The organism is Aliihoeflea sp. 2WW (assembly GCF_000497755.1).
Lineage (GTDB): Bacteria > Pseudomonadota > Alphaproteobacteria > Rhizobiales > Rhizobiaceae > Aliihoeflea.
This window is the reverse complement of the sequence record NZ_AYOD01000015.1, coordinates 1-112,154: the sequence shown is the minus strand read 5'-3', so window position 1 is coordinate 112,154 and position 112,154 is coordinate 1. Positions and strand designations below refer to the sequence as shown.

General features: G+C 65.2%; 111 protein-coding genes, 2 tRNA genes and 1 riboswitch (1 of these 114 running past the window's edge). Of the genes, 69 read left to right on the top strand and 44 right to left on the bottom strand.

The window, feature by feature from the left end; translation table 11 throughout:
• Both ALII_RS0109530 and ALII_RS0109525 read right to left on the bottom strand, forming a co-directional pair.
• Window positions 1-602, bottom strand: partial view of a bifunctional helix-turn-helix transcriptional regulator/GNAT family N-acetyltransferase gene (locus ALII_RS0109530; RefSeq protein ID WP_024587090.1) — the 5' portion only. It extends 334 nt beyond the left edge of the window; 602 of the gene's 936 nt are visible here — the first part of the coding sequence; it begins with the start codon at window positions 600-602; its stop codon lies off the left edge, out of view.
• 48 nt (window positions 603-650) lie between these two features.
• Window positions 651-1,517: an endonuclease/exonuclease/phosphatase family protein gene (locus tag ALII_RS0109525; protein ID WP_024587089.1), complete on the bottom strand. Its 867-nt coding sequence runs from the start codon at window positions 1,515-1,517 to the stop codon at window positions 651-653.
• A gap of 89 nt (window positions 1,518-1,606) precedes the next feature.
• Between ALII_RS0109525 and obgE the strand changes: the two genes are divergently transcribed.
• The 16 genes from obgE to serA all read left to right on the top strand — a co-directional run bounded on the left by obgE (window position 1,607) and on the right by serA (window position 18,555).
• Entirely contained in the window at window positions 1,607-2,644 is a 1,038-nt protein-coding gene (obgE, locus tag ALII_RS0109520) for a GTPase ObgE (protein WP_024587088.1), read from the top strand.
• A 5-nt stretch (window positions 2,645-2,649) separates the two neighbouring features.
• Complete coding sequence (proB, locus tag ALII_RS0109515) at window positions 2,650-3,777, top strand: glutamate 5-kinase (protein WP_024587087.1); 1,128 nt, start codon at window positions 2,650-2,652, stop codon at window positions 3,775-3,777.
• An 11-nt stretch (window positions 3,778-3,788) separates the two neighbouring features.
• Window positions 3,789-5,075: a glutamate-5-semialdehyde dehydrogenase gene (locus tag ALII_RS0109510; protein WP_024587086.1), complete on the top strand. Its 1,287-nt coding sequence runs from the start codon at window positions 3,789-3,791 to the stop codon at window positions 5,073-5,075.
• 190 nt (window positions 5,076-5,265) lie between these two features.
• Window positions 5,266-5,889, top strand: coding sequence for a nicotinate-nucleotide adenylyltransferase (locus ALII_RS0109505; protein WP_081718950.1), 624 nt, complete (start codon window positions 5,266-5,268; stop codon window positions 5,887-5,889).
• A 195-nt stretch (window positions 5,890-6,084) separates the two neighbouring features.
• Window positions 6,085-6,435: a ribosome silencing factor gene (gene rsfS / locus ALII_RS0109500; protein WP_244437395.1), complete on the top strand. Its 351-nt coding sequence runs from the start codon at window positions 6,085-6,087 to the stop codon at window positions 6,433-6,435.
• Between the two features lie 83 nt (window positions 6,436-6,518).
• The gene (gene rlmH, locus ALII_RS0109495; RefSeq protein WP_024587083.1) at window positions 6,519-6,998 is read left to right on the top strand and encodes a 23S rRNA (pseudouridine(1915)-N(3))-methyltransferase RlmH; all 480 of its coding nucleotides are present in this window, start codon (window positions 6,519-6,521) and stop codon (window positions 6,996-6,998) included.
• A gap of 69 nt (window positions 6,999-7,067) precedes the next feature.
• Entirely contained in the window at window positions 7,068-8,387 is a 1,320-nt protein-coding gene (locus tag ALII_RS0109490) for a murein hydrolase activator EnvC (protein WP_051375822.1), read from the top strand.
• Complete coding sequence (locus ALII_RS0109485) at window positions 8,377-9,708, top strand: S41 family peptidase (RefSeq protein ID WP_024587081.1); 1,332 nt, start codon at window positions 8,377-8,379, stop codon at window positions 9,706-9,708. Before ALII_RS0109490 ends, ALII_RS0109485 begins: the two co-directional genes overlap by 11 nt.
• A gap of 108 nt (window positions 9,709-9,816) precedes the next feature.
• Window positions 9,817-10,962, top strand: coding sequence for a divergent polysaccharide deacetylase family protein (locus ALII_RS0109480; protein ID WP_024587080.1), 1,146 nt, complete (start codon window positions 9,817-9,819; stop codon window positions 10,960-10,962).
• Window positions 10,963-10,971: 9 nt separating this feature from the next.
• A complete protein-coding gene (locus tag ALII_RS0109475; RefSeq protein ID WP_024587079.1) occupies window positions 10,972-11,487 on the top strand; it encodes an RNA pyrophosphohydrolase in 516 nt (171 codons plus the stop codon).
• Window positions 11,484-12,158, top strand: a complete 675-nt coding sequence (locus tag ALII_RS0109470; protein ID WP_024587078.1) for a DUF1028 domain-containing protein — start codon at window positions 11,484-11,486, stop codon at window positions 12,156-12,158. Before ALII_RS0109475 ends, ALII_RS0109470 begins: the two co-directional genes overlap by 4 nt.
• A 148-nt stretch (window positions 12,159-12,306) precedes the next feature.
• The gene (gene glmM / locus ALII_RS0109465; protein WP_024587077.1) at window positions 12,307-13,659 is read left to right on the top strand and encodes a phosphoglucosamine mutase; all 1,353 of its coding nucleotides are present in this window, start codon (window positions 12,307-12,309) and stop codon (window positions 13,657-13,659) included.
• A 198-nt stretch (window positions 13,660-13,857) separates the two neighbouring features.
• Window positions 13,858-14,661 (top strand): outer membrane beta-barrel protein, encoded by an 804-nt coding sequence (locus ALII_RS0109460; RefSeq protein WP_024587076.1) that lies wholly within the window; start codon window positions 13,858-13,860, stop codon window positions 14,659-14,661.
• Between the two features lie 163 nt (window positions 14,662-14,824).
• Window positions 14,825-15,517 carry an outer membrane protein gene (locus ALII_RS0109455; RefSeq protein ID WP_024587075.1) on the top strand — a complete coding sequence of 231 codons (693 nt, stop codon included), beginning with the start codon at window positions 14,825-14,827 and terminating at the stop codon, window positions 15,515-15,517.
• A 195-nt stretch (window positions 15,518-15,712) separates the two neighbouring features.
• On the top strand, window positions 15,713-16,888 hold the full coding sequence (locus ALII_RS0109450; protein WP_029660378.1) for a phosphoserine transaminase: 1,176 nt from the start codon (window positions 15,713-15,715) through the stop codon (window positions 16,886-16,888).
• Between the two features lie 68 nt (window positions 16,889-16,956).
• A complete protein-coding gene (gene serA / locus ALII_RS0109445; protein WP_024587073.1) occupies window positions 16,957-18,555 on the top strand; it encodes a phosphoglycerate dehydrogenase in 1,599 nt (532 codons plus the stop codon).
• A gap of 49 nt (window positions 18,556-18,604) precedes the next feature.
• Here the strand turns inward: serA and ALII_RS0109440 are convergent, their stop codons facing one another.
• From ALII_RS0109440 to ALII_RS0109430, 3 genes are read right to left on the bottom strand one after another with little or no spacing between them, the layout of a single operon-like run.
• Entirely contained in the window at window positions 18,605-18,991 is a 387-nt protein-coding gene (locus ALII_RS0109440) for a DUF4112 domain-containing protein (protein WP_024587072.1), read from the bottom strand.
• The gene (locus ALII_RS21920; RefSeq protein ID WP_035449617.1) at window positions 18,988-19,146 is read right to left on the bottom strand and encodes a YqaE/Pmp3 family membrane protein; all 159 of its coding nucleotides are present in this window, start codon (window positions 19,144-19,146) and stop codon (window positions 18,988-18,990) included. The genes ALII_RS0109440 and ALII_RS21920 overlap by 4 nt, the downstream gene beginning before the upstream one ends.
• A 57-nt stretch (window positions 19,147-19,203) precedes the next feature.
• The gene (locus ALII_RS0109430) at window positions 19,204-20,100 is read right to left on the bottom strand and encodes a DMT family transporter (protein ID WP_024587071.1); all 897 of its coding nucleotides are present in this window, start codon (window positions 20,098-20,100) and stop codon (window positions 19,204-19,206) included.
• A gap of 197 nt (window positions 20,101-20,297) precedes the next feature.
• Here ALII_RS0109430 and ALII_RS0109425 point away from each other — a divergent pair, with 197 nt between their 5' ends.
• Window positions 20,298-21,596 carry an adenylosuccinate synthase gene (locus ALII_RS0109425; RefSeq protein ID WP_024587070.1) on the top strand — a complete coding sequence of 433 codons (1,299 nt, stop codon included), beginning with the start codon at window positions 20,298-20,300 and terminating at the stop codon, window positions 21,594-21,596.
• A 62-nt stretch (window positions 21,597-21,658) separates the two neighbouring features.
• On the top strand, window positions 21,659-23,251 hold the full coding sequence (locus ALII_RS0109420; RefSeq protein ID WP_024587069.1) for a hypothetical protein: 1,593 nt from the start codon (window positions 21,659-21,661) through the stop codon (window positions 23,249-23,251).
• A gap of 57 nt (window positions 23,252-23,308) precedes the next feature.
• Here ALII_RS0109420 and rpoH read toward each other — a convergent pair whose 3' ends face one another.
• Complete coding sequence (rpoH, locus tag ALII_RS0109415; RefSeq protein ID WP_024587068.1) at window positions 23,309-24,217, bottom strand: RNA polymerase sigma factor RpoH; 909 nt, start codon at window positions 24,215-24,217, stop codon at window positions 23,309-23,311.
• Window positions 24,218-24,392: 175 nt separating this feature from the next.
• Window positions 24,393-25,433 (bottom strand): RluA family pseudouridine synthase, encoded by a 1,041-nt coding sequence (locus ALII_RS0109410; RefSeq protein WP_024587067.1) that lies wholly within the window; start codon window positions 25,431-25,433, stop codon window positions 24,393-24,395.
• Between the two features lie 25 nt (window positions 25,434-25,458).
• Between ALII_RS0109410 and ALII_RS0109405 the strand changes: the two genes are divergently transcribed.
• The 10 genes from ALII_RS0109405 (at window position 25,459) to phoB (ending at window position 36,019) form a co-directional block, all read left to right on the top strand.
• Window positions 25,459-25,848, top strand: a complete 390-nt coding sequence (locus ALII_RS0109405; protein ID WP_024587066.1) for a hypothetical protein — start codon at window positions 25,459-25,461, stop codon at window positions 25,846-25,848.
• Window positions 25,849-26,241 carry a VOC family protein gene (locus ALII_RS0109400; RefSeq protein ID WP_024587065.1) on the top strand — a complete coding sequence of 131 codons (393 nt, stop codon included), beginning with the start codon at window positions 25,849-25,851 and terminating at the stop codon, window positions 26,239-26,241.
• Between the two features lie 68 nt (window positions 26,242-26,309).
• A tRNA-Glu gene (locus tag ALII_RS0109395) sits at window positions 26,310-26,384 on the top strand.
• A gap of 132 nt (window positions 26,385-26,516) precedes the next feature.
• Window positions 26,517-29,435, top strand: a complete 2,919-nt coding sequence (locus ALII_RS0109390) for a response regulator (protein ID WP_081718949.1) — start codon at window positions 26,517-26,519, stop codon at window positions 29,433-29,435.
• Between the two features lie 385 nt (window positions 29,436-29,820).
• Window positions 29,821-30,861, top strand: a complete 1,041-nt coding sequence (locus tag ALII_RS0109385) for a substrate-binding domain-containing protein (protein WP_024587063.1) — start codon at window positions 29,821-29,823, stop codon at window positions 30,859-30,861.
• Between the two features lie 109 nt (window positions 30,862-30,970).
• Window positions 30,971-32,344 (top strand): phosphate ABC transporter permease subunit PstC, encoded by a 1,374-nt coding sequence (gene pstC, locus ALII_RS0109380; protein ID WP_024587062.1) that lies wholly within the window; start codon window positions 30,971-30,973, stop codon window positions 32,342-32,344.
• Between the two features lie 2 nt (window positions 32,345-32,346).
• On the top strand, window positions 32,347-33,714 hold the full coding sequence (gene pstA / locus ALII_RS0109375; RefSeq protein ID WP_024587061.1) for a phosphate ABC transporter permease PstA: 1,368 nt from the start codon (window positions 32,347-32,349) through the stop codon (window positions 33,712-33,714).
• Between the two features lie 53 nt (window positions 33,715-33,767).
• Window positions 33,768-34,583 carry a phosphate ABC transporter ATP-binding protein PstB gene (gene pstB / locus ALII_RS0109370; protein ID WP_024587060.1) on the top strand — a complete coding sequence of 272 codons (816 nt, stop codon included), beginning with the start codon at window positions 33,768-33,770 and terminating at the stop codon, window positions 34,581-34,583.
• Window positions 34,584-34,608: 25 nt separating this feature from the next.
• Window positions 34,609-35,319, top strand: a complete 711-nt coding sequence (gene phoU / locus ALII_RS0109365; protein ID WP_024587059.1) for a phosphate signaling complex protein PhoU — start codon at window positions 34,609-34,611, stop codon at window positions 35,317-35,319.
• Window positions 35,320-35,332: 13 nt separating this feature from the next.
• Window positions 35,333-36,019 carry a phosphate regulon transcriptional regulator PhoB gene (gene phoB / locus ALII_RS0109360; RefSeq protein WP_024587058.1) on the top strand — a complete coding sequence of 229 codons (687 nt, stop codon included), beginning with the start codon at window positions 35,333-35,335 and terminating at the stop codon, window positions 36,017-36,019.
• Window positions 36,020-36,021: 2 nt separating this feature from the next.
• On the opposite strand, the gene ALII_RS0109355 is transcribed toward phoB, so the two are convergent.
• The gene (locus tag ALII_RS0109355) at window positions 36,022-37,257 is read right to left on the bottom strand and encodes an ROK family transcriptional regulator (protein ID WP_024587057.1); all 1,236 of its coding nucleotides are present in this window, start codon (window positions 37,255-37,257) and stop codon (window positions 36,022-36,024) included.
• A 159-nt stretch (window positions 37,258-37,416) separates the two neighbouring features.
• Between ALII_RS0109355 and xylF the strand changes: the two genes are divergently transcribed.
• From xylF to ALII_RS0109340, 3 genes are all read left to right on the top strand, one after another.
• Window positions 37,417-38,460 carry a D-xylose ABC transporter substrate-binding protein gene (gene xylF, locus ALII_RS0109350; RefSeq protein ID WP_024587056.1) on the top strand — a complete coding sequence of 348 codons (1,044 nt, stop codon included), beginning with the start codon at window positions 37,417-37,419 and terminating at the stop codon, window positions 38,458-38,460.
• A 116-nt stretch (window positions 38,461-38,576) separates the two neighbouring features.
• On the top strand, window positions 38,577-39,890 hold the full coding sequence (locus ALII_RS0109345; RefSeq protein ID WP_024587055.1) for a sugar ABC transporter permease: 1,314 nt from the start codon (window positions 38,577-38,579) through the stop codon (window positions 39,888-39,890).
• A 10-nt stretch (window positions 39,891-39,900) separates the two neighbouring features.
• Window positions 39,901-40,686 carry an ATP-binding cassette domain-containing protein gene (locus ALII_RS0109340; RefSeq protein WP_024587054.1) on the top strand — a complete coding sequence of 262 codons (786 nt, stop codon included), beginning with the start codon at window positions 39,901-39,903 and terminating at the stop codon, window positions 40,684-40,686.
• A 49-nt stretch (window positions 40,687-40,735) separates the two neighbouring features.
• Here the strand turns inward: ALII_RS0109340 and ALII_RS0109335 are convergent, their stop codons facing one another.
• Window positions 40,736-40,996 (bottom strand): glycine zipper domain-containing protein, encoded by a 261-nt coding sequence (locus tag ALII_RS0109335; protein ID WP_024587053.1) that lies wholly within the window; start codon window positions 40,994-40,996, stop codon window positions 40,736-40,738.
• Window positions 40,997-41,069: 73 nt separating this feature from the next.
• Entirely contained in the window at window positions 41,070-41,396 is a 327-nt protein-coding gene (locus ALII_RS0109330) for a hypothetical protein (RefSeq protein WP_024587052.1), read from the bottom strand.
• Between the two features lie 108 nt (window positions 41,397-41,504).
• Between ALII_RS0109330 and ALII_RS0109325 the strand changes: the two genes are divergently transcribed.
• The 4 genes from ALII_RS0109325 to ALII_RS0109310 all read left to right on the top strand — a co-directional run bounded on the left by ALII_RS0109325 (window position 41,505) and on the right by ALII_RS0109310 (window position 45,006).
• Window positions 41,505-42,428: a site-specific tyrosine recombinase XerD gene (locus ALII_RS0109325; RefSeq protein WP_024587051.1), complete on the top strand. Its 924-nt coding sequence runs from the start codon at window positions 41,505-41,507 to the stop codon at window positions 42,426-42,428.
• 78 nt (window positions 42,429-42,506) lie between these two features.
• A complete protein-coding gene (locus ALII_RS0109320) occupies window positions 42,507-43,460 on the top strand; it encodes an acetyl-CoA carboxylase carboxyltransferase subunit alpha (protein ID WP_024587050.1) in 954 nt (317 codons plus the stop codon).
• Between the two features lie 141 nt (window positions 43,461-43,601).
• Window positions 43,602-44,780 (top strand): murein L,D-transpeptidase family protein, encoded by a 1,179-nt coding sequence (locus ALII_RS0109315; protein ID WP_024587049.1) that lies wholly within the window; start codon window positions 43,602-43,604, stop codon window positions 44,778-44,780.
• Between the two features lie 4 nt (window positions 44,781-44,784).
• Window positions 44,785-45,006: a sulfurtransferase TusA family protein gene (locus ALII_RS0109310; RefSeq protein WP_024587048.1), complete on the top strand. Its 222-nt coding sequence runs from the start codon at window positions 44,785-44,787 to the stop codon at window positions 45,004-45,006.
• Between the two features lie 17 nt (window positions 45,007-45,023).
• On the opposite strand, the gene metA is transcribed toward ALII_RS0109310, so the two are convergent.
• A complete protein-coding gene (metA, locus tag ALII_RS0109305) occupies window positions 45,024-45,941 on the bottom strand; it encodes a homoserine O-succinyltransferase (protein WP_024587047.1) in 918 nt (305 codons plus the stop codon).
• Window positions 45,942-45,992: 51 nt separating this feature from the next.
• Window positions 45,993-46,070: riboswitch (SAM riboswitch) on the bottom strand.
• 83 nt (window positions 46,071-46,153) lie between these two features.
• On the opposite strand from metA, the gene hisC reads away from it, so the two are divergent.
• Window positions 46,154-47,248 (top strand): histidinol-phosphate transaminase, encoded by a 1,095-nt coding sequence (gene hisC, locus ALII_RS0109300; RefSeq protein WP_024587046.1) that lies wholly within the window; start codon window positions 46,154-46,156, stop codon window positions 47,246-47,248.
• A 1-nt stretch (window position 47,249) separates the two neighbouring features.
• On the top strand, window positions 47,250-48,173 hold the full coding sequence (locus tag ALII_RS0109295) for a prephenate/arogenate dehydrogenase family protein (RefSeq protein ID WP_024587045.1): 924 nt from the start codon (window positions 47,250-47,252) through the stop codon (window positions 48,171-48,173).
• Here ALII_RS0109295 and ALII_RS0109290 read toward each other — a convergent pair.
• Window positions 48,170-49,165 carry a DUF2125 domain-containing protein gene (locus tag ALII_RS0109290; protein ID WP_024587044.1) on the bottom strand — a complete coding sequence of 332 codons (996 nt, stop codon included), beginning with the start codon at window positions 49,163-49,165 and terminating at the stop codon, window positions 48,170-48,172. The two genes, ALII_RS0109295 and ALII_RS0109290, sit on opposite strands and share 4 nt — an antisense overlap.
• Before the next feature lie 64 nt (window positions 49,166-49,229).
• Between ALII_RS0109290 and ALII_RS0109285 the strand changes: the two genes are divergently transcribed.
• Window positions 49,230-49,745 carry a gamma-glutamylcyclotransferase gene (locus ALII_RS0109285; protein ID WP_024587043.1) on the top strand — a complete coding sequence of 172 codons (516 nt, stop codon included), beginning with the start codon at window positions 49,230-49,232 and terminating at the stop codon, window positions 49,743-49,745.
• Here ALII_RS0109285 and ALII_RS0109280 read toward each other — a convergent pair.
• The 4 genes from ALII_RS0109280 to ftsE all read right to left on the bottom strand — a co-directional run bounded on the left by ALII_RS0109280 (window position 49,738) and on the right by ftsE (window position 53,034).
• On the bottom strand, window positions 49,738-50,541 hold the full coding sequence (locus tag ALII_RS0109280; protein ID WP_024587042.1) for a 1-acyl-sn-glycerol-3-phosphate acyltransferase: 804 nt from the start codon (window positions 50,539-50,541) through the stop codon (window positions 49,738-49,740). The genes ALII_RS0109285 and ALII_RS0109280 overlap by 8 nt on opposite strands.
• A gap of 64 nt (window positions 50,542-50,605) precedes the next feature.
• A complete protein-coding gene (locus tag ALII_RS0109275; protein ID WP_081718957.1) occupies window positions 50,606-51,310 on the bottom strand; it encodes a YdcF family protein in 705 nt (234 codons plus the stop codon).
• Window positions 51,311-51,419: 109 nt separating this feature from the next.
• Window positions 51,420-52,382 (bottom strand): ABC transporter permease, encoded by a 963-nt coding sequence (locus ALII_RS0109270; protein WP_024587040.1) that lies wholly within the window; start codon window positions 52,380-52,382, stop codon window positions 51,420-51,422.
• Entirely contained in the window at window positions 52,375-53,034 is a 660-nt protein-coding gene (gene ftsE / locus ALII_RS0109265) for a cell division ATP-binding protein FtsE (RefSeq protein WP_024587039.1), read from the bottom strand. The genes ALII_RS0109270 and ftsE overlap by 8 nt, the downstream gene beginning before the upstream one ends.
• 174 nt (window positions 53,035-53,208) lie before the next feature.
• On the opposite strand from ftsE, the gene ALII_RS0109260 reads away from it, so the two are divergent.
• The 3 genes from ALII_RS0109260 to ALII_RS0109250 are packed head-to-tail and all read left to right on the top strand — an operon-like array spanning window position 53,209 to window position 54,679.
• The gene (locus tag ALII_RS0109260; protein WP_152529574.1) at window positions 53,209-53,772 is read left to right on the top strand and encodes a hypothetical protein; all 564 of its coding nucleotides are present in this window, start codon (window positions 53,209-53,211) and stop codon (window positions 53,770-53,772) included.
• Window positions 53,772-54,317 carry a hypoxanthine phosphoribosyltransferase gene (gene hpt / locus ALII_RS0109255; protein ID WP_024587037.1) on the top strand — a complete coding sequence of 182 codons (546 nt, stop codon included), beginning with the start codon at window positions 53,772-53,774 and terminating at the stop codon, window positions 54,315-54,317. Before ALII_RS0109260 ends, hpt begins: the two co-directional genes overlap by 1 nt.
• Window positions 54,314-54,679, top strand: a complete 366-nt coding sequence (locus ALII_RS0109250; protein WP_024587036.1) for a response regulator — start codon at window positions 54,314-54,316, stop codon at window positions 54,677-54,679. The genes hpt and ALII_RS0109250 overlap by 4 nt, the downstream gene beginning before the upstream one ends.
• Before the next feature lie 182 nt (window positions 54,680-54,861).
• Here ALII_RS0109250 and ALII_RS0109245 read toward each other — a convergent pair whose 3' ends face one another.
• From ALII_RS0109245 to argH, 4 genes are all read right to left on the bottom strand, one after another.
• Entirely contained in the window at window positions 54,862-57,414 is a 2,553-nt protein-coding gene (locus ALII_RS0109245; protein WP_024587035.1) for a TIGR02302 family protein, read from the bottom strand.
• A gap of 107 nt (window positions 57,415-57,521) precedes the next feature.
• Window positions 57,522-58,787 carry a diaminopimelate decarboxylase gene (gene lysA, locus ALII_RS0109240; RefSeq protein WP_024587034.1) on the bottom strand — a complete coding sequence of 422 codons (1,266 nt, stop codon included), beginning with the start codon at window positions 58,785-58,787 and terminating at the stop codon, window positions 57,522-57,524.
• Between the two features lie 12 nt (window positions 58,788-58,799).
• Window positions 58,800-59,012 (bottom strand): lipoprotein, encoded by a 213-nt coding sequence (locus ALII_RS0109235; RefSeq protein WP_024587033.1) that lies wholly within the window; start codon window positions 59,010-59,012, stop codon window positions 58,800-58,802.
• 37 nt (window positions 59,013-59,049) lie between these two features.
• Window positions 59,050-60,471: an argininosuccinate lyase gene (gene argH / locus ALII_RS0109230; RefSeq protein ID WP_024587032.1), complete on the bottom strand. Its 1,422-nt coding sequence runs from the start codon at window positions 60,469-60,471 to the stop codon at window positions 59,050-59,052.
• Between the two features lie 30 nt (window positions 60,472-60,501).
• Here argH and ALII_RS0109225 point away from each other — a divergent pair, with 30 nt between their 5' ends.
• On the top strand, window positions 60,502-61,176 hold the full coding sequence (locus ALII_RS0109225) for a TlpA disulfide reductase family protein (protein WP_029660370.1): 675 nt from the start codon (window positions 60,502-60,504) through the stop codon (window positions 61,174-61,176).
• Window positions 61,177-61,362: 186 nt separating this feature from the next.
• Here ALII_RS0109225 and ALII_RS0109220 read toward each other — a convergent pair whose 3' ends face one another.
• The 5 genes from ALII_RS0109220 to ALII_RS0109200 form a co-directional block, all read right to left on the bottom strand.
• Window positions 61,363-62,682 (bottom strand): branched-chain amino acid ABC transporter permease, encoded by a 1,320-nt coding sequence (locus ALII_RS0109220; RefSeq protein WP_024587031.1) that lies wholly within the window; start codon window positions 62,680-62,682, stop codon window positions 61,363-61,365.
• Window positions 62,679-63,680 carry a branched-chain amino acid ABC transporter permease gene (locus ALII_RS0109215; protein WP_024587030.1) on the bottom strand — a complete coding sequence of 334 codons (1,002 nt, stop codon included), beginning with the start codon at window positions 63,678-63,680 and terminating at the stop codon, window positions 62,679-62,681. The genes ALII_RS0109220 and ALII_RS0109215 overlap by 4 nt, the downstream gene beginning before the upstream one ends.
• Before the next feature lie 2 nt (window positions 63,681-63,682).
• Entirely contained in the window at window positions 63,683-64,387 is a 705-nt protein-coding gene (locus ALII_RS0109210; protein WP_024587029.1) for an ABC transporter ATP-binding protein, read from the bottom strand.
• Window positions 64,384-65,181, bottom strand: a complete 798-nt coding sequence (locus tag ALII_RS0109205; RefSeq protein WP_024587028.1) for an ABC transporter ATP-binding protein — start codon at window positions 65,179-65,181, stop codon at window positions 64,384-64,386. Before ALII_RS0109205 ends, ALII_RS0109210 begins: the two co-directional genes overlap by 4 nt.
• Window positions 65,182-65,479: 298 nt before the next feature.
• Window positions 65,480-66,682: an ABC transporter substrate-binding protein gene (locus ALII_RS0109200; RefSeq protein ID WP_024587027.1), complete on the bottom strand. Its 1,203-nt coding sequence runs from the start codon at window positions 66,680-66,682 to the stop codon at window positions 65,480-65,482.
• Window positions 66,683-66,922: 240 nt separating this feature from the next.
• Here ALII_RS0109200 and ALII_RS0109195 point away from each other — a divergent pair, with 240 nt between their 5' ends.
• The gene (locus ALII_RS0109195) at window positions 66,923-67,708 is read left to right on the top strand and encodes a GGDEF domain-containing protein (RefSeq protein ID WP_152529573.1); all 786 of its coding nucleotides are present in this window, start codon (window positions 66,923-66,925) and stop codon (window positions 67,706-67,708) included.
• A gap of 32 nt (window positions 67,709-67,740) precedes the next feature.
• Here ALII_RS0109195 and ALII_RS0109190 read toward each other — a convergent pair whose 3' ends face one another.
• The 7 genes from ALII_RS0109190 to ALII_RS0109160 all read right to left on the bottom strand — a co-directional run bounded on the left by ALII_RS0109190 (window position 67,741) and on the right by ALII_RS0109160 (window position 73,122).
• Complete coding sequence (locus ALII_RS0109190) at window positions 67,741-68,562, bottom strand: outer membrane protein (protein WP_024587025.1); 822 nt, start codon at window positions 68,560-68,562, stop codon at window positions 67,741-67,743.
• Window positions 68,563-68,701: 139 nt separating this feature from the next.
• Window positions 68,702-69,583, bottom strand: a complete 882-nt coding sequence (locus ALII_RS0109185; protein ID WP_024587024.1) for a 3-hydroxybutyryl-CoA dehydrogenase — start codon at window positions 69,581-69,583, stop codon at window positions 68,702-68,704.
• A 129-nt stretch (window positions 69,584-69,712) separates the two neighbouring features.
• Window positions 69,713-70,642: an electron transfer flavoprotein subunit alpha/FixB family protein gene (locus ALII_RS0109180; protein ID WP_024587023.1), complete on the bottom strand. Its 930-nt coding sequence runs from the start codon at window positions 70,640-70,642 to the stop codon at window positions 69,713-69,715.
• 24 nt (window positions 70,643-70,666) lie between these two features.
• Window positions 70,667-71,413, bottom strand: a complete 747-nt coding sequence (locus ALII_RS0109175) for an electron transfer flavoprotein subunit beta/FixA family protein (protein ID WP_024587022.1) — start codon at window positions 71,411-71,413, stop codon at window positions 70,667-70,669.
• Window positions 71,414-71,580: 167 nt separating this feature from the next.
• On the bottom strand, window positions 71,581-72,339 hold the full coding sequence (locus ALII_RS0109170; protein WP_024587021.1) for a rhomboid family intramembrane serine protease: 759 nt from the start codon (window positions 72,337-72,339) through the stop codon (window positions 71,581-71,583).
• The gene (locus ALII_RS0109165; RefSeq protein WP_024587020.1) at window positions 72,339-72,920 is read right to left on the bottom strand and encodes a cob(I)yrinic acid a,c-diamide adenosyltransferase; all 582 of its coding nucleotides are present in this window, start codon (window positions 72,918-72,920) and stop codon (window positions 72,339-72,341) included. The genes ALII_RS0109170 and ALII_RS0109165 overlap by 1 nt, the downstream gene beginning before the upstream one ends.
• A gap of 1 nt (window position 72,921) precedes the next feature.
• Window positions 72,922-73,122, bottom strand: a complete 201-nt coding sequence (locus ALII_RS0109160) for a twin transmembrane helix small protein (protein ID WP_024587019.1) — start codon at window positions 73,120-73,122, stop codon at window positions 72,922-72,924.
• Window positions 73,123-73,380: 258 nt separating this feature from the next.
• Between ALII_RS0109160 and ALII_RS0109155 the strand changes: the two genes are divergently transcribed.
• A complete protein-coding gene (locus ALII_RS0109155) occupies window positions 73,381-74,235 on the top strand; it encodes a YihY/virulence factor BrkB family protein (RefSeq protein WP_024587018.1) in 855 nt (284 codons plus the stop codon).
• Here the strand turns inward: ALII_RS0109155 and ALII_RS0109150 are convergent.
• The gene (locus ALII_RS0109150; RefSeq protein WP_024587017.1) at window positions 74,202-75,095 is read right to left on the bottom strand and encodes a DMT family transporter; all 894 of its coding nucleotides are present in this window, start codon (window positions 75,093-75,095) and stop codon (window positions 74,202-74,204) included. The genes ALII_RS0109155 and ALII_RS0109150 overlap by 34 nt on opposite strands.
• A gap of 145 nt (window positions 75,096-75,240) precedes the next feature.
• Between ALII_RS0109150 and ALII_RS0109145 the strand changes: the two genes are divergently transcribed.
• The gene (locus ALII_RS0109145; RefSeq protein ID WP_024587016.1) at window positions 75,241-75,534 is read left to right on the top strand and encodes a hypothetical protein; all 294 of its coding nucleotides are present in this window, start codon (window positions 75,241-75,243) and stop codon (window positions 75,532-75,534) included.
• Here the strand turns inward: ALII_RS0109145 and gluQRS are convergent, their stop codons facing one another.
• On the bottom strand, window positions 75,535-76,410 hold the full coding sequence (gene gluQRS, locus ALII_RS0109140; RefSeq protein ID WP_024587015.1) for a tRNA glutamyl-Q(34) synthetase GluQRS: 876 nt from the start codon (window positions 76,408-76,410) through the stop codon (window positions 75,535-75,537).
• A gap of 69 nt (window positions 76,411-76,479) precedes the next feature.
• Between gluQRS and ALII_RS0109135 the strand changes: the two genes are divergently transcribed.
• Together ALII_RS0109135 and ALII_RS0109130 are read left to right on the top strand one after the other, a co-directional pair.
• Entirely contained in the window at window positions 76,480-77,160 is a 681-nt protein-coding gene (locus ALII_RS0109135; protein ID WP_024587014.1) for a DNA-3-methyladenine glycosylase, read from the top strand.
• Between the two features lie 92 nt (window positions 77,161-77,252).
• Window positions 77,253-77,810, top strand: a complete 558-nt coding sequence (locus ALII_RS0109130) for an HNH endonuclease (protein ID WP_024587013.1) — start codon at window positions 77,253-77,255, stop codon at window positions 77,808-77,810.
• Window positions 77,811-77,823: 13 nt separating this feature from the next.
• Here the strand turns inward: ALII_RS0109130 and ALII_RS0109125 are convergent, their stop codons facing one another.
• From ALII_RS0109125 to ALII_RS0109115, 3 genes are read right to left on the bottom strand one after another with little or no spacing between them, the layout of a single operon-like run.
• Window positions 77,824-78,348, bottom strand: a complete 525-nt coding sequence (locus tag ALII_RS0109125; RefSeq protein WP_024587012.1) for a GrpB family protein — start codon at window positions 78,346-78,348, stop codon at window positions 77,824-77,826.
• A gap of 18 nt (window positions 78,349-78,366) precedes the next feature.
• On the bottom strand, window positions 78,367-78,879 hold the full coding sequence (locus ALII_RS0109120; RefSeq protein WP_024587011.1) for a disulfide bond formation protein B: 513 nt from the start codon (window positions 78,877-78,879) through the stop codon (window positions 78,367-78,369).
• Between the two features lie 11 nt (window positions 78,880-78,890).
• Window positions 78,891-79,472, bottom strand: a complete 582-nt coding sequence (locus ALII_RS0109115; protein ID WP_024587010.1) for a YqaA family protein — start codon at window positions 79,470-79,472, stop codon at window positions 78,891-78,893.
• A gap of 148 nt (window positions 79,473-79,620) precedes the next feature.
• Here ALII_RS0109115 and ALII_RS0109110 point away from each other — a divergent pair.
• Together ALII_RS0109110 and ALII_RS0109105 are read left to right on the top strand one after the other, a co-directional pair.
• Window positions 79,621-79,705: transfer RNA gene (locus ALII_RS0109110), tRNA-Leu, on the top strand.
• A 56-nt stretch (window positions 79,706-79,761) separates the two neighbouring features.
• Window positions 79,762-80,745 (top strand): aldo/keto reductase, encoded by a 984-nt coding sequence (locus ALII_RS0109105; protein WP_024587009.1) that lies wholly within the window; start codon window positions 79,762-79,764, stop codon window positions 80,743-80,745.
• Between the two features lie 4 nt (window positions 80,746-80,749).
• Here ALII_RS0109105 and ALII_RS0109100 read toward each other — a convergent pair whose 3' ends face one another.
• The 3 genes from ALII_RS0109100 to ALII_RS0109090 form a co-directional block, all read right to left on the bottom strand.
• Complete coding sequence (locus ALII_RS0109100; protein ID WP_024587008.1) at window positions 80,750-80,995, bottom strand: hypothetical protein; 246 nt, start codon at window positions 80,993-80,995, stop codon at window positions 80,750-80,752.
• 89 nt (window positions 80,996-81,084) lie between these two features.
• Entirely contained in the window at window positions 81,085-82,329 is a 1,245-nt protein-coding gene (locus tag ALII_RS21630) for a GNAT family N-acetyltransferase (RefSeq protein ID WP_051375826.1), read from the bottom strand.
• Window positions 82,329-83,738 (bottom strand): lipopolysaccharide biosynthesis protein, encoded by a 1,410-nt coding sequence (locus ALII_RS0109090; RefSeq protein ID WP_024587006.1) that lies wholly within the window; start codon window positions 83,736-83,738, stop codon window positions 82,329-82,331. The genes ALII_RS21630 and ALII_RS0109090 overlap by 1 nt, the downstream gene beginning before the upstream one ends.
• Before the next feature lie 98 nt (window positions 83,739-83,836).
• Here ALII_RS0109090 and ALII_RS0109085 point away from each other — a divergent pair, with 98 nt between their 5' ends.
• On the top strand, window positions 83,837-85,054 hold the full coding sequence (locus ALII_RS0109085) for an MFS transporter (RefSeq protein WP_035449649.1): 1,218 nt from the start codon (window positions 83,837-83,839) through the stop codon (window positions 85,052-85,054).
• Window positions 85,055-85,057: 3 nt separating this feature from the next.
• Here the strand turns inward: ALII_RS0109085 and secA are convergent, their stop codons facing one another.
• On the bottom strand, window positions 85,058-87,775 hold the full coding sequence (secA, locus tag ALII_RS0109080; protein WP_024587004.1) for a preprotein translocase subunit SecA: 2,718 nt from the start codon (window positions 87,773-87,775) through the stop codon (window positions 85,058-85,060).
• Window positions 87,776-88,009: 234 nt separating this feature from the next.
• Here secA and ALII_RS0109075 point away from each other — a divergent pair, with 234 nt between their 5' ends.
• From ALII_RS0109075 to ALII_RS0109050, 6 genes are all read left to right on the top strand, one after another.
• The gene (locus tag ALII_RS0109075; RefSeq protein ID WP_024587003.1) at window positions 88,010-88,990 is read left to right on the top strand and encodes a peptidylprolyl isomerase; all 981 of its coding nucleotides are present in this window, start codon (window positions 88,010-88,012) and stop codon (window positions 88,988-88,990) included.
• A gap of 24 nt (window positions 88,991-89,014) precedes the next feature.
• Window positions 89,015-90,256 carry a bifunctional glutamate N-acetyltransferase/amino-acid acetyltransferase ArgJ gene (argJ, locus tag ALII_RS0109070; RefSeq protein WP_024587002.1) on the top strand — a complete coding sequence of 414 codons (1,242 nt, stop codon included), beginning with the start codon at window positions 89,015-89,017 and terminating at the stop codon, window positions 90,254-90,256.
• Window position 90,257: 1 nt separating this feature from the next.
• Window positions 90,258-91,019 (top strand): GNAT family N-acetyltransferase, encoded by a 762-nt coding sequence (locus ALII_RS0109065; protein WP_051375820.1) that lies wholly within the window; start codon window positions 90,258-90,260, stop codon window positions 91,017-91,019.
• Window positions 91,016-91,441, top strand: a complete 426-nt coding sequence (locus ALII_RS0109060) for a (deoxy)nucleoside triphosphate pyrophosphohydrolase (protein WP_024587000.1) — start codon at window positions 91,016-91,018, stop codon at window positions 91,439-91,441. The genes ALII_RS0109065 and ALII_RS0109060 overlap by 4 nt, the downstream gene beginning before the upstream one ends.
• Window positions 91,442-91,640: 199 nt before the next feature.
• Window positions 91,641-91,955, top strand: a complete 315-nt coding sequence (locus ALII_RS0109055; RefSeq protein ID WP_024586999.1) for a hypothetical protein — start codon at window positions 91,641-91,643, stop codon at window positions 91,953-91,955.
• A gap of 104 nt (window positions 91,956-92,059) precedes the next feature.
• Window positions 92,060-92,230 (top strand): Flp family type IVb pilin, encoded by a 171-nt coding sequence (locus tag ALII_RS0109050; protein WP_244437393.1) that lies wholly within the window; start codon window positions 92,060-92,062, stop codon window positions 92,228-92,230.
• 3 nt (window positions 92,231-92,233) lie between these two features.
• Here the strand turns inward: ALII_RS0109050 and ALII_RS0109045 are convergent, their stop codons facing one another.
• Complete coding sequence (locus ALII_RS0109045; RefSeq protein ID WP_024586997.1) at window positions 92,234-93,091, bottom strand: methyltransferase domain-containing protein; 858 nt, start codon at window positions 93,089-93,091, stop codon at window positions 92,234-92,236.
• 52 nt (window positions 93,092-93,143) lie between these two features.
• Between ALII_RS0109045 and ALII_RS0109040 the strand changes: the two genes are divergently transcribed.
• The 4 genes from ALII_RS0109040 to ALII_RS0109025 are packed head-to-tail and all read left to right on the top strand — an operon-like array spanning window position 93,144 to window position 95,533.
• A complete protein-coding gene (locus tag ALII_RS0109040; protein WP_244437391.1) occupies window positions 93,144-93,959 on the top strand; it encodes a ComF family protein in 816 nt (271 codons plus the stop codon).
• Window positions 93,960-93,993: 34 nt separating this feature from the next.
• Entirely contained in the window at window positions 93,994-94,260 is a 267-nt protein-coding gene (gene grxC, locus ALII_RS0109035) for a glutaredoxin 3 (RefSeq protein ID WP_024586995.1), read from the top strand.
• Window positions 94,257-95,111, top strand: coding sequence for a carbon-nitrogen hydrolase family protein (locus ALII_RS0109030; protein ID WP_024586994.1), 855 nt, complete (start codon window positions 94,257-94,259; stop codon window positions 95,109-95,111). Before grxC ends, ALII_RS0109030 begins: the two co-directional genes overlap by 4 nt.
• Window positions 95,108-95,533, top strand: a complete 426-nt coding sequence (locus ALII_RS0109025) for a DUF1178 family protein (RefSeq protein WP_024586993.1) — start codon at window positions 95,108-95,110, stop codon at window positions 95,531-95,533. The genes ALII_RS0109030 and ALII_RS0109025 overlap by 4 nt, the downstream gene beginning before the upstream one ends.
• A gap of 322 nt (window positions 95,534-95,855) precedes the next feature.
• Here ALII_RS0109025 and ubiG read toward each other — a convergent pair whose 3' ends face one another.
• Entirely contained in the window at window positions 95,856-96,602 is a 747-nt protein-coding gene (ubiG, locus tag ALII_RS0109020; protein WP_024586992.1) for a bifunctional 2-polyprenyl-6-hydroxyphenol methylase/3-demethylubiquinol 3-O-methyltransferase UbiG, read from the bottom strand.
• 167 nt (window positions 96,603-96,769) lie between these two features.
• Between ubiG and ALII_RS0109015 the strand changes: the two genes are divergently transcribed.
• The 9 genes from ALII_RS0109015 to ALII_RS0108975 all read left to right on the top strand — a co-directional run bounded on the left by ALII_RS0109015 (window position 96,770) and on the right by ALII_RS0108975 (window position 109,712).
• The gene (locus ALII_RS0109015) at window positions 96,770-97,696 is read left to right on the top strand and encodes an ABC transporter ATP-binding protein (RefSeq protein WP_024586991.1); all 927 of its coding nucleotides are present in this window, start codon (window positions 96,770-96,772) and stop codon (window positions 97,694-97,696) included.
• Window positions 97,693-98,454 carry an ABC transporter permease gene (locus ALII_RS0109010; protein WP_024586990.1) on the top strand — a complete coding sequence of 254 codons (762 nt, stop codon included), beginning with the start codon at window positions 97,693-97,695 and terminating at the stop codon, window positions 98,452-98,454. Before ALII_RS0109015 ends, ALII_RS0109010 begins: the two co-directional genes overlap by 4 nt.
• Before the next feature lie 115 nt (window positions 98,455-98,569).
• Window positions 98,570-99,823, top strand: a complete 1,254-nt coding sequence (locus ALII_RS0109005; RefSeq protein WP_024586989.1) for an aspartate kinase — start codon at window positions 98,570-98,572, stop codon at window positions 99,821-99,823.
• Window positions 99,824-99,903: 80 nt separating this feature from the next.
• A complete protein-coding gene (ptsP, locus tag ALII_RS0109000; protein WP_024586988.1) occupies window positions 99,904-102,174 on the top strand; it encodes a phosphoenolpyruvate--protein phosphotransferase in 2,271 nt (756 codons plus the stop codon).
• Window positions 102,175-102,186: 12 nt separating this feature from the next.
• Window positions 102,187-103,266, top strand: coding sequence for a peptide chain release factor 1 (gene prfA / locus ALII_RS0108995; RefSeq protein ID WP_024586987.1), 1,080 nt, complete (start codon window positions 102,187-102,189; stop codon window positions 103,264-103,266).
• Window positions 103,259-104,113, top strand: coding sequence for a peptide chain release factor N(5)-glutamine methyltransferase (gene prmC / locus ALII_RS0108990; protein ID WP_024586986.1), 855 nt, complete (start codon window positions 103,259-103,261; stop codon window positions 104,111-104,113). Before prfA ends, prmC begins: the two co-directional genes overlap by 8 nt.
• Window positions 104,114-104,404: 291 nt before the next feature.
• The gene (locus tag ALII_RS0108985; protein ID WP_024586985.1) at window positions 104,405-105,238 is read left to right on the top strand and encodes a DUF4167 domain-containing protein; all 834 of its coding nucleotides are present in this window, start codon (window positions 104,405-104,407) and stop codon (window positions 105,236-105,238) included.
• A 204-nt stretch (window positions 105,239-105,442) separates the two neighbouring features.
• A complete protein-coding gene (gene clpB / locus ALII_RS0108980; protein ID WP_024586984.1) occupies window positions 105,443-108,049 on the top strand; it encodes an ATP-dependent chaperone ClpB in 2,607 nt (868 codons plus the stop codon).
• A 163-nt stretch (window positions 108,050-108,212) separates the two neighbouring features.
• A complete protein-coding gene (locus ALII_RS0108975; RefSeq protein ID WP_024586983.1) occupies window positions 108,213-109,712 on the top strand; it encodes a L,D-transpeptidase in 1,500 nt (499 codons plus the stop codon).
• A gap of 56 nt (window positions 109,713-109,768) precedes the next feature.
• On the opposite strand, the gene ALII_RS0108970 is transcribed toward ALII_RS0108975, so the two are convergent.
• Window positions 109,769-111,718: a M23 family metallopeptidase gene (locus ALII_RS0108970; RefSeq protein WP_024586982.1), complete on the bottom strand. Its 1,950-nt coding sequence runs from the start codon at window positions 111,716-111,718 to the stop codon at window positions 109,769-109,771.
• Window positions 111,719-112,154: the final 436 nt, after the last annotated feature.

The following is a 112,154-nucleotide window of genomic DNA, read 5'->3' as shown; positions in this document are numbered from 1 at the left end:
GGGCGTCGCGCGAAAGCGACCAGGATTTCCGCCACCAGCGCCTCGAACGTGGCATCGAAGCCGTATTCGTGGTGGTAGAGCAGGCCCTGCCGATGCGCGATCCAGCCGAGATCGCCGACTTCGAAATCACGCAGACGGATCGGCGGCTCTGCGATTGCAGGCTCGAGGAGAGAGCGAACCTCCGACATGGCGCGCACCAGACGACTGCGGTCAGAGGATGCCAATCCATCGACGAGTTCGGCGGCCTGCATTTGCGAGGCGCGATCGAGCGGGGCAAACGCGGCGCGACCGGCAGCGGTCAGTTCGAGAATGGCGCGGCGACCGTCCTTGGTCGATGGGGTCGCCTCAAGCAAACCGGCTGCCTTGAACCGCGTCAGGATGCGGCTCAGATAGCCTGCGTCGAGCCCCAGTTCGCGGGCGATCGTGCTTGCCACCAGTCCTTCGCGCGTGGCGAGTTCGTAGAGGATGCGTGCTTGCGTCAGGGTGAAATTGCTCGCCAGAAATCCATGTTCGAGCAAGCCCATGCGCCTTGTGTAGAAGCGGCCAAATGCCCGCAATGCCTCTTCAGGTGACGGTTCCGTATCAGCGGGGCGAGCGTCCATGGCAAATCCTCCGCCACGAGCATTTGCGCATTAAGTTGACGGAGTCAACTATTGTGCTGCAAGGTCCAACCATAGCGGCAGGTGGTCCGAGCCTTGTGCGTCGATATCGACATGGGATGAAGCAAGATGGGCGGCGAGGGTGGCCGTGACGAATGCGTAGTCGATGCGCTTGTGTCGCGCGGCGTCTGTCGGTCGTTCCGGATCGACCCAGCTATGCGATTCCGATTTGAGGTGCGCTGCCGCGTCCACGAATTTATCCGCCACCAGCGGCAGGCCAAACTCGTGGTCGATGCTGCCGGTCATTTCGAGATATTCGGGCGAGCCGGGGAGCATGTTGAAATCACCCAGCAGCACCGCGTTTTCGGGACGGGGCGGTTCGGGGAAGCCCATTTCCGCGACGCCGGTCAGGCCGCCGCCTTCATGCGGGTAGGCCAGGACGCGTTCCATCAGGTGCCGGATCTGCATCAGGCGCTCGTCGGGCGAGCGGTGGTCGAGATGGGTGGAGTAGAACCGGATCGGGCCGAGCGGTGTGTCGACCAGGGCTTCCAGCGCGCTGCGCTGGAAGTTCATCTTCGCGATGGAGCGCCGGCGCGGCAGGAGAAGGTTGCGCGAGGCAAGGATCGGCGTTTTGGACAGGATCATGTTGCCGAACTGGAAGCGCAGATCGACGGCTTTTCCGTCCTTCACATGCGAGCCCATGTCGATCTCGAAGGAGGGGCCGAAGACGGAGAAATAGTCCGGCAGCAAAGCGCGGATTTCGGCCGGCATGTCGCGGCCCTGATTGCTGGGGTTGTTGCGCGAGACCTCCTGCAGCGCGATCAGGTCGGCGCCGCGCACCGCGTCGACGATGCGCGCGATGTCGTATCGCTTGTCGAGGCCGATCCCATACTGGATGTTGTAGGACACGCATTTCATCGGTTTCACCCCCGCGCCCCTCGCACTTGGGCGCATGATGGGCTAGATGAACGCCCAAAGACCAAATCCCCTCAACGATTGTCAATGCGATGAAATTTCTCGACCAGGCCAAGGTGTATATTCGATCCGGCGACGGCGGTGCCGGCGCCGTCTCCTTTCGGCGCGAGAAGTTCATCGAGTTTGGCGGACCGGATGGCGGCGATGGCGGGCGTGGCGGCGATGTCTGGGCGGAGGCGGTCGACGGGCTCAACACGCTGATCGACTATCGCTACCAGCAGCACTTCAAGGCGCAGACGGGCGTTCACGGCATGGGCCGCAACCGCACCGGCGCGGGCGGGTCGGACGTGGTGCTGAAAGTGCCCGTCGGCACGCAGATCTACGAGGAAGACAACGAGACACTGATCTGCGACCTGACGCGCATCGGCGAGCGCTACCGGCTTGCCAAGGGCGGCAATGGCGGTTTCGGCAACCAGCATTTCAAGACCTCGACGAACCAGGCGCCGCGCCGCGCCAATCCGGGCCTCGAAGGCGAAGAGCGCACGATCTGGTTGCGGCTGAAGCTGATCGCCGATGCCGGGCTCGTCGGCCTGCCCAACGCCGGCAAGTCGACCTTCCTCGCCACCGTGACGGCGGCCAAGCCAAAGATCGCCGATTATCCCTTCACCACGCTGCATCCGGGCCTCGGCGTCGCGCGGGTCGATGCGCGCGAGTTCGTCATCGCCGACATTCCGGGCCTGATCGAGGGCGCGCATGAGGGCGTCGGCATCGGCGATCGCTTCCTCGGCCATGTGGAGCGCACGCGGGTGCTGCTGCATCTCGTCTCCGCGCGCGAAGAGGATGTCGCAGATGCCTACGAGACCGTGCGCGGCGAGCTCGAAGCCTATGGCAACGGTCTCGACGAGAAGCCGGAAATCCTGGCGCTGAGCCAGGCCGACACGGTCGATGCCGAGACGCTGGCCGAAAAGGCCGCCGCACTCGAAGAGGTTGCCGGCCACGCACCGATGATCCTGTCGGCCGCGACGGGGCAGGGGGTGCAGAACGTGCTTCGCGCACTGATCGCCAACGTCGAAACCGCACGCGCCGTCGAGACGCCGCCGGCGGACGATCCGCGGTGGCAGACGGAGTAAGCGCGATGAAGGCGCTATCGTCTCACCGCCGCATCACGGTCAAGATCGGCTCGGCTCTTCTCGTCGACCGTGCGAGCGGGTTGAAGCGGGAATGGCTGGCCTCGCTCGCGGAGGATATCGGCAGGCTGACCGCGGAAGGCTGCGAAGTGCTCGTCGTCTCGTCGGGAGCCATCGCGCTTGGACGCAACATTCTCGGCCTCGGGCGTCGTGCCTTGCGGTTGGAGGAAAGCCAGGCGGCGGCCGCTGCGGGCCAGATCGCGCTTGCGGGTGCCTGGGCCGAGGAATTGGGCCGCGTCGGGCTCAAATCCGGCCAGGTCCTCGTAACGCTCGGCGATACCGAGGAGCGGCGGCGCTATCTCAATGCCCGCGCGACGATCTCGACGCTTCTGAAACTCAACGCGGTTCCCGTCATCAACGAGAACGACACGGTCGCGACCTCAGAAATCCGCTATGGCGACAATGATCGGCTCGCCGCGCGCGTCGCCACCATGATGGGCGCCGACCTGCTCGTGCTACTCTCCGACATCGACGGCCTCTACACCGCGCCGCCGCAACTCGATCCCGACGCGATTTTCATCCCCCATGTCGAGGCGATCACGCCGCAGATCGAGGCGATGGCGGGCGCGGCCGCGTCTGAACTTTCGCGCGGCGGGATGCGCACCAAGATCGATGCCGGCAAGATCGCGACGGCCGCCGGAACCGCCATGATCATCACCTCCGGCGCGCGGCAGAACCCGCTTGCCGCGATCGATGCCGGCGAGCGGGCGACCTATTTCGAGGCGAGCGCCCATCCGGTGCGCGGCTACAAGACATGGATCGCGGGCCAGCTCGAGCCGGCGGGCCGCATATCCGTCGATGCCGGCGCGGTGCGGGCTCTGCAGGCGGGCAAGTCGCTGCTGCCGGCGGGCGTCACGCTCGTCTCCGGCCAGTTCGCGCGCGGCGACACGGTCGCGATCCTGGGGCCAGACGGCGCTGAGGTCGCGCGCGGACTTGTTGCCTATGACGCAACGGATGCCGTAAAGATCGCGGGACTGAAAACGGCCGAGATCGAAACGGTTCTCGGCTATGAAGCGCGCGCGGCGATGGTGCATCGGGACGATCTCGTCATGTCCCGCGCGGTGGTTGCAGGGTAAGGGAGAGCATCATGCTCCAGGCGCATGAAGGATCGCGAAACGACGTCGCAGCGCTGATGGCCGAGATCGGTCGTCGCGCGCGGGCGGCGGCGCGACCGTTGGCGCTGGCGTCGGCGGAGCGCAAGCATGCGGCGCTGGTGGGCATGGCGCAGGCTGTTGCGCGGCAGGAGCAGGCGATCTTGTCTGCCAATGCACTCGATATGGCCAATGGTGAAGAGGCCGGGCTGTCGCCTGCGATGCTCGACCGCCTCAAGCTCGATTCAGGCCGAATCCGCGCGATCGCCGACGGCATCCGCGCGATCGCCGAACTGAAAGATCCGATCGGCGAAATCATCGCCGAATGGGACCGGCCGAACGGGCTTCACATCGAACGGGTGCGCACGCCGCTTGGTGTCATCGGCGTCATCTACGAAAGCCGCCCCAACGTGACGGCCGATGCCGGCGCGTTGTGCCTCAAGGCCGGCAATGCCGTCATCCTGCGCGGCGGATCGGATTCGCTCAATTCCTCGCAGGCGATCCACGCCTGCCTCATCGAGGGACTGAAGGCGGCGGGGTTGCCCGGCGATGCGATCCAGCTCGTCCCGACCACGGACCGCGCCGCCGTCGGCGAGATGCTGACCGGGCTGTCGGGCAATCTCGACGTGATCGTGCCGCGCGGCGGCAAGAGCCTCGTCGGCCGCGTGCAGACGGAAGCGCGGGTGCCCGTCTTCGCGCACCTCGAAGGCATCTGCCATCTCTATATCGACCGCAGCGCCGATCTCGACATGGCGGTGCAGATCGCCGTCAACGCCAAGATGCGGCGTACCGGCATCTGCGGGTCGGCCGAGACGCTGCTCGTGGACCGCGCGGTGAAGGACACGCACCTGTTGCCGATCTTGAACGCGCTCGATGCGGCGGGCTGCGAAATCCGCGCCGAGAACGAGGTGCGTTCCGTTTTCGCCAAGGCCGCGCCAGCGAAAGAAGAAGACTGGTCTACCGAGTATCTTGATGCGATCATCTCCGTGAAGCTTGTCGATGGCGTTTCCGACGCGATCGACCATATCGAGCACTATTCCTCGCATCATACCGAGGCGATCGTCACAGACGATGCGGCGACGGCGGAGCGGTTCTTCAACGAGATCGATTCGGCCATCCTGCTGCACAACGCCTCGACCCAGTTCGCCGATGGCGGCGAGTTCGGCATGGGCGCGGAGATCGGCATCGCGACGGGGCGCATGCACGCGCGCGGGCCGGTGGGTGTCGAGCAGTTGACGTCGTTCAAATATCGCGTGCGCGGGGCCGGACAGGTGCGGCCATAGCAGGTTCGGGTCAGTCTGCGCCAGGCACCCCCCTCTGCCCTGCCGGGCATCTCTCCCTCAAGGGGGGAGATCATGCTGTGGCGGTGGGTTCGCCAAACATTGAATGTCGCAGAGTGGGCGCGAGCTTGACGCGAATGATCTCCCCCCTTGAGGGGGAGATGGCCGGCAGGCCAGAGGGGGGTGCCTCGCGATGAGCCAGACCCCCATCTCTCCAAAACACCTGCACATGCCACACGTCGAAAAAGGCATGGCCGTCGGCCTTTTCGGCGGGTCGTTCAATCCACCACATGGCGGACATGCACTCGTCGCCGAGATCGCGCTGCGTGCGCTTCGCCTCGACCAGCTCTGGTGGATCGTCACGCCCGGCAATCCGCTCAAGGCCGGGCGCGAGGCGTTGCCGCTGTCCGAGCGCATCGCGCTGTCCGAAACGCTGACTGAGAACCCCCGCATCAAGATCACCGCATTCGAGGCCGGATCGGCGATCCGCTACACGGCCGACATGATCGATCATGTGACGACGCGCAATCCCGGCGTCGATTTCGTCTGGATCATGGGCGCGGACAATCTGCGCGATTTCCACCTCTGGCAGCGCTGGCGCGAGATCGCGCGAACCGTGCCGATCGCGGTGATCGACAGGCCGGGCGCGACGCTCGCCTTCCTGTCGTCGAAGATGGCGCAGACCTTCAGCCGCTCACGCGTCGACGAAAGCGATGCGGCCACGCTCGCGCGCACCCGGCCGCCGGCCTGGACCTTCATCCACGGTCCGCGATCCTCGCTTTCCTCCACCGCCATCCGATCGGCCGAACGATCGTGATTGGATCGTTTCTTCGCGTGTCTTGAAACCTTAACGGGACTCTGCCTATCTATGGTGCGGGCAAGATCATCGGATTCGAATTCACGGACCGACATTAGATCGCCCCACTGTTGTTCTTGATCGAAAGGAAAAACGCTGAGAACAGCACTCCAAGGGAAGGCCGAACACGTGCCTTCGTCGTCCGGGATGACCCGCATGGTCGAGCCGTCCCAGATCCTGAACTCGGTCCTTGCCAGTCTGGAAGACTCCAAGGCCGAAAACATTGTCCCCATCGACATTCAGCGCAAGTCCAGCCTCGGCGACTTCATGGTCGTCGCGTCGGGCCGCTCCCATCGTCATGTCGCCGCCGTCGCCGATCATCTGATCAAGGCGGTCAAGGAGGCAGGACTGGGTACGCCGCGCGTGGAGGGCCTGGCCAGTGCGGACTGGGTGCTCGTCGATACGGGCGACATCATCGTGCACATCTTCCGGCTCGAGGTGCGTGAGTTCTACAACATCGAAAAGATGTGGCAGGCTCCCGATCTCGACGACGAGACCGTGCACTAAGCCGCGGGCGTAGACCTCCGCCGGCTCGAAATGCCCGCATCCGGCGGGGATCGACACGTTCGGCTTGAAACCGGAGCGCCCGCTTGCGCCTCTCCATACATGCTGTCGGCCGCATGAAGGCCGGGCCCGAGCGCGACCTCGTTGCGCGCTATCTCGACCGTCTCGCCAAGGCGGGCCCGGCGGTCGGCATGGAGTTTTCCGGCGTCACCGAGATCGCGGAAAGCCAAGCGCGCAGTGCCGAACAGCGCATGCGCGAGGAGGCCGACAGGCTCGAAAGTGCCCTGGGCGATGCCGCGCTGGTGCTTCTCGACGAGCGCGGCAAGAACATGACCTCGCCGGCCTTCTCCGACTACCTTTCGCGCCATATCGATGGCGGACGGAAGACGATGATCGTCGCGATCGGCGGCGCCGACGGGCACGATCCGGCGCTGCGCGCCAAGGCGGACCTGCTGCTCTCCTTCGGCGCCCTGACCTGGCCGCACCAGCTCGTGCGCGTGCTCCTCGCCGAACAGCTCTACCGCGCCTCGACCATCCTTTCGAACCATCCCTACCACCGGGCCTGACATGGTTGATCGTTCCTTAACGATCGCGCCCCAGGATCGGCATCGACGATTCGGGTTGGACGGAATTCAGTGCGGCAGCTTTCGACGATTGGCAGGACGGGCGGCCTTGCATTGGCATTCATGATGCTGTGCCAGTTCGCCTCGCCGTCGCTGGCGAGTCCGGAAGCCGACGACATCGCGGCCATGGAGCTTCGGCACGCGCAGTCGACCGACGAATACGAGGAAATCCAGTCGCAGATCGCGCTGACGAGCGAGCGGCTGTTGGAATTGGAAGTCGAGATCGAGGCGGTGCGCAAGGACCACGCCGCGCTATCGGCCGCGCTGGTTCAGGCAGCCAAGACGGAGCGCAAGCTTCAGCAGGATATCGAGGACATCGCCGCGCGGCTGGACGGGATGCGGCATCAGGAAGACCGGCTGCGCTTATCGCTCGGCGAGCGGCGCGAATTGCTGGGCGAGGTTCTGGCTGCGCTGCAGCGCATGGGCCTCAACCCGCCGCCCGCGATCCTGGTGCAGCCGGAAGATGCGCTCGCCTCCGTACGCAGCGCCATCCTGCTCGGCTCGGTCGTTCCGGAAATGCGCCACGAGACCGCCGAACTCCTCGCCGACCTCAAGCAATTGTCGTCGCTGAAGGCGTCGATCGAAGGCGAGCGCGCCCGCCTCTTTCGGACCGTCGCCGATCAGGCCGGCGAAAAGCATCGTCTGGCGGGCCTGATCGCGGAAAAGCAGAAGCTCGAAGAGCAGTCGGCGGCCGATCTCGCCGAGCAGCAGGCGCGCTCCGAGGAGATGGCGGGGCGGGCGGGAACGCTCCAGGACCTGATCGCTTCACTGGAAAGTGACATTTCGGGCGCGCGCGAAGCGGCGGAAGAGGCCGCGAAGGCGGCAGAGGAAGCGCGGCGCCAGCTACCTCCGGCGCGGGAGCCGAACCTTGCCGCGAGCCTTCCCTTCGAAGCCCTCAAGAATCAGGTCGCATTGCCGGTTTTCGGCCAGATCGGACAGCGCTTCGGCGAGTCGGACGCGGCTGGAAGGCCCCTCATGGGCGACATGGTTAAAACACATTCGGGCGCAATCGTCACGGCTCCGGCGGCCGGGGCCGTTCTCTATGCGGGACCGTTCAGATCCTATGGACAACTCTTGATCCTGAATGTGGGCGAGGGCTATCATGTCGTCCTGGCGGGATTGGGTCGGGTGAGCGTGTCGCTCGGCCAGACCCTGATGGCGGGTGAGCCGGTCGGAGCCATGGGAGAGGCGAGGGTGGCAAGCACTGCCGCCTTCGGGAGTACGAACAATGGCCCGGAACTCTACGTGGAGTTCCGCAGGCAAGGAAAACCCGTCGATCCCTCACCATGGTGGGCGGAGCGCAGTTCTGGAAGGACAGGAAATGATACGTAGAATGTCTCTTCTGATTGCCGGTGCGTTGATGGGCGCGTCCGCGATGAGCCTCGTCCATGGCGGTGCCGGGACGTCGGCGAACGCGGCCGGGTCCGAGACTTACCGGCAACTGGCGATCTTCGGAGACATCTTCGAACGCGTGCGTGCCCAGTATGTGACCGAGCCCGAGGACGCAAAGCTGATCGAGAACGCGATCAACGGCATGCTGACATCGCTCGATCCGCATTCCTCCTATCTGACACCCGACGCGGCGCAGGACATGCGCGTGCAGACCCGCGGCGAATTCGGTGGCCTCGGCATCGAGGTGACGATGGAAAACGACCTCGTGAAGGTCATTTCCCCGATCGAGGATACGCCCGCCGCTCGCGCAGGCGTCCTGGCCGGCGATTTCATCTCGGCGATCGACGGCGAAGAGGTTCGTGGACTGACGCTCGCCGATGCCGTCGACAAGATGCGCGGCAAGGTCGATACCTCGATCGAGCTGACGATTCTGCGCGAAGGCGCTTCTGAACCGATCAAGATCGAGATCGTGCGCGACATCATCAAGGTGCGTGCGGTGCGTCACCGCGTCGAGGAAGACATCGGTTACATCAAGATCAATTCCTTCACCGAGAAGACGCAGGACGACCTCAATGCCGCGATCGAGGCGATCAAGGCCGAGATTCCGGATGAGAACCTCAAGGGCTACGTGCTCGACCTGCGTCTCAATCCGGGCGGTCTGCTCGACCAGTCGGTCAGCGTGACGGACACCTTCCTCGATCGCGGCGAGATCGTCTCGACCCGCGGCCGGGAGGCATCCAACGTGACGCGCTTTGACTCGCGACCGGGCGATGCGATCGACGGCAAGCCGCTGATCGTGCTCGTCAATGGCGGTTCGGCCAGCGCTTCCGAGATTGTCGCCGGAGCGTTGCAGGATCACCGTCGCGCTACCGTCGTCGGCTCGCAGTCCTTCGGCAAGGGCTCGGTCCAGACGATCATTCCGCTCGGCGAAAGCGGTGCGTTGCGTCTGACGACGGCGCTCTACTACACGCCGGCCGGCACCTCGATCCAGGGGAAGGGCATCACGCCCGACATCTCGGTCGACCAGCCGCTGCCGGAAGAGCTCAGGAGCGCTGCCGCCGAGGCGACGCGCGGCGAATCGGCCCTGCCGGGCCATATCCGCGGCGCCGAGGAAGGCGAGGAAGGTTCGGGCTCTTCGGCCTATGTGCCGCCGGAGCCGGAAGACGACATCCAGCTCAACTACGCCTACGACCTGATCCGCGGCGAGAAGACCGATCCGGCCTTCCCGCCCAATCCGGACCGCGCCGTCCTGCAGCAGTAAAGCGGGCGCAATCAAAACAAGGCCGGCGAGGGCGACTTCGCCGGCCTTTTGCATATTCGCGACGAATGCACGATCTTCGCGATAGTGATTCGGGGCTGAGGGCGCGCGGTGCTGGACTTTGGCGACAGGGAGATCGACCGGCCGATCGGCCAGGGGCCGCGGCGAAGATCGCCGCGTGATCCCGGCAGCCGCCGGGTGGCCATCGGTGCGGCAGCCGCCGCGGTCGTTCTTTTCGGGCTTTCGGTCCTCGCCACGCTTCACGATGACGGGTTGCGCTCGCCGCCACCGCTGGTCGTCGCAACCCCGACATCCGAGCCCGAGCCGCAAGTGCCGGCTGCCGAGACGCCGCGTGCCTCCGGCCCGTCCATCACGCGGATCGAGCCACGCAGCGACACGGACAGTCCGAGCGTCGTCACGATCCGCGACCCGGCGGGCCTCTCCCGCAATGCCGCGACCGCGCATTTGCCCGATCCCGATCTCGTCGAGCCCTCCGACTACGGCCCGCTGCCGCGGCGTTCGGCTGACGGAGGACGGCCCTTCGACGCCTATGCGCGTCCCTGGTCGGGCGCGCGCGGGGCGCGAATCGCCATCGTCGTTGGCGGGCTCGGCCTGTCGCAGACCGGTACGCAGCGCGCCATCGAGGTTTTGCCGGCCGAGGTGACGCTCGCCTTCGCACCGGCCGGCAACAGCCTCGATCGCTGGATGCAGACGGCGCGGCGCAAGGGGCACGAACTCTTGATGCAGGTGCCGCTGGAGCCGTTCGACTATCCCAATGTCGATCCGGGTCGCGGCACGCTGACGGTCGATGCCGATCCGATGACCTTTCGCGAAGACCTGCAATGGACCCTCGGCCGGATGACTAACTACACCGGCATCATGAACTATATGGGCGCGCGCTTCGTGGCCGACACTGGCGCGATGCAGGCGCTGATGCGGGAACTCGCCGATCGCGGCCTCGGTTACCTCGACGACGGCTCGTCCGCACGCAGCATCGCCGATACGCAGGCGGCGTCGGCCGGCGTGCCGTTCGCCGCCGCGTCCGTCGCCATCGACACGGTGCGCGAGCGTGGCGATATCCTGCGAAAGCTCGACGAGGCGGAGCGGGTGGCGCGCGCGACGGGCTCCGCCATCGCCATCGGGGCCGGTTTCGACGTGACGATCGATGCCGTTTCGGCGTGGATTTCGGAGGCAAGGCTGCGGGGCATCGAGATCGTCGGCTATTCCGCACTCGCAAACGATCCGGAACGCAGATAGGCAGGGCGGATGAAGAACAAGCTTCCCTACCGCCCTTGCGTCGGCATCATGGTTCTCAATCGCGACGGCCTCGTCTGGGTCGGACGGCGTATCGCCGAGCCCGATGGCGAAATGGCGGGTGCCGCGCAACTGTGGCAGATGCCGCAGGGTGGGATCGATGCCGGCGAGGACCCGCTCGAGGCGGCGCATCGCGAACTCTACGAAGAAACCGGCATGAAGACCGTGTCGCTCATCGAGGCGGCGCCGGACTGGATCAATTACGACCTGCCGCCGCATCTCGTCGGCGTGGCGTTCAAGGGCAAATATTGCGGGCAGATGCAGCGCTGGTTCGCCTTTCGCTTCGAGGGCGATGAAAGCGAGATCGCCATCGATCCTCCGCCCGGCGGCCATGCGGCCGAGTTCGATGCTTGGGCCTGGAAGCCAATGTCGGACCTGCCCGACCTGATCGTGCCGTTCAAGCGCGACGTCTACCGGGCGGTGGTCGACGCGTTCGGGCATCTGGCCGATCTGCGGCAGGGCGCATGACCTTCTCGCTCACCGCACGCTGCCCGCGCACCGGCCAGTTCGGCATCGGCGCCGTCACGGCCATGCCGGCGGTCGGCAAGCTGCTGACCTATGCCTGGCCGGGCAAGGGCGCGGTCGCCACGCAGGCGCTGGTCAATCCCTATCTGGGGATCGACGGGATCGAATTGCTGCGCGCGGGTCATTCGTCCGACGAGGTTCTGGATATCCTGAAGAAAGACGATCCGGAAATCGAGAACCGGCAATTCGCGGTGATGGATTCGACGGGACACGGGGCGGTTTGGACCGGCAGCAAGTGCATCGACTGGCGCGGCCACGCCGTCTTTCCAAACCTCACCGTTCAGGGCAATCGGCTGGAGGGGCCTCAGGTCATCGCGGCGATCCGCGACGCGTTCGAGGCGCATGCCGACCTGCCGCTTGCCGGACGCCTCGTGGAAGCGATCGCCGCTGGCGACGCGCATGGTGGCGACCGCAAGGAAGAACTGTCGTCCACCGTCTATGTGGTCGATACGGAGGAATATCCGCTATGGGACGTGCGGGTCGATCACCATCACGACCCCATCGCCGAGCTGCGGCGTGTCTACGGCGTCTTTTCGCGCGATCTCTATCCGCACATCAAGCGCATGTCGACGCGGGCGAAGCCCATGGGCGAGATCGATGATCGCGCGGTCTGACCTTTCGCGTTTGAAGAATTGTTCAGCAATCGGGATCAAACTTGTCGCGCATGTATTTTGGCGTCTATAGCACCGTTACAAATATTGATGCTCCTTCGCAGCTCAGCCATGGCAAGAGTTGGCCATACCAGACAGCAGGACGAAACGGATGACGAGACGTTATTTCGGTACCGACGGGATTCGCGGCCGTGCCAACAAATTCCCGATGACGGCCGAAACCGCGATGCGCGTGGGCATGGCAACGGGCATGTCGTTCCAGCGCGGCACCCATCGCCACCGCGTGGTGATCGGCAAGGATACGCGGCTGTCCGGCTACATGATCGAGAACGCGATGGTCGCGGGCTTCTGTGCGGCCGGAATGGACGTCTTTCTGCTCGGTCCGATCCCCACCCCCGCCGTCGCCATGCTTGCGCGCTCGCTGCGCGCCGACATCGGCGTGATGATCTCGGCCTCGCACAATCCCTTCTACGACAATGGCATCAAGCTGTTCGGCCCTGATGGCTACAAGCTGTCCGACGCGATCGAGCAGGGCATCGAAGACATGGTCGATGGCGATCTCGACCAGGCGCTGGCGAGTTCCGACGGGCTCGGCCGGGCCAAGCGCATCGACGGCGTGCAGGACCGCTATATCGAATTCGCCAAGCGCACCCTGCCGCGCGCCATGTCGCTGACCGGGCTGCGCGTCGTCGTCGACTGCGCCAATGGCGCGGCCTACAAGGTCGCCCCCAATGCGCTTTGGGAACTGGGCGCCGAAGTCATCACCATCAATGACGAGCCGAACGGCTTCAACATCAACGAGGATTGCGGCTCGACGCATCCCCTGACCCTGTCCAAGAAAGTCCACGAAGTGCGCGCCGACATCGGCATCGCGCTCGACGGCGACGCCGACCGCGTCGTCATCGTCGATGAAAACGGCACCGTGATCGACGGCGACCAGATCATGGCGCTGATCGCCGAGACCTGGCATCAGGCGGGACGGCTGAATGGCGGCGGCCTCGTTGCCACCATCATGTCCAATCTCGGGCTCGAACGCTTCATCAAGGACAAGGGCCTCGAGCTTCACCGCACCAAGGTCGGCGACCGCTACGTCGTCGAGCACATGCGTGCGCATGGATTCAATGTCGGCGGCGAACAGTCGGGCCACGTCGTCCTGACCGATTTCTCGACCACCGGCGACGGGCTCGTCTGCGCACTTCAGGTCCTCGCCTGCGTCAAGCGCGCGGGCAAGCCGGTCAGCGAAGTGTGCCGCAAGTTCGAGCCGGTGCCGCAGATCCTCAAGAACGTCCGGTTTTCCGGCGGCTCGCCGCTCGAGACGGATGTCGTCAAGGAGGCGATAAACGACGCTCAGTCGATGCTCGGCGCGTCGGGCCGCGTCGTCATCCGCCCCTCCGGGACCGAACCGCTGATCCGCGTCATGGCCGAGGCCGACGACCGTTCGATGGTGGAGAAGGTCGTCGACGATCTGGTCGGCGTCATCGGAAGCACCCGCAGCGCCGCCTGATTCCCGCGCCCGTCCGAACCCGAAGGCCTCCCTGCACAGGGGAGGCCTTGTTCGTTTCGGGCCCCGCCAAGCAAAAGTAACTGTCGATTAAGGTAAAGAATTAGGGTTAAGCGCCATTTAACCTTTCTGAGCGATCTTCCTCCAGGTGCAATTCCCGGGGGTAATCAGACGAGCCCGGCGTCTGTGAGGATGAAGATCATGAAACTCAGCATTGTCGCGGCCTTGACGGCCGGTGCAGTTCTCGCTTTGCCGGTCGTCCCGTCGATCGCTGCAGACATCTACGTTCCGCCGGTCTATGAAGCGCCCGTTCCCGTGCCGCAGTTCGGCGGCTGGTATCTGCGCGGCCATGTCGGCATGAGCAACCAGCGCTATGACGGGCTGGACTATCGCTACTTTGGAACCAACAGCCCCGGCTTCACGCAATCCTGGCTCGACGAGGGCGGTTTCGGTTCGGCACCGATCTTCGGCGGCGGTTTCGGCTATGCCTTCAACGACTGGCTGCGCGCAGACGCTACGGCCGAGTATCGCGGCAAGGCTTCGTTCAGCGCGCTCGACATCTTCACTGAAGATGCCACGGGCGACGTCTTCTCCAGCAACGACTACACCGCGCAGAAATCCGAAATTCTTCTGCTGGCGAACGCCTACGCGGATCTTGGCAATTTCGGCGGTGTCTCGCCTTATGTCGGAGCGGGCATCGGTGCCTCGCGCAACACCATCTCGCACTTCAACGACACCAATGTCATCCAGGGTGGAGGCGGATTCGCGCCGTCGAACTCGCAGTGGGAACTGGCCTGGGCGCTCCATGCCGGCCTCGGCTATGCAGTCACCGACCAGCTTACGCTCGACTTCGGCTACAGCTACACGCATCTGGGTGACGGCAAGACCGGCACCGCGCGCAACTACGATCCTGATCCGACGGCAACGCGTGAGAATGACGGCTTCACCTTCAAGGATCTTCATTCGCACGACCTGAAGCTCGGCTTCCGCTACAAGTTCAACTGACCCGCCTTCGTGCGACACGGAAAGGCCCGGCCATGCGCCGGGCCTTTTTCGTTGACGGCACACGCTCCGGTTTATGCTTAACCGCGAATTAACCGGCATGGTTAATGATCGTTCGCATCAGGGGTTCGGCACTGTTAGCCGCCGTCATTGGGAGTTCACGCTGATGCCAACGATTCTGCGCCTTGCCGCCTCCGCGGCGTTGCTTGCGGCGCTCGCCGGCCCGTCTCTGGCGGCCGACTACGATCCGCCGATCTTCATCGAACAGGCGCCGGAATATGTCCCGGTCGAGGTCGGGTCGGGCTGGTATCTGCGCGGCGACGTCACCTATGTGGTCAGCGATCCGCTCTATGAGTTCACCGTTCTCGGAGAGGACACGCGCAATAACCGGTTCGGCGGCTCGGTTGGCATCGGCTACCATTTCAACGACATCCTGCGCGGCGATATCAGTGCGGGGCTGCTCGCAAGCGACCGCTTTTCCGTCGCGGGCGGCGGCGAGCGCTTCGATGCCAAGCATGACGCCTGGTACGGAATGGCAAACGCCTATCTCGACCTCGGCACCGTTTCCGGGTTCACACCCTATATCGGTGCGGGCGCCGGCCTGATGCACACCCGCCAGGGCTACGACTACAGTGTCGGTGGCACGTCGATGTTCGCGTTCCAGGAAAACCAGACCAATTTCGCCTATGCCCTCAACGCAGGCATCAACTATCAGGTGGCCGACAACGTCTCGCTGGACTTCGGCTACCAGTACGTGGATTCCCCGCGCGCCGAGTATCTGAACACCGATACACTGACGATCGATCGCGGGATCGACTATCACCAGATCAAGGTCGGCCTGCGCTACGATCTCTGGTAGACGACACTTCACCGGCTTCCAAAGGGCGGGCTTCGGCTCGCCCTTTTCGTTTCTCGTGCTCCAAAAGCGACGCCAACAATCCTCTTGACGCCGCATGAGGGAAAGAATATCGCCGTCAGTGGGCCACCCCTCCCCAACGAGGGGCCAGCTATCTGGAAGGATAGAACCATGACGACGACCAATTCCACGCCCGCAATCCGTGCGGCGTCCAAGCCGGAAGTGCGCCCGGCAAACCCCAATTTCTCTTCAGGTCCCTGCTCGAAGCGTCCCGGCTGGTCGCTGGATGCGCTCGCCGACGCCCCGCTCGGCCGCTCGCATCGCGCCAAGATCGGCAAGACGAAGCTGCAACAGGCGATCGACCTCACTCGCGAAGTCCTTCAGGTGCCGGCAGACTACCGCATCGGCATCGTGCCGGCCTCCGACACCGGTGCCGTCGAGATGGCGCTCTGGTCGCTGCTCGGCGAGCGCGGCGTCGACATGGTCGCGTGGGAATCGTTCGGCTCGGGCTGGGTCACGGATGTCCTGAAGCAGCTCAGGCTCGACGATGCGCGCAAGATCGAGGCGCCCTATGGCGAGTTGCCCGACCTTTCGCAGATCGATTTCGACCGCGACGTGGTCTTCACCTGGAACGGCACGACCTCGGGCGTGCGCGTGCCGAACGGCGATTTCATTCCGGCCGACCGCAAGGGCCTGACGATCTGCGACGCGACATCGGCCGCCTTTGCTCAAAGGCTCGATTTCGACAAGCTCGATGTCGTCACCTTCTCCTGGCAGAAGGTGCTCGGCGGCGAGGCGGCGCACGGCATGCTGATCCTGTCGCCCCGCGCTGTCGAACGGCTGGAAAGCTACAAGCCCGCCTGGCCGCTGCCGAAGATCTTCCGCCTGACTTCGGGCGGCAAGCTGATCGAGGGCATCTTCAAGGGCGAGACGATCAACACGCCGTCGATGCTGTGCGTCGAGGACTATATCGATGCGCTCCAATGGGCGAAGTCGGTCGGCGGGCTCGACGGGCTGGTCGCCCGCGCCGACGCCAATTTCAAGGTGCTCGACGATTTCGTCGCCGGTTCGACCTGGGCGGGGCATCTGGCGGTCGTGCCCGGGACACGCTCGAACACGTCGGTCTGCCTGTCGATCGCCGATCCCGAGTTCACCGCGCTCTCCGACGATGCGCAGCAGGCTTTCGCCAAGGCGATGGTCTCCGCGCTCGACAAGGAAGGCGTCGCCTTCGACATCGGCGCCTATCGCGATGCACCCGCAGGCCTGCGCATCTGGGCCGGCGCGACCGTCGAGACGGCCGATCTCGAGGCGCTGACGCCCTGGCTCGACTGGGCGTTCGCCACGCAGAAGGCCGCGCTCAAGGCGGCTGCCTGACATCTTTCCCGGAAGCCGCCAGGCGGCTTCCGCTTTCCCCATCTCGCATCGTTTCAAGGAGGCCAGCCATGGCGCCCCGCGTACTCGTATCCGACAAGCTGTCGCCCACCGCCGTCCAGATATTCAAGGATCGCGGCGTCGAGGTCGACTATCTGCCCGATCTCGGCAAGGACAAGGAAAAGCTGCTCGAAGTCATCGGCCAATATGACGGCCTTGCCATCCGCTCGGCCACCAAGGTCACCGAGAAGCTGATCGCGGCCGCGACCAATTTGAAGGTCGTCGGGCGCGCCGGCATCGGCGTCGACAATGTCGACATCCCGGCCGCCTCGCGGCGCGGCATCATCGTGATGAACACGCCCTTCGGCAATTCGATCACGACCGCCGAACACGCCATCGCGCTGATGTTCGCCGTCGCCCGTCAGCTTCCCGAAGCGAACGCCTCGACCCATGCCGGCAAGTGGGAGAAGAACCGCTTCATGGGCGTCGAGATCACCGGCAAGACGCTGGGCGTCATCGGCTGCGGCAATATCGGCTCCATCGTCGCCATGCGCGGCGTCGGGCTCAAGATGCACGTCATCGCCTTCGACCCGTTCCTGTCGGAAGGCCGGGCTCAGGAACTCGGCGTGGAGAAGGTCGAGCTCGACGAAATCTTCGCCCGCTCCGACTTCATCACGCTGCATACGCCGATGACCGACAAGACGCGGGGCATCATCAACAAGGAGGCGCTCGCCAGGATGAAGGACGGCGTGCGCATCATCAACTGCGCGCGCGGCGGCCTGATCGTCGAGGCCGACCTGATCGAGGCGCTGAAGTCCGGCAAGGTCGCCGGCGCGGGCATCGACGTGTTCGAAGTGGAACCGGCGACCGACAGCCCGCTCTTCGGCATGGAAAACGTCGTCGCAACGCCGCATCTGGGTGCCTCGACCTCGGAGGCGCAGGAGAACGTCGCGCTGCAGGTCGCCGAGCAGATGGCGGACTATCTCGTCAAGGGCGCGGTTTCGAACGCCATCAACATGCCGTCGATCACGGCCGAGGAAGCGCCGCGCTTGAAGCCCTTCATCAAGCTCGCCGAGGTCCTGGGCGCGTTCGTGGGGCAGGTGACCGAAGAGCCGATCCAGGAGGTCGAGATCCTGTTCGACGGCAATACGGCATCGATGAACACGCGGGCGCTGGTCTCGGCTGCGCTGGCCGGGCTGATCCGCCCGCAGGTCGCCGACGTCAACATGGTCTCCGCGCCGATCATGGCCAAGGAGCGAGGCGTCGTCCTCTCCGAGGTTCGCCGCGACAAGTCGGGCGTCTTCGACGGCTATATCCGCCTCAACGTCAAGACCAAGACCAAGACGCGCTCGATCGCCGGCACCTGCTTCTCGGACGGCAAACCGCGCTTCATCCAGATCAAGGGCATCAATCTGGACGCGGAAGTGGGCGAGCACATGCTCTACACCACCAATGCCGATGCGCCCGGCATCATCGGTCTGCTCGGCACGGTCTGCGGCAAGAACGGCGTCAACATCGCCAACTTCCAGCTCGGTCGCAATCGACCCGGCGGCGATGCCATCGCGCTGCTCTATCTCGATGCGCCGTTCCCTGAAAAGGTGCTCGAAGAGGTGCGCGCGCACCCGTCGATCGAATCGGCCAAGCCGCTGCATTTCGACGTCGCGGGCTGATTTGATACCGGACTGAAGGACAAGGCGCGGGAGCGATCCCGCGCCTTTTTCATATCTTGTCGCGGTCTTCCAGATGGGTCTGGAGAAGGCGCAGATTTCGCGTCGATGCCTTGTAGAAGAGGTCGAAGACCGAGCCGAGGATCGGCACGGAGCCGACGACCGTGTCGACCGCGACATTGCCGGCCATCTTCACCAGCATCGATTTCGGCACGCCGAGCCGATGCGCCTTGACGATGACATAGGTGGAGATGGCGCCCGCGACGAGGTCGCCCGCGCCGGGAATGAGGCCGAGAACCGGATCGATGCCGAAGCGCACGCCGATGCCGGGAATTTTCCAGCGCGTGTCGAGCAGCTTCGCCAGCCGCCGCACCTCGTCCAGTTCCTTGACGAAGTCGGGAGCAGGCCGGTCGATCCTGGGCGCGGCGGTCGCGATCATTTGCGCAGCACGACCCAGATGGCGTGGATGATGCCGGGAATGTAGCCCAGGAGCGTCAGCAGGATGTTGAGCCAGAAGTGAAGGCCGAAGCCGACCTGCAGGAAGACGCCGAGCGGCGGCAGCAGGATCGCGGCGATGATGCGGATGACGTCCATTTTTTCTCACGCGTTGGGAATGGTGCCCTTCAACGCGCGAGCCGTGCTTTGTTTCCCTCAGATGCGCGCCGCCGCGCGCCGGCCGCTGACCTCGGCCATCGCGATGCCGCCCATGACGAGCACCATGGCGACGGCGTGGAAGGCTTCGAACGCTTCGCCGAGGATGAGGATCGACAGAATGGTGCCGAGGATCGGCACCAGATTGATGAACAGCCCAGCCCGGTTGGCGCCGATGAGCTCGACGCCGCGCATGAAGAAGATCTGCGACAGGAGCGATGGAAAGAGTGCCGTATAGGCGACGATCGCCCAGCCCCGCATGTCCGGCAGCACCAGCCGGTCGGTCGCCGCTTCCCAGGCGACGAAGGGCAGCGAGGCGACCATGGCGCCGAACACCATGACGATCATGATGCTCTGCCAGTGAATCGCCGGCTTGAAGCGCAGCGCGACCGTGTAGAAGCTGTAGAGCAGCACCGCGACGACCATCAGCGCGTCGCCCCGGTTGACGTCGAGTTCGACGAGGCGGGCGAGTTCGCCATGGCTTGCGACGATCGCCACGCCGACGATGGAGAGCACGAAGCCGGCGATTTGCGCCCATGTCACGCGCATGGCGAAGAGCAGGAAATTCGCGGCCATGATGACCATCGGCATGGCCGCCTGCTCGATCGAGACATTGATCGCGGACGTGTAGAGAAGGGCGCTGTAGAGCGCCGCGTTGAACCAGGCGAAGCCCGATGCGCCGAGGATGAAGAGCAGCGCCAGCTTGCCGCGCGCCGCCTTCCAGTCCCGCTTCAACTGCTTCCAGCCGATGAGCCCGATGACGATGAGGCCGACGGCCCAGCGGCTGAAGGTGAGCATCATCGGCGAGATGTGGCCGATGGCGAGCTTGCCGGCGATGGCATTGCCCGCCCACATCAGGGCCGTAAGGAAGAGGAGAATATAGGCGGTGCGAACCATTGCGGCCTTCGTCGGCGGTTGGCCCCCTGTCTATTCATCGGCCATCGCAGGGTAAACCGGGCCGCAAACAAATAATGATTGACCCAGAGCCCAAGCTTTCGCACGCGAAGGGGTCGCGCATGCCTTGATTGCCCGCTATAGAGGCTCTCGTTTTTGCGAGGGGCCGCGCGTCCCGACATTGATGAGGATGGGTTTTCATGGCCAATGTGGTGGTCGTCGGTTCGCAGTGGGGCGACGAAGGCAAGGGCAAGATCGTCGACTGGCTCTCCGAACGCGCCGATGTCGTCGTGCGCTTCCAGGGCGGTCACAATGCCGGCCACACGTTGGTCGTCGATGGCAAGGTCTACAAGCTGTCGCTGCTGCCCTCCGGCGTCGTGCGCCCGGGCAAGATGTCGATCATCGGCAATGGCGTCGTCTTCGACCCGCACGCTTTCGTCGCCGAGATGACCCGTCTCAAGGAGCAGGGCGTTGATGTCGGGCCGGACCGGCTGAAGATCGCGGAGAACACCGCGCTCATCCTGTCGCTCCACCGCGAACTCGACGGCTTCCGCGAGGATGCGGCGTCGAACTCGGGCACCAAGATCGGCACCACGCGCCGCGGCATCGGCCCGGCCTACGAGGACAAGGTCGGCCGGCGCGCCGTGCGCGTCATGGACCTTGCCGACCTTGATACCCTTCCGGCGAAGGTCGACCGCCTGCTCACGCACCACAACGCGCTGCGCCGCGGGCTCGGCCATGGCGAGGTCGCGCATGAGACGATCATGGCGGAGCTGACCTCCATCGCCGACCAGATCCTTCCCTATATGGACCGTGTCTGGAAAGTGCTCGACGATGCCCGCCGCGCCGGCGAGCGCATCCTGTTCGAGGGCGCGCAGGGCACGCTGCTCGACATCGACCACGGCACCTATCCGTTCGTGACCTCGTCCAACACGGTGGCCGGCCAGGCCGCGACCGGCGCGGGTGTCGGTCCGGGCGCGATCGGCTACGTGCTTGGCATCACCAAGGCCTACACGACCCGCGTCGGCGAGGGTCCGTTCCCGAGCGAGCAGGACAACGAGGTCGGCGAATTCCTCGGCACGCGCGGTCGCGAGTTCGGCACCGTCACCGGGCGCAAGCGCCGCTGCGGCTGGTTCGACGCCGTGCTCGTTCGCCAGGCGGTCGCCGTCAACGGCATCGACGGCATCGCCTTGACCAAGCTCGACGTTCTCGACGGGCTCAAGGAGATCAAGGTCTGCACCGGCTATCGCCTCGACGGCGAGGTGATCGACTATCTGCCGGCCAGTCAGGGCGCGCAGGCGCGCGTCGAGCCGATCTACGAGACGCTCGAGGGCTGGGAGGGCACGACCGCCAATGCGCGTTCGTGGAACGACCTGCCGGCCCAGGCGGTCAAGTATGTGCGCTATATCGAAGAGTTGATCGGCGCCCCCGTCGCTCTGCTTTCGACCAGCCCCGAGCGCGACGACACCATACTTGTGACCGATCCCTTTCAAGACTAGTTTCGGGTTCACATAGGGACCCTGACTTCCTGAACCGGAAGCCAGATAAGGCATAGTTTCGCATGGCAGATTTCGTAGCGGTTCTGAAGAAGACGATCGATGGCCTGAAAGACAATTCTCCGCAGATGCGCGAGAAGGTCTATGACAAGGCGCGGGCGACGATCGAGGCGAAGCTCGCCGCGCTCAACCCGCCGCCGCCACCGGCGGTTGCCGATCGCCAGCGCCAGTCGCTCGAAGCGGCGATCGTGCAGGTGCGGGACGAATATGCCGCGCCGCCGCCGCCCGCCGCCGATCCCGATTTCGAGCAGGACTTCTCGAATTTCTTCGGCGAAGAGCAGGAAGAAGCGCGCACCGCATATCGCGACGAGCCGGCAGGTGACGAGGTCGAGCCCTATCAGCCCGTTCCCTCCCGCGCGGCGGAGGAAATCTACGACGAGCCGGCCGCCAGCGACGCAGCCTATGCCGCCGGCCCTGCGGGCTATGACGACGACTACGCAGAGCGCCCCTATTCGGACGCCTATGCGGACGACACCCAGTGGCAGGACGAGGCCCAGCGCGACGTCTTTCTGGACGACGGGCACGCCGATCGCGCGGCGCTACGGCCGGACGAATACGAGGACGACGGTGCCGGCACGCAGCCGCTCTATGCTCCGCGGGTTCCGGTCCGCAAGAAGCGCCGCGCCAGTGCGGGCCTGATCGCCGCGCTTCTCGTCGCGATCGTGGTTGCGGGCGCCGGCTACGGCATCTGGCTCAATCGCGACGACTTCGCCTCCATCTTCGGCTCCGCGCCGCAGGACGTCGCCACGGAGCCGACGGCCGAGCCGGAAGGCGAGGATGTCGCGTCTGCGCCGACCGAAGAGACGGACGCTGCGGAAACGCCGGCGGCGGAGGCTGAAAAGTTCACGCAGCGGCTGATGCCCGACGGCACCGAAGTCGATGAAGGCGTTGCGGGCGAAGAGCCCACGATCGGCGAGGGCACGTCCGTCGCCGCCGTGACGCCGCCCGACCAGGCGCAGGGCGCGACGTCCGGGCCTCAAGCGGGCACGGACCAGGATCAGGACCAGCCGCAACTGGCAGTCGGCCAGCGCGCGATCTTCTACGAGGAGCGCACGTCCAATGCGGAAGGATCGGCCGAATCGGGCACGATCCTGTGGTCTCTGGTGCAGGAATCGCCCGGTGGCGACCTGCCGCCCGAGGCGGCGATCCGTGCCGAGGTCACCATCCCCGCGCGCGATCTGCAGCTTCGCATGACGATCCGCCGCAATGGCGACCAGTCGCTTCCGGCCAGCCACATCATCGAGATGATCTTCCTGACATCCGACGATTTTTCGGGCGGGTCGATCGACAACGTTCTGCGTGTCGCGATGAAGGACACGGAGCAGGCGGCCGGCAATCCGCTCATCGGTATCCCGGCGAAGATCGCGGACGGTTTCTTCCTGGTCGCCCTGTCGGACTCTTCCGCCGAGGTCGAGGCGAACACCACGCTGCTGCGCCGCCAGAGCTGGATCGACATTCCGATCACCTACGGCTCGGGACGCCGCGCGCTGATGACGATGGAAAAGGGCATTCCGGGCGACCGCGTCTTCCAGGAAGCCTTGCGGGCCTGGGCCGCTTTGGCTCCGATCGCCGAGGACAGCGACGAGCAGCCTCAGTAAAAAACGAAAACGCCGGCGTTTAAGCCGGCGTTTTTTGTTTGAGGCGCTGGTGCGAGATCAGCGCGCGTCGGCCTCGATCGTCCGCAGCGACTGCGCCTGGCGCCGCGCTGCGGCCTTGACCGCATCCTGCACCTTCTCGAACGCGCGCACCTCGATCTGGCGGACGCGTTCGCGGCTGATGTCGAACTCGCCTGAAAGCTCTTCCAGCGTCATCGGGTCTTCCGCGAGCCGGCGTGCTTCGAAAATGCGGCGCTCGCGCTCGTTCAGAACGCTCATGGCGTCGCTGAGCAGCGAGCGGCGGCTTTCGAGTTCGTCCTGCTGGACGAGCATCTCTTCCTGGCTTTCATGGTCGTCGACCAGCCAGTCCTGCCACTCGCCCGATTCGCCTTCGGTCGCACGGATCGGCGCGTTGAGCGACGCGTCGCCCGAAAGGCGCCGGTTCATCGACACGACTTCTTCTTCCGAAACGTTGAGGCGCGTCGCGATCTCGGTGATGTGCTCGGGCTTCAGATCGCCCTCGTCGAGCGCCTGGATCTTGCCCTTCACCTTGCGCAGGTTGAAGAACAGGCGCTTCTGATTGGCGGTGGTGCCCATCTTCACCAGGCTCCACGAACGCAGGATGTATTCCTGGATCGAAGCCTTGATCCACCACATCGCATAGGTCGCGAGGCGGAAGCCGCGCTCGGGCTCGAACTTCTTGACGGCCTGCATCAGGCCGACATTGCCCTCGGAAATCACCTCGCCGATCGGCAGGCCGTAGCCGCGATAACCCATCGCGATCTTGGCGACGAGACGCAGATGGCTTGTCACCATCTTGTGGGCGGCAGCGGTGTCGTCATGCTCCAGATAGCGCTTGGCGAGCATGTACTCTTCCTGCGGCTGAAGCATCGGGAAGCGACGGATTTCTTCAAGATAGCGGGAAAGGCCTCCCTCTCCGGTCGCAATGCTTGGTAGTGTCTGGGCCATAAAGCACCCCTTCTCTCAGATCGGCATGCCCCCGTTGAAGGCGGGCAGGTGGCGCAGCGCCGTGGGCCTGTTGCGCCATATCGACAATATAGGGATCGCGCGGGCGAATTGCACGGCACATTTCGCGCTGAAACATAGCGTCGTCCTCAGGTGAACAATGTCACCGGGGATTTCGTCATTCGGATGGCAAACGACGCAGGGTTTCGACAAGTTCCGCGAAATCGGACGGATAAGCCGCTTCGAAGCGCAGAATTTCGTCCGTCCTTGGGTGGCGAAACTGGAGGAGACGGGCATGGAGTGCCTGGCGCGGGAAGTCCGCGACGAGGTCCTTCAGATCATCCGGCAGCTTGTTCGCCTTCGTGCGAAAAGCGCGCCCATATGTCTGGTCGCCGATCAGCGGATGGCCGATATGGCCCATATGGACGCGGATCTGGTGGGTGCGGCCCGTTTCGAGACGGCACTCGACCAGCGAGGCGAACGCCGTCGCATCGGCCCGCCCGCCGAATTTTTCGACGATCTGGTAGTGCGTCACCGCATGGCGGGCATCTGGCCGGCCTTCGGGAACGACGGCGCGTTTCGTGCGGTCGGTGCCCGACCGGCCGAGCGGGGCGTCGACGATGCCGGCCGGTCGCGGTGGAACGCCCCAGAGAACCGCATGGTAAGCGCGTTCGAGATCGCCGGTCCGTCCATGATCGGCAAAGGCATCCGAAAGTGCCCTGTGGGCGAGATCGTTCTTCGCGACCACGAGGACGCCGCTCGTCTCCTTGTCTAGACGGTGGACGATGCCCGGCCGTTTGACGCCGCCGATGCCCGACAGTGTGTCCCCGCAATGGTGGATCAGCGCGTTGACGAGCGTTCCGGTCCAGTTGCCGGCGCCCGGATGCACGACGAGGCCGGCCGGTTTGTCGATGACGATCAGATCGTCGTCCTCGAACAGGATCGCCAGTTCGATCGCCTCGGCCTGCGGTTCCGCCGGCTCCGGTTCCGGCATGCCGAGCGTGACGAGCGTGCCTGCCACCAGCTTCGATTTGGGCTCCAACACCACCTTGCCGTCGATCCGGACGTCGCCGCCCCTGATGATGGCCTGGATGCGGCTGCGGGATAGATTGGGCGCGGTTTGCGCGGCCAGCCACTGGTCCAGACGCGTGCCTGCGGCATCCTCGCCGACGGCGAAGGCTTTCAAACCGGCGGTTGCTTCGCTATCAGGAACGCTCATTTCGCAGTGACCAATGGATTTCTCTATGACCGAGCGCACGCCCCAGCCGATCGACCCAGACGAGCCGCTCGATCCGGCCGTCGAAAAGGTGCGCGCCAAGCTGATGCGCTTCGTCGTCATCAATCTGGGAATTCTGTTCCTGGCCCTTATGGCCGTGGTGGGCGCGCTTGTCTACCGTGCGGTCTCGACGGAGCCTGCTGCCGAGGAGGCCTCGCCGGCAGGCCTGCCGCTTCCGCCCGAAGGCAGCACCATCACCGGAGAAATTGCTCTGCCTGCAGGAGCGAACGTCCTGTCGCAGTCGCTTTCCGGCGGCAGGCTGACGCTTCTCGTCGAGGTCGGCGGCGCGCGTGAGATCCTCGTCTACGACATCGGCGCGGCCCGCATCATCGCGCGCTTCGCACTGGTAAGCGAGTAGATGGCACTTCGCCTTGCCACCGTGACGCTGGTCGTCGACGATTACGACAGGGCGATCGCGCATTATGTTGGCGTCATCGGCTTCAAGCTTCTGGAAGACGTCCGGCTCGGCGACGACAAGCGGTGGGTGCGCGTGGCGCCTGCCGGTGGCGGCTGCGCGTTCCTGCTGGCAAGGGCCGATGAAGCGGCGCAACTCGGCGCGGTCGGCAACCAGACGGGCGGGCGTGTCGGCTTTTTCGTTGAAACGGACGATTTCGATGCCGATCATGCGGCGATGAAATCACGCGGCGTCGACTTCCGCGAGGCGCCGCGCACGGAAGCCTACGGCAAGGTCGCGGTCTTTGCCGACTGCTATGGAAATCTCTTCGATCTGATCCAGCCGGCGCGACCTTAAGTCAGAAAAAAGTCACGCCGGACCCGGTTGCCTTCGCGCGGATTCGCTTCTATATGGGCGACTTGGACGCTCCCATCGTCTAGCGGTCAGGACGTCGCCCTCTCACGGCGAAAACAGGGGTTCGATTCCCCTTGGGAGTACCAATCTTCTTCAGACGCGCCGCTTTGGACCCCGCACTTGCGGCTTTTTGCGTCGAATACCCCACATGTTCATCATTTTAGCGTCGCGTTAAGTGACTGTCGGGCAGTGTCGCCGCGTCGTCGGGATGTGGGGGCATGCTCGTGGGGATTGACGGAGTTTTGGCGAAGGCGGTGGCGCGAGGCGCAGGGTCCGTTCCGACCATGAATGGCGACGAGCGCGCGCATGCGGGCCGGCTGATGGCCGGGCTCAACGTGATGAGCGACGCGTTCTGCTACTATGATCGCGACGACCGCCTCGTCCACTACAACGACGCAATGGTCGCGCTTTACGCACCGATCGCCGATTTCATCCGTCCGGGCGTGCTGTTTGCCGATCTGCTCGACGCCGCCATCGAGCGCCGTGTCTGGGAGATCGGCGACGCCGATCCGGGCGACCTCAGGGCGCATGTGCTCGCCCAGCGCAGCGGACCCAGCTTCGAGATGCAGCTCGTCTTTCGCGACGGGCGGCACGTCATCCACCGCGAAATCCGCACCGAGGATGGCGGCACGATCGGGGTTTGCACCGACATCACCTCGGTGATGGCGCGCGAGGCCGAACTGGAAAGGGCAAAGGGCGAGGCTCTGGAAGCGCAGGGGCGCCTGCAATCGGCCATCGACGCGCTGCCGGACGGCTTCGTGCTCTGGGACGGAGAGGACCGGCTCGTCGCGTTCAACACCGCGCTGCAGGAACAGTTCTCGATGATCAAGCTGGAGGTCGGCAAGACCTACAGGGAGCTGTTCAGCGAGCTTGCGGAGCGGGGCGGCATGGCCGAAGCGCGCGGCACTGCGACGAGGTGGGTCGCCACGCAGGTGGCGCGATGGGAAGCGCTCGTCGATCACGAAGTCGAATTCCCGATGCCCAACGGACGCTGGATGCGCCGCCACGACCAGGTGACCGCCAATGGCGACCGCGTCGGCATCGTCGCCGACATCACGGACCACAAGCAGCGCGAGCGCGAACTGGCCGTGGCCCGCGACCGGGCCGAAAGCCTTTATGCCGACCTGCAGCGCACGCTCGACACGATGGACCTTGGCGTGGTCGTGCTCGACGGCGATCTCAACACCGAGATCATCAACGAAGCCTATTACCGGCTCTGGCACGCGAAGCCGGAGGAGATACCGGTCGGCTCGCATGCACGCCACATGATGGAAGTCAGCCGGCGCAACGGCATCTACGACGTCGACGACGAAGCCTGGGCGACCTATGTCGAGGAACGGCTGGCGCAGATCGCGTCGGGTGACGTTCCGCCGCGCGAGTTCACCCGCGCCGACGGCTGCACCATGATCTATTCGGTGACGCCGCTTTCCGGCGGGCGGCGGCTCGTTTCCTATTTCGACATAACCGCGATGAAGCGCCGCGAGGCGGAACTGGAGGACGCCCAGCACAAGGCAGAGCTGGCCGATCGCGCCAAGTCCGAATTCCTCGCCAATATGAGCCACGAAATCCGGACGCCCATGAACGGCGTTCTCGGCATGGCCGAACTTCTCTGGAAGACCGATCTCGACGCCAAGCAGAAGACATTCGCCGACATCATCGTCAAATCCGGCAATGCGCTGCTGACCATCATCAACGACATTCTCGACTTCTCCAAGATCGACGCGGGCCAGCTCGCGCTCGACCCGTCACCCTTCGACCTCGCCGAGGCGATCGAGGACGTCGCGACGCTCGTCTCGACGCGGGCGAAGGAGAAGGACCTCGAGATGATCGTCCGGTTCGCGCCGGGGCTGAAGCGCCGCTTCGTCGGCGATGGCGGGCGCATTCGCCAGATCGTGACCAATCTGATGGGCAATGCCGTCAAGTTCACCGATACGGGGCACGTTCTGGTCGACGTCAGCGGCGCCGCGTCCGAAACGGGCACCTGCCTCACCATTTCCGTGACCGATACCGGCATGGGCATTCCAGCCGACAAGCTGGCATTGGTCTTCGAGAAATTCAGCCAGGTCGATGCGTCGTCGACGCGGCGGCACGAGGGAACCGGGCTCGGCCTTGCCATCTCGTCGCGGCTGGTCGCGCTGATGGACGGCGCGATCGACGTCGAAAGCACGGAAGGGCAGGGCTCGCGCTTCTGGTTCACAATCGACCTTCCCCATGCTGAAGACAACACGCAGCAGCGCTCCCCGGCGCTCGACGTACGCGGTGCGCGGGTGCTGATCATCGACGACAACCCGATCAACCGCTCGATCCTGCTGGAGCAGATGCAGGGCTGGGAATTCGACGCCTGCGCGGCGACGAGCGCGGCCGAAGGCATCGCGGTCCTGACCGAGGCGGCACGGCGCGGGCTCGACGTCGATTGCGTCATCCTCGACTACCAGATGCCCGAAATGACCGGCGTCGATGCCGCCCGCATCATTCGCCAGACCGAGGAGATCGCGCGCACGCCGATCCTGCTCCTAAGTTCGGTCGATCAGGCGGTCACAGGCGCTCCGGGACGTGAACTAGGCATCGAGGCGCAGCTCATCAAGCCGGCGCGTTCGGCGGTCCTGCTCAAGACGCTCGTCGACACCATCCAGCGGCGGCGCTCGGCCGTGCCGAATGTCGTGGTGCCGATCGGACTCAGGTCCGCGCCGCCGGCGCCGGCCGCGCCGGCGCGCATCGCGGAAGCGGTCGGCGACCGGCCTGCGCTCGATGTGCTGGTGGCCGAGGACAACGAGGTGAACCAGCTCGTCTTCCGCCAGATACTGGAAGAGATCGGGCTGAACTTCGCCATTGTCGGCAATGGCCGGCTGGCGCTCGAGCGCTATCGGGAAACGGGCGCGCGGTTGATCCTGATGGACGTGTCGATGCCGGTCATGGATGGACTGGAAGCGACGCGCGCGATCCGGGCGATCGGTGCATCGGAACAGCCGGTGCCCATCATCGGCGTCACCGCGCACGCGCTCAAGGGTGACCGCGAGCGCTGTCTGGAAGCCGGAATGGATGACTACCTGCCGAAGCCCGTCAGCCCCAAGGCTCTTGCGGACAAGATCGCTTCGTGGCTTGATCGGGAGATGACGCGGGAAATCGGCGTGAACTGAGCGTATATGGTGTGATCGCACCATACCGCTGCAAGGTTGCGTCATTGAAAGATTGCGTGATCGGAATTCGATATTTTCCGAGTTTCCGGACGGGAAGTGCTGCCGCCGACGTTGGATTGGTCTGTCTGTGCCCCAACTAAGGATCGTTCTCTGCGAATGCAGGCGTCGGTAGCGTTTCGGCTCGAAGGCGTTGCCTTTCCGTCCGGCTTTTTCGGCCTCTCCCCTTAGCCGACTTTTCGGATTTCGTTGCGCTTGACGCCTATTCCCGGCCGCTTCGTCAAGCCGACATCAAACTGTCATCCAACTGTTACATGGGGCCGGTATTGCCACTCGCGTCGCCTTCGGACGGCGCAGCAGAAGACAATTCTGAACAGGAGTGGGCTCCATGAACAAAGTCATTCTCGCGGCTTCCGCCGCAGCACTCGCCATCGCCGCGTCCGCCGGCGTCGCCACCGCGCAGTCGCGCGACACCATCCAGATCGCCGGCTCGTCGACGGTTCTGCCCTTCGCCTCGATCGTCGCCGAGGAATTCGGCAACGCCTTCCCGGAGTTCAACACGCCGGTCGTCGGTTCCGGCGGTTCGGGCGGCGGTCTGCGCCAGTTCTGCGAAGGCGTCGGCGAGAACACGATCGACATCGCCAACTCCTCGCGCCGCATCCGCGCCGGCGAGGTCGAGGCCTGCAACGGCAATGGCGTGAGCGACATCCGTGAGATCCAGATCGGATATGACGGCATCGTCTTTGCCGTTTCTGCCGACAAGGAAGATTTCGCGCTTGAGCCGGTTCACATCTTCAAGGCGATCGCCGCCCAGGTCCCGGTCGACGGCGAGATGGTCGCAAACACCTACGCGAACTGGAACGAGATCGACGCTTCGCTGCCCAACCAGCCGATCGCCGTTGCCATTCCCGCCTCCAATCACGGCACGCGCGAAGTCTTCGAAGAGCGCGTTCTCGTGGCCGGTTGCGAGGCAGCCGAGCTGCCCGAGATGGAAGAAGAGGCGATGGAAGCCGCGTGCACGGCGCTTCGTCAGGATGTCGTGATCGAGATTGCCGGCGACTACACCGAGACGCTCGCCCGCCTGCAGTCCAATCCCGACACCGTCGGCGTCTTCGGCCTGTCCTTCTACGACCAGAATCGCGACACGTTGAAGGTCGCGACCATGTCGCGCGTCATCCCGTCGCTCGAAACCATCGCATCGGGTGAGTATCCGGTGTCGCGTCCGCTCTATTTCTACGTCAAGGGCGAGCACATCGGCACCATTCCCGGCATCGAGGAATACGTCGCCTTCTTCCTGTCCGACCAGATGGCCGGTGCGGGCGGGGCGCTCGAGACTGCGGGCATGATCCCGGCGCCGGAAGAGGAAACGGCAGAAGTGCTTGCCGCTTTCGACGCGGGCGACGCGCTCGAGGCTTCGGACGTCGAATAGGCTTCCACCCGCAAAGCCGCAGGGCCCCTTCCGGAGGGCCCCTGTCGACGTTCATCGGCCAGTGCGGCCGGACGTTCGATGAAACGGACCTCGATAACCAGGTCAAATCATGTACAGCCTTCTCACGATCGCTCTATTGCTGGCTCTCCTGAGTATTGCCTATCAGCAGGGCTGGGCGGTCAGCCGCAAGCTTGCGACGCCTGAAGCCACGCGGCTGCACTCGCGTCCGCCCTATCATGGTTCGCTCGTGGCAATCTGGACGATTGCACCGGCGCTCGTCATCCTGGCGCTCTGGGCGCTTTTCGGCGCGACCGCCTCGCGCGCCTACATCGTCATGAACTTGCCCGCCGAGATCGTCGATCAAGGGGGCAACGTCCTTCAGTCGGCGATCCAGCGTGTACGGGCCATTGCGTCCGGTGCTGGCGTCGCAGGCGAGGTTCAGCCTTACGAGATGGCTGCCGGCGCCGCGTTTCGTCAGTTTCAGAACCTCGCTTCGGCGACCGTGCTCGGCTCCGCTGCGGCATTCGCCGCTGTTTCGCTCCTGTTTGCGCGCAAACGCATCGCCGTCCGCCTGCAGGCGCGCAACGAGGTCGAGCGCATCGTCCGCTATCTGCTGCTGGGCTGTTCGGCCGTCGCGATCCTGACGACACTCGGCATCGTCCTTTCTCTCGTCTTCGAGGCTGCACGCTTCTTTTCCTTCGTCAGCCCGATCGACTTCTTCTTCGGCACGGTCTGGAACCCCCGGTTCTCCACGACGGGCGCGGGCAGCGGCGAATACGGCCTCCTGCCGCTCCTTTGGGGTACGGTCATGGTCGCGGCCATCGCCATGTTCGTGTCTCTTCCCATCGGTCTGATGACCGCGATCTACACGTCGCAATATGCCAGCCCGCGGATGCGCAGCCTGGTCAAGCCGGTGGTCGAGGTGCTCGCCGGCATTCCCACCATCGTCTACGGCTTCTTCGCGCTCGTCACGGTGGGACCGTTCCTCGCCGCGTTCGGGCAGACGATCGGCGTCAACATCCGCGCGACATCCGCCCTGACGGCCGGCATCGTCATGGGAATCATGATCATCCCGTTCATTTCGTCGCTGTCGGACGACATTCTTCGTCAGGTTCCGCGGGCAATGATCGACGGTTCGATCGGCCTCGGCGCGACACGTTCGGAAACGATCAAGCGGGTCATCCTGCCAGCGGCGCTCCCCGGCATCGTGGGCGCGTTTCTTCTCGCCGTCAGCCGGGCGATCGGCGAGACGATGATCGTGGTCCTTGCGGCGGGCAACAGCCCGTTCCTGCGCGCGAATCCCGGCGAGCCGATTTCCACGGTGACCGTGACCATCGTCAACCAGCTCACCGGCGACCAGGATTTCGCGTCACCGCAATCGCTCGTCGCATTCGCGCTCGGGCTCACGCTCTTCGTGATGACCCTCTTCCTCAACATGGCTGCGCTCTACATCGTGCGCCGCTTCCGGGAGCAGTACGAGTAGTCATGGCCAACCAATCTCCGGTATCCACCGAACAGGCCGAGAACCAGGCCCGTCTGTCGAGAATCCGCAGCGGGCTGGCGCGCCGGCACGGACGCGAGCGGCGGTTCCGCCTCTACGGCCTCCTCGCAATCGGCGCCGCGCTTGCTTTCGTGGTCATCCTGTTCTCCATGATCCTGTCCAAGGGCCTGCCCGCTTTCACGCAGGCGACCTTGACAATCCCGATCACGTTCGATGCCGAACTCCTCGATATCGACCCGCGTCCGACGCTTCAGGACGGCCAGTCGCCTGCCGACTTGCGCGCTGCCGATCTGCGCTGGCAGCGCGACGCGACGATGCTCAACTGGAACAGCATCATCGAGCAATCCGTCCGTGAACTGACCGGCGATACGCAGATCGCACCGCGCGATCTTCAGTCGATCATCGATAATGGAGAGCGCTTCAAGTTGCGGGACGCGTTCGTGGCCAATCCGGCACTGGCCGGCCAAACCGTCGAGATGCAGCTTCTCGCTTCGGCGAATGCCGACAACTGGTTGAAGGGCAACATCAACCGCGACCTTCCGGACGCGCAGCAGCAGCTTTCGGCGGATGCACGCGCCCTTGCCGATCGTCTTTACGAAGACGGGCAGATCAGGATGGCCTTCGCCTGGCACATCTTCACCAACGTGGACTCGCGTTCGGCGCCCGCAAGTGCAGGCCTTGCCGGCGCGTTCATGGGTTCGCTCTACATGATGCTGGTCGTCATCGTCCTGGCAGTCCCGATCGGCGTGGCGAGTGCGATCTATCTCGAAGAGTTCGCCCCGAAGAACCGCCTGACCGACCTGATCGAGGTCAACATCAACAATCTCGCCGCCGTGCCGTCGATCGTGTTCGGTCTGCTGGGTGCGGCCGTGTTCATCAACTATTTCCGCCTTCCCCTTTCGGCTCCCATCGTCGGCGGTCTGGTCCTTACGCTGATGACGCTGCCGACGATCATCATCGCGACGCGTTCGGCGCTGAGGGCCGTTCCGCCATCGCTGCGGCAAGCAGCATTGGGCCTTGGCGCCTCGCGCACGCAGATGGTCTTTCACCATGTGCTGCCGGTCACGTATCCGGGCATCCTGACGGCCACCATCATCGGCGTGGCACAGGCGCTGGGCGAGACGGCTCCGCTTCTGCTCATCGGTATGAACGCCTTCGTGGCCGCCGTGCCGGGATCTCCCTTCGACCAGTCGTCGGCACTGCCGGTGCAGATCTATCTGTGGCAGGGCAATGAGAACCGCAATTTCTTCGAGGCACGAACCTCGGCGGCAATCATCGTTCTGCTCGCCCTGATGATCAGCCTGAACGCGGTCGCCATCTTCCTGCGAAGCCGGCTTGAGCGACGCCGGTGAGCCACGCGTTGCCTGCAGCGCCGAGTCGGGCGACGATGCGAGGAGTTACAAGGATGAACCAGATGACCGAAATCGCTCTCGAAAACGCGATCACCAGTGCGGCAAGGCCGCTCGATGCCAAGATGCGCGGCCGTGACGTCAATGTCTTCTACGGTGCCAAGCAGGCGCTGTTCGACGTCAATCTCGACATTGGCGAACGCCAGGTGACGGCGCTGATTGGGCCGTCGGGCTGCGGAAAGTCGACCTTCCTGCGCTGCCTCAACCGGATGAACGACACGATCGACATCGCCCGCATCGACGGGAGCATCACGCTCGACGGGCAGGACATCTACGATCCGAAGATCGACGTGGTGGAACTGCGTGCCCGCGTCGGCATGGTGTTCCAGAAGCCGAACCCGTTCCCGAAATCGATCTTCGAAAACGTCGCCTACGGACCGAAGATCCACGGTCTTGCGTCGAACAAGACCGATCTCGAGGAAATCGTCGTCACCAGCCTGAAGAAGGCGAGCCTCTACGAGGAGGTCAAGGACCGCCTGCACGAGCCGGGCACCGGCCTTTCGGGCGGCCAGCAGCAGCGTCTTTGCATCGCGCGCGCCATCGCCGTTTCGCCCGAAGTCATCCTGATGGACGAGCCGTGCTCGGCGCTTGATCCGATCGCGACGGCGAAGATCGAGGAACTGATCGACGAATTGCGAGCGAACTTCACCATCGTGATCGTGACGCACTCGATGCAGCAGGCCGCGCGGGTCTCGCAGCGCACGGCGTTCTTCCATCTGGGCGTGCTTGTCGAGGAGGGCGCGACGGAACAGATTTTCACGGCACCGTCCGACAAGCGCACACAGGACTACGTCACCGGCCGCTTCGGCTGAACGGCATACGCAGAGGGCAGGGACAATGGCGGGACAACATATCGTAGCGTCCTTCGACGAGGAGCTCGGGCAGATCGACCGGCTGATCCGCGACATGGGCGATCTGGGACAGGCGATGGTTCTAGGAGCGACGCAGTCGCTGCTCGACAACGACGTGCCGCTCGCCCAGCGCGTCATCTCGGACGACGTGGTGATGGATGCGCGCCAGCGCGAGCTCGACGAGCGCGCCATCGCGCTCATCGCCAAGCGGCAGCCGATGGCGCAGGATCTGCGCGCCGTGGTCGGTGCGATCCGCATGGCGAGCGATCTCGAGCGCATCGGCGATCTGGCCAAGAACATCTCCAAGCGCGTCAGCGCGGTCGGTTCGGGCGCGATGCAGCGCAAGCTCTCGCACTCGATCGACACGATGTCGCAACTGGTGCGCGCGCAGCTTGCCGGCGTGATCGACAATTATGTCGGCCGCAACCCGCAGGCCCTGGTGACGCTGAGGGCCGACGACGAGAATATCGACGTGCAGTATACCGCCGTCTTCCGCGAACTCCTGACCTACATGATGGAGGACCCGCGCAACATCACCGCCTGCACCCATCTCCTCTTCTGCGCCAAGAATCTGGAGCGGATCGGCGATCATGCGACCAACATCGCCGAGAACGCCTACTATGTGATGGTCGGCCAGCAATTGCCGCTCCACCGGCCGAAGCTCGACGAGACGTCGATCTCGGCCAGGCCGGCATGAGGAGCGGCCGATGATCGCGCCGAGGATCATGGTGGTCGAGGACGAGGAGCCGCTGGGCGTCCTGATCAAGTACAATCTGGAAGCCGAGGGCTACAAGGTCGAGGTGATCACGCGCGGCGACGAAGCGGAAATCCGGCTCCAGGAAACCGTGCCGGATTTGCTCGTGCTCGACTGGATGGTGCCGGCCGTCTCTGGCATCGAGCTTTGCCGGCGCCTGCGGATGCGGGCTGAAACCGAGCGCCTGCCGATCATCATGCTGACGGCGCGGGGCGAGGAAAGCGACCGGGTGCGCGGACTTTCGACCGGCGCCGACGACTATCTCGTCAAGCCGTTCTCGACGCCCGAATTCGTCGCCCGCGTGCGCGCGCTCCTGCGACGGGCGAAGCCCGAAATCCTGTCGAGCGTGCTCAAGGTCGGCGACATCGTGCTCGACCGCGAGTCGCACCGCGTCTATCGCGATCAGGTCGAGGTCCATCTCGGCCCGACCGAGTTCCGGCTGCTCGAATTCCTGATGCAGCATCCCGGCCGCGTCTTCTCGCGCGGACAGTTGCTCGACAATGTCTGGGGCGAGACGATCTATATCGACGAGCGCACGGTCGACGTCCATGTCGGGCGTCTGCGCAAGGCGGTCAATCCGGACAGCGCGCCGGACGTCATCCGCACCATCCGCGGCGCGGGCTACTCGATCAACGAAAGCTGATCTCAGGCGCCCGCCTGCATCGTCGCGATATAGCCCGGTGCGAAGAGTTCGTTGTCGACGGCCTCCAGCGCGCGCCGCGCGCAGCCTTCGAGGATCAAGGGCATTTCGTCGGCTTCGAGGTCGAAGGAGATGACGGCGTCGTGCTGTCCGCCCGCCGTCTGGCCGATCGCCTCGCGGATCGAAGGTTCCATCATGTCGAAGGCGAGCGTACCCGGCCCGACGATCGCCACCGGAGCCGGATCGATCAGCGCGAAGAGCGAGCCGAGCCCGTAGCCGATCGCCTCTCCGGCCCGGGTGAAGGCGGCGCGGGCCGGTCCGTCGGCGGCGCGGGCATCCTGCGCGAGTTCAAGCATGGTCTGCGGATCGACGTCGGCATCGGCGACCGTCTGGTCGCTGCGCCCCGCCGCCTCGCGCAGGATCGCGTAATTGCCCGCATAGGCCTCGATGCAGCCGTGCCGCCCGCAGCGGCAGAGCGCGCCGCCAGGCCGGTGGATCATGTGTCCGAACTCGCCCCCCGAGGAATAGGCGCCGGTGAAAAGTTCGCCGCGCAGCACCAGCCCCATGCCGATGCCGTTCGACAGGAGCAGGGTGACGAAATTGTCGCGATAGCGCTCCGGGTCGCGGGCCCGCAGCGCGACGGCGATCATGTTGCAGTCGTTCTGGACTGTGACGGGAAAGCCGAAGCGCCGTTCCAGAATGTCGGCGAAGGGGATGTCGCTTTCCGGCGTGATCGGGGTCCACAGCATCGCGCGGGCATCCGAATCCGTGATACCCTGCACGGCCATCGTCATGCGCATGACGTCGTTCGGGGTGCGTCCGGCATCCTGGAGCACCGCCTCGATCATGTGCGTCACCGCGCCGACGAGCTCGTCGCGGCTTGCGGTCAGCGTCGACAGCCGTTCGCGCTTCTGCGCGACGATTTCGCCTGCGTAGTCGAAGACCGTCGCCGAAAGCGTGTTGAGGAGAAGCACGACGGTCAGCACGGTCGCCGCCTTCGGCTCGAGGCCGAGCGAGACCTGGGGCCGTCCGCGGCGCACGACCTCGTTCTCGCCGCTCTTGACCGGGCGCAGCACGCCCTCGGCGATCAGGTCGGAGGAAATCGCGGAAATCGTCGAATGGCTGAGGCCGGTGCGGCTGACCAGATCGGTACGCGAAGGCTGGCCCTCGCGCCTGACGGCGGCGATGACCATGGCGCGATTGCGCTTGCGCAGATCGTCGTGGCGCACGCCCAAAATCATCGATCCAACCTCCCAAAGGCGTCTTGAAGCACCTCTGAAAGGATATTGACACACGGAAAATGCTGAGTCATTATTTTTTTCGAGGCTCGAAAAAAAAGGGCTTCCCGCTGCCGAGAGGCAATCTGAGGAGGCGCCGCACGCGGCGCAGGGAGGAACATCATGAAGAATTTCGCAACCGCCTTGCTGGCGGGTGTCGCGCTTTCGCTCACGCTTTCCGCCGCGGCGAAGGCCGAGGGCAAGGTCATCGGCGTGTCCTGGTCCAACTTCCAGGAAGAGCGCTGGAAGACCGACGAGGCCGCGATGAAGGCCGCCATCGAAGCCGCCGGCAACAGCTACATCTCCGCCGACGCGCAATCGTCCGCCGCCAAGCAGCTCACCGACGTCGAGTCGCTGATCAGCCAGGGCGCGAACGCGCTCATCATCCTGGCGCAGGACTCCTCGGCCATCGGGCCGGCCGTCGAGAACGCGGTCGCGGAAGGCATTCCGGTCGTCGGCTATGACCGCCTGATCGAGAACCCCGACGCCTTCTACCTGACCTTCGACAACAAGGAAGTCGGCCGTCTGCAGGCGCAGGCCGTCATGGAGGCGCAGCCGGAAGGCAATTACGTCTTCATCAAGGGCTCGTCGTCCGATCCGAACGCGGACTTCCTGTTCTCGGGCCAGATGGAAGTGCTGCAGGAGGCGATCGACGCCGGCACGATCAAGAATGTCGGCGAGGCCTATACGGATGGCTGGCTGCCCGCCAACGCGCAGCGCAACATGGAACAGATCCTGACCCAGAACAACAACGAGGTCGACGCGGTCGTCGCCTCGAATGACGGCACGGCCGGCGGCGCGATCGCGGCGCTCGACGCGCAGGGCCTGGCAGGTTCGGTTCCGGTGTCCGGACAGGACGCCGACCACGCCGCGCTGAACCGCATCGCGCTCGGCACGCAGACCGTCTCGGTCTGGAAGGATTCGCGCGAACTCGGCAAGTCGGCGGCGGAAATCGCCAACGAACTCGCCGAAGGCACCGCGATGAACGAGATCGAAGGGGTGACGGCCTGGTCCGACGGCCCGAACGGCACCGAGATGAATGCCGTGTTCCTCGAGCCGCTGGCGATCACCAAGGACAATCTCGACGTCGTGATCGACGCCGAGTGGGTGACCAAGGACGTCGTCTGCCAGGGCGTGTCCGCCGGTTCGACGCCCGCCTGCGACTAAGTCTCGACAGGTCGAAAACATCGTGCGCCGCGGTTTGACGAAAGCCGCGGCGCATTCATAAGATGAATAGCGGCGCGTCGGGTCCTCGACCCCGAGCGACCGCGATGGAGGACATGATGTCGGACACGACGTCCCCGGCGCCGGTTGATACCGCGCGCGCATCCGAGCAGAACGCGCTCGCACGCTTCATGAAGGCCACCGAACTCGACACGCGCATGCTCGGAATGCTCGGCGCACTCGCCGTGATCTGGATCGGGTTCCACATCATGTCGGGCGGGCTGTTCCTCACGCCGCGCAATCTGTGGAACCTGTCGGTGCAGTCCGCCTCCGTCTCGGTGATGGCGACCGGCATGGTGCTGGTCATCGTCACGCGCAACATCGACCTGTCGGTCGGCTCCGTGCTCGGCGTCACCGGCATGATCATCGCCGTCACGCAGGTCCGAATACTGCCGGACTATCTCGGGCTCGGCCATCCGGCGATCTGGGCGATCGCGATCCTCGTCGGGCTGGCCGTCGGCATCGCCATCGGGGCCCTTCAGGGGTTCATCATCGCCTATCTGCAGGTGCCCGCCTTCATCGTCACGCTTGGCGGCCTTTTGGTCTGGCGCGGTGCGGCCTGGTGGGTGACGAGCGGCCAGACGGTCGCGCCGATGGACACGACATTCCGCCTTCTGGGCGGTGGCCCGGAAGGAGCGATCGGCGCCCAGTGGAGCTGGGTCGTCGGCATCGTCGCCTGTCTGGCGGTCGTCTTCTTCATCTGGAACGCGCGCAAGCAGCGCCGGCGCTTTCATTTCCCGCTGCGTCCGGTCTGGGCCGAGGGGTTCCTCGCCGGCGTCGCCTGCATCGCGATCCTCGGCGCCGTCGCCGTCGCCAATGCCTATCCCTGGCCGGCAGGCACCGTCCGGCGCTATGCGGAGGTCAACAACATCACGGTGCCCGAAGGCGGGCTCTTCATCCCGCACGGCATCGCCATCCCGGTCCTGATCGCGATTACGGTCGGCATCGTCATGACCTTCGTGACGACGCGCACCCGCTTCGGCCGCTACGTCTTCGCCATCGGCGGCAATCCGGAGGCCGCGTCGCTCGCCGGCATCAACACGCGCTGGATCACGATGAAGATCTTCATGCTGATGGGCGCGCTTGCCGCCATCGGCGCGGTGATCTCGACGGCACGTCTCAATGCGGCGACGAATGCGCAGGGCACGCTCGACGAACTGCTGGTCATTGCCGCGGCCGTCATCGGCGGCACGTCGCTTGCCGGTGGCGTCGGCACCATCGTAGGGGCCATGATCGGTGCGGTGCTGATGCAGTCGCTCGCCACCGGCATGATCCTGCTCGGCGTCGACTCGCCGCTGCAGAACATCGTCGTCGGCGCCGTCCTCGTCGTCGCCGTCTGGCTCGACACCATCTATCGCCGTCGCGTGGGCTAGGAGAACGATCATGGAAACAAGCACGCCGCTCGTCGACATGCGCAACATCTCGATCTCGTTCGGCGGCATCCATGCCGTCGACAATGCCAGCGTCGACCTCTATCCGGGCGAAGTCGTCGCGCTTCTGGGCCACAATGGCGCCGGCAAGTCGACGCTGATCAAAATCCTCTCCGGCGCCTACAAGCGCGATGCCGGCGAAATCTTCGTCAATGGCGAGGAAGCGCAGATCGGCAATCCGCGCGACGCCAAGAAATACGGTATCGAGACGATCTACCAGACGCTCGCGCTCGCCGACAATGTCGACGCGGCAGCCAATCTCTTCCTCGGCCGCGAACTGCGTACACCCTGGGGCACGCTTGACGACGTGGCGATGGAATCGGAGACGCGCAAGGTCATGGGCCGGCTCAATCCGCGCTTCCAGCGCTTCAAGGAGCCGGTGAGCAAATTGTCGGGTGGCCAGCGTCAGTCCGTGGCCATCGCACGCGCGATCCACTTCAACGCGCGCATCCTGATCATGGACGAGCCGACCGCCGCTCTGGGGCCGCAGGAGACGCAGCAGGTCTCCGAACTCGTGCTCCAGCTCAAGCAGGACGGTATCGGCATCTTCCTGATCAGCCACGACATCCACGACGTGTTTGACCTCGCCGACCGCGTGGTCGTGATGAAGAACGGACAGGTGGTGGGAACGGCGCGCACCAGCGATGTCGATCAGGACGAGGTGCTGGGAATGATCATCCTCGGCAAATGCCCGCCCGGAGCCGTTCCGGGGCCGGGCGCCCTGAAGATCGCCGCATAAAAAAGGAGCGCCTTTCGGCGCTCCCTTTCGTTTCAGCCTGAGGCTGAGATCAGCAGCGTGCTTCGTAGGTACGCGACGGGTTGTTGCGATCGCGGTACAGGCAGTAGCCCTGACGATCCTGCGAGCGGCCGACAAGGTAGCCTGCAGCACCGCCGATGGCAGCACCGGCCAGAGCGCCCGACGCGCGGCCCGTAGCGATAGCGCCGACGCCGGCACCGACGGCAGCGCCGCCGACGGCGGTCTGTTCAGCGGTGGTGCAGCCGGCAGCAATCATCATCGTTGCGGCGAGAGCCAAGAGTGTCTTCTTCATTTACAGCCTCCATAGGGATGGGCATGCCCTTCGGCGGGTAAATGAAGTGCATGCGGTTGGATAATCAAGTCGTTTATTCCTGACGGTTCGTAACGGCATCACCGAATGCCATGGCGACTGCCATGCTCGGTTCCACCCAAGGCTCTAGAGACGCGACCAGCTTTCCGTCCTCGATATCCCAGACCAGCTCGGCATCAGCCTCCACGAGCAGGGGATCGACGGAAACGCATTCGGCGAACATCTTCGGATGGCTTTCCCCGGCGGCGGATCGCACCGAGGGAAGGTCCGACCGGCATTCCTCGACCGTTTCATAGGCGAAGACCGGAGCTGGAATTTCCTCGCATTGCGCGAGATCGCCCGAGCACCCGATCATCAGAAGAATGGCAGCGATGTGTTCCATGACCACGTCCCTTTCACGAGCCAGAAACGGCAAAGCCGCGCAGTTGGTTCCCGCCGCTTCATCAAACGATAACGAATCGCACCGATCTTGGCCGGGCGGAGGCCAGCCATGTCGAGCGCGCTGCGAATCGAATCCTTTCTCGAGATGATGAGTGCCGAACGCGGATCGAGCGACAACACGCTCGCCGCCTACAGGCGCGACCTCGAGGATGCGCAAGGCGTGTTGGCAGCGCGTGGCGGGCTGGCGAAGGCCGCGCCGGCCGATATCGCCTTCTATCTGGAAGATCTGTCGTTGCGCGGCTTTGCATCGACCACGCAGGCCCGGCATCTCTCGGCGCTGCGCCAGTTCTACCGCTTCCTCTATTCCGAAGGACTGCGCGGTGACGATCCCACTGCGACCATCGATGCACCGCGCAAGGCGCGCAGCCTGCCGAAGACGATGGGAGAAAGCCTTGTCGACCGACTGCTGGCGCGTGCCGAAGCGGAAGCGAGCGAAGCCGGCCTGTCCGACGCAGAGCGTGCAATGCGCGTCCGGATGCAGGCGATCGTCGAGCTCTTCTATGCGACGGGCCTGCGCGTCTCCGAACTCGTCCAGCTTCCGGTCGCGGTTGCCGCACGCAATGACCGCTTCTTCGCCGTCACCGGCAAGGGTGGCAAGGATCGTCTCGTTCCCCTCTCGCCGGTCGCGCGCGAGGCGGTGAAGGCATGGGCCGCCTTGCGCAATGCCGACCCGCAATCGGCCGACAGCCGGTTCCTGTTCCCGGCACGGTCGAAGGAGGGATATCTGGCGAGGCAGGTCGTGGCGCGCGAATTGAAGGCGCTCGGCACCCGGGCGGGCATTCGCGCCGCGGATCTTTCGCCTCACGTCCTGCGCCATGCCTTCGCCAGTCATCTCCTGCAGAACGGCGCCGACCTGCGGGCCGTCCAGCAACTTCTCGGCCATGCCGACATTTCGACGACGCAAATCTACACGCATGTGCTGGAAAAGACGCTCAGCGATCTCGTCGTGAATCACCATCCGCTTGCCGATTAGCCTTGTGACCGCTATGTGAAGCCCGCATCCCGCAAGCGCGGACCGTCACGCCACCTTTCCCGGTAAGCCAGAGAGTCCATGTATAATTATCTCGACTTCGAAAAGCCTGTCGCAGATCTGGAAGGCAAGATTCTCGAACTGAGGAAGCTGGCCGACAGCGGCGAGGCGGTGGATGTCGGCGAGGAAATCTCCCGGCTGGAAAAGCGGTCGCGCGAAGCGCTGCGCGATCTTTACCGGCAGTTGACGCCTTGGCAGAAGGCGCAGGTCGCCCGCCATCCGGATCGCCCGCATTGCGTCGACTACGTCGCCGGGCTGTTCACCGATTTCACGCCGCTGGCAGGCGACCGCGCCTTCGGCGAGGACAATGCGATCATCGGCGGCTTCGCACGCTTTCGCGGCCAGCCGGTCGCCGTCCTCGGACAGGAAAAAGGCTCGGACACCAAGACGCGGCTGAAGCATAATTTCGGCATGGCGCGGCCTGAGGGCTACCGCAAGGCCGTGCGCATCATGGAACTTGCCGACCGCTTCAAGGTGCCGATGATCACGCTGGTCGACACGGCCGGCGCCTATCCGGGCATCGGCGCGGAGGAGCGCGGGCAGGCCGAGGCCATCGCGCGCTCGACCTCGCAGTGCCTGGCGATGAAGGTCCCGACCGTCTCCGTCGTCATCGGCGAGGGCGGCTCGGGCGGCGCGATCGCCATCGCGACGGCCAACAAGGTCTACATGCTCGAGCACTCGATCTATTCGGTGATCTCGCCGGAAGGGGCGGCATCGATCCTCTGGCACGATTCGACGCGCGCCAAGGATGCGGCGACGAACATGAAGATCACCGCGCAGGATCTGCTCGACTTGAAGATCATCGACGGCATCATTTCCGAGCCGCTCGGCGGCGCCCATCGCGGTCGCGAGAACGTCATCGAGGCGGCCGGCGAGCAGATTTCACGCGGCTTTGCCGAACTGCAGGGCGCCAACATGGACTACCGCGAACATCGCCGCGAGAAGTTCCTGGCCATCGGCCGCAGTCTCGCCTGAGGCGACGTTGCGGCAGGGCAAGACAATTTTTCGATTGTGGTAACGGTTTTTCAAGGTTAACCAGTCTAGCGTCGGGTTTTGCGAGGCCTGGTGCGCTATGCATGCGGCTTCGCGGGGGATCACAGAGAGCCGTCGACGACCATGAATCTTCGCCTTGCCCATGTCGCCCTTCTCGCCGCCGCCACCATGCTGGCCGGCTGCAACGCTTCGCTCGAGGACATTGCGCCCAAAGCCGAGAGGCAATTGCCCGCCAAGGTCGTGCAGACGATGAAGGCGAAGGGCATGAGCACGACGTCGCCGATCATGGTGCGCCTGTTCAAGGAAGAAGCCGTCCTCGAAGTCTGGAAGCAGAAGGACAATGGCCGCTTCGACCTCGTGAAGACCTACGAGATCTGCAAATGGTCGGGCAAGCTCGGGCCGAAATTCACCGAAGGCGACCGCCAGGCGCCGGAGGGCTTCTATGCGGTCGGGCCGCATCAGATGAACCCGCAATCGAGCTATCACCTGTCGTTCAATATCGGTTTCCCGAACGCCTATGACCGCGCGCATGGCCGTTCGGGCCAGCATCTGATGGTTCATGGCGGTTGCTCGTCCTCGGGCTGCTATTCGATGACCGACGAACAGGTCGAGGAAATCTACGCCTTCGCGCGCGACGCCTTCAAGGGCGGCCAGCAGGCGTTCCAGTTGCAGGCCTATCCCTTCCGCATGACCGCGCAGAACATGGCGCGCTACAAGAGCGATCCGAACTACGAGTTCTGGACCATGCTGAAGGAAGGTTACGACCACTTCGAGATCACCAAGCTGCCGCCGAAGGTGGACGTGTGCGAGCGGCGCTACGTCTTCAACCAGTACACGGCGGACGGGCGTCCGTTCTCGCCCACCGGCGCCTGCCCGGCGGCGACGCAGCCCGAAGCGCTGCAGACGGCCTACAAGACCTACAAGTCGACCTTCGACGTCGCCTTTACCTCGGCCCTCGATTCCAGCGCCTTTTCCAAGCCCGCGCCGTCGATCACCGGTGTCAAGGAAGCCGCGCTCGTGGCCGACTGGTCGCGCAAGCGCGCGCGCGGTGAGCGCGTCAGCCAGGAGCCGCCGAATTTCGAACAGTCCGGCGTGATGGTTTCGACGCGTCCGCCGAGCGAACGCCCGGCCGCTGCGGCCGTCGCGTACCAGCCGGCCCCGCAGCCCGTTCCCGCACCGATGCCGGCACCCGTTGCCGCAGCGCCCGTCGCCGAGCCGGCTCCGATTGCCGTCGCGCCCGCGCCGCAGCCCGCCGAGCCGCCCTCGCGCCTCGGCCGCCTGATGACGCTGTTCGGCAACTAGAGATTTGACCGAAATCTACGATCTGAGGGGGCTCAACTGCCCCCTTCCAGTGCTGAAGACGCGCAAGCGCCTGCAGTCGATGCGGACCGGCGAATTCCTGACGGTCGAGACGACCGATCCGCTCGCGGCCCTCGACATCCCCGCCTTCTGCCAGGAAGACGGCCACAGGCTCGTCGACAGCACGTCCGTCGACGGCGGCCACCGCTTCGTGATCGAAAAGGGCTAGCGGCCGCTGCCGAGCTGCTACTTGCCGATGTCTTCGAGCCGGTAGGTCGTCGTCTGGTAGACCTGGTTGATCCAGTTGCCGAACAGAAGATGGGCATGCGAGCGCCAGCGGTTGAGCGGCGCGCGGGTCGGGTCGTTGTCCGGATAATAGGCGTGCGGCAGGCCGGTCTTGACGCCTGCAGCGACGTCGCGGTCGTATTCCTCCTTCAGCGAGGTGGAATCGTACTCGATATGGTTGAACATATAGAGCCTGTTCCCGGCCTTCTCCGCCAGCATGCACGGCCCCGTCACGTCCGATTCCATCAGGAGTTCGAGACCTGATTCCGGCCGGATGTCGGCGGATCGCACTTCCGTCCAGCGCGAGACCGGCACGGCGAAGTCGTCCGAGACGCCCGTCAGAAAGGGCGATGCCGGCGCGTTGTTGCGATGGCGGAACACGCCGAACGCCTTTTCTTCGAGCGCATATTTCGGCAGCTTGTGAAAGTGCCACGCCGCCGCCATCGCGCCCCAGCAGATGAAGAACGAGGAATGCGCGTTGGTCTTCGTCCAGTCGAGAATGCGCGTCATCTCGGCCCAGTAGCCGACTTCCTCGAAGGGCAGCAGCTCGATCGGCGCGCCGGTGACGATGAACCCGTCGAACTTGCGATCACGCACCTCGTCCCACGTCTGGTAGAACGAGATCAGGTGGTCCTCGGGCGTGTTCTTGGCCTTGTGGTTGGCGATCCGCACCAGCGTCAGCTCGATCTGGAGCGGCGTCGCGCCGATCAGACGGGCGAACTGCGTCTCGGTGCGGACCTTGTTCGGCATCAGGTTGAGCAGACCGATCTGCAGCGGGCGGATGTCCTGCCGGAGCGCCGTCTGCTCGTCCATGATGGACACGCCTTCGCGCACGAGAATGTCGCGGGCGGGTAGCTGGTCGGGAATCTTGATCGGCATGGTGCACTCCAGAACGCAGGAAACCGGCGGCAGATTCGCGGCCGGTCCGAACGGACTGTGCAAGCGGCCCCTTAGCAACTTTTTTAACGTGGCTGCAAGCCGACCGGCCAAATCACCACGGGTTCACGCGCGCATTTAGGCACACACGCCCTTTGCGTCAATCGCAAAGCTTGGTAGATGGAGCCCGCCTTTCCCAAAGTGGACCCGTCGACATGAATGAGAAGCTTCGCCCGCAGCCACGCCCCGGCGTCATGGACATTGCAGCCTACGTGCCAGGCAAGCACGGCGATACGTCGAAGGGCAAGGTCCACAAGCTGTCCTCAAACGAAACGCCGCTCGGCGCTTCTCCGGAGGCCATCGACGCCGCCGCGCAGGTGCTCGCCCATGCCGAACTCTATCCGGACGGTTCGGCCAACGAGCTGCGGCGGGCCATCGCCGAGGTCCATGGCCTCAACGCCGACAACATCCTCTGCTCGAACGGATCGGACGAACTGCTCGGCCTCCTCGCGCAGACCTATCTGACGGCCGGCGACGAGGGCATCTTCACCGAGCACGGCTTCCTCGTCTACCGCATCCAGATTCTGGCCTCGGGCGGCGTGCCGGTCGTCGTCAAGGAGACGAATGAGCGCGCGGATGTCGACGCGATCCTCGCCGCCGTCACCGAGCGCACCAAGATCGTGTTCCTCGCCAATCCGAACAACCCGACCGGCACCTACCTGCCGTTCGAGGAAGTGCGCCGGCTCCATGCCGGCCTGCCGTCCCATGTCGTGCTGGTCATCGACGCGGCCTATGCCGAATATGTCCGCCGCAACGACTACGAGTCCGGCATCGAACTCGTCTCGTCGGCGCAGAACGTCGTGATGACGCGCACCTTCTCCAAGATTCACGGCCTTGCCGGGCTTCGCATCGGCTGGATGTACGCCCCGGCCGGCATCATCGACGCCGTCAACCGCGTGCGCGGACCGTTCAACGTCAACGCGATGGCGATCGCCGCCGGCGCCGCCGCGATCCGCGACCGCAACCATGTCGAGGAGGCCGTCGCCTTCAACGAGGCCTGGCTGCCCTGGGTGGCGGACGAACTGACGAAGATCGGTCTTCGCGTGACGCCGAGCGTCGGCAATTTCGTGCTGATCCATTTCATCGAGACGCGCTCGGCGGAAGCGGCCGATGCGTTCCTCACCGAGCGCGGCTTCATCCTGCGCCGCGTGACGGGCTACGGCTTTCCCAATGCGCTGCGCATGACGATCGGCTCGGAAGAGGCCAATCGCGGCGTCGTCGAGGCGCTGACCGACTTCATGAAGGCGTGACGTGAAACCCCATTTCGACCGCATCGCCTTCATCGGCATCGGCCTGATCGGTTCCTCGCTCGCCCGCGTGGTGCGCCGGGAAGGGCTCGCCGGCCATCTCGTCGTCTCGACCCGCAGCGCGGATACGCTCGCCCGGGCCGAGGAACTCGGGCTTGGCGACAGCTATACGATCGATGCCGCCGAGGCCGTCCGCGACGCCGACCTCGTCGTCGTTTCGGTGCCGGTCGGCGCCTCCGAATCCGTCGCCATCGCGATCCGGGATCATTTGAAGCCCGGCGCGATCGTCACCGATGTCGGCTCCACCAAGGCATCCGTCATCGCGCAGATGGCGCCGCATATGCCGGGGGGCGTCCATTTCATTCCCGGCCACCCGCTGGCGGGCACGGAAAAGTCAGGTCCCGACGCCGGCTTTGCCGAGCTCTTCGCCAATCGCTGGTGCATCCTCACGCCGCTCGAAGGCACCGACCCGGACGCCCTTACGAAGCTCTCCGAATTCTGGCGCGCCTGCGGCTCAAACATCGACACGATGGACCCGCAGCACCACGACATGGTGCTCGCCATCGTCTCGCACCTGCCGCACATCATCGCCTACAACATCGTCGGCACCGCGGACGATCTGGAAGCGGTGACGAAGAGCGAGGTCATCAAATATTCGGCCTCCGGCTTCCGCGACTTCACGCGCCTCGCCGCCTCCGACCCGACCATGTGGCGCGACGTGTGCCTGCACAATAAGGACGCGATTCTCGAAATGCTGGCGCGCTTTTCGGAGGACCTTGCGTCCCTGCAGCGCGCGGTTCGCTGGGGCGACGGCGACAAGCTCTTCGATCTCTTCACCCGCACGCGCGCAGTGCGCCGTTCGATCATCGATGCGGGCCAGGAAGTCGACGCGCCGGACTTCGGACGGCAGGCGGCGAAGAAAAACTAGAGCGGCGGCAGCGTTCCAAGGTTCAGGAAGCCGATGGACACCCTGCCTTTCGATATCCGCATCGGCAGGCTGGGATTGTCTCCCAGCATGGCTGCGCCGGCGACCGCGAGCCGAATCTGGTCGCGTGCGGCCGGAAACAGTTCCGCCATGATCTGCGCGAACACCTGAGGGTTCTCGACCGATAGCGACAGCTCCGCGTCGATCAGCCCCGCTTCGTTGATCGAGAAGGGGCCTTCCACCCGGGCCGCCGTCTCGTTGCCGGCAGTGCGGATCACCATCGAATTGACGACCGTTGCGAGGCCGCGCAGCCCGCGCCCCGAAAAGGCCGGCACCGGATCGACGGGAAAATGCAGATCCGCTTCGCCGCTGATCAGCGGCAGCGTGCCTTGGCCCAGCAGGTCGGGATCGAGCGACAGCCGCTCGAAGCGCCAGGCGACGTCCGACCCCGATCCAGCGGGGCGCATGTGAAACTCCGCGCGATCGGCCGAGGCAGCGGGGCGCTGGCCGGCGGGAGCCGAATCGGGGCCGATGTCAATCTTGGTGGCTTCGACCGAAACGATGTCGGGGCGCGGCGAGGCGAGGCGCGAACTTGCCCGCATTTCCTCCCAGCTTACCTCCAGCGCGTTGATGCCCGGAAACTCGATGATCGCCGGGCCATCGAGTTCACCGACGACACGTTGCGGCTGGTAGACCTGCGCGGCCGAGCGGAAGGCGCCCGCGCGCACGGCGACGCCCGACGGCGCATCGACATACATGATCGATCGGCAGAAGAGCCCGATGCGGAACGGATAGCCGCGGGCCTCGGCATTCTCGCAATTCGCCCTGCGCCCGCTGGCGTTGAGCGCCGCCACGCGCGCATTCGCCTCGGCCACGAGCCGATCCGCCGCATAATTCCAGCCATAGGTGTAGCCGATGACGACGACGACGATGCCAAGTGCGAGCAGGATGATGCGGCGGGAATATCCCGATCCGCCGGATTGTCTTGACGCCATGCCCCGTGCCTCGCTACCCCGGTCCGGTCGGAACGACCGGCATTCGAACTAAACTGACGGCGATATGGGCGATTTTTGGGTCTTTGGCTACGGCTCGCTGATGTGGCGACCGGGCTTTGCGCATACGGAGACGCATCGGGCGCGGCTGCACGGCTATCGCCGGGCGCTGTGCGTGCGCTCCTTCGTCCATCGCGGCACGGAGGAGCGGCCGGGTCTCGTGCTAGGGCTCGACCGCGGCGGCTCGTGCATCGGCATGGCGTTCCGCGTGCCGGACGCGCTGCGCGAGGAGGTGATCGCCTACCTCCGCGAGCGCGAACTCGTCACCAACGTCTATCTGGAGCGACGCCTGCCGGTCAGGCTGGAAGGCGGGCCGGTGGTCGAGGCGTTGACCTATGTCGTCGACCGGGCGCACCAGCAATATGCCGGCCGGATCGACGCCGAGGAGGCCGCGCGCGCCGTGGGCGGCGCGGTCGGGCGGTCGGGGCCGAACGAGGAATACGTCCTCAACACCGTCGCGCATCTTGAAGCGCTCGGCATTCGCGATCATTGGCTCGAAAGCGTGGCCGCGAAAATCAGCTAGCCTTGCGCGGCGCCGGCTCGACGCCGAGCGCCTTCAGCCGGTCGAGCGCGGTCGGCGGCAAAGGCGGGCCGGACGGGTCGCGCGCGACCTCGACCAGAAGCTCGTCGCAGGCAGTTTCCGTCTCGCGGACCAGCCGTTCGAGAAACACCTGCTTGTCGAGCCCCGGCTCGATCGGCGGCAGGAACTTCGCGCGGATGGTGCCGGGATGGCGCAGGAACTTGCGGCGCGGCCAGTAGAGCCCCGCCACATGCGCGACCGGCACGACGGGCACGTTGAGGGCGGCGTAGAGTTCGGCGATGCCGTATTTGTAGGCCGGCTCGGCGCCCGGCGCACGGCGCGTGCCTTCGGGATAGATGATCAACTGGCGGCCGTCCGCCATGCGCTCGCGCGCGACCTTCACCGCCTGTTTCAGCGCCTTGGAGCGGCTGCCGCGGTGGATCGGGATCATCTTCATCTTGCCGACATACCAGCCGAAGAGCGGTATCCACATGAGCTCCCGCTTCAGGATGTAGACCGGGTCGGGCATGTAGGGAAAGAACGCGATCGTGTCCCAGAAGGACTGGTGCTTGGGCGCCAGGATATAGCCGCCTTCGGGCAGGTTCTCGAGCCCCTCGATCTTCCGGTCCGTGCCGGCGATCACCTTCATCAGCCACATGCTGGTGTGCGACCATGTGCGCGGCACGAACCAGGCGAGATGGCGCGGCAGGAAGAAGTATATCGGCGTCCAGACGATCATCTGGACGATCAGGCTCGCATAGAAGGCCACGTTGAAGGCCAGCGAACGGATTTGCAGCATCAGGCAGGCTCGCGTCGGAAGGGACCGTCGCTGGTTACACGATGAGGCGTCAAAGGGAAACGCCCTATCGCTCGACCGGGCCGTTGCCCGCTCCCGCCTCGACGATGACGGCCGGCACGTCGCCCGAGCGCGACGGCATCACCGTCGTACGGGCGAGGGCGGCGAGGTATTTCGTGTATTCGGTGAAGAGCACCCGCAGCGCGTTCCGGCTCGCCAGCCACTGGCCGCCGTCGAGCCGGTTGGTGACGACCGGGTAGGGCGTCAGCCGCGCGTTCTGCAGCGCGTGGCTCATTTCGAGCAGGCTGCGCGGCATGTGGTAATTGTTGGTCACGACGATGGCGCTGCGAAAAGCGTTCTGCTCCAGCCATTTGGCGCTTTCGGCGGCATTGCCGATCGTGTCGAGCGCATCGCGGTCGATGTCGACGCAGCAGGCGAAGAGGTCTTCGTTGGCGCCGGTGGCGCGCTGGATGTCGAGCGGGCGGGCGACGGGATTGACGCCGGAGATCAGGAGCCGCTGGCCTCTGCCTTCCTGGAGAAGCTGCACCGCCGCGTCGAGCCGGGCAAAGCCGCCGGTCAGGACGATGATCGCATCCGCGCTGCCCGGATCGCTCGGTGTTTCAAGTCGGCCAACATGGGTGGCGAAGACCAGGAAGCCACCGGAAAAGACGAAGCCGAGGCAAAGAACCACGATGATCGCGACGCGAAACGTCGCCGGCAGGCCTCGCCTTCCGGTCTCGCGCTCAAATCCCCGCGCGCTCGTTCCTCGCATGTTCTTCAGCACCAGATAATGTCGCCCATCGTTACGCGGCGAAGAGACCCAAGGGTAGTGCCTTTAAACGCATGAACACACAAAACATTTCCATTCGTCGCGAGCGAATTCAGTCGTGCTGGCGCCCGTCGAGTTCGGAAAGATATGCGGCAACGGTGAAATGGGTGGTCGCGCCTGTCAGGATCGTGACGGTCGCGGCGACCAGCGCGACGCCCGCATAGCCCGTCAGCCCGATGGCGAAATTGCCGAAAAGGGCCGCGGCCTGGTCGCCCTGCGGCGTCGCCAGATTGGCCGACGACCAGAGCGAGAACCCGACGAAGACGATGATGGCCGCAACGCCGCCGATCGCGGCGCCTTTGAGGCCCGTCAGCAGAAAATGCCTGCGGAACTCGCGGGCGATGAAGCGGGCCTCGGCGCCGACGAAATGGAGCACCTCGATGATGTGCCCGTTGCCGTCCATCGCGCCGCGCGTCGCGAAGACGACGGTCAGCACCGTCGCCGCAAGCATCAGGCCGAGGATGGCGATGCCGATCGCGACCGTCGTGCGCGCCATGGCGACGAGCCGGTCGGCCCAGGTGCGATGGTCGTCGAGCGCCGCGCCCGGCACCTGTTCGGCCAGAAGCGCGCGCATGGTGGCGAAATCGGGCGGCGTCGAAGGGTCGATGGTGACGATGACGAGGCGCGGGACGGGCAGTTCGTCGAGGTCGAGACCTGTTCCAAGCCAGGGCTCGAGCAGGCGGGCGGTCGCGTCCTCGTCGACGATCGAGGCGCTGCGCACGCCGGCGAAGCCCGCCGCCAGCCCCTGCGCCGCAACGAGCGCCCTGTCCATGTCGACACCGTCGCCCGGCTTGATCTGGATCGTCGCCTCGCGGGAGATCTCCGTCTGCCAGGCCGCCGATGAATCGCGCACCAGCGTCACCGCGCCGAGCGTCAGGCAGGACAGGAACGTCATGATCGCGATCACGACGACGAGCGCGGTGCCGGCGACGTTCTGCGCCGGGACGATCGGCGTCAGCGCGCGCCGGGCGGTTCGGGCGGGCAGGGCAGGGGCGTGCTCGGCGATCTCAGTCATAGATGTCGAGCCTGCCGCCGGTCAGCACCATGCGGCGCGCGTCGACCTGATCCATCAGCGTCAGGTCGTGGGTGGCGATGACGACGGCCGTGCCGAGCCGGTTCAGTTCCATGAACAGCCGCAAGAGCCGGCGCGCCAGCGGCGGATCGACATTGCCGGTCGGCTCGTCGGCCAAAAGCACGTCGGGCTGCTCGATCAGGGCGCGAGCGATGGCGGCGCGCTGCTTCTCGCCGCCCGAAAGAACCGGCGGCAGCACGTGCATGCGCTCGCCCAGCCCGACCCATTTCAACAGTTCGATCACGTCCTGCCGATAGCTCGCCTCGTCGCGCCCGCGTACGCGCAGCGGCAGTGCCACGTTCTCGTAGGTCGTCAGATGGTCGAGAAGGCGAAAATCCTGGAACACGACGCCGATGCGCCGGCGCATCAAGGGCAGTTCGCGCGGCGAGATGCGCGCGCGGTCCTTGCCGAAGACCGAAATCAGCCCGCGCGTCGGCTTCAGAGACATGAAGAGGAGGCGCAGGAGGGTCGTCTTGCCGGCCCCCGACGGCCCGGTCAGGAACTGGAACGAGCGCGGCGGCACCTGGAACGAGACGTCGCGCAGCACTTCCGTGCCCATCCCGTAGCGCAAGCCGACATTTTCGAACTGAATCACCGCACCGACCTTCACCGGAATCACGAACCACGCACAGCCAGGCCCCAGACGACCTTGGTCCGTCATGGTTAACGAGGCGTTAAGAATCCTCCGGCATGCAAGGTCCCCAAGCGAAGCCTTAACCATTTGCCCTTAGAGCCGGTCGGATCAGTGTCGCAGGAGATGAACGCGCAGATGCAGGGCGTTCCCGATCAGCCAAGGCTCGTCGCGGGCGAGGTCATGCCCGCCGAAGCGCCCAGGCGCGCCGGTCCGCCGCACGCATCGCCCAACGAGCCGGTCCCGCCGGCGCGGCGCTTTTCAGGGTTCGGCGCGCATGAGCAAAGCCGCGCCAAGGCCGGTCCGGTTCTCTTCTGGTCCACGGTCCTGCTCGCCACCTTCCTCGTATTCTGGGTCGCGGGCGGCCATCGCATGGTGCTCGATCCGCTTGCCGAGACGATCCGCAACTCGCCGGCGCAGGCGTTGCAGATCGAGGGCGTGGCGAGCCGTATCGAGCGACGTGAAGGGCGTGCCTTTCTCGTCGTCGACGGCGCGGCGCGCAACAATGGCGGCGAGGCGCTGGCGCTGCCCTCCATCGTCATCTCGGTCGCAGAGACCGACGGGCCGACGCTGCGCTATCATCTGGCGACGAATCAGGCCGTATTGGCGCCCGGGCAGGCCCACGAGTTTTCAAGCCGCCTCGACGCGCCCCGCAACGGCGTCGCGTCCGTAACGATCACTTTTCAGGAAGGAAGCCGCTAATGCCCGTCGTCCGCGGCAAGGATATCGAAGTTCTCTACTCCGCCTCCGCGATCGCGCGGCGCAATCTCGAACTGGCCAAGGAAATCGCCGAGCGTCACTATGACGATCTCCTGGTGATCTCGATTCTCAAGGGCTCGTTCATCTTCGCGGCGGACCTGATCCGCGCGATGCACGACACTGGCCTGTCGCCGGAAGTCGAGCTCATCTTCATCTCCAGCTACGGCGCGGGCACGACCAGCGGCGAGGTGCGCGTCCTGCGCGACATCGACAACGAGGTCGCCGGGCGCGACGTGCTCCTGATCGACGACATCCTCGAATCGGGCAAGACGCTGAAATTCACCCGCGAACTGATGCTGTCGCGCGGCGCCAAGAGCGTGTCGATCGCCGTCCTCCTCGACAAGACAATGCGCCGCCAGACCGATCTCGACGCCGATTTCACCGGCTTTGAATGCCCGGACTATTTCGTCGTCGGCTACGGCATGGACGTCGCCCACGCGTTCCGCGAACTGCCCTTCGTCGGCGTGGTCAAGGGAGATGCCGAATGAAGCGCATTCTCGTCGTCGAGGACGACGCCTCGGTGCGTACCTTCACGGCGCGCGCGCTGTCCGTCGACGGCCACCAGGTCGAGATGGCCGAGGACGGCATGGAGGGGCTGGAGATCATCACGCGCGACGCGGGCGGTTTCGACCTGATCCTCTCCGACATCCGCATGCCGGCGATGGACGGCATCGAGATGGCGAAGGAAGCGAAGGCCTCGTTCCCTTCGCTGCGCATCCTGTTGATGACCGGCTTTGCCGACCAGCGCGAGCGCGCTAGCGATCTCGAACAGGTGGTGATCGACGTCGTCGACAAGCCCTTCACGCTCGCCGACATCCGCTCCGCGGTGTCGCGCGCGCTGACGCACTAGGCGTCGCCATCTTTGAACCGATGAGGCATGGATTCTTGTGACAGGCACAGGAATGACGGCATAAAGACTTTTGCGATTCACTGACCCTTGCGATTTGCATCGGCCAATCTGCCATCGTCATTCCTGTGCCTGTCACAGGAATCCATGCCTCGGCATTCATGACGATCGCGACGTAATCTTCCTCAGCGCATCTCCAGCAGTCGCTCCAGGTAGTCGCGCTCCAGTTCCGGGCTGAGCGCGTTGCCCAGCCGTTCGCGGATCGCCTCCAGGATGCGACGCGCGCGCTGAACGTCGATCTCGTCGGGCACGCGCACCGTGTCGCCGAAATCGGGTCCGGTCGTCGCGCGCGGGCGGCCGAGCGGATCGCGGTCGGCGCCCTGACGGCTACGCCCGCCGGGCTGCTGGCCGCCGCCTTCGCCTTCCATCGCCTGCTGCATCTGCTGCATCATGTCCTGCGCGCCGCGCCGCAGCGCTTCGAGCGCCTGGCCCTGTTCGCCGACGGCCCTCTCGCCCTGGCCTTCGCCAAGCGATTCACCCGCCCGGCCCATTGCCTCGCCGGATTCCGAAAAGCCTTCGCCGGGCTGCATGCCCATGCCTTCGAGCGCTTCCATCATCGCTTCGAGGTCCTGTTGGAGCTGGCCCTGCCCCTCCTGCAACTGGCGCATCGCCTCGGCAAAGTCTTCGGGCGACATCTGGCCGCCTTCGCCCTGTTCGCCCTGCTGGCCCGGCTGCTGCTGGCCCTGCTGGCCCTGCTGCATCTGGAACGTTTCGTTCATCAGCTCCTGCTGGCGGCGCATGATTTCGCCGAGCTGATCCATCTGCTGGCGCATCTCGCTTTGCTCGCCGCCCTGCTGCTGTTGCTGGCGGCCGGCCTGCAGATTGTTCATCATATCCTGAAGCTGGGACAGGAGCTGCTGGGCCTCGTCGCGCGCGCCGGACTTCGCCAGTTCCTCGATCTGGTCCATCATTCGTTCGAGGTCGCTCTGGCGCATCTCCTGCCCGTTCTGGGGCATGGGCATGGCCTGTTCGGGGTTCTGCATGGCGCGTTCGGCGAATTCGCGCAGGAATTCCTGCATCGCCTCGCGCAGTTCGGCCATGAGCTGCTCGATCTCCTCGTCCGAAGCGCCTTCCTCCAGCGCCTCGCGCAACGCTTCCTGCGCCATGCGCAGGCGACGCTCGGCGTCGGTCAGCGAGCCGTCCTCGATGGTGACCGCAATCTCCCAGAGATAATCGACGACGCCGCGCAACTGGTCGTCGCTCGACGCCTCGTCGAGACGCGCCCGCGCGGCAACGATGCCCAGATAGTGCGTCAGTTCGGGGATCGTGTCCTCGGGCCGGAGCGTGATCGCGTCCATCAGATCGAGGACGCGCTGCTTTGCATTCGCGTCGAGCGCGAGAAGCTGGCGCTGTTCGACCAGCGCCAAAGCGAGCGGGTTGGTGAAGGGGCGTTCGGGCAGGGTGAAGCGCTCGACGTCGCTCAGCCCTGTCTGGCCTGCACCGTCCTCGGCTTCCAGCGTCAGGTCGACCAGCGTTCCCGCCCACGGATGTTCGGTCAGGTCGCGCGAGGTGCGCGCGACGATCTCGTCGCCGCGCCGGCGCGGCAGGGTCAGGCGCATTTCCGGCGCATCATAGAGCGGGCGCGCATCGGGCGCCGGATCGGCGGGCGCGAACAAGGCCTGCGCCGAAACGGCGCCGTAGTCGTCCTCGATTTCATAGGTCAGTTGCAGTGCACCGTTGACGGCCCGTGTCGGCTCCTCGGCAAATCGGATCTGGGGGGCGTCGTCGGGGGTGACGGTGAACGACCAGTTGACGATCTCCTCGCCCTCCGCGTCACGGCGCAGCGACAAAAGCCCGTCGACCGCGAGGGGACCGGAAAACTGGCTCACCGCCTGCGCTGTGCCGGCCCGGCTCGATGCGGTGACCGGCGCCGTCGGCGCAGTGGGCTCGAAGGCCGTTTCCTCGGCGGTGTGCGCGTCGAGATAGCTCAGCGCCTCGGCGCCCGTGCCGCCGGTCACGCGCACGGCGACGATCGAACCTTCGGGAACGGTGAACAGGCTCTGCGCCCGGTTGGCGTCGGCGGTCATGTAGAGCGGTGCCTTGCCGGTATAGGCCGGCGGCGTTACCCAGGCGTCGATGCGCGGTGGGACGATTTGAGGACCTGCAGCGGCCCGAAAACCGTCCGTCAGCGAACCGCCGCCCGGCCCGAGCGAAAAGGCGAAGGCGACCACGAAGAGAAGCGGCGCGACGGCGCGCAACGCCCAGGGGTCGCGATCGGGAATGCCGGTGCGCGGAAGTTCGCCCTTCAGGCCCTTCAGCTCGCCGGCGAGACGCCTGCGATGTTCCTGCCAGAGGGCAGCGGCAAACGGATCGTCCCTGCCGGCAAGCTTGTCGCCCTGGCTGCGCAGCGGCGCATGGCGCAGCGCGTTGGAGGTCTCGATCCGACGATCGATCTCAGCGGCGGTCGGATTGCGGAACAGCCGCAGCGGCCACATTGCGACAAGAGCCACCACCGCGAACGATGCGACGAGCCCGAGCCGCGGCCAGTCCGGCAGAATGCGGAAGACGCCGAGCCACGACAGGCTGACGAACAGCGAGACGACGACGCAGAGCGGCAGCAGGAGGGGCCAAAGACGCTCGACGAGCATCGACGCGCGTGTCGAGACGCGGGTGCGCCGCAGGCCGACGATCGGGCCGCTCTTGAGAAAATCGCTCAGTCTTTTGAGGTCAATGGCCATCAGCCGTCCGCTTCATCCGCGTTCCTGGCGGTATCGGTGTCAGGATAACAGCAAACGCGGCGAAGGCGAGGCCGGCCACCAAATCGTGAAACCGGTCCGCGAGGCGTTCAGAGCCAGTCGGGGATCGAATCGAGGCCGATCAGTTCGTCATAGGTCGGACGCGGGCGCACGACGTGGAAGCGGTCGCCGGACACGAGCACTTCCGGCACGAGGAGGCGCGTGTTGTAGGTGCCCGCCTGCACGGCGCCGTATGCACCGGCCGTCGAGACGCAGATCAGGTCGCCGGCCTTCATCTTCGGCAGGTCTCGATCGTGCCCCAGATAATCCCCCGTCTCGCAGACCGGGCCGACGATGTCGACGTTCATACGCGGCGCGTCCACCGGCTGCTCTACCACCGGCCGGATGTCGTGGAAGGCGTCGTAGAGCGTCGGGCGGATCAGATCGTTCATCGCCGCATCGACGATCAGAAAGTTCTTCGCGTCGCCTTCCTTCAGATGGACGACCTGGCTGACCAGAATGCCGGCATTGCCGGCGATCAGCCGGCCGGGCTCGAAGATCACCTTGAGGCCGAGCGGCTTCAGCCGGCGACGCACCATCTGCGCATAGGCATCGGGGAGCGGCGGCGGGGCGTTGTCGATGCGGTATGGGATGCCGAGCCCGCCGCCGACATCGATGTGCTCGATCGCATGGCCGTCGGCCTGCAACTGGCCGACGAGCTCGACCATCAGCGCGATGGCGTCGTCAAAGGGCTGCAGTTCGGTGATCTGACTGCCGATATGCGTATCGACGCCGACGATCTTCAGGCCGGGCAATTGGGCCGCGCGCGCGTAGGCCTCGCGGGCCCGCGCGAGCGCGATGCCGAACTTGTTCTCGGCCTTGCCGGTCGAAATCTTCTTGTGGGTCTTTGCATCGACGTCGGGGTTGATGCGCAGCGAGATCGGCGCGACCTTGCCCGCCGCCTGCGCGCGTTCGGACAGAAGCTCGAGTTCGGGTTCGGATTCGACGTTGAAGCAATGGATGCCGGCCTGAAGCGCGAAGTCCATCTCGCGCGCGGTCTTGCCGACGCCGGAAAAGACGATCTTCTCGGCCGGAATGCCGGCTGCGAGCGCGCGGCGCAATTCGCCTTCGGAGACGACGTCGGCACCGGCGCCGAGCTTTGCCAGCGTCTTCAGCACCGCCTGGTTGGAGTTCGCCTTCATCGCGTAGCAGACGAGCGCGTCCATGTCGGCGAAGGCGTTTGCGAAGACGGTGTAGTGCCGTTCCAGCGTCGCGGTCGAATAGCAGTAGAAGGGCGTGCCGACTTCCGCCGCGATGTCGAGCAGCGAGACGTCTTCGGCGTGGAGGACGCCGTTCCTGTATTCGAAATGGTTCACGGGCGCGGCTGTCTAAAGGAGGCTGTCGAGGATGAACGGACGATCGCGGACCGGCCGTTCGGGCTGCGGCGGCACGGGGCTCACATCATTGTCGATCGCTTCCTGCCGTGCCTCGACTGCGGCCTCATAGGGCGTGTCGAGCGGCCCGCGCCGCCCGCAGGCGGCGACGCTCATGGCGATGGCCGTCAGGAGCGCGACGGATACGAAAAGTCTGCCAGATGCCATGAAGCCCGTCCGGATCGATGCGATTTGAGTTTCGTCTTTAGCGGCTTTTGCGCTTCGTTGCATCCTGTTTCAGGCGCTTCGTCCAGTAGCGGATCTGGCGGCGTACTTCCTGCGGGGCGGTGCCGCCGAAGGAGGTGCGGCTCTTCACCGAGGCCTGAACGGAGAGCACCTGGAAGATGCCGTCGGTGATGCGCTCGTCGATGGATTTCAGCTCGTCGATGGTCAGCCGGTCGAGCGTCACCTTGCGGCTTTCCGCAAGCGCCACGGCGCGGCCGGTGACGTGATGCGCCTCCCGGAAGGGCAGGCCCGCCTCGCGTACCAGCCAGTCGGCAAGGTCGGTGGCGGTCGAATAGCCGGACCCTGCCGCCTTCTTCATCGCCGCGGTCTGGATTTCCATGTCGGCGATCATGCCCGTCATCGCCGCGATCATCAGGTCGAGCGTTTCGGCCGCATCGAAGACGGCCTCCTTGTCTTCCTGCATGTCCTTGGAATAGGCGAGCGGCAGGCCCTTCATCACGGTCAGGAGCGCGATCATGTGGCCGTTGATGCGGCCGGTCTTGGCGCGGATGAGTTCGGCGGCGTCCGGGTTCTTCTTCTGCGGCATGATCGAGGAGCCGGTCGAGAACTGGTCCGACAGGCGCACGAAGCCGAATTGCGGCGTCGACCAGATGACGATCTCCTCGGCCAGCCGCGACAGGTGCGTGGCGCAGATCGAGGCGGTGGAGAGGAATTCGAGCGCGAAGTCGCGGTCGGACACGGTGTCGATCGAGTTGCGCGTCGGCTCGCGGAAGCCGAGCGCCTTCGCCGTCATCGCGCGGTCGATCGGGAAGCCGGTGCCGGCGAGCGCAGCCGCGCCGAGCGGGCTTTCGTCCATGCGTTCGATGGCGTCGCGGACACGGCTCAGGTCGCGGCCGAACATCTCGACATAGGCCATGCAATGATGGCCGAAGGTCACCGGCTGCGCCGTCTGCAGATGGGTAAAGCCGGGCATGACGGTCGCGGCGTGTTCCTCCGCGCGCTTCAGGAACGTCTCGATCAGGCTGACGAGCGCGGCGTCGGTGCGCTGCAGCTCCTCCTTCACCCAAAGGCGGAAATCCGTCGCCACCTGGTCGTTGCGCGAGCGCGCGGTGTGGAGGCGTCCGGCGGCAGGGCCGATCAGATCGGCGAGCCGCGCCTCGACATTCATGTGGATGTCTTCGAGCCGGGCGGAGAATTCGAACGTGCCCGCTTCGATCTCGCCGAGGATCTGGTTCAGCCCTTGCGCGATCTTGTCGCGGTCGGCGGTCGAAATGATGCCGGTTTCGGCCAGCATGTCGGCCTGTGCGAGCGAGCCGCTTATATCCTGCGCGTACAGCTTCCTGTCGAAGCCGATCGAGGCGTTGATCGCTTCCATGATGGCGGCGGGACCCGAGGCAAATCGTCCGCCCCACATCTGGTTGCTGGCCTTCTTTTCGCTCATCGTGATATCCGCATCCCCGGAGATAGACATATGGCTGATGGCAAATCGAACCTTCCGGCGGGCCGGCTGATCGGGATCGCGGCCGTCGCCGGCGTTCTTGCCGGTGCGCTCGGCGTATACGTGATGGGCGGCCCCTCTGGCAACAATGCGCCGATGGCGGCGGGCGCCGCGCCCGACCCTGAGGCCGTCGCCGCCTGCGAGGCGAAGACCGAGGCGGTCTCGGCGATCGACCCGCTGATCACCGGCGAGGTCGCGGCGATGCTGCCGGCCGATCCGCCGCGGCTCGTCTCGGACATCGCTTTCAACGACCCCAATGGCCAGCCCATGCGGCTTTCCGATCTCGGCAAGGTGACGCTGGTCAATCTCTGGGCGACCTGGTGCGCGCCGTGCCGCGAGGAAATGCCGGCGCTGAACCAGCTCCAGGCCGAACTGGGCGGCGAGGATTTCGAAGTCGTCGCGGTCAATATCGACACCGGCGACGACACCAAGCCGAAGGCGTTCCTCGAGGAGACCGGCGTCGACCGTCTTGCCTACTACCGCGACAACACGCTCGGTCTGTTCAACGACCTGAAACGCCGCAACCTCGCCGTCGGCCTGCCGGTCACGCTGCTCGTCGATGCCGATGGCTGCCTCCTCGGCCACATGAACGGCCCGGCCGAATGGGCGAGCGAAGATGCCAGGAACCTCATCGAAGCTGCGATGTGAGCGGACGCCCCCTCCGGCCCTGCGGGCCACCTCCCCCGTAAACGGGGGAAGATCGAGGGCTGCGTCCGGCTCCGAAGACTGATCCTCCCCTGCGAAGCGGGGGAGGGGGACCGCCGGAGGCGGTGGAGGGGGCGCATTCGGCGCCTGGAAATAGAAAAGGGCGCCTCGCAGCGCCCTTTTTCAGTTTCAGTGCCTTGCCCGGGATATGCGCTCGGGGATCAGCCCGCGCGGGCTGAAGCGCAGGCACAGGAGCAGGATCAGGCCCATCATCAGCGGCCGCATATAGGGTGCGGCGTCGACGAGTTGCGCCCGAACCGGGTTCGACGGGTCCATGCCCGAGGTCAGGACCGACATGACCCAGCCGCCGACCGGTTCGGCCTCGACCCAGACGAACCAGATCAGGAAGCCGCCCAGCACCGCGCCCCAATTGTTGCCGGAGCCGCCGACGATCACCATCACCCAGATCAGGAAGGTGAAGCGCAGCGGCTGGTATTGGCCGGGCGTGAACTGGCCGTCGAGCGTCGTCAGCATGGCGCCGGCGATGCCGACCACCGCCGAGCCGAGGATGAAGACCTGCAAATGGCGCCGGGTCACGTCCTTGCCCATCGCTTCGGCTGCGTCGCGATTGTCGCGGATCGCACGCATCATGCGGCCCCAGGGCGAATTCAGCGCCCGCTCGGCGAGGAACATGATGATGATCAGCACGATGGCGAACAGGATCGCGTAGGAGAGCCGCACATAGAGCGCCGAGGCGAAGACCGGGTTCAGGTTCAACGTCGTTGCGAGGTCGAGGAACCACGGCGCCTGCTGCAACTGCACCTCGTAGGCGACGGGGCGCGGCAGACCCGAAACGTTCTTGACGCCGCGGGTCAGCCATTCCTCGTTGCGCAGGACGGCGATGATGATCTCCGAAATGCCGAGCGTGGCGATCGCGAGGTAGTCGGCGCGAAGGCCGAGCGCGATCTTGCCCACCATCCAGGCCGCGCCCGCGGCGAAGACGCCGCCGACGAGCCAGGAGAAGATGATCGGCAGGCCGAGGCCGCCCAGATAGCCGGTGCGGGCCGCATCATAGCCCTCGATCGCGGCGACGGCCGGATCGAAGAAATGACGGATGACGAAATAGCCCGCCACCGCGATCAGGATCGCGACGAAATTGCCCTTTTTGCCGTGGATGTTCTTGCGGGCAAGGACGATCAGGCCGACCGTGCCGACCAGCGCGACGATCGTGAGGCCGATGCCCGTCCCGCCCGCCTCCCATGCGCCGGGAACGGGCGGCATGGAAACGACGATGCCGGCGAGGCCGCCCAGCGCCGCGAAGCCCATGATGCCGACGTTGAAGAGGCCGGCATAGCCCCACTGGATGTTCACGCCCAGCGCCATGATCGCCGAGATGAGGCACAGATTGAGGATCGTGAGGCTGAGCGTCCAGCTCTGCCCGAAGCCGACGAGCAGCAACAGGCCCGCCATGATCGAATAAAGGACGATGATGCGGTTTCGATTGCTCACAGCACTCTCCCCCGGAAAATGCCCGTCGGTCTAATCAACAGGACGATGACGAGGATCACGAAGGAAATCGCGAACTTGTATTCGGTCGACAGAAGCTGGACGAGCCCGTCGGGCGCAAAGCCCATATATTCGAGCACCCGCTTGTAGGCATAGGTCAGCGTCACCTCCGAGAAGGCGACGACGAACCCGCCGGCGATGGCGCCGATCGGTTGCCCGATGCCGCCGACGATGGCGGCCGCGAACATCGGCAGCAGGAGCTGGAAATAGGTGAAGGGACGGAAGCTCTTGTCGAGGCCGTAGAGCACGCCGGCGATCGTCGCCAGCGCCGCCGCGATCACCCAGGTAACGCGAACCACCTTGTCGGGGTCGATACCCGAGAGCAGCGCCAGATCCTCATTGTCCGAATAGGCGCGCATGGCCTTGCCGGTACGCGAATAGGTGAGGAACCAGAACAACGCGACGACCACGACGACCGCCACGATGACGGTGATCGCGACCGGAAGGCGGATCGCCAGCCCTTCGGCGAGCCCCGTCCACTCGCGGAACTCGCGGACGGTGATCAGGAAGCGCTCGCCATCGGCGAAGCGCTGCTCGTTCGGCCCGATGATGAGGCGCACGATGCCGTTGAGGATGAACATGACGCCGACCGACGCCATGACCAGCACGATCGATGCGGATCGCTGCTGGCGGTAGAAGCGGAAGACCGTCCGGTCGATGATCAGCGCCATGATGACGGCGCCGACGATGCCGATCGGCAATGCGAGGAGCGCCGTCGGCAGCGGCCCGAGCGTGACCCCCATCGAGATCAGCCACCAGGTCACCAGAATGGTGATCATGGTGCCGAACGCCATCAGGTCGCCATGGGCGAAGTTGGAGAAGCGCAGAATGCCGAAGACCAGCGTGATGCCGAGCGCGCCGAGCGCGAGCTGCGCGCCATAGGCGAGGCCCGGCAGGAACACGAAGTTGGCGAACATGACGAGGGCGTTGAGAAAGTCCATCGTCAACCTCCCAGGAACGAGGCGCGAACCTCGGGATTGGCGAGAAGGGCTTCGCCGGTGTCGGTGAAGCGGTTTCGGCCCTGGACGAGCACATAGCCGCGATCGGCGATGGCGAGCGCCTGGCGCGCATTCTGCTCGACCATCATCACGGCGATGCCGGTGGCGGCAACGTCGAGAATGCGGTCGAAGAGTTCGTCCATGACGATCGGCGAAACGCCGGCCGTCGGCTCGTCGAGCATCAGCACGGAGGGCTGCGTCATCAGTGCGCGACCGACGGCCACCTGCTGGCGCTGGCCGCCCGACAGTTCACCGGCCGGCTGCCTGCGCTTTTCCTTCAGGATCGGGAACAGGTCGAAGACCTGCGCCATCGTGTCGGAAAAGTCGTCCTTGCGGATGTAGGCGCCCATTTCCAGGTTTTCCTGGACGGTCATCGTGACGAAGACGTTCGAGGTCTGCGGCACGAAGCCCATGCCGGCCACGACGCGGTCCTGAGGCGAAAGCTTGGTGATGTCCTTTTCGCCGAGGCGCACCTGGCCCTCGCGCAGTCCCAGCATGCCGAACATCGCCTTCATCGCGGTCGACTTGCCGGCGCCGTTGGGGCCGACGATGACGGCGATTTCGCCCTTGTCGACGGCGATGGTGCAGGAGTGGAGAATGTCCGCGCCGCCATAGCCGCCGGTCATGTTCTCGCCGATGAGGAAGCTCATGCGGCACCTCCCTGCTTTGCCTTGGGCGGCCGCTGCTTGAGGCCGGTGCCGAGATAGGCCTCGATGACCTGCTCGTTGGCCTTGACCTCGCCGACCTTGCCTTCGACCAGCACGCGGCCCTCGGCCATGACGATCACCGGGTCGCAAAGGCGGCCGATGAAGTCCATGTCGTGCTCGATCATGCAGAACGTGTATCCGCGTTCCTTGTTGAGCCGCACGATGGCGTCGCCCAGCGTGTTCAGGAGCGTGCGGTTGACGCCGGCGCCGACCTCGTCGAGGAAGACGATCTTGGCGTCGACCATCATGGTGCGGCCGAGCTCCAGGAGCTTCTTCTGGCCGCCGGAGAGGTTTCCGGCCAGTTCGTCGGCGACGTGGCTGATCTCGAGAAACTCGATCACCTCGTCGGCGCGCCTGCGCACCTCGGCCTCGCGCTCGCGCACCTTGGAGGGGCGCAGCCACACGTCGACCAACGTCTCGCCGGGCTGCGCGGGCGGCACCATCATCAGGTTTTCGCGCACCGTCAGCGTCGAGAATTCGTGGGCGATCTGGAAGGTGCGCAGGAGCCCCATGTGGAAGAGCTCGTGCGGCGGCATTCCGGTGATGTCCTGGCCGTCGAGCCAGACCTTTCCGGAGGTGGGTTTGTAATGGCCTGCGATCACGTTGAAGAGCGTCGTCTTGCCGGCGCCATTCGGGCCGATCAGGCCCGTGATGGAGCCCTTGGCGATTTCGATGCTTGCGCCATCGACCGCCTTGATGCCTCCAAAGTGCATATGCAGATCGTCTACCTTGATCATGCAATTCCCCTCGGCCGAGGTTTTTCTTGATTGTGCCGTCGTGAGAGGGGCTCGCATCCGCGGGGCGAGCCTTGCAGCGCGCATGCGCTCCGGCTGTCGCCTCGGTTCCTGACGCCTCTCCTCGTCGGATCTGCAGGGCTACGGCCTGACGCCCCGCAATTCGTGGGAGCGCCAATAGCGAGTGCAAACGTAAAAGTCGAGTGCGCGACCCAAACACACCCGTGGGTGCGACCATTTTGAACGAAAATGGCCCGGCGAGGTCGTCGCCGGGCCATAATCTTACACGACCGCCGTCAGATCAGCGATAGCCGACCGTCTTGAACTCGCCGCCTTCGACGACGTATTCGCGGTAGGTGCCAGCGGCTTCGCCGGGGCCGATCAGCTCGACATTGGTGACGCCCACATAGTCGACATCGCCGCCATCCTTGAGGATCTGCAGGCCCTTGGCCAGTTCACCCGGCAGGATCGGCTCGCCGGGGCCGTTGGCGACTTCGAGAAGCGCGTCGCGGATGGCGGTGCGGTCGGCGGAGCCGGCCTTCTGGATGGCGAGTGCGATCAGCGCGCCGGCATCGTAGCTTTCACCGGTGTAGGAGCTGGTCGGGTCGATGTCGGCTTCGCTCGCGATGGTCGCGAACATCTCCGAGCCTTCGCCTTCGGCGCCCGGCAGGACGCCGATCGTGCCTTCGAGGTCGTCGCCGATGGCGTCGATCAGGCTCTGGCCGTACATGCCGTCGCCGAGCGCGAAGCGATCGAACGCGCCGGTGTCGACCGCCGAGCGGATGATGCCGACGCCGCCCTGGTCGACATAGCCGAGGACGACGAGAACGTCGCCGCCGGCTGCGGCGAGTGCGCCGACTTCGGCCGAGTAGTCGCCCTTGCCGTCATCATGCGGGGCCGCGATCGTGACCGAGCCGCCGGCCGCCTCGAAGGCGGCGACGAAGGCGTCGGAGAAACCCTTGCCGTAGTCGTTGTTGGTGTAGGAAACGGCGACCGAGGTGATGTCCTGCGAGGTCAGGACTTCCGTCAGCACTTCGCCCTGGCGCGCATCGGAAGGCGCGGTGCGGAAGAAGTAGTCGTTGTCCTCGATCGTCGAGAGCGCCGGGGAGGTGGCCGAGGGCGAGACCATGACGAGGCCGTTCGGCACGGCGACGCCGTTGGCGATGCCGATCGTCACGCCCGAGCAGTCGGCGCCCATGATGGCGGCGACGTTGTCGGTGGTGACGAGGCGTTCGGCGGCGGCCGTCGCGGCGGCGTTGTCGATGCAGGTCGAGTCCGCGCGGACCGGCTTCAGCGTCGCACCGTCGAGCAGAAGGCCGCTCTCGTTGACTTCATTGAAGGCGAGCTCGGCGCTGGCGGCCATGCCCGGCGTGATGCTTTCGAGCGGGCCGGTGAAGCCGAGAATGATGCCGACATTGATCTCTTCCTGCGCGGAAGCGGCACCAGCGGCAAGAAGCGCGGCGCCAGCCACCGAAGCGGCGAAGATCTTGCGGAAATTGGACATATGATATGCCTCCCTTTGGAGAGTGTTCCTGAGTTTTAAGTTCGCCCGGATCTGAATGAGCCCGGATTGGCGGCGATATTCCAACCTGCGTTTCGGTTTGTAAAGCCTGGAGAATCTGGATTTTCGCACCCGGTTAACGTCAATCGCGCCGGCTGGAGCAAAAGTTCGGGCCAAGTCTAACCGAATGTTCATCGCTCGCGGCCAATATCCGCGAAAAGTTGACGTTGGAGGAGGTCCGGCTTGACACGAACCGCCATGGCCACTGCCGCACCGCCCAGGATTTCGCGCCGCGGCGCGTTAATGCTCGCCCGCTGGACGATCCTGGGCACGCTGGGCTGCCTCGCGATCTCGCTCGCCTACAATTGGCTCGCCTTCCGGCACATGGATGCGCTCGCGCTGCGCCAGGGGCTGATCAGCGCGACCGTGCTGCCGATCATCCTCGCCGGGCCGCTGTTCTTCTACCTGACGCTGAAGCTGCGGGAACTCGCGAGCGCCAACCACCAGCTCGCCGAGCTCGCCTCGACCGATCATCTGACGAAATGCCTCAACCGCCGGGCGCTGGTGGCGAATGTCGAGCGTCATCTCGACCAGGGCGATGCAGGCGCGCAAGGTGCGCTGCTCGTCATCGACGCCGATCACTTCAAGCAGGTCAACGATCTCTATGGCCATCACCAGGGCGACCTCGCCCTCATCCGCATCGCGTCGGTGATCAGAAGCTGCGTACGCCAGGGCGATCTCGTCGGCCGCATGGGCGGCGAGGAGTTCGCGGTGCTGCTCGGCGGCGTCGCGCCGGAGCAGGCGGTGCGGATCGCCGAGCGAATCCGCCAGGCGGTCGCATCCGCACCGCTCGACATCGACGGATCGCACCATCGCCTGACGATCAGCGTCGGCTGCACGGCGTTTTCGGGCAGTGCCAAGTTCCGCGATCTGTTCTCGCTCGCCGACCAGCGTCTCTATGAGGCCAAGCGGCTCGGGCGAAACCGGGTCGAGGCCGGCGCGGATGCGAATATGAAAAAGGCCGGCTGAGAGCCGGCCTTTCTGCATTCGTTCGGGAACGATCAGAAGCGGTAGGACAGCTTGGCGCTGATCGTGTGGAAGTCGAAGTCGCGATCCGAACCGGTCAGGACCGTTCCGTCCGGATTGCTCTCCGGCAAGCCGCCAGCGCCGCCGAAGGGGCCGCCTTCGAGATTGGCCTGGAAATCGTTGCTGCCCAGATCGGTGTAGAGATATTCGAGGCCGATCGACCAGTTCTGCGTCAGCCGCGCTTCCACGCCGCCGCCGACCGTGTAGCCGAAATCGTTGTTCTGGCCGCCCGAAGTGGTGAAGGTCGCAGTTGAGCCGGGCTGGCGGTAGCTGAAATCGACGTCGCCATAGGCCAGACCACCGGTCACGTAGCCGAGGAAGTTCTCGTTCAATGCGTAGCCCAGACGGCCACGCAGGGTCGCCAGATAGTCGAGATCGCGCGAAATCACATAGTCGGCAGGGGTACGCGAGAAGGCGCGCTGCTCGTCACCGAGATCGGTGTAGCTGATGTCGAGGATCGCACCGTAAACGATGTTGCCGGCCTGCCAGTCATAGCCGATATGGACGCCGCCGACGAAACCGTCGTCGAAGTCGCCATTGGCGTTGAAGCTGGAGCCGTCCGGCGCGCCGGCGGGCGTGAATGCCGCGACGAGGCCCGGGAACGTGAACGGATCGAGCACGACAGTGCCAGTCGAACCGAAGCCGTACCCTGCTTGGATGCCGGCGTAGAAACCGGCCCAGCTCATGCCGGAAACCACGTCCATCGGCATCGGGGCCGGTTCGTTGTAGATGACGTCGGCCGCCATGGCCGAGCTTGCGGCGAATGTTGCGGCCAGGCCGATGAGAATGCGCTTCATGAAATTGCCCTCCAGTTGAGACGGTTCAGCAACGGAAGGGGTACGCGAAAGTTGCACAACCAGAAGTAAACTGTGACGTGATCGCGTCCGAAATCTGGCAAAGTGGCAAAATTGCCATAATTTAGAAAACGCGCAACAATCAACGGGTTGGGACTGGGTGCTCGCCGCGGTAGTCATAGAATCCACGCCCGGACTTGCGGCCGAGCCAACCGGCTTCGACATATTTCACCAGAAGCGGACAGGGCCGATACTTGGAATCGGCAAGCCCGTCATGCAGCACCTGCATGATCGACAGGCAGGTGTCGAGACCGATGAAATCGGCAAGCTGCAGCGGGCCCATCGGGTGGTTCGCGCCCAGCTTCATGGCCGTGTCGATCGCCTCGACCGAGCCGACGCCTTCATAAAGCGTGTAGATCGCCTCGTTGATCATCGGAAGCAGGATGCGGTTGACGATGAAGGCGGGGAAATCCTCGGCGACGGTGATCGTCTTGTCGAGGCTGGCAACGAAGCCGCGCGCGGCCTCGAAGGTCGAATCCTCGGTGGCGATGCCGCGCACCAGTTCGACCAGCTTCATCACAGGGACGGGGTTCATGAAGTGGATGCCGATGAAGCGTTCCGGCCTGTCGGTCTGGGCGGCGAGGCGGGTGATCGAGATCGACGAAGTGTTGGTGGCGAGGATCGCCTCGGGGTTCAGCAGTGGGCAGAGCTGCGCGTAGATCTTGCGCTTGATCGTCTCGTCCTCGCTTGCCGCCTCGATGACGAGGTCGCAGTCGGCCAGATCCTCGATCGCCGGGGCCGGCACGATCGACGACAGCGCCTGCTGGCGGATTTTTTCCTCGAGCTTTCCGGACGAAACCTGCCGGGCGAGGTTGCCGCTGATCGTGGCGATGCCGGATTCGATCCGCTCGGACGAAATGTCGTAGACCTTGACCTTGTAGCCCGAGATCGCCGCGACATGCGCGATGCCGCCGCCCATCTGGCCGGCGCCGACCACACCGATCGTCCTGATTGTACCCGTCATCGTGATGTAATCCCGTCGAGACGCCTTCGCGTGGGCGTCTTCACTTCATATTGCGGCGCAAAGTAAAAGGGCGGGACTGGTTCGTCCAGTCCCGCCCGCTTTCATTTGCAACAATTCGCGGTGTCCGCGTCAGAGCGCCTTTTCGAGCTCCGGCAGCACCGTGAAGAGATCGCCGACGAGGCCGTAATCGGCGACCTGGAAGATCGGCGCTTCCTCGTCCTTGTTGATGGCGACAATGACCTTGGAGTCCTTCATGCCGGCCAGGTGCTGGATCGCGCCGGAGATGCCGGCGGCGATGTAGAGCTCCGGAGCCACGACCTTGCCGGTCTGGCCCACCTGCCAGTCGTTCGGCGCGTAGCCGGCATCGACGGCAGCGCGGCTGGCGCCGACGGCAGCACCCAGCTTGTCGGCGATCGGCAGCATCACTTCCTCGAACTTTTCCTTCGAGCCCAATGCGCGCCCGCCCGAGATGATGATCTTCGCCGAGGTCAGTTCGGGACGATCGGAGGCGGCGATCCGGTTCTCGACGAATGTCGACAGACCGGGATTGTCGGCTGCCGAAACGCTTTCGACCGAAGCCGAGCCGCCTTCGCCGGCCGCCTGGAACGAGGCGGTGCGGACGGTGATCACGCGCTTGGCGTCGGTCGACTGCACGGTCTGGATCGCGTTGCCGGCATAGATCGGGCGCTTGAACGTGTCGGCGGAGACGACCTCGACGATGTCGGAAAGCTGCATCACGTCGAGGAGCGCGGCGACGCGCGGCATCACGTTCTTGGCCATGGTGGTGGCCGGCGCGATGATCGTGTCGTAGCCGTCGGCGAGCTTGACGACGAGGGACGCGAGGGGCTCGGCGAGGCGCTCGGCCAGTTCGTCGGCCTCGGCCAGAAGCACCTTGCGAACGCCAGCCAGCTTACCTGCTGCATCGGCTGCAGCCTGCGCGCCCTTGCCCGCCACCAGCACGTCGATTTCGCTGCCGATCTTGGAGGCCGCCGAAAGCGCCTTGGCGGTCTGGTCCGAGAGGGTTGCGTTGTCGTGTTCGGCAATCAGAAGAATGGCCATTTGTCTGTTCCTTTTGCCTCGAGATTACAAAACGCCGGCGGACTTGAGGCTCGCCACCAGTTCGGCGACGTCCTTGACCTTGACGCCCGCCTTGCGGCCGGCCGGCTCCTCGGTCTTCAGCACTTTCAGGCGCGGCTTGACCTCGACGCCGTAATCGGCGGCCGACTTCTCGTCGAGCGGCTTCTTCTTGGCCTTCATGATGTTCGGCAGCGAAGCATAGCGCGGCTGGTTCAGGCGCAGATCGGTGGTCACGATCGCCGGCATCTTGGCCTCGATCGTCTGCAGTCCGCCATCGACTTCGCGCGTCACCTTGGCGTTGTCGCCCTCGATCTCGATTTTGGATGCGAAGGTCGCCTGGCTCCAGCCGAGGAGGGCGGCGAGCATCTGGCCGGTCTGGTTCGCGTCGTCATCGATCGCCTGCTTGCCGAGGATGACAAGGCCGGGGTTTTCTTCGCCCACGACGCCCTTCAGGATCTTGGCGACGGTCAGCGGCTCGGTGGTCTCGTCCACCTTGACGAGGATCGCGCGGTCGGCACCCATGGCGAGCGCGGTGCGCAGCGTTTCCTGCGCCTGCTGGGGTCCGATGGAGACGACGACGATCTCATCGGCCTTGCCGGCTTCCTTGAGACGGATCGCCTCTTCGACGGCGATCTCGTCGAACGGGTTCATCGACATCTTCACATTGGCAAGATCGACGCCCGAGCCGTCCGCCTTGACGCGGATCTTGACGTTGTAATCCACCACCCGCTTGACGGGGACCAGAACTTTCATTCGCTTGAAACCTTTCCCTTGGATGCAGCGTCTGCGTCTAACAGGATGCGTGCCGCACCACTTGTCAGAAATCGACATTCCGGGGCTGCCCGGCACAATCGCGGCGGACCGTAGTTTGTGGCGGAATGAGCGTCAATAGAGCGCCGGGCGCTCAAAACGGTTGAAATCTAGCGATCCCACGGACCGCGCGAACGCGTCGCATCCGCACGCGCCGGCGCGACGACCGCCGCCTGCGGCGTGACGATGTGGCGGTCGAGAAGCGGCACTTCGGAGCGCTTCAGCACGACCAGCAGAACCGCGCCCGCAATGATGCCGCCAATATGCGCCGCCCAGGAAATCTGGTCTTCGCCGGCCAGCGCGAACATGACGAACTGGAAGCCGATCCACAGCGCCAGCACGATCCAGGCCGGAATTCGCAAGGGCAGGCGGCCGAAGGCCAGCACCCATATCTTCACGCGCGGGTGGAGCAGCAGATAGGCCGAGACGATGCCCGCCACCGCGCCGGACGCGCCGATCAGCGGCACTTCCGACATCGGTGCCATCATGCCGTGGAAAAGGGCGCCGGCAACTGCGCAGGCGAGATAGAAGACGAGGAATTTCAGATGTCCCATCGCGTCCTCGACATTATCGCCGAAGACCCACAGAAACAGCATGTTGCCGCCCAGATGGAACAGGTCGCCATGCAGGAAGGCATAGGTGACGTAGGACGCTTCGCCGGGAAGAACGACGAGTTCGGGCGGCAGATCGACATGATCGAAGGCGACCGACGGGATGTATCCGTAGGAATAGGCGGCGGCCTGCGTCGCCTCCCAGCCGCCGGCCACGCTCCAGAAATAGGCGATGACGTTCACCGCGATCAGCCCGACCGTCACATATTGCGCCTTGATGAAGCGGAGCCGGTTGGCGTCGTGGAGCGGGATGAACATCAGCGGTTCTGGCCGGGCACCCACAACACGTCGGCGCGGCCGTCGTCGTTGACGGCGCGGGCGGCGACGAAGAGGAAGTCGGAGACGCGGTTGATGTAGCGGATCGCATCCGCGCCGACGATCTCGCCCTCGACGCGCGACAGCTCCACCATCATCCGCTCGGCCCGGCGCGTCACGGTGCGCGCAAGGTGCAGCGCGGCCGCGGCGGGCGATCCGCCCGGCAGAACGAAGGTGCGCAGCGGCTGGAGGCGCTTGTTGAGGATGTCGATGTCCGCCTCGACGCGGGCGACCTGCGAGGCGACGATGCGCAACGGCTCATAGGGCAGGGGCTCGCCGGTGTCGGGCGCGGCCAGATCGGCGCCGAGGTCGAACATGTCGTTCTGGATGCGCACCAGCATGGAGTCGATATCGCCATGCGTGCCTTGCGTGTGTACACGCGCCATGCCGATGCAGGCATTGGCCTCGTCGACCGTCCCGTAAGAAGCGACTCGCAGGTCGAATTTCGGCCGGCGCTCGCCCGAGCCCAGCGCCGTCGTGCCGTCATCGCCGGTGCGGGTGTAGATGCGATTCAGAATGACCAAGTCAGCCTCCGGACTGGCGCGAGAAATAGAGCGCCAGCATGACGAAGACGAGCGCGAGGAACTGCAGGACGACGCGCGCCTGCATCAGCTTGTTGGACGTGTTGCCGGAACCGCCGCGCATCATGTTGATCAGCCCGCGCACGAGCACGAATGCGACCGCGACCATGAACAGGACGGCTATGACGTTGAAGACGGTGGACATCGAAATTCCCGACTGGAAAGAAAGGCGCCGCGAAACGTTGAGGAATGCGCGGCGCGCATTTGGACATTTGGTTGGCAACCATTATGGAGCGCGCCTGCGCAATCTTCCAGTGGCGGCGGCCGATTGCCTCACCCGGGTCGAGTTTCGGGCAAGCGGGACGCGCTAGGAGTGAAACCGCAGGACGGCGAAACCCGTACCTGAACTGAACCGAAACCGCGTTTCGAGGCTTGATTGGTCGATGTCTTTGCTGGTCCGACGATGATCCGACAGGTTGTCGCGACGAAGCGGGTGCTGGGTGACGCACTCGGGCATTTCAACAATGACGACGGCTGGGCGATGGCGAGCCATCTTGCCCTGTCGGCTCTGCTCGCGCTTTTTCCGTTCCTGATCTTCGCCACCTCGCTCGCCAGCTTTCTGGGTGCCAAGGCGTTCGCGGACACCGCCGTCCATCTCGTCTTCGACACCTGGCCGGAGGAAATCGCCTCGCCGATCGCCTATGAGGTGACGAGCGTGCTCACCGTCCAGCGCGGAGATTTCCTCACCATCGGCGTCATCATCGCCGCCTTCTTCGCCTCCAACGGCATCGAGGCGCTGCGCGTCTCGCTCAACCGCGCCTACCGCGTCAGCGAAACGCGCTCGATCTTCACGCTGCGCCTGCAAAGCCTCGCCTTCGTCTTTATCGCGACCGTCGGCTTCGTCATCGTCTCGGCGCTGCTCGTCATCGCGCCGCTGATCGGCGACCTTGCGCAGGAGCATGTGCCGTGGCTGGAGCCCTATATGGGCACGATCACGATCTGGCGCTTCATCGTCGCCTCGCTGGTCATCGTGATCGGGCTCGTCGCGGTGCATTTCTGGCTACCCGCCGGCAAGCGGCGCTTCGTCGACATCGTCCCCGGCATCATCTTCACGCTGATTGGCTGGGTGATCGGCTCGACGGCGTTCGCGAACTACCTCTCGCAGTTCTCGTCCTATGCCACGACCTATGCCGGCCTCGCCTCGATCATGATCGCGCTGGTCTTCCTTTACATCGTCTCCGTGATCTTCATCATGGGCGGCGAGCTCAATGCCGCGATGAAGCGCTATTTCGAGGCCCGGGCGCGCGTTCCGGGCTGAGCCTTCCGCGTTGCCACCGCCACGCCGATCGTCGTCAGCACCATGCCGGCGATCTGCACCGCGTTGAGCGTCTCGTCGAACAGCAGCCAGGCGACGAGCGCCGTCACCGACGGCACGAGGAAGAACAGCGACGACACCTTCGCCACTTCGCCCTCGCGGATGAGGTACATCAGGAGGAAGATCGCGCCGAGCGAGAGGACCAGCACCAGCCACGCCATCGCGAAAACCAGTTCGCCGGTGAGCTGGTAGGTCTGCGTCTCGAACGCCAAGGTCGCCACGAGCATCAGCGCCACGCCGCCGACATATTGCCAGATCGTGCCGACGACGAGATCGCCGCTCGCCACGAAGCGCTTCTGCCAGACGGTGCCCGCACTGATCGCCAGCATGGCGAGGATCGACGATGCGAGCGTCGCGGCGGTCACGCCGCCCAGCGCGCCGAGCTTGGGCGCCAGCACGATGGCGACGCCGGCAAGGCCGAGCGCCATGCCGGCCCAGTGCTTCGCCGTCAGCCTTTCGCCGAGAAACGCCGTCGCCAGCATCGCGGTCGCCAGCGGCTGCAGGCCGACGATCAATGCGGAAAGCCCTGCCGGCATGCCGTTGCGGATCGCCCAGAAGACACCGCCGAGATAGACGCCATGGATCAGCGCGCCGGCGATCATCGCGTGCACCGCCTGGCGTCGATCCATCGCCCGCCAGCTTATCGCGGCGAGCAGCAAGGCGAGCAGGATAATCGTCAGGCCGAAGCGAACCGCGAGGAAGGCGAAGGGCTCGGCCCACGGCATCGCGTATCGCGCGCCGATGAAGCCGGTCGACCAGAGAAGCACGAAGACGACGGGGACGAGGCGGATGAGGAGCGGCATGGAAACTTTCGCGGACAGGTTGAAGCCGCTCTAATTGCGTTGGCCCGCGCAATCAAATCGAAAGAATTGAAGCGCAGTTTCATGACAGATGCGGGTGAATGCAGACGGGGCGCATCCTTGACCCTTGAAGGGGAAGGATATTCGCATGCTTTGGAATCTGAGTTTCATCTGGCTGTGCCTGGCGCTGGCATCCGTCGCGATCCTGTCGTTCCTGCTCGGCCTTTGCATGGACGCCATCATGGGACCGGACGGTTTCGGGCCGATCGGCAACACCGTGATCCTGGTCGCCGGCTTCTTCCTGACGATCGCGCTCTACAACCATGTCGGCCACACATTCGCCGATCTGCGGCTCGCGACCACCTACGGGCTCGGCGGCGCCTTCATCACGGTCGCGGTTCTGGCAGGTCTGAAGGCGATCGGCAGCCGGCTGCGCCTCTAGCTAGAGCCCAACCATGCGGCGGATGTCGTGGGGTTCCAGCCCGGCGCTGCGCAGGGCATCCAGTCCCGTATCGAATTGGCTTTTCGAGAGTTTTCGCCCGTCATCGTCCAGGATCAAATCGTGGTGGAGATAGACCGGCGCCGGCAGGCCGAGCAGTTCCTGCAGCAATCGCTGGCCCGACGTCGCGTGAAACAGATCGCGCCCGCGCACGACATGGGTGACGCCCTGGATCGCATCGTCGACGACGACCGAGAGCTGGTAGCTCGTCGGCACATCCTTGCGCGCGATGACGAAATCGCCCCATGCGCGGACGTCTGCCGCGATCGTGCCCGTTTCGCCCGCCGGCCCTGAGCCCTGCTCCTGCCAGTCGAGCCTGCCAGAAACCCGCTCCATCGCAGCGTCGATGTCGAGCCGCCAAGCGAACGGCGCACCCGCCTCGATCCGCGCCTGGCGCTCGCGCCGCGGCAACCGGCGCTCGATGGTCGGATAGAGCGGCGCGCCGTCAGGATCGCGCGGCCAGTCCGCTCCTTGCGCCTCCTCCTCCGCGATGAAGCCACGCACGTCGCCGCGCGACAGAAACGCGGGATAGACGAGCTCGGCCTCGATCAGCCGGTCGAGCGCGGCGCGATAGTCGTCGAAATGATCGGACTGGCGCCGCACCGGCTCTTCCCAGTCGAGCTCCAGCCATTCGAGATCGAAGCGGATCGCGCGTTCGAATTGCGGCCGGCAGCGCTCGCGGTCGATATCCTCGATGCGCAGGAGAAACCGCCCACCGGCCTGCCGCGCCAGATCGTGGTTCAGAAGCGCCGAATAGGCGTGGCCGAGATGGAGCGGCCCGTTGGGGCTGGGCGCGAAGCGGAAGACGGGAAGCGACATTCGGGCCGATGATCGTTGCGCAAGGTCAGCGCCGATTGCTACGCTTGTTCGCCGCAAAGGACAAACATCATGCGCCGGATCGATACGCTGGACGACATCGCCGAAGGATTGAGCGCGCTCGCAGCTGCCGATCCGCGGCTGGGCGAGGTGATCCGGGTTGCCGAAGAGGTCACGCTCAGGCGCAGCGAGCCCGGCTTTGCGAGCCTCGTGTCGATCATCGTCTCGCAGCAGGTCTCGCGCGCCAGCGCGCAGGCGATGATGCGCAGGCTGACGGCGCTGGCCGATCCGCTGACGGCGCATGCCATTGCCGAAGGCGGGCCGGACATGCTGCGCGAAGCCGGCATTTCGCGGCCCAAGCAGCGGGCGATCCTGGCGCTGGCCGAATCGCTCGATGCGGGCACCATCGACCTCGAGGCCCTGTGCCTGCTCGATGCCGAGGAGGCGATCGGCCAACTTACCGTCCTGCCCGGAATCGGCCCCTGGACGGCGCAGATCTACCTTCTCTTCTCGGCTGGGCATCCCGACATCTTCCCGGTCAAGGACGTCGCGCTGCAAAATGCAGTCGGCCGCGCCTTTGGCATGGACGAGCGTCCGAACGAGCGCGAACTCCACGCAATCGCCGAACTCTGGAGCCCATGGCGCGGGGTCGCCGCGCGGCTCTTCTGGGCCTACCACCAAGCCACGATGGGGCGCAGCGCCGCGCCGATGCTGACGCCGGCGGAAGCCGATCCGCAAACGCCTTTGGGATAAGCGACGCAGCGTCAACAAGTCGCTTCACATCCCTGTCACGTCGGGCTTACATTGTCCGTGTCGATCGATGCCGCTTCGAAGGAGGTCAGGTCTTGACGGTTGCCGTCTCGCCGGATGGCTTGCCCGCACTGGTGCTGAACGCGGATTACCGCCCGCTCAGCTACTACCCGCTGTCGCTCTGGTCCTGGCAGGATGCGATCAAGGCCGTGTTCCTCGATCGCGTGAACATCGTCGCCGAATACGAGCACTCCGTATCCTCGCCGTCCTTCCAGATGAAGCTGCCGAGCGTGGTGTGCCTGAAGAGCTATGTGAAGCCTTCGCGCCATCCCGCCTTCACCCGCTTCAACGTCTTCCTGCGCGATCGCTTCCAGTGCCAATATTGCGGCACGCACGAGGATCTGACCTTCGACCACGTCACCCCGCGCCGCTGCGGCGGCGCCACGACCTGGGACAACGTCGTCGCGGCCTGTTCGCCGTGCAATCTCAGAAAGGGCGGGATGCTGCCGCGCGAGGCGAAGATGTGGCCCCGGCAAAAGCCCTACCAGCCCACCGTGCACGACCTCCACAACAATGGCCGGCTGTTTCCGCCGAACTATCTGCACGAAAGCTGGATCGATTATCTCTACTGGGATGTCGAACTGGAGCCTTAGTCTCAAGAGACAATCATGGCGCAGAGCTGTCCGGCTGTTCTGAGGCGCTGATCAGGGCTTCTGCCACAAAGGCGTCCTTGGCTGCCCTGTAGTCATCCATGGGTTGCCCATCGTAAGCGATCTTGAGGGCGTTGTAGCGCCGTACGAGGTCCGGATCGGCGCGAAGTGTTGCGGCGAAACGGTGGAAGATGTCGAAAGCCGCATCCTTTGCGGTCAACTGGATGCCTAGATGGGGCGTGCGAGCTCCATCTTCGAAGGCGGCGAAGTCTTCGGTCCGCGCTGAGCCCAGATTGCGGGCATACCGGCCGGCGAGGATTGTCTCCGAGGCTCTGAAGTCTGCGTGTTCGACCCTGATGACGACGTCGAGGTCGCCCTTGGTGAGACATCCAGGTATGGCGGTCGCGCCGACGTGCAGAATTTCGGCAGTTTCGGGAAGGAGGGCCCGAAGCTCGTGCTCCACCGTCTCGAACAGCCGCTCGGCCGCTTCGTGGGCGCGGCGCGAATCTGGCAAGAGGCAAAACAGGTGGGGCTGGGCCATTCCTTTTTCGGCTCGGTGTCAGGCCGATCCTCTCCTGAACGCCGCGACATAACCGATTCCGGCCAGCACGAAGCTCGCGACCGCGTTCCATCCGGCGAAGGAGAGGCCGAGAAAGCGCCCCGCAGCCTGGTCGCAGGAGGGGGGGATGACGCTGTCGAGCGCATCGAGCAGGCTGCCGCCGGTCGGAGCGGGCGCGACCACGCCGCAGTCGGACGGTCCCAGCCACCAGCCCCATTCGACGCCGGCATGGAAGACACCGAGATAAAGGCTCCATGTCATGATCAACGCCCCGGCGAGGAGGATGCCGCGCACCAGAAGCGGCGGTGCCTTGGCGAAGGCGGCGACGAGGCCCGCGATCATGATCGGCGCCCCGATATAGTAGGGCGTGCGCTGTTCGAGGCACAGCTTGCAGGGGATGTAGCCGGCCAGGTGCTGGAAGCCGAGGGCGGTGCCGACCGTGACGGTCATGCCGACGGCGAGCAGTGCGAGCGCAGCCTGCTGGAAGCGTCCGATCGGGTCGTTCAGGGCCATTTCGCGTCCTCTCAGAACATATAGCGCACGGCGACGAAGCCGCCGATCAGCAACACCATGAACAGGGTGAAGAGAAGGCCGAGATGCTTTTCGATGAAGAGCCGGATCGGCTCGCCGATGCGATAGAGCAGCCAGGCGACGAAAAAGAACCGCAGGCCGCGCCCGATGATCGAAACGACGACGAAGGTGACGAGGTCGAGGCCCGTCGCGCCCGAAAAAATCGTCAGGACCTTGTAGGGGAACGGCGTGACGGCGGCGAAGAGCACGCCCCAGCCACCCCACTCATTGTACCAGGCGGCGACCTGGCCGAACGAATCCTCCTTGCCGTAGAAGGCGAGGATCGGCCGGCCGACCGCCTCGAACAACCAGGCGCCGATGGCATAGCCCAGAAGCGCGCCCAGAACCGATGCGACGGTGCAGATCACCGCGTAGCGGAACCAGCGCCGGCGCTCGGCCAGAACCATCGGGATCAGGATCGTGTCGGGCGGGATCGGAAAGAACGAGCTCTCGATGAATGACACGCCCCCTAAGGCCTTTTCGGCGTGGCGGGTGCGCGCGAGCGACATCGTCCAGTCGTAGAGTCTGCGAAGCATGGGGTTCCCCGTTTCGGCCGGGCACAGCTAGAGCGAAACGGCCGCAGGCGCAATGCGATTCCCCGTCGCGGCCGGCCGATATTCCGGTTGACGGGTTCGGGTCGGACCGTATAGTCCGCAGCCATCTTGGAGCGCTCCCCGCTCCAGGGCCCCTGTGGCGGAATTGGTAGACGCGCTCGACTCAAAATCGAGTTCCGCAAGGAGTGCTGGTTCGATCCCGGCCAGGGGCACCATCCGTAGCCGATCGCTGCGACGCGCAGCGCCACCCGCCCCTTCGGAGAAATCTCCCGTGCAAAGACGCAAACTTGGCAAGAACGGACCTGAAGTCGGCGCAGTCGGCCTCGGCTGCATGAGTTTCGGCGGAATCTACGGTGCGACGGACATGGCCGAGAGCCACCGCACGCTCGCCCGCGCGCTCGACTTGGGCGTCGATCATCTCGACACCGCCAACATCTACGGCGAAGGCGTGGCGGAGGAGGTGATCGGTGCATTCGTCAAGGATCATCCGAACCGCTTCACCATCGCCACCAAGGCCGGGATTAAGAACAAGCCGGTGCGCGGCTTCGACAATTCGCCCGAGCATCTGCGCGCCTCGCTCGAAGCTTCGCTGAAGCGCCTCGGCGTCGACCATGTCGCGCTGTTCTACGTCCACCGCCGCGAACAGTCGCGGCCGATCGAGGACGTGATGGAGACGCTGGTGCGGTTGAAGGAGGAGGGCAAGATCGGCGCGATCGGCCTGTCGGAAATTTCACCGGCGACGCTGGAACGCGCCAGTGCCGTCCACCATGTCGCCGCCGTCCAGAACGAGTATTCGCTGTGGACCCGGCTTCCCGAACTCGGCCTCCTGCAGGCGACCAAGCGTCTCGGCACGGCGCTGGTCGCGTTTTCGCCTGTCGGGCGCGGCATCTTCTCGTCGACCCCGGTCGATCCGGCGCGGTTCGGCGAGGGCGATTTCCGACGCCTGAACCCGCGCTTCATCGAGCCGAATTTCGGCTACAACAGCGCCTATGTCGCGAAATTCTCAGCGTTTGCGAAGGCGCGCGGCCTCTCGCCGGCAACGCTTGCGATCGCATGGACGCTGGCGCGCGGGGACCACGTCATCCCGATACCGGGAACCCGCAGCGCGGCGCATCTGGAGGAAGATGCCGCGGCGGCCGAAATCGTTCTTTCGCCGGACGATCTCGATGCCATCGAGGCGATCTTGCCGGTCGGCTTCGCCCATGGCGACCGCTATTCGGAAGGTCAGGCCAACGGGCCGGAGCGCTATTGCTGAACGGTCAGCGCACGAAGGCGGTGATCGAGGCGGCAACGAGCACGATCGCGATCACCAGCAGCACGAGATAGGCGCGCTTCTGGTCGAACATGACGGCGAACGAGCAGAACCAGATCGAGACCGCGCCGCCCAGCGCGTAGAGGAAGGTCGGCTTGTCGGTCCACATCAGGCCGGCGAGCATGAGCCCGCCGATGATGAGGCTGCCGAAGACGATCATCAGGCTAAGGGCGAATCTATCGGAATCCATCAGGCACTCTTTCGTCGCACCGCTTTCGATGCAGGCCGCAGCCCGCCTTCCCTACATCGGCTGGCAGGGCGCAAAAAGCAAGCTTGCGAAACTCATCGCCGCAGGGTGCGCCTGACGCTCGAGCGAGCGCGGCGCAGGAGATCGCGCAGCCGCGCCTCGCGTTCGAGCCCGAGCGCGGACGCGTTGACGAGCTTGTCCGCCTTGGGTTCGAGCCCGACGATCAGCGTCGCCAGCGTCGAGCGTTCGGACCACATGCGGCTCAGGACCGGGTGATCGGGAACGGCGCAGGAATCGCTGATGGTGACGTTGAGGTCCTCGAGGTGACGGCGCGTCACTTCCGCCATCAGCAGCACGCCCGGCGACCAGGCGGCGAATTCCTCGTCGAACGCGGTCTTCCACGTATAGGCGACGCCTGATTCGACGAAGACGACGAGCGAGGCAATCGGTCGGCCCGAAAGCGACAGCGTGTGGATGCGGCACATGGCCCGTTCGCTCAAGCCCGCCACCGCTTCGCGAACGAAGGCGGCGCGAAAGCGGTCGACGACCATCGCCGTGCCGGCCCGGCCCTTCCATCCGCTCGCCTCCAGTGCCAGGAAGGTCTCGACGGCGAGGCGGTTTTCTTCCGGCGTCTCGGCGATGTCGTAGACCAGTTCGCCCTTTTCGGCGAGCCGGCGTTCGAGGCGGCGATGTTCGCGGTAGTGTTTCTTGAGCGTGCCGGCGAGGTAGGCGTCGCCGTCGAGATCCGAATGCAGGACGGGCCGCTCGCGCTCCATGACGCGAAGGATGGGCAAATTGAGCTCGGCCGCTGCGCTCTGCAGCGTCGCGGCGAAGATGCCGTCGATGCGGATGTCGGGAAACTGGATCAGCTTCGGCAGGGCTTTTTCGGGCGCTGCGATCAGGCGCAGGAAATCGGCGACGATGCCCTGCGGGTCGTCGCGATCGACGAGCGGCGTGCCGAGCGGTCCGAACGGGCTCGCCCAGGTGCGGATGGCCGGCGGGCCGAGGCGCAGCAGCGGACGTTCGACCGAGAAGGGGACCAGCAGGCGCAGCCGGCTCCTGGCATCGCGCTCGTCGCGCATGACGGCAAGCCGCACCTCGCGGTCTTCGAGCCGGGGCATGGCGGGCGCAAGGAAGCGCGGGTTGAAAAAGACGTTCGGCTCGATCGCGCGCTGCGCCAGATGGTCGAGCTCGGTGACGAGGTCGTAGCCGGTCGAGGCGGGATAGATGTCGAGCCGGCGCCCGCGTTCCAGCGTCTGCGCATCGCGGTCGCTCGCCGTGTCGCCGGCGAAATGGTCGAGCATCGCGGCCGGGTGCCGCCCTTCAGCCGTCGCGCCCATCACGCATTCCCCGTCTTCGGCGCCGCGGCGCCCATCCACATGTCGATGCCGAGCTTGGCGCGCACCGTGAAAGCGAGGAACACCGCCTCGCAAGCCATCGCGACGGCGGTGGCGATCGCCGCGCCCCAGAGCCCGTAGAGCGGGATCAGGACGCAGTTGAGCGCCACATTGACCACGAGCACCAGCGCATAGAGCCGTGCGCAGGCATTCTGGTAGCCGCCCATGGTCAGGACGCTTTCGGCCGGTCCCACCGTCGCGCGCGCCACGACGCCCGCGACGAGCACGAAGAGCAGCGGATAGCCCGCGGTGAATTCGGCGCCGAACAGCATCAGCAGCGGCTTGCCCGCCGCGAGCAGCAGCGCCGCCATGGCGAGGGTCGGCCAGAACGTCCAGCGTACCGTGTCATGCGCGAAGGTGGCGAGTTCGTCCGCCCGGTCGCCGTGCATCAGTCCGGCGAAGCGCTGCGCGACGCCGGCGCGCACTGCGAAATAGACGAAATGGACCAGCGCCAGCGTCTTCACGGTCGCGAAGTAGACCGCGACGTCGGTCGGCGGCAGGAAGAAGCCGACCATCAGAACATCGGCATTGGTCAGGATGTAGATGAACCCCTCGATGAGGAAGACCGGCAGCGAGACCACCATCCAGCCGCGCACTCCGAAAGCGCGCGGGCCGGCCGCGGCCTGGCGCTCGGCGCGGTTCGAAACCGTCACGAGCTGGAACAATGTCGTCGCATAGACGGCGACGATGGCGGCGTACATGCCGGTTTCGGCACTGGCCGGCGCACCGACCGCGACCGCGACGACCATCAGGATCAACAGCAGGAGCGGGCGCACGATATAGGTCGGCAGCATGGCGTGAAACGGCCAGGCGTGGCCCCGCGCCACCCCTTGCATCAGGTCCGAAAGCCCCATCATCGGCAGGCAGACCATGCCGAGCAGGGATGGCACGACGTGATGCGGCTCGATCCGGTCCGACAAGGCGTGGATCATCGCGGCACCGGCGAGCGCGATCAGCGTCGAGGCCGCGAACACGATCAGCCGGCTGCCCAGCAGCACGCCGCGCAACTCGGCGACGCGTCCCTGGCCCCGATATTCGGGGATGAAGCGGATCATGGAGGTGTGGAAGCCGAGGCACGACAAATTGCCCAGGATCAGCATCGCGGTCCAGACGAGGACGAAGACGCCATATTCGAACCCGCCCATCCAGCGCGCCAGGAAAACCTGGCTGGCGAAGGCGATGAATGCGGAGGTGACGCGCACGGCGAAGGCGGTGAACGACATGCGCGCCGCGTGGCTGCGCTCTCCCGAACCGAAGGCAAGGGCGTCGAACGCTTCGAGATGCGGGCGTGCGCGCGAGGCGAGCCGCTCGGGCAAAATGCGTTCGGCCGTCGTTGCAGCGGAGACTCGCACGCTCTAAACTTTCCCTTCTCGCGTCCAGCCATATGGCATAGGGCCAAACACTTTAAGAATCGGTTCGGCGCCCGCCGGGCCGGATGACGGCCCGCCTCATGCCCAAGCCCGCGCCTTCCGATTTCGTCATCGCCGTCGTCATCGGCATCACCCAGACCATCGGCTATGGCAGCCTCTATTATTCCTTCGGCGTCCTTGCTCCCTTCATGGCGCAGGATGTCGGCCTGTCGCTGACCGGGATCTATGGCCTCTTCTCGATCGCGCTGCTGGCGTCCGGTTTCATCGCGCCGCGCGCCGGCCGGCTGCTCGACGGCAAGGACCCCGCCCTCGTCATGACGGCCGGCTCGTGTTTCAGCGCGCTGCTGCTGGTCGGCTGGGCGCTGGCGCCGGGCAAGGCGGCGTTCGGCCTCTTCCTCATCCTGTCGCAGATGAGTTCGGTGCTCGTGCTCTACGAAGCGGCTTTCGTGCTCGCGGCGCGTCTGTCGCCATCCAATGCGCGGCGGACCATCACCGGCATCACGCTGATCGCCGGTTTCGCTTCGACGATCTTCTGGCCGCTGACGAGCTGGCTCACGGTTTCGGTCGACTGGCGAACCATCCTGCTGATGTTCGCAGGCCTCAATCTGACAGTCTGCGTGCCCGCCCATTTTTATCTCGCGTCCCGCGTCCCGCGCAGCATTGCCGGCGAGGCCGGAGTTGCCCAGCGCCTGGCGCAGGGAACCATCGCGTCGGACCGCGACCGCCGGCTCGCATTCCGGCTTTTGCTGGTGGCCTTCGCGGCCAATGCCTTTGTCATGTCGGCGGTGCATCTCCACCTGATCGGCCTTCTGGGCGCGCTCGGGCTCGGTGCATCGGCGGCGCTGATCGGCGCCTTGATCGGGCCGGCGCAGGTCGCCGGACGCATTGCAGAATTCACCGCCGGCCCGCGCATCAGCGTCATGAGCGTGGCGCTGTTCGCCACCGGCGCCTTGCCGGCAGGGCTCGGTTTCCTGATCGGGGGCTCGGGCTACCTGCCCGCCGCCATCGTCTTCGCGCTCGTCTTCGGCGCGGGGCAGGGGCTTTCCTACATCGTGCGCGGCGTTCTGCCGCTCACGCTCTTCGGCGCGGACGGCTACGGCGCGCGCACGGGCAGGATCAATTCTGTGCGATTGTTCGTGTCGGCCGGCGCGCCTTTCCTGGCCGCCGCCATCTTCGAGCGCTTCGGCGCACAGGCGGCGCTCGGCGTCATCGCCGTCGCCGGCATCATCGGCTTCGTCGCCATCGTGGCGATCGTCCCGATCCTGCGACGTGCCGGGCAGCCCGGCACGCCGATCTGATCGTCAGGCGAACGTGCCGTGGCAGTGCTTGTACTTCTTGCCAGAGCCGCAGGGGCATAGCTCGTTCCGGCCGACCTTGCCCCAGGTGCCCGGATCGTTCGGGTCGCGGTCCTCGGGGGCGACGATGCGGTTGTCCTCGCCCGCGGCACCCTGCGCGAAGTCGTCCTCGCCCGTCACCGGATCGAGATGGTGACCTTCGACGGCAGGTGCCTGCGGCGGCGGTGCATCGGCGGCCTGGCGCACGAGTTCGACGCGCATCAACTGGCTGGTGACGACCTGGCGCAGATTGGCGAGCATCGACTGGAAGAGCTCGAAGGCTTCGGTCTTGTATTCGTTCAGCGGGTCGCGCTGCGCATAGCCGCGGAAGCCGACGACGGAGCGCAGATGGTCGAGATTGACCAGATGCTCGCGCCAGAGGCTGTCCAGCGTCTGCAGCATCACCGACTTCTCGACATATGTCATGATGTCGGGGCCGAAACGCTCGGCGCGCTCGGCTGCCGCCGCGTTGGCCGCTTCCATCAGGCGCTCGCGGATCTGCTCTTCGTCGATGCCTTCCTCGGCCGCCCATTCGTCGACCGGCAGGTCGAGGTTGAGGCCCTCGCGCACGCCTTCCTTGAGGCCCGCGACGTCCCACTGCTCTGCATAGGCGTTCTCGGGAATGTGGCGGGCGACCAAATCCTCGACCACGTCCTCGCGCATTTCGGCGACGGTGTCGGTGACGTTGCCGCCTTCCATCAACTGGATGCGCTGGTCGAACACGACCTTGCGCTGGTCGTTCATGACGTCGTCATATTTCAGAAGGTTCTTGCGGATGTCGAAGTTGCGCGCCTCGACCTTCTTCTGCGCCTTTTCCAGCGCTTTGTTGATCCAGGGATGGATGATCGCCTCATCCTCCTTCAGACCCAGCTTGGTCAGCATGGAATCCATGCGGTCCGAGCCGAAGATGCGCATCAGATCGTCCTGCAGCGACAGGAAGAACTTGGAGCGGCCCGGATCGCCCTGACGGCCGGAACGGCCGCGAAGCTGGTTGTCGATGCGACGCGATTCATGGCGTTCGGTGGCGAGCACGTAAAGGCCGCCCGCGCCGAGCGCCTTTTCCTTCAGGCGCTGCACGTCCTCGCGGATCGCCTTTTCCTTCGCTTCGCGCTCGGGGCCGGCCGGCATGTCGCCGAGTTCGGCCGCAACGCGCATGTCGGCATTGCCGCCGAGCTGGATGTCGGTGCCGCGACCGGCCATGTTGGTCGCGATGGTGATCGCGCCCGGCTTGCCTGCCTGCGCCACGATCGAGGCTTCCTGCTCGTGGTGGCGGGCGTTCAGGACCTGGAAGTCGGTGAAGCCGTCCTTGCGCAGCCGTTCGGCGAGCTGTTCGGACTTTTCGATCGAAGTCGTGCCGACGAGGACGGGCTGGCCCTTGGCGCTGGCGTCCTTGATCTCGCGGACGATGGCGCGGAACTTTTCCTCGACGGTGCGGTAGACTTCGTCGTCCTCGTCGAGGCGCTGGACCGGCAGATTGGTCGGGATGTCAGAGACGCCGAGGCCGTAGATGTTGCCGAATTCCTCGGCTTCCGTCTGCGCCGTGCCGGTCATGCCGGCGAGCTTGGAATACATGCGGAAGTAGTTCTGGAAGGTGATCGAGGCCAGCGTCTGGTTCTCGGGGTGGATCTTGACGTTTTCCTTGGCTTCCAGCGCCTGGTGCAGGCCTTCCGAGAAGCGGCGGCCCGGCATCATGCGGCCGGTGAATTCGTCGATGATCACGACCTCGTCGTTGCGGACGATATAGTCCTTGTCGCGCTGGAACAGGCGGTGGGCCTTCAGCGCGTTGTTGACGTGGTGGACGATGGCGACGTTCTCGATGTCGTAGAGCGAGGCGCCCTTGAGCATTCCGGCTTCGCGCAGGAGATTTTCGAGCTTCTCGGTGCCTTCCTCGGTGAAGTTGGCGGTGCGCTGCTTCTCGTCGATCTCGTAGTCTTCCGCGGCAAGCAACGGAATGAACTTGTCGATCTGCTGATAGAGTTCCGATCGGTCTTCGAGCGGGCCGGAGATGATCAGCGGCGTGCGCGCCTCGTCGATCAGGATCGAATCGACCTCGTCGACGATGGCGTAGAAATGTCCGCGCTGCACCATCTGGGCGCGCTCGTATTTCATGTTGTCGCGCAGATAGTCGAAGCCGAGTTCGTTGTTGGTGGCGTAGGTGACGTCGCAGGCATAGGCGGCCTTGCGCTCCTCGTCCGACAGGCCGTGGACGATGATGCCGGTCGACAATCCGAGGAAACCGTAGACCTTGCTCATCCACTCCGCATCGCGGCGGGCGAGGTAGTCGTTGACGGTGACGACATGGACGCCCTCGCCGGCGAGCGCGTTGAGATAGACGGGCAAGGTGGCGACGAGCGTCTTGCCCTCGCCGGTGCGCATCTCGGAAATGCCGCCTTCATGCAGGACCATGCCGCCGATCAACTGCACGTCGAACGGGCGCAGGCCAAGCGCGCGCTTGGAAGCCTCACGCACCGTCGCAAAGGCGGGAATCAGGAGATCGTCGAGCGAGACGCCTTCGGCGATCTGCTTCTTGAACTCTTCCGTGCGGGCGCGCAGCGCCTCGTCGGAGAGGCCGGAAAGCTCGGCTTCGAGAGCGTTGATCGCCTCGACCCGCGGCCGCAGTCCCTTGATGCGCCGATCGTTCGAGGAACCAAATATCTTGCGCGCGACGCCAGCGAGACTGACCATCAAAGGTCCTTTCGAAAAGAAAGTTTTCCGGTCTGGACCGGACCGCCCGTCGAGGGGGTAACGGGCATGTGAAAGACGGAAAAGCGCCCGGAAAACGGTTCTGGACGCCAAGACGAAGGACAGATAAGAGGGGGCACAAGCGATGTCAACGCCGCCGCCTGCGGGCGCAAATGCGGAATTCCGCCACATTCGCAAGGGCTGGAAACAGCATCGAACCCTCACTGGAGTTTCTTCATGAATGTTTTGTTTCGCCGCTTGTCCGCTGCCGTCGCGCTCGTCGCGCTGACTTCCGGCGCAGCCTTCGCGCAGGAAACCGCTCCGGCAGCGCCCGAGCCGGCCGTCGCCGCCGATCCTGCCGCGGTCGTCGCGACCGTTGACGGGCAGGACGTGACCGAAGGGGATCTTGCTCTGGCCCTTCAGGGTCTTGAACAGCAATTCGCCAACCTCTCGCCCGAACAGCGCCGCGCCGCCGCGCTTTCCGCGTTGATCGAAATCCGCCTCCTCGCCGCCAAGGCCGAAGAGGAAGGGCTCGACGACGGCGAGGAATTCCAGCGCCAGATGAATTTCCTGCGCGAACGCGCGCTGCACAGCGCCTTCATCGAGCAGCAGGTCGCAGCCAGCGTCACGGACGAAGAGGTCCGCGCCCGCTACGACCAGGAAATCGCCAACACGCCGCCTGCCAATGAAGTGCGCGCCCGCCACATCATCGTCGACAGCGAGGAAAAGGCGCAGGAGCTGATCACCGAGCTCGACGGCGGGGCCGATTTCGAGGAGCTCGCCAAGGAGAATTCCACCGACGGCGCGGCCGCGCAGGGCGGCGACCTCGGCTATTTCGGCCAGGGCCAGATGGTGCCGGAATTCGAGCAGGCCGCCTTCGCGATGGAAGTCGGCGCCCACTCGTCCGAGCCGATCCAGACGCAGTTCGGCTGGCACGTCCTCAAGGTCGAGGACAAGCGCCAGCAGCAGCCGCCCGCCTTCGAGCAGGTCGGCCCGCAGATCCGCTCGATCCTGCTGCGCGAGCGCTATTTCGAGACGGTCGAGGAAATCCGCGAGGCGGCCGAAATCGACATCGCCGATGCCGAACTGAAGGCGACGCTGGACGAGATGGAAGCGGCGGCGCAGCCCGGCGCGCAGTCGGAATCGGATGCCGAAGCCGGCGCCGAAGGCGCCATCGAAGCCGCCCCGTCCGACGAGACCACCGACCCGGCCGAATAAGCTCCAGACACGAAGACCAGCGCCATGTCCGACGCCGTTTCTCCGCTCGCCCCGAAAAGCTATCCCAAGATGCCGCCCATCGACGGCGTGCGGATCGCAACGGCGGAGGCCGGCATCAAATACAAGGGTCGCACCGACCTCCTGGCGATGGTCTTCGACGAGGGGACGACCGTCGCCGGCGTCTTTACCAAGTCGAAATGCCCGTCGGCTCCGGTCGACTTCTGCCGGGCGAATTTGCCCGGCGGATCGGCTCGCATTCTGGTCGTCAATTCGGGAAATGCGAACGCTTTCACCGGAAAAAAGGGCCGTGAAACCACCGAAATGACGGCTGTTTTGGCCTCAAAAGCGGCAGGTTCCAGCTCAAAAGAGGTGTTTTTGGCCTCTACTGGCGTCATAGGCGAGCCTCTTGACGCCAAAAAATTCGCCCATTTGCTCGACGACATGGTCGTTCGCGCCGAACCTGGCCTGTGGGCCGAGGCCGGCAAGGCGATCATGACGACCGATACCTACCCCAAATATCTGACCGCCACCTGCCAGATCGACGGCGTCGACGTGACGCTCAACGGCATCGCAAAAGGTGCCGGAATGATCGCGCCGGACATGGCGACGATGCTTTCCTTCGTCGCGACCGACGCGCCGATCGGCTCCAGGGCTCTGCAGGATTTGCTGTCGAAGGGCGTCGGCATGACGTTCAACTCGGTGACGGTCGACAGCGACACCTCGACCTCCGACACGCTGATGCTGTTCGCCACCGGCGCCGCCGAAAAGCGTGGTGCGCCGCGGATCGAGGACGCCGAGGACCCGCGGCTTTCCAATTTCCGCCGCGCGCTCAACAAGTTGCTGAAGGCGCTGGCTTTGCAGGTCGTGCGTGATGGCGAGGGCGCGCGCAAGCAGATCGGCGTGACCGTTACCGGCGCCAAGAATGCGCGGTCGGCCAAGCGCGTGGCGCTATCCATCGCCAATTCGCCGCTGGTCAAGACCGCGGTCGCCGGCGAGGACGCCAATTGGGGCCGCGTCGTCATGGCCGTCGGCAAGGCGGGCGAGCCGGCCGACCGCGACCTCCTTTCGATCTGGTTCGGCGACATCCGCGTCGCCCATGGCGGCGAGCGGGACCCGGATTATTCCGAACAGGCGACGTCCTCCTACATGGAAGGTGACGAGATCGACATCCGCGTCGACCTCGGCCTCGGGCGCGGGCAGGCGACGGTCTGGACCTGCGACCTCACCAAGGAATATGTCGCCATCAATGGCGACTACCGCAGCTAGGATGGCGAACGCCGACCTGCCCACCGTCAGGCGACTGGAGGCGGCGGGCTTTCGTGCCTGGCCGGCGGAGAAAGTCTCCTATGACGGCACATGGTCGGTGCGCACGACGCCCGGCCTGCCGACGCGGCGCTCCAACTCCGTCACCCCGCTCGACCGTTCCGATTGCGACGGGCTGGAAGGCCGGTTGCCGGCGCTGCGGGCCCGGTTCGCCGCGGCCGGATTCCCCGTCACCTTCCGCATCACGCCGCTGACCGGGCCGCGCCTCGTCGATCAGCTCGACGAGAGGGGCTGGCCGGTGATCACGCCGTCGCTCGTCATGCGCGCGGAGTTGGGCGCGATGCCCGACACCGGAGCAGAGGCGGAGATGGTATCTCCCTCTGCGTTCTGCCGGGCCGGCATATCGATCGGCGCCATCGACGCGGCGCGCGCGACGCCGCTGGAGGCGCTTCTGGCGCGCGTTCCGGCGAAACTGGGGCTGTTTGTGCTGTCCATCGATGGCCGGCCGGCCGCCAAGGCGATGTGCACCGTCGACGGCACGCTTGCCGGCATCTACGAGGTTGCGACCGCACCCGCCTTTCGCGGGCAGGGGCTTGCGCGCAAGGTCGTCTCGGCGGCGCTCGGCTTTGCCGGTGCGAACGGTGCGCGTGCCGGCTTCTTGATGGTGGACGAGAGCAACGCTCCCGCGATCGCGCTCTACAGATACTTCGGCTTTTCGACGGCCTACCCATACGAATACCGTGCCGAACCGGAGGCGAACATATGAGCGATGCGGCGGACGATGCACCCAAGCGCCTGCTGCTCGTCGCGGCCTGCGCGCTGGTCGATGCGGACGGGCGCGTGCTTCTGGCGCAGCGGCCGGCGCACAAACAGTTGGGCGGGTTGTGGGAATTTCCCGGCGGCAAGGTGGAGCCCGGCGAGACGCCGGAGGAAACCGTCGTTCGCGAACTCAAGGAAGAACTCGGCATCGAGACCAAGACGGCGTGCCTTGCACCGCTGACCTTCGCCAGCCACTCCTACGAGACGTTCAACCTGTTGATGCCGCTGTTCGTCTGCCGTCGCTTCTGGGGCATTCCGCAGCCGCTCGAAGCGCAGCAACTGAAATGGGTTCGCCCGACCAAGATGCGCGACTATCCGATGCCGCCGGCCGACGAGCCGCTGATCCCGTTTCTCATCGACCTCTTGTAGGTGTGTCGAGATTCAGGCCCGAGCGGTCTGCAAATGACGGGTTTCTGCGCTTCCGGTGCTCATGCACCCCAGAATCGCGACACACCCTAGATCAAGGCAATAGCAGTCGAAATTTCGACTTCGAGCTTTCGTGTTAATCGATGATTCAGCCAATCCTGCAAAAGTCCTGTGGAGTTTCATCCGGGCAACAGGACTTCGCATGGCACGCGGCGGGCTAGACCAATCAGGCCGATCCTTCATCAGTCAGACGAGCGCGGGCATTCTGCGCGTGACGCTGCTGTTCGGCTCGGCGGCGATCGCCCTGACGCTGATCCTCGTGCCGATCGCCGACAAGCATGCCCGCGACCGGATGTTCGCATCGGTGCAGTCGCCGGGCATCGATCGGATGTCGACCGGCAGCATCACCCCCCGCGGCGGCGGCGAAGCCTATACGATCCGGCGCAGCGTGCTGCAGCAGGACCCGAATTCGGTCTGCATCATCCGCGAGTCGGGCACGCGTTCGGGCTCCTGCTGAGGCAATCGAGCCGCCTTGCTCCACACTTCCTTAACGACGCCTCTTGGCAGCTTCCTAACTTCTGGGTGCTAGGAAAAGGGACACGCTGAATGACGAGGCGCCCGATGCTGAAACGATTCCTGGCGAACGAAAGCGGTGCGACGGCCATCGAATACGGCCTGATCGCAACCCTGATCGGCGTGGCGATCGTCGGCGGCGCATCGGCGACCGGCACGGCCATCTCCGAGCTCTGGAGCGGCAACGAAAGCAAGATCAGCGAAGTCCTGAACAACTGATACTCAGTCCGTCCTGAGCGCCTTCGCGAGCGACACGGTCGCGCTGCCCCGCCGTGCGGGCTTCTGCTGCGAGCCATGCGGCGCCCATCCCGAAAGCCAGACCGTCGCGAACGTCGCACGAATGCGCCCATCAGGGTCTGCGAAGCGCTCGGCGTAGAGTTCGGCCGCCTTGACGAGAACGGCGCGCCGCACGGGGCGTGCGCCAACGAGGCTGCTGGTGACGCCCATGGCGCGCAGGTCGCGCATGAGGTCGAACATGGTGTCGTATCGAACGATCACTTCCTCGATGTCGGCGACGGGGAGCGCAAAGCCGGCACGCTGCAACAAGCCGCCGGCATCGCGAATGTCGACGAAGGGATGGACGCGGCTTGCCGCGCCGCCGGTAATTTCGGCTTCGGCAGTCAACAAGACTTCGCGCAATTCCTTCAGCGTGCCGGCACCGGGAAGGCAGCCCAAAAAGAGGCCGTCCGGCCGCAACAGGCGCCGGATCTGGACCAGCGTCCCCGGCACGTCGTCGACCTCGCCGAGCGCGTAGAGCGAGACGGCCAGGTCCGCGCTTTCGGCTGGCAAGGCGAGATGATCGACGGGCAAGACCTCGCCGGGCTTGGCGTCGAGCAATCCGCGGGCGGCTTCGATGCGGTCGATGGTTCCGGCCTTGCCGGTCGATGCCACCGCCAGCGCGGCTTCGTCGACGACGCCGTGGAGCACGACCGCGCGCTCGAAATCACGGCTCACGGTGGCGAGACGCTCGGCGAGCTCCACCGATGCCGCACGCATCAGGAAATCGCCGTGGCGGCCGGTCTGGGAAAGCGCGCGCAACTTGTGCGCAAGCGCCCGGTTCTGATCGAAGATTGCGTCCATAGGGTCCCGATGCGACATTGCCCGGCAGTGGACTGGATATGGGAAGCCGGGCTTGAGAAGTCTCGTGGTGGAACGGCTCGCAAAGATCAAGTCCGCAGGCATTGCAGCCGGGCAGATCGCAGGCCGGATGCTCTTCCCGCCGACATGCCTGGGATGCCGCAGGATCGTCGCGGAAGGCGGAACGCTCTGCGCGTCCTGCTGGGGTGACATTCACTTTCTCGACGAGCCCTGGTGCGCCGTCTCGGGCGTGCCTTTCGCCCATGACATGGGAGCGGGTGCGATCTCGCCGGCCGTCATGGCGACGCCGCCAGCCTATGACCGCTCGCGCGCGGCCGTCGCCTATGACGGAGCGGCGCGGCGACTGGCGCAGAGCCTCAAATATCAGGACCGCACCGACCTTGCGCCATGGCTCGCAGGCTGGATGGTGCGGGCCGGACGCGATTTGATCGACCGCGCGGACCTGCTCGTTCCCGTGCCGCTGCACCGCCAGCGTTTTTTCACGCGCCGGTTCAACCAGTCGGCCGAACTGGCGCGGGCCATCGCCCGGCAAACCGGAAAGAAGTATGGCGCCGAGGTCGTCATTCGCATCAAGAAGACCCGCCAGCAGGTGGGGTTGAAGGCGAAGGAACGGCAGGACAATGTCCGCGCCGCCTTCGTCGTGCCCGATGGGTCGAAGCCGCTGATCGCCGGGAAGCATGTGTGCATCGTCGACGATGTCTACACGACGGGTGCGACCGTTTCGGCGCTTGCCCGGTGCCTGCGGCGGGCGGGGGCTGCCGAAATCTCCGTCCTGACCTTCGCGCGCGTGCTTCCTGCGGATTTCCGGCGTTCCGGGGACTTCCGGCGCGCGCTGCCAGAGCCTATATAGACGGGCAAGGAAACCCCGCTGGGTATGGGCATTGATGGCTGACGTCGAAATCTACACACGCATGATGTGCGGTTATTGCGCGGCCGCCAAGCGGCTGCTCGACAGGAAGGGCGTGGCCTATGTCGAGCATGATGCCAGCTTTTCTGCCGAACTGCGTCAGGAGATGATCGCCAAGGCGAATGGCCGCTCGACCTTCCCGCAGATATTCATCCATGGCCGCCATGTCGGCGGTTCGGACGAACTGCATGCGCTCGATCACGAAGGCCGGCTCGACACGATGCTGAAGGGTGGCCGGGCATGAGCGAAACGGTCAAGGTCGCCGCGCTGCAGATGCGGTCCTCGACGTCGCTGGAGCGGAACATCGCCGATTTCGAGGCGCTTGTACGCGAGGCGGCGGGCAAGGGTGCGACCTATGTCCAGTCGCCCGAGATGACGGGCGCTCTGGTTCGCGACCGGGCCGCACTGAAGGCGATGATCACCTCCGACGACAAGGATGCGCTGGTCGCCCGGGCGGCGACGCTTGCGGCCGAACTCGGCATCGTCGTCCATGTCGGCTCGACCGCGATCGCGCGGCCGGACGGCAAGGTCGCCAACCGCGCCTTCGTCTTCGGGCCGGACGGCAAGCGGCTTGCGACTTACGACAAGATTCACATGTTCGACGTCGATCTCGACAAGGGCGAGAGCTGGCGTGAATCGGCGACCTATGAGCCGGGCAGGGTCTCGACCGTCGTCGACCTGCCCTTCGCGCGCGTCGGGCTCGCCGTTTGCTACGATCTGCGGTTCCCGCAGCTCTTCCGCGCGCAGGCACTGGCCGGCGCCTCGGTGCTGACCGTGCCGGCCGCCTTTACCCGGCAGACGGGCGAGGCGCATTGGCACGTCCTGATCCGCGCCCGCGCGATCGAGAATGGCGCCTTCGTCATCGCCGCGGCGCAGGGCGGCCTGCACGAAGACGGCCGCGAAACCTATGGCCATTCGTTGATCGTCGATCCGTGGGGCAAGGTTCTGGCCGAGGCGGACGGCGCGGAGCCGGGCGTGGTTCTGGCCGAGATCGACCTCGCCGCCTCGGCGGCTGCGCGCGGCAAGGTGCCGAATTTGAAGAACGCGCGCGATTTCACCATCGCCGATGGCGCAGGGCTGGCCGACGCATCATGATCCGTTTCAATCTCGTTTGCGATGCGGGCCATGAATTCGATGGCTGGTTCCGGTCGAATGACGATTATGAAGGCCAGCACAAGCGCGGGCTCGTTTCGTGCCCGACCTGTCATTCGGCCAAGGTCGGCAAGGCGCTGATGGCGCCCGCGGTCTCGACGGGCCGCAAACAGGAAAAGATCGCGCTCGCGGTCGGCGCCGAACAGCGCCAGATGCTGACCAAGCTGAAGGAAATGGCCGACCAGGTGCGCCAGAACGCCGATTATGTCGGCGACAAGTTCGCCGACGAAGCGCGCAAGATCCATTTCGGCGAAGTCGAGCGGCGTGGCATCTATGGCGAGGCGTCGGTCGAGGAGGTCAAGAGCCTCGCTGAGGACGGCGTCGACTTCATGCCGTTGCCCACGTTTCCCGACGAGCACAACTAGACGACCCGCCGATATTCGGCCCTGGGTGGCCTGCAAACGGCGGCGTTCTGCGCTTCCGGTGCTCACGTACTGGTGTACGCTCCGCTCCGGTTCTCGAACGCCACCGTTTTCGGCTCACCCAGAGCCGAATCTCGACGAGTCTTCGCGCGTGGCGTTGGGCAGTCAGGCGGGCTTCGCCGCCAGCCGGTGACGTGCGCCCCCTCCGGCGCTTCGCGCCACCTCCCCCGTAAACGGGGGAGGATTTCCGTTGCGGGCGGCCGCGACCTCAGGTCCTCCCCTGCGGAGCGGGGGAGGTGGCGCGAAGCGCCGGAGGGGGCGTTGCTTATTGGGGCTTCGTCGCCAAGATCATGTAGTTGACGTCCAGGTCGCGGGAGCGGGTCCACTGGTCGGTCAAGGGGTTGTAGGTGACGCCGGTGCGGTCGACGATCGTCATGCCGGTGTCGGCGAGGCCCTTGTCGAGTTCCTCGGGCCGCACGAGCTTGTCGTATTGGTGGGTGCCCTTGGGCAGCCAGCCGAGGACGTATTCCGCGCCGATGATAGCCAGGCCCCACGCCTTCAGCGTGCGGTTGATCGTGGCGACGAACATCAGGCCGCCGGGCTTCACCATGTGGGCGCATTTCGACAGGAAGAGGTCGACGTCGGCCACGTGCTCGACGACTTCCATGTTCAGGACGACGTCGAACTGTTCGCCGGCATCCGCCAGCGCTTCGGCGGTGGTGGCGCGGTAGTCGATCTTCACGCGGGCCTCGGCTGCGTGGATCTTCGCCACTTCGATGTTGGTTGCCGAGGCGTCGGCGCCGACGACGTCCGCGCCGAGGCGGGCCATCGGCTCGCACAAAAGGCCGCCGCCGCAGCCGATGTCGAGCAGGCGCAAGCCGTCGAAGGGCTTGGCGGCGCGCGGGTCGCGGCCGAAATGGGTCGCCACCTGGTCGCGGATATAGGCGAGGCGCACCGGGTTGAACTTGTGCAGCGGCTTGAACTTGCCGTTCGGGTTCCACCATTCCTGGGCGAGGCGCGAAAAGCGTTCGACCTCGCCGGCGTCGATGGTGGTGCGCTGGGCGTCTGACATGCGGGTGTCTCCTTCAGAGGTGGTCAAGTCGGGCGAGGGCGGCGAAAAGTCAAGCGCGCGCGATGTCAGGAGCGTGGTGTCGGATCGCAGCTGGCGATTGCGTCCTTGGTGCTGCGACCTATATGCGCTGCGCCACTTCCCCCTTGGCTGCATTTCGAAAGTCCGCCATGCCCCCCGCACTCTCCATCCGAAATCTCACCAAGACCTATGCCTCCGGCTTCACCGCGCTGAAGGGCGTCGACCTCGACGTGCAGCCGGGCGAGATTTTTGCGCTCTTGGGGCCGAACGGTGCGGGCAAGACGACGCTGATCGGCATCGTGTGCGGGCTGGTCAATGCCAGCGACGGCGTCGTTCACGTGCATGGGGACGACATCGTCGTCGACTACCGCAAGACGCGCTCGATCATCGGTCTCGTACCGCAGGAAGTATCGCTGGATGCATTCGAAAGTGTCTGGGCGACGGTTTCCTATAGCCGCGGCCTGTTTGGAAAGGGCCGCAATCCGGCTCATGTCGAGGGCCTGCTGCGGGCGCTGTCGCTGTGGGACAAGAAGGACGAGAAGGTCATCAATTTGTCGGGCGGCATGAAGCGGCGGGTGATGATCGCCAAGGCGCTGGCGCATGAGCCGAAGCTGCTCTTCCTCGACGAGCCGACGGCGGGCGTCGACGTGGAGCTGCGGCGCGACATGTGGGAGATGGTGCGCGGGCTGCGGGCGACCGGCGTGACGATCATTCTGACCACGCATTACATCGAGGAAGCCGAGGAGATGGCCGACCGGATCGGGGTGATTTCCAAGGGCGAGATTATCCTGGTCGAGGACAAGGCGGCGCTGATGCAGCGCTTCGGCAAGAAGAAGCTGGAGCTGGAACTCGTCGAGCCGCTGTCCGAACTGCCGGCGGGGCTGGCTGCGCGGGGGCTGGAGATCACGGATGCCGGGCGCCGGCTCGTCTATTCCTACGACACGCAGGGCGAGCGCACCGGCATCACGGCGCTTCTGGCCGAGCTTTCGAGCGCAGGCATCCGCTTTCGCGACCTCGAGACGCGGCAAAGTTCGCTCGAGGACATCTTCGTCGACCTGGTGAGGGAACGGGCATGAATTTCCACGCCGTCAAGGCCATCTACACGTTCGAGATGGCGCGCACCTTCCGCACCATCATGCAGAGCATCATCTCGCCGGTCGTCTCGACCTCGCTCTATTTCGTCGTCTTCGGCGCGGCGATCGGCTCGCGCATCGAGACGATCGACGGCGTGTCCTATGGCGCGTTCATCGTGCCGGGGCTGATCATGATGTCGCTCCTGACGCTGTCGATCTCCAACGCGTCGTTCGGCATCTACTTCCCGAAATTTACAGGCACGATCTACGAGGTGCTGTCGGCGCCGATTTCCTATTTCGAGATCGTGCTCGCCTATGTCGGCGCGGCGGCGACGAAATCGATGATGATCGGGCTCGTGATCCTTGCGACGGCTGCGTTCTTCGTCGACCTGCAGATCCAGCATCCGTTCATGATGGTGCTGTTTCTCGTCCTGACCTCGGTCAGCTTCTCGCTGTTCGGCTTCATCATCGGCATCTGGGCGGACGGGTTCGAGAAATTGCAGATCATCCCGCTGTTGATCGTCATGCCGTTGGCGTTCCTCGGCGGCACGTTCTACTCGCTCGACATGCTGCCGCCGGTCTGGCAGACGATCTCGCTCGCCAATCCCGTCGTCTATCTCGTCTCTGGCTTCCGCTGGAGCTTCATCGGCACGTCGGATGTGAGCGTCTGGGTCAGCCTGGCGATGACGCTCTTCTTCCTCGTCATCTGCCTTGGCATCGTGAGCTGGATGTTCCGCACCGGCTACCGGCTCAAGAAATAGTCGCTGGCCCGTTCGCTTGCACTTGGCAGGGTATTTCAGTATGCAACCCGCGCCGCCGCCCGATCCCCGCGAACGGGCGGCATGAACCGATCTTTGCCCCGAGGAATTCCCTTTCATGGCGCGTATCGTGATGAAGTTCGGCGGAACCTCCGTCGCCGACATCAACCGCATTCGCAATGTCGCGCGCCACGTCAAACGCGAGGTGGATGCGGGGCATGAGGTGGCCGTGGTCGTCTCGGCGATGTCGGGCAAGACCAACGAACTCGTCGCCTGGTGCCGCGAAGCCTCGCCCATGCACGACGCGCGCGAATATGACGCCGTCGTCGCCTCCGGCGAACAGGTGACGGCCGGGCTTCTGGCGATCACGCTTCAGGGCATGGGGGTCCATGCGCGCTCGTGGCAGGGCTGGCAGATACCGATCAAGACAGACAACGCCCATGGCGCCGCGCGCATCCAGGAGATCGACGGCTCGTTCCTCGCCAAGCGCTTCGGCGAGGGGCAGGTGGCGGTGATCGCCGGCTTCCAGGGGCTGGCGCCCGACAACCGGATCGCGACGCTCGGGCGCGGCGGGTCGGATACGAGCGCGGTCGCCATCGCCGCCGCCGTCAAGGCGGATCGCTGCGACATCTATACTGACGTCGACGGCGTCTATACGACCGATCCGCGCATCGAGCCGAAGGCGCGCAGGCTTGCCAAGATCTCTTTCGAAGAGATGCTGGAGATGGCCTCGCTCGGCGCCAAGGTGCTGCAGGTGCGCTCGGTGGAACTTGCCATGGTACACAAGGTGCGCACCTTCGTGCGCTCCTCCTTCGAAGACCCGGACGCCCCCGGCATGGGCGATTTCGAAAACCCGCCCGGCACGCTCATTTGCGACGAGGATGAAATCTTGGAACAGCAAGTCGTAACAGGCATCGCCTACGCCAAGGACGAGGCGCAGATTTCGCTGCGCCGCGTCGCCGACCGGCCGGGCGTTGCCGCCGGCATCTTTGGCCCGCTCGCCGAAGCGAACATCAATGTCGACATGATCGTCCAGAACATCTCCGAGGACGGATCGCGCACCGACATGACCTTCACCGTGCCTTCGGCCGATGTCGCCAAGGCGGTCGCGGTGCTGGAGAAAAACAAGGACCAGGTCGGCTTCGACGCGCTGCAGCATGACGAGGGCATGGCCAAGGTGTCGGTGATCGGCATCGGCATGCGCAGCCATGCGGGCGTCGCGGCGATCGCCTTCAAGGCGCTGGCCGACCGCGGCATCAACATCCGCGCGATCACCACTTCCGAGATCAAGATTTCGATCCTGATCGACGCGGCCTACACTGAATTGGCCGTGCGGACTTTGCATTCCGTCTACGGGCTGGATAAGCAGTAAGAAGGGGAACGGCCGACACGGAGTCGGTTGCCGGCCCTCGACGATCGAGGGCCGGGTAGAGCCGTTGGAGAGAACGGTCGATGCGTGACATGGCGGCGGGACCGCGCGTATTGCTGAGACGGCTGCGCGAGCTCATGGCGGAAGCGCTTGAGCCGCAGGAGCGGCTCGACCGGATCGTGCGCGAAATCGCCTCCAACATGGTCGCCGAGGTCTGCTCGCTCTACGTGCTGCGCGCCGATTCCATCCTCGAACTCTACGCCACCGAAGGCCTGAACCCCGGTTCGGTTCATCTGGCGCAGCTCAAGCTCGGCCAGGGCCTCGTCGGCACGATCGCGGCGAGCGCGCGTGCGCTCAATTTGTCCGACGCGCAGAAGCACCCCGCCTTCGCCTATCTCCCGGAAACGGGCGAAGAGATCTACAATTCCTTCCTCGGCGTGCCGGTTCTGAGGGCCGGGCGCACGCTCGGCGTTCTCGTCGTGCAGAACCGCACCATGCGGCAATATCGCGACGACGAGGTCGAGGCGCTGGAAACGATCGCCATGGTCATCGCCGAGATGATCGCCACCGGCGATCTGGCGCGGCTGACGCGGCCCGGCCTCGAACTCGATTTGTCGCGCCCGGTGAGCTTCGTCGGACTGCCGCTCAATGACGGCGTCGGGCTCGGCCATGTCGTACTGCACGAGCCGCGCATCGTCGTCACCAACCTCTTCAACGAAGACACGGACACCGAACTGGAGCGGCTCGGCGAGGCGCTCGGCTCGCTGCGGCTGTCCATCGACGACATGCTGTCGCGCCGGGACGTGGCCTTCGAGGGCGAGCATCGCGAGGTGCTGGAAGCCTACCGCATGTTCGCCAACGACCGCGGCTGGATCAGGCGGCTGGAAGAGGCCGTGCGCAACGGCCTGACCGCCGAGGCGGCGGTGGAAAAGGTGCAGTCGGACATGCGCGCGCGCATGCTGCACATGACCGACCCTTATCTGCGCGAGCGGATGAGCGATTTCGACGATCTCGCGAACCGGCTCTTGCGGCAATTGATGGGGCGCGGTCCCGAGGTGCTGGCGGCGTTGATGAACCGCGATGCCATCGTCGTCGCGCGCCAGATGGGCGCGGCCGAGCTTCTTGACTATCCGCGCGACAAGCTGCGCGGGCTGGTGCTCGAAGAGGGCGCCGTGACGAGCCATGTGGTGATCGTCGCACGCGCGATGGGTATTCCCGTCACCGGCCAGATGAAGGGCGTCGTCTCGATGTCCGAGAATGGCGACGCGATCATCGTCGACGGCGAGGAAGGGCGGGTCCATCTGCGTCCGCAAGCCGACGTCGAGGCGGCCTATGCCGAGAAGGTGCGCTTCCGCGCCCGCCGGCAGGAGCTCTATCGCGAACTGCGTGACAAGCCTTCGGCGACGAAGGATGGCGTCCATATCGACCTGATGATGAATGCTGGGCTGGCCGTTGACCTGCCGCAGCTTACCGAGGCGGGCGCGGCCGGGATCGGGCTCTTTCGCACCGAACTCCAGTTCATGGTGGCGGCGACCTTCCCGCGCGCGGAGGCGCAGGAGCGGCTCTACCGCGACGTGCTGGAGGCAGCCGGCAAGAAACCGGTGACATTCCGCACCATCGACATCGGCGGCGACAAGGTGCTGCCCTATTTCAAGGGTGCGGGACAGGAAGAAAACCCGGCGCTTGGTTGGCGCGCGATCCGCCTGACGCTCGACAGGCCGGGGCTTCTGCGCACGCAGATCCGCGCGCTGCTCAAGGCTGCCGGCGGGCGCGAATTGCGTGTCATGCTGCCGATGGTGACGGAGCTTTCCGAGATCGACGCGGCGCGCGACATCTTCGACCGCGAGGTTCGCCATCTCGCCCGATTCGGCCACCACCTGCCGACGAGCTTCAAGCTCGGCGCGATGCTGGAAGTGCCTTCGCTTCTCTGGCAACTCGACGAGCTGATGGCGAAGGTCGATTTCGTCTCGGTCGGCTCGAACGACCTTTTCCAGTTCGTGACCGCGTCCGACCGCGGCAACACGCTTCTGGCCGACCGGTTCACGCCGCTTTCGGTGCCGTTCCTGCGGCTCTTGCGTCAGGTGGCGCGGGCGGGCGTGGCGCATGGGACGCCGGTAACGCTTTGCGGCGAGATGGCCGGACGGCCGCTGCCGGCAATGGCGCTGCTGGGCGTCGGGTTCCGCTCGATCTCCATGTCGCCGGCGGCGATCGGGCCGGTGAAGGCGATGCTGCGCGACCTGCCGCTCGGCACGCTGACGCGGGTGCTCGACGACGCCCTCGACACGACGGCCGAACATGCCGATATACGCGCGTTGCTCTCCGGCTTTGCCGACCAGCACGGCGTCTCACTTTAGGAATTTCATAGAATGATCGAACTGCCGCGCGACCGGATGGACCAGGTCATCAAGCGCTTCGACATGCTCGAGGCGCAGATGGCGGCCGGGCCCGAGGCCGAGGCCTATGTGAAGCTCGCCTCCGAATATTCCGAACTGCAGGACATCGTCGGCAAGGTGCGCGAATTGCTGGCGGCGGAAGGGGAACTGGCCGACCTCGAGGCGATGCTGGCCGACCGCTCTCTCGACAAGGAGATGCGCCAGCTCGCCGAAGCCGACCGGCCGGCGGTGGAGGAACGGGTGGAGGCGCTGCAGCAGGAAATCCAGATCCTGATGCTGCCGAAGGATTCGGCCGACGAGAAGAACGCCATCCTCGAAATTCGCGCCGGCACCGGCGGCGACGAGGCGGCGCTTTTCGCCGGCGATCTCTTCCGCATGTATGAGCGCTATGCGGCGGCGCAGGGCTGGAAGATCGAGCTGATTTCGGCGAGCGAAGGGGAGGTCGGCGGCTACAAGGAAATCATCGCAACGGTTTCCGGCAAAGGCGTCTTCGCCAAGCTGAAATTCGAATCGGGCGTTCATCGCGTCCAGCGCGTGCCGGAAACCGAGGGCGGCGGGCGCATCCACACCTCGGCGGCAACCGTCGCCGTGCTGCCGGAGGCCGAGGAGGTCGACATCGACATCCGCGCCGAGGACATCCGCATCGACACGATGCGCGCCTCGGGCGCCGGCGGGCAGCATGTGAACACGACCGATTCGGCCGTGCGCATCACCCATCTGCCGACCGGCATCATGGTGGTCTCGGCGGAGAAGTCGCAGCACCAGAACCGCGCCAAGGCGATGCAGATCCTGCGCGCGCGGCTCTACGACATCGAGCGCACGCGGCTTGCCGACGAGCGCTCGGAATCGCGGCGCACGCAGGTCGGCTCGGGCGACCGCTCGGAGCGCATCCGCACCTATAATTTCCCGCAAGGCCGGCTCACCGACCATCGCATCAACCTGACGCTCTACAAGCTCGACCGCGTGCTGCAGGGCGAACTCGACGAGGTGATCGACGCGCTGATCTCGGACCATCAGTCGAAGCTGCTCGCCGACATGGGCACACATGGCTGAGCCGGTCGAACTCGGCGAGACGATGCGGCGGGCGAAGAGGCGCCTCGAGGAAGCCGGCATCGACAGTGCCGAGATCGATGCGCGGCTGATCGTCGAGCATGTGACCGGGACGACGCGGCTCGACCTGATCGCGCGTCCGGACCAGCTCGTTGCCGGGCCGCATGTGGAAGAGATCGAGGCCGCGCTGGCGCGGCGGGCAGGGCGCGAGCCGGTGCATCGCATCCTCGGGACGCGCGAGTTCTACGGATTGCCGATGCGGATTTCGGCCGGGACGCTGGAGCCGCGGCCGGATACCGAAGTGCTGGTCGATGCGGTGCTGGCGCTGGCGGGCGAGGGCGCGCTGCGCATCCTCGATCTCGGCACCGGGACGGGTGCGATCCTGATCGCGCTTCTCGCCGAACTGCCGCAGGCGCGCGGCGTCGCGGTCGATGTTTCGGACGATGCTCTTGAAACGGCGGCCGCCAATGCCGACTTGAACGGTGTCGCGGACCGGTTCAGGACGGTGAAATCGGACTGGTTTGCGGGTGTCGCGGGCAAATTCGACGTGATCGTCTCAAATCCGCCCTATATCGCGACCACAGATATCGCCGATCTCGATCTGGATGTGCGCGGGTTCGACCCGCCAGCAGCGCTCGATGGCGGACCGGACGGGCTCGATTGCTACCGAACCATCGCAACGGGCGCCGGGGCGCATCTGACCAGCGCAGGATCGATCGGCGTCGAGATCGGGCATGACCAGAAGGACGCGGTGACCGCAATCTTCGAGAGTGCAGGTTTCGCGTACCAGGCGGCACGCAAAGATCTCGGTGGAAACGATCGCGTTTTGATCTTCCGGCGGCGCGGCTGACCGGGGATGCCCCGCAAAAAGGACTTGGCAAAACAAAGCAATCCCGCTAGGTTTCGGCTACCGGATGTGACGAAGCAGGCAGTGCTGTCATCGATTCGGTTCCCGTGACACAAACTGCCTTCTGCGTATGAGACGCCTTTGCTTCGCGCGGGGAATGTCCGGGCGTGACGCGAAACCGAAAAGCGGGACAAGTGGCGATAGCGCTTCGAGCGGCTGATCGCCGGAGCGATATTGCGGAACGGGCAAGGCCCGGGCGCCGCATGGATATTCCTGAAAGATGAAGAGAAACTGATGAGGCCACAGCAGAACAGGCGCATGCGCGGACGCGGCAACAACAATAATAATAACAGCAGCAACAACGGCAACAACAACAACCGCAAGGGGCCGAACCCGCTTACCCGCAGCTATGAGAGCAACGGTCCGGACGTCAAGATCCGCGGGACCGCCCAGCAGATCGCCGAGAAGTACACGACGCTGGCGCGTGATGCGCAGAGCTCGGGCGATCGCGTGATGGCGGAGAACTATCTCCAGCACGCCGAGCACTATAACCGCATCATCGCTACAGCGCTTGCGCAGCAGGCCGCGACGCAGCAGCAGCAGCGCGACACGCGCGATGATGACGACGAGGACGGCGACGACAACGATGCCGGCTTCGACGGCAACAACAACAATCAGGGCCAGAGCCAGCGCGGCGATCAGAACCAGCAGCCGCGCGGCGACCGCCCGAACCGCGACAATCGCGACCGGGACAATCGCGGCAACCGCGAGAACCGCGAAGAACAGGCGGCTGCCGACGGCAGCGGTCCGCAGCCGGTGATCGACGGCGTTCCGGCCGAGGTCGCGCTCAACCAGGAAGATGCTGCCGTCGGTGAAGGCCGCAGGCAGCGGGCGCCGCGCCGCGAGCGTGCACCGCGCGCCGAACAGGGTGCTGGCGAAGGCGAGGCTCCGGCCGTTTCGAGCCCGGCCCAGCTTGCCGCGAGCGTGCAGAGCGCCGAAGCTGCCGGCGACGACACCGGCGAGCGCAAGCCGCGTCGCACGCGCCGTCCGCGCCTGAAGGCGGAGGAGGGCGAAAGCGCAGGCCCGGCCGACGAGAAGTCGGACGATGTCGGCGAGGCGGCGGCCTGATCGGGCCAGCGATGAGAATTCCGAAAGGGCGGTGGTCATCCACCGCCCTTTTTTGTTGCCGCGTGGCATGCGGATTCACTTGAGCGCGTCGGGCGGTCTTCCCATATTGCGATCAACGGGGCCTGCCGGAACGACGGGGGCCCGTCACCACAATCTGAACCGGCGCTGCGTGCCAGGCCGGGGACGGAACGGAGACAGGAAGACATGAATATCGAGAAGTATTCCGAACGGGTCCGCGGCTTCATCCAGTCGGCGCAGACCATGGCGCTGTCGCGCAATCACCAGCAGTTCACGCCCGAGCACCTGCTCAAGGTGCTGGTCGACGACGAGGAAGGCCTTGCCGCCTCGCTGATCGAGCGGGCGGGTGGAAATGTGCGTGACGTGCGCCTCGGCGTCGAGACGGCGCTGGAGGCGATGCCGAAGGTGGAGGGCGGCAACGGCCAGCTCTATCTGGCTCAGCCGCTCGCCAAGGTGTTCACCACCGCCGAGGAGGTCGCCAAGAAGGCGGGCGATTCGTTCGTCACCGTCGAACGCCTTTTGACGGCGATGGCGATGGAGAAATCGGCGAAGACGGCCGGCATCCTCGCCAAGGCCGGCGTGACGCCGGTCGCTCTGAACCAGGTCATCAACGACATCCGCAAGGGACGTACGGCGGACTCGGCTTCTGCCGAGCAGGCCTACGACGCCTTGAAGAAATATGCACGCGACCTGACGGCGGATGCGCGGGCGGGCAAGCTCGACCCGGTGATCGGCCGCGACGACGAAATCCGCCGCACGATCCAGGTCCTGTCCCGGCGCACAAAGAACAATCCGGTGCTGATCGGCGAGCCCGGCGTCGGCAAGACGGCGATCGCCGAGGGGCTGGCGCTGCGCATCGTCAATGGCGACGTGCCGGAAAGCCTCAAGGACAAGCAGTTGATGGCGCTCGACATGGGCTCGCTCATCGCCGGCGCGAAATATCGCGGCGAGTTCGAGGAGCGGCTGAAGGCCGTCCTGTCGGAAGTCCAGTCGGCCGCCGGCGGCATCATCCTGTTCATCGACGAGATGCACACGCTGGTCGGCGCGGGCAAGGCGGACGGCGCGATGGATGCGTCGAACCTGTTGAAGCCGGCGCTGGCGCGCGGCGAACTTCACTGCGTCGGCGCGACGACGCTCGACGAATACCGCAAGCATGTCGAGAAGGACGCCGCGCTCGCCCGCCGTTTCCAGCCGGTCTTCGTCGCCGAACCGACGGTCGAGGACACGATCTCGATCCTGCGCGGGTTGAAGGAGAAGTACGAGCAGCACCACAAGGTGCGGATCTCCGACTCGGCGCTCGTCTCGGCGGCGACGCTGTCGAACCGCTACATCACCGACCGCTTCCTGCCGGACAAGGCCATCGATCTGGTGGACGAGGCTGCATCGCGGCTGCGCATGCAGGTCGATTCCAAGCCGGAAGAGCTCGACGAGGTCGACCGGCGCATCATGCAGCTCAAGATCGAGCGGGAGGCGCTGAAGACGGAGACGGACGTCGCCTCGAAGGACCGTCTCGCGCGGCTCGAAAAGGAACTGGCGGACCTCGAAGAGGAATCGGCCCGGGTGACGAGCCTGTGGGCGGCGGAGAAGGAAAAGCTCGGACTCGCGGCGGACCTCAAGGGTCAGCTCGACGAGGCGCGCAACGAACTCGCCATCGCGCAGCGCAAGGGCGAGTTCCAGCGGGCAGGCGAGCTTGCCTATGGCCGCATTCCCGAACTCGAAAAGAAGCTTGCCGAGGCCGAAAGCCAGGACAATGTCGGCTCGATGGTCGAGGAGACCGTCGCGCCCGACCATGTCGCGCAGGTGGTTTCGCGCTGGACGGGCATTCCGGTCGACAAGATGCTGGAAGGCCAGCGCGAGAAGCTGCTGCGCATGGAGGACGAGATCGGCAAGCGCGTCGTCGGCCAGGGCGAAGCCGTGCAGGCCGTGTCGAAGGCGGTTCGCCGCGCGCGCGCCGGACTGCAGGATCCCAACCGGCCGATCGGCTCGTTCATCTTCCTCGGGCCTACCGGTGTCGGCAAGACCGAACTGACCAAGGCCCTCGCGAACTTCCTGTTCGACGACGAGAGCGCGATGGTGCGCATCGACATGTCGGAATACATGGAAAAGCACTCGGTCTCGCGCCTGATCGGCGCGCCTCCCGGCTATGTCGGCTATGATGAGGGCGGGGCGCTGACGGAGGCCGTGCGTCGCCGGCCCTATCAGGTCGTGCTGTTCGACGAGATCGAGAAGGCGCATCCCGACGTCTTCAACGTGCTGCTTCAGGTGCTCGATGACGGGCGGCTGACCGACGGTCAGGGTCGCACGGTCGATTTCCGCAACACGCTCATCATCATGACGTCCAATCTCGGCGCCGAGTATCTCGTCGCGCTGGGCGAGGATCAGGATGCCGACGCGGCGCGCGACGAGGTGATGGCGGTGGTGAAGGCCTCGTTCCGGCCGGAATTCCTCAACCGCGTCGACGAGGTGATCCTGTTCCACCGGCTGCGCCGCGCGGACATGGGCAAGATCGTGGCGATCCAGCTCGAGCGGCTGGAGCGGCTTTTGACCGATCGCAAGATCGCGCTTTCGCTCGACCAGGAGGCGATCGACTGGCTGGCCGACAAGGGCTACGACCCCGCCTATGGCGCGCGTCCGCTGAAGCGCGTGATCCAGAAGGAACTTCAGGACCCGCTTGCCGAGCGTATCCTGCTTGGCGACATCCTCGACGGGGCGCGTGTCAAGGTCACGTCCGGTTCGGACCGGCTGAACTTCCGCACCGCGAATGGCGACGCCTCCATCGTCGAAGCGGCCTGATCATGATTTCAGATAGGCCGGTCCGGGCAGCCTCGAAGGCCCGGGCCGGCCATTTTCATGTCCCGTTCATCCTTCATGAACCATAGTCGGCTCGTCGCCGCGAGGCGGTGATCAAGTTTGATCACTGCGTGCAACCGTAACGCATCTGGCTGGTTTGATAAAAATGATCGCACGACCGTTTTCCCTCACCCTTCTCGGCATGCTTCTTTCGGCCGGCACCGCAGGCGCCGCCATCTCGGTCGCCGAGCCGCCCGAACGGCGTGCCGATGCGCGCGACGGGGTGCAGGTCGCCCAGCGCGAAGTCGACGTCTATTACGATCAGTTCGGGCGCGAGGTTCTCGTCGACCCCTATACGGGCGAGGTCATCGCGATCGTCGGCGAGGGCGGCGGCGGAGCGGTCCAGCGCGAGCGCTTCATCGAGCCCGATCCGTGGGGCGGCGACTATGTCGAGCCCGAGCGCTACGACCCGTATGAGGACGACCAGCGCCTGCGCCGTGAGCAAAGGCTGCGCGAACTCGGGCGCTATCCCGGCGGCCGATCCGACGGCTTCCCCGAATTTCGCGAACCGCCGCCGATCCCGCCGCAGCCGCAAATGGCAGCGCCGCAGCCCCAGCCGAGCACGCCGCAGCTTGCCGCACCGCAGCCGCAAATGCAGCCGCCGGCCGTCGGCGGCGTCGAGCGCCAGCCGCTCGGCAACGAGGCGACCGCCAGCGTTTCCGGCGAAGAGCCGGCGGGGCTGACGCAGCCGGGAACGGTGATCGAGATCGATCCGGGAATGCAGCCGCCCTCCATCTCGACGCCGCGCGCTTCGCTCGCCGGCGCCAGCGAGGACGTGGCCAAGATCCAGATCGTCCTGTCGCGCATCGGCGCTTCGCCCGGCGTGATCGACGGCCGGATGGGCGACAACGTCAACAAGGCGATCGCGACCTATCAGGAACTGCGCGGCGAGGCCATGCGCACCTATGACAAGCAGTCGATCGACGACGTGCTGGCACAGACCGGCGGCGACGCCTTCGTCGAATACGAAATCACGCCCGTCGATGCCGCCGGCCCGTTCATCGCCTCGGTTCCCGAGGATTACGGCGAGAAGGCGCAGCTCGAGACGCTGGGCTACACGTCGGTCGCCGAAAAGCTCGCCGAGCGCTTCCACATGGACGAGAACTATCTGCGCGCGCTTAATTCAGGCGTGAATTTCGAGCGCCCGGGAACGCGAATACGCGTCGCGAACGTTCCACGACCCAAGCGCGAGCCGGTCGTCCGGATCATCGCCGACAAGAGTTCCAAGCAGGTTCGCGCCTTCGATGCGACGGGCAGGCTCGTCGTCGCCTATCCGGCGACGATCGGCTCGCAGGCGACGCCGTCGCCGACCGGCACGCATACGGTGGAGCGCATCGCGCTCGATCCCGAATACACCTACAATCCGAAGATCAACTTCAAGCAGGGCGACAATGACCGGGTGCTGACGATCCCGCCCGGCCCGAACGGACCGGTGGGCTCCGTATGGATCGCGCTGTCGAAGCCGACCTACGGCATCCACGGCACGCCCGAACCGTCGAAGATCGGCAAGACCTATTCGAATGGCTGCATCCGGCTCACCAACTGGGATGCGCAGGAACTCGCCAAGCTGGTTTCGAAGGGCGTGACGGTCGAGTTTCAGGAATAGGGTTTCGGACCGACAGAAACGAAAAAGGGCTGCTTCGGCGGCCCTTTTTCTTTGGCTCAGTTGGTTGCGGCCATGCGCAGCGGCGGGACGGGATCGCCATTCAGGAGCGCGTCGATGCGCTCGCGCTCATAGGCGAAGGCTTCGAGCTCCGGGCCTTCGAGGGAGCGGTTCTGCGGCAGGCGCACGCGCATCGGGTCCACCTTGGTGCCGTTGACGATCAGCTCGTAGTGAAGGTGATTGCCGGTCGACAGGCCGGTCGAGCCGACATAACCGATGACCTGGCCCTGCCGCACGCGCGCGCCGGGCACGACGCCGTCGGCGATCGCGTGCTGGTGGCTGTAGGACGAGACATAGCCATTGGCATGGCGGATGATCGTCTGACGGCCATAGCCGCCGGTCCAACCGGCCTTTTCGACGGTGCCGTTGCCCGAGGCGATGATCGGCGTGCCGCGCGGCGCGGCCCAGTCGACGCCGGTATGGGCGCGGACATAGCCGAGGATCGGATGGCGCCGGCCGCCGAAACCGGACGTGAAGCGCCCGTTGGGGACCGGATTGCGCAACAGGAACTGGCGAGCCGAGCGGCCTTCTTCGTCGAAATAGTCGAGCGTGCCGTCTTCCATCTGGAAGCGGTAGAAGCTGCGGGTGGTCGCGCCGAAGGACGCGCTGACATAGAGCAGTTCGGAATCGCCGGTCGCGTTGTCGTCGGTGTCCGGGTTGGAGAAGAAGAGCTCGATGCGGTCCGTCGGTCCAAGGCGCGACTGGTAGTCGACCTCGGCGGCGAGCAGGCGGATGAGCTGGCGCGTCATGTCGCGGTTGAGCCCGTAGGAATAGGCGGCGCGATAGATGCCGTCATAGACGGTCGGCAGGTTGCCGGTCGCGCCGACGACGGGGATCGAGCCCTGCATGGCGATCGAGATCGCCGGATTGGGCTCGGGTTCGTCGCCCGGCACGAACTGGCCGCGATCGTCGATGGCGACCGTCGCGCGGTGGGCGGCCTCCTGATAGAGGCTGGCGCGCATGATGCTGGCGCGGTCGCCGCGGATTTCCAGGCCGATGCGCAGCACCGAGCCGGCGGCGAGCGTCTCGCTGTCGACGAGTTTGGCGACGGCCTCGGCCATCGCCACGGAGGGCGGGTCGTCATAGCCGGCCTCGGCCAGCAGCTCGGCGATCGGCTCCTCGCTGCGGGCCACCACCATGTCCTCGGCATATTCGTGCGCGGCGGCGCCCGCGGGCGCATCGCGCGGTGCGATCGACACGTTTTCCGGGACGACGCGGATGCCGTAATTGCCGAGCGCGGTGCCGGCCAGGCCGTCGCCGAAGCGCTGCGGGTCGACATAGTGAAGCGCGGCGACCTGGATGTCGCCATCGGTCAGGATCGCGCCGGTGTTGCGGACGACCGCCTCGACCTCCTCGGCCGACAATTCGCTGCGCGTGTCGTAGGTGGCATCGGCGAGCGGGAAGGCGGTGGTGCGCAGGCTGACTTCGCTCTCGACCTTGGCGCCGTAGATCTGGCCCATCGCCACTGCGGGTGCGGCGGGCGCTTCCTCGGCGAAGACCTCGAGCGGATCGAAGGCCGGGTAGTCGCGATCGGTGGAGTGGCCGGCGGCCAGCGCCATGTCGACATGGACGAAGGGAACGGTGCGCACGATGTCGACATCGTCCTCGCGCTGGAGCGTGGAGATTTCCATGCGGCGGCGGTCGGACGTGCTCGCGAGGATGCGCGAGGCGACGAGGCGGCCGGTCTTGGTGGCTTCGCCAGACGCGGCAGCGGTCAGATCGCCGGGCAGCGGCGTGGCGGCCTGCGAGGCGCGCAGCACGATGTTGCCGGCATCGAGCGCGGCGAAGAGCGCGACGCCCATCAGGATGCTCGACGTGATGCCCGTCAGGAACGTGCCGGACAGCCAGCGCGCCGAAATCTCCCGTCGGTCGGGCGGGCCGGAGCGGCCGGCGCCGTTGAGCGGCGGCTCGTCACCCAGTTCCCGTGCGGCCAGATCGAAATCGTTCATGCAATCTCTTCATGGGGCCACCCGATTCGCTGGACCGGGGCGGCCGATTTGTAGTGCGTGACGGACAATTGCCCGCCGGGACCTGCGAAGTCAACGAAAGGGCCGGAACGGGTTCGGCCCATCCACGGCTTCCCGTTCTGTGCGCATTCAATGGGGCCCTAGTTAGGCACGCGCGCGTATGTGAAGGGCGCTGCGCAAATCTTCCGTGGGGAGTTCCGTTGGGTGACACAAAACTTTCGCAAAAACTTTGAATTGGTCGTTGACAGTTTTGGGGTGTGGGGCCTATAACCCGCTCAACAACGACAGCGGCGACGCTGCTGGCGACGAGGAGGTTTTCCTCCGAGTTTAGCGAAAGTTGGTTGACACAACAAAGTATCGCTCTTATGTGAGCGTCGACTTTGAGGTCTTGAGGCGCAAGCGGATGGGCCGGGACGTT

Bases quoted from the DNA above. Each gene is read 5' to 3' on its own strand.
- ALII_RS0108975 (WP_024586983.1), top strand. From the start codon at position 108,213: ATGATCGCACGACCGTTTTCCCTCACCCTTCTCGGCATGCTTCTTTCG.
- ALII_RS0109245 (WP_024587035.1), bottom strand. From the start codon at position 57,414: ATGGCCATTGACCTCAAAAGACTGAGCGATTTTCTCAAGAGCGGCCCG.
- ALII_RS0109030 (WP_024586994.1), top strand. From the start codon at position 94,257: ATGAGCGAAACGGTCAAGGTCGCCGCGCTGCAGATGCGGTCCTCGACG.
- gluQRS (WP_024587015.1), bottom strand. From the start codon at position 76,410: ATGTCGCTTCCCGTCTTCCGCTTCGCGCCCAGCCCCAACGGGCCGCTC.
- ALII_RS0109400 (WP_024587065.1), top strand. From the start codon at position 25,849: ATGGCACTTCGCCTTGCCACCGTGACGCTGGTCGTCGACGATTACGAC.
- pstC (WP_024587062.1), top strand. From the start codon at position 30,971: ATGTACAGCCTTCTCACGATCGCTCTATTGCTGGCTCTCCTGAGTATT.
- ALII_RS0109410 (WP_024587067.1), bottom strand. From the start codon at position 25,433: ATGAGCGTTCCTGATAGCGAAGCAACCGCCGGTTTGAAAGCCTTCGCC.
- ALII_RS0109330 (WP_024587052.1), bottom strand. From the start codon at position 41,396: ATGGAACACATCGCTGCCATTCTTCTGATGATCGGGTGCTCGGGCGAT.
- ALII_RS0109180 (WP_024587023.1), bottom strand. From the start codon at position 70,642: ATGGCCATTCTTCTGATTGCCGAACACGACAACGCAACCCTCTCGGAC.
- ALII_RS0109065 (WP_051375820.1), top strand. From the start codon at position 90,258: ATGGCGAACGCCGACCTGCCCACCGTCAGGCGACTGGAGGCGGCGGGC.
- ALII_RS0109455 (WP_024587075.1), top strand. From the start codon at position 14,825: ATGCCAACGATTCTGCGCCTTGCCGCCTCCGCGGCGTTGCTTGCGGCG.
- ALII_RS0109385 (WP_024587063.1), top strand. From the start codon at position 29,821: ATGAACAAAGTCATTCTCGCGGCTTCCGCCGCAGCACTCGCCATCGCC.
- ALII_RS0109155 (WP_024587018.1), top strand. From the start codon at position 73,381: ATGATCCGACAGGTTGTCGCGACGAAGCGGGTGCTGGGTGACGCACTC.
- ALII_RS0109190 (WP_024587025.1), bottom strand. From the start codon at position 68,562: ATGAAGCGCATTCTCATCGGCCTGGCCGCAACATTCGCCGCAAGCTCG.
- ALII_RS0109345 (WP_024587055.1), top strand. From the start codon at position 38,577: ATGTCGGACACGACGTCCCCGGCGCCGGTTGATACCGCGCGCGCATCC.
- ALII_RS0109120 (WP_024587011.1), bottom strand. From the start codon at position 78,879: ATGGCCCTGAACGACCCGATCGGACGCTTCCAGCAGGCTGCGCTCGCA.
- ALII_RS0109225 (WP_029660370.1), top strand. From the start codon at position 60,502: ATGGCTGATGGCAAATCGAACCTTCCGGCGGGCCGGCTGATCGGGATC.
- ALII_RS0109175 (WP_024587022.1), bottom strand. From the start codon at position 71,413: ATGAAAGTTCTGGTCCCCGTCAAGCGGGTGGTGGATTACAACGTCAAG.
- argH (WP_024587032.1), bottom strand. From the start codon at position 60,471: ATGAGCGAAAAGAAGGCCAGCAACCAGATGTGGGGCGGACGATTTGCC.
- ALII_RS0109275 (WP_081718957.1), bottom strand. From the start codon at position 51,310: ATGCGAGGAACGAGCGCGCGGGGATTTGAGCGCGAGACCGGAAGGCGA.
- ALII_RS0109215 (WP_024587030.1), bottom strand. From the start codon at position 63,680: ATGGACTTTCTCAACGCCCTCGTCATGTTCGCCAACTTCGTGTTCCTG.
- ALII_RS0109150 (WP_024587017.1), bottom strand. From the start codon at position 75,095: ATGCCGCTCCTCATCCGCCTCGTCCCCGTCGTCTTCGTGCTTCTCTGG.
- ALII_RS0109235 (WP_024587033.1), bottom strand. From the start codon at position 59,012: ATGGCATCTGGCAGACTTTTCGTATCCGTCGCGCTCCTGACGGCCATC.
- ALII_RS0108985 (WP_024586985.1), top strand. From the start codon at position 104,405: ATGAGGCCACAGCAGAACAGGCGCATGCGCGGACGCGGCAACAACAAT.
- rsfS (WP_244437395.1), top strand. From the start codon at position 6,085: ATGGTCGAGCCGTCCCAGATCCTGAACTCGGTCCTTGCCAGTCTGGAA.
- ALII_RS0109125 (WP_024587012.1), bottom strand. From the start codon at position 78,348: ATGGCCCAGCCCCACCTGTTTTGCCTCTTGCCAGATTCGCGCCGCGCC.
- obgE (WP_024587088.1), top strand. From the start codon at position 1,607: ATGAAATTTCTCGACCAGGCCAAGGTGTATATTCGATCCGGCGACGGC.
- ALII_RS0109510 (WP_024587086.1), top strand. From the start codon at position 3,789: ATGCTCCAGGCGCATGAAGGATCGCGAAACGACGTCGCAGCGCTGATG.
- ALII_RS0109315 (WP_024587049.1), top strand. From the start codon at position 43,602: ATGAATCTTCGCCTTGCCCATGTCGCCCTTCTCGCCGCCGCCACCATG.
- serA (WP_024587073.1), top strand. From the start codon at position 16,957: ATGGCGCCCCGCGTACTCGTATCCGACAAGCTGTCGCCCACCGCCGTC.
- ALII_RS0109015 (WP_024586991.1), top strand. From the start codon at position 96,770: ATGCCCCCCGCACTCTCCATCCGAAATCTCACCAAGACCTATGCCTCC.
- grxC (WP_024586995.1), top strand. From the start codon at position 93,994: ATGGCTGACGTCGAAATCTACACACGCATGATGTGCGGTTATTGCGCG.
- ALII_RS0109280 (WP_024587042.1), bottom strand. From the start codon at position 50,541: ATGCTGCAAATCCGTTCGCTGGCCTTCAACGTGGCCTTCTATGCGAGC.
- ALII_RS0109145 (WP_024587016.1), top strand. From the start codon at position 75,241: ATGCTTTGGAATCTGAGTTTCATCTGGCTGTGCCTGGCGCTGGCATCC.
- rpoH (WP_024587068.1), bottom strand. From the start codon at position 24,217: ATGGCCCAGACACTACCAAGCATTGCGACCGGAGAGGGAGGCCTTTCC.
- ALII_RS0108970 (WP_024586982.1), bottom strand. From the start codon at position 111,718: ATGAACGATTTCGATCTGGCCGCACGGGAACTGGGTGACGAGCCGCCG.
- ALII_RS0109170 (WP_024587021.1), bottom strand. From the start codon at position 72,339: ATGTTCATCCCGCTCCACGACGCCAACCGGCTCCGCTTCATCAAGGCG.
- ubiG (WP_024586992.1), bottom strand. From the start codon at position 96,602: ATGTCAGACGCCCAGCGCACCACCATCGACGCCGGCGAGGTCGAACGC.
- ALII_RS0109355 (WP_024587057.1), bottom strand. From the start codon at position 37,257: ATGATTTTGGGCGTGCGCCACGACGATCTGCGCAAGCGCAATCGCGCC.
- ALII_RS0109475 (WP_024587079.1), top strand. From the start codon at position 10,972: ATGAAGAACAAGCTTCCCTACCGCCCTTGCGTCGGCATCATGGTTCTC.
- ALII_RS0109525 (WP_024587089.1), bottom strand. From the start codon at position 1,517: ATGAAATGCGTGTCCTACAACATCCAGTATGGGATCGGCCTCGACAAG.
- ALII_RS0109285 (WP_024587043.1), top strand. From the start codon at position 49,230: ATGGGCGATTTTTGGGTCTTTGGCTACGGCTCGCTGATGTGGCGACCG.
- ALII_RS0109160 (WP_024587019.1), bottom strand. From the start codon at position 73,122: ATGTCCACCGTCTTCAACGTCATAGCCGTCCTGTTCATGGTCGCGGTC.
- ALII_RS0109340 (WP_024587054.1), top strand. From the start codon at position 39,901: ATGGAAACAAGCACGCCGCTCGTCGACATGCGCAACATCTCGATCTCG.
- ALII_RS0109420 (WP_024587069.1), top strand. From the start codon at position 21,659: ATGGCAGATTTCGTAGCGGTTCTGAAGAAGACGATCGATGGCCTGAAA.
- ALII_RS0109200 (WP_024587027.1), bottom strand. From the start codon at position 66,682: ATGTCCAATTTCCGCAAGATCTTCGCCGCTTCGGTGGCTGGCGCCGCG.
- ALII_RS0109010 (WP_024586990.1), top strand. From the start codon at position 97,693: ATGAATTTCCACGCCGTCAAGGCCATCTACACGTTCGAGATGGCGCGC.
- ALII_RS0109460 (WP_024587076.1), top strand. From the start codon at position 13,858: ATGAAACTCAGCATTGTCGCGGCCTTGACGGCCGGTGCAGTTCTCGCT.
- ALII_RS0109260 (WP_152529574.1), top strand. From the start codon at position 53,209: ATGCAGGGCGTTCCCGATCAGCCAAGGCTCGTCGCGGGCGAGGTCATG.
- ALII_RS0109430 (WP_024587071.1), bottom strand. From the start codon at position 20,100: ATGGTTCGCACCGCCTATATTCTCCTCTTCCTTACGGCCCTGATGTGG.
- ALII_RS0109055 (WP_024586999.1), top strand. From the start codon at position 91,641: ATGGCACGCGGCGGGCTAGACCAATCAGGCCGATCCTTCATCAGTCAG.
- ALII_RS0109440 (WP_024587072.1), bottom strand. From the start codon at position 18,991: ATGATCGCGACCGCCGCGCCCAGGATCGACCGGCCTGCTCCCGACTTC.
- xylF (WP_024587056.1), top strand. From the start codon at position 37,417: ATGAAGAATTTCGCAACCGCCTTGCTGGCGGGTGTCGCGCTTTCGCTC.
- ALII_RS0109270 (WP_024587040.1), bottom strand. From the start codon at position 52,382: ATGACTGAGATCGCCGAGCACGCCCCTGCCCTGCCCGCCCGAACCGCC.
- ALII_RS0109025 (WP_024586993.1), top strand. From the start codon at position 95,108: ATGATCCGTTTCAATCTCGTTTGCGATGCGGGCCATGAATTCGATGGC.
- ALII_RS0109085 (WP_035449649.1), top strand. From the start codon at position 83,837: ATGCCCAAGCCCGCGCCTTCCGATTTCGTCATCGCCGTCGTCATCGGC.
- pstA (WP_024587061.1), top strand. From the start codon at position 32,347: ATGGCCAACCAATCTCCGGTATCCACCGAACAGGCCGAGAACCAGGCC.
- ALII_RS0109425 (WP_024587070.1), top strand. From the start codon at position 20,298: ATGGCCAATGTGGTGGTCGTCGGTTCGCAGTGGGGCGACGAAGGCAAG.
- ptsP (WP_024586988.1), top strand. From the start codon at position 99,904: ATGCGTGACATGGCGGCGGGACCGCGCGTATTGCTGAGACGGCTGCGC.
- ALII_RS0109405 (WP_024587066.1), top strand. From the start codon at position 25,459: ATGACCGAGCGCACGCCCCAGCCGATCGACCCAGACGAGCCGCTCGAT.
- ALII_RS21920 (WP_035449617.1), bottom strand. From the start codon at position 19,146: ATGGACGTCATCCGCATCATCGCCGCGATCCTGCTGCCGCCGCTCGGC.
- ALII_RS0109205 (WP_024587028.1), bottom strand. From the start codon at position 65,181: ATGATCAAGGTAGACGATCTGCATATGCACTTTGGAGGCATCAAGGCG.
- ALII_RS0109485 (WP_024587081.1), top strand. From the start codon at position 8,377: ATGATACGTAGAATGTCTCTTCTGATTGCCGGTGCGTTGATGGGCGCG.
- ALII_RS0109060 (WP_024587000.1), top strand. From the start codon at position 91,016: ATGAGCGATGCGGCGGACGATGCACCCAAGCGCCTGCTGCTCGTCGCG.
- proB (WP_024587087.1), top strand. From the start codon at position 2,650: ATGAAGGCGCTATCGTCTCACCGCCGCATCACGGTCAAGATCGGCTCG.
- ALII_RS0109250 (WP_024587036.1), top strand. From the start codon at position 54,314: ATGAAGCGCATTCTCGTCGTCGAGGACGACGCCTCGGTGCGTACCTTC.
- phoU (WP_024587059.1), top strand. From the start codon at position 34,609: ATGGCGGGACAACATATCGTAGCGTCCTTCGACGAGGAGCTCGGGCAG.
- prfA (WP_024586987.1), top strand. From the start codon at position 102,187: ATGATCGAACTGCCGCGCGACCGGATGGACCAGGTCATCAAGCGCTTC.
- glmM (WP_024587077.1), top strand. From the start codon at position 12,307: ATGACGAGACGTTATTTCGGTACCGACGGGATTCGCGGCCGTGCCAAC.
- hisC (WP_024587046.1), top strand. From the start codon at position 46,154: ATGAATGAGAAGCTTCGCCCGCAGCCACGCCCCGGCGTCATGGACATT.
- ALII_RS0109470 (WP_024587078.1), top strand. From the start codon at position 11,484: ATGACCTTCTCGCTCACCGCACGCTGCCCGCGCACCGGCCAGTTCGGC.
- clpB (WP_024586984.1), top strand. From the start codon at position 105,443: ATGAATATCGAGAAGTATTCCGAACGGGTCCGCGGCTTCATCCAGTCG.
- ALII_RS0109135 (WP_024587014.1), top strand. From the start codon at position 76,480: ATGCGCCGGATCGATACGCTGGACGACATCGCCGAAGGATTGAGCGCG.
- ALII_RS0109320 (WP_024587050.1), top strand. From the start codon at position 42,507: ATGTATAATTATCTCGACTTCGAAAAGCCTGTCGCAGATCTGGAAGGC.
- ALII_RS0109290 (WP_024587044.1), bottom strand. From the start codon at position 49,165: ATGGCGTCAAGACAATCCGGCGGATCGGGATATTCCCGCCGCATCATC.
- hpt (WP_024587037.1), top strand. From the start codon at position 53,772: ATGCCCGTCGTCCGCGGCAAGGATATCGAAGTTCTCTACTCCGCCTCC.
- argJ (WP_024587002.1), top strand. From the start codon at position 89,015: ATGTCCGACGCCGTTTCTCCGCTCGCCCCGAAAAGCTATCCCAAGATG.
- ALII_RS0109045 (WP_024586997.1), bottom strand. From the start codon at position 93,091: ATGGACGCAATCTTCGATCAGAACCGGGCGCTTGCGCACAAGTTGCGC.
- pstB (WP_024587060.1), top strand. From the start codon at position 33,768: ATGAACCAGATGACCGAAATCGCTCTCGAAAACGCGATCACCAGTGCG.
- ALII_RS0109325 (WP_024587051.1), top strand. From the start codon at position 41,505: ATGTCGAGCGCGCTGCGAATCGAATCCTTTCTCGAGATGATGAGTGCC.
- ALII_RS0109050 (WP_244437393.1), top strand. From the start codon at position 92,060: ATGCTGAAACGATTCCTGGCGAACGAAAGCGGTGCGACGGCCATCGAA.
- ALII_RS0109335 (WP_024587053.1), bottom strand. From the start codon at position 40,996: ATGAAGAAGACACTCTTGGCTCTCGCCGCAACGATGATGATTGCTGCC.
- ALII_RS0109075 (WP_024587003.1), top strand. From the start codon at position 88,010: ATGAATGTTTTGTTTCGCCGCTTGTCCGCTGCCGTCGCGCTCGTCGCG.
- ALII_RS0109115 (WP_024587010.1), bottom strand. From the start codon at position 79,472: ATGCTTCGCAGACTCTACGACTGGACGATGTCGCTCGCGCGCACCCGC.
- metA (WP_024587047.1), bottom strand. From the start codon at position 45,941: ATGCCGATCAAGATTCCCGACCAGCTACCCGCCCGCGACATTCTCGTG.
- ALII_RS0109390 (WP_081718949.1), top strand. From the start codon at position 26,517: ATGCTCGTGGGGATTGACGGAGTTTTGGCGAAGGCGGTGGCGCGAGGC.
- prmC (WP_024586986.1), top strand. From the start codon at position 103,259: ATGGCTGAGCCGGTCGAACTCGGCGAGACGATGCGGCGGGCGAAGAGG.
- ALII_RS0109185 (WP_024587024.1), bottom strand. From the start codon at position 69,583: ATGACGGGTACAATCAGGACGATCGGTGTGGTCGGCGCCGGCCAGATG.
- ALII_RS0109210 (WP_024587029.1), bottom strand. From the start codon at position 64,387: ATGAGCTTCCTCATCGGCGAGAACATGACCGGCGGCTATGGCGGCGCG.
- ALII_RS0109005 (WP_024586989.1), top strand. From the start codon at position 98,570: ATGGCGCGTATCGTGATGAAGTTCGGCGGAACCTCCGTCGCCGACATC.
- secA (WP_024587004.1), bottom strand. From the start codon at position 87,775: ATGGTCAGTCTCGCTGGCGTCGCGCGCAAGATATTTGGTTCCTCGAAC.
- ALII_RS21630 (WP_051375826.1), bottom strand. From the start codon at position 82,329: ATGGGCGCGACGGCTGAAGGGCGGCACCCGGCCGCGATGCTCGACCAT.
- ALII_RS0109505 (WP_081718950.1), top strand. From the start codon at position 5,266: ATGAGCCAGACCCCCATCTCTCCAAAACACCTGCACATGCCACACGTC.